Here is a 115,343-nt window from a genome sequence, read left to right on the forward strand (position 1 = left end):
CCACCCTTTCAATCTCAGCGTCATGCCCGCTTCGGTCTCGGGGTCGGGCAAGGGGACCTGGCCCGCGGGGTGGGTTGCTGGTCAGATGCGGGGCTGAGTGAACAGGCCGGGTTCGGCTTCGGTGAGGATGCCCCGTCCTCCCGGACGGCGGGCGATGCGTCAGGCGAGGGCGCGAGGGGGTTATTCAAACCGTGCACTATTCCCCTCTCGCCCTGAGGGCACGTCGCTCTCTGGCTCGTACGCGTAAGACGGGCAGCCGGCCTTCGCAGGGAGACCGGCAATATTGGCACGGAAGACTAGCGAAGTGCCGCAAGGAAGTCCGCGGATGTGGCGTGGGCACCGAAGACTCCACCCTGCATCGTGATCATTTTGAGGGCGGCATCGTGGTTTCCTTTGTCGGTCGCGCCGGCACAGTCGGAAAGCAGCAGGCACTCGTACCCCCGGTCGTTCGCCTCACGCAAAGTCGTGTGCACACAAACGTCGGTGGTAATGCCCGTCAGCACCAGATGCGTGATACCGCGGGTGCGCAGCACCAGGTCCAAGTCGGTTGCGTAGAAGCTTCCCTTACCCGGCTTGTCTATGATGACCTCCCCTTCTGCAGGGGCAAGTTCGGGAATAATCTCCCAACCCGCTTCACCGCGTACGAGTATTCGACCGCACGGCCCCGGAGACCCTATCTCGGCGCCAATCTCACGGGAACGCCATCTCTTATTGGCCGGGAGATCCGACAGATCAGGCCGATGGCCTTCCCGGGTGAAAATCACAGCCATACCGACTGCACGTACCGCTTCCAGGACAGTGACTGTCGGTTCGATGCCGACCCGAGTCAGTGAAATATCGTATCCCATCCTGTCTGCGTATCCGCCAGGGCCGCAGAAATCAGCCTGCCAGTCGATACAGAATAGGGCCGTACGTTCCGGTGCGATGTCGCCGTCAAAGGGCCATCTGTAGGGGATGGCGTCGACGGAGTTCATGCCTCTCTCCTTCTGCGTGACATTTTTCCATCCTTATGGAATATTGTCTCTGAGGAATTTCACTCCAGCAATCTGACCTCAAGGCTCGCGCGCACTGCGGGGGAGCTTCGGTCAGAGCGATTGACAGACCCCGCTGTAACTCCGCACCGCCTTGAGCAACGCCGACGGCCCCGGTACGACGTCCGGGCCCGGTAGATCACCCTGGTCACCCTGGCCTCGCGGCCCGGTCTGACGCAGATCATCCCGGCTGTCAGGACCCGGCCCGAGCCTTTCCCGGCCGCCTTGATCGGCGGCGTCCGTCCACGCCGCGGCAGAGACCTCGAGAAGTAGGCGGCACAGTGCGCTCGTTGAGCCTGCCGACGTACATGAACGGGGAGCACTCGGCCGGCGGAACCTGGGTCCGTCGGGGATGTTCACGGTCGTCCCGTACCTGGTCCTGGACCCGCCGGGTCTGCTCGCCCGGTCCGGCGGGTCCGACCGCGTTCACCCGACGTCGAGCCGGCCGCCAACCGCACGGCAGCCGGTGAGTCTTCCGACGCCGGGGCGCCGACCTGGCAGACCTGCGTCGTCGAGACAGGGCACGGGCCGGGTGGATGCCGGGACGGGCCAAGGTGATCGGCAGCTTCGGAGCCGTTCCGGACGGCTGCCGGATTTCACTTCGCGGCGTGCCGGCGGACCGTGTCGCGAAAGGCGATCGGAGTCTGTCCGGTGCGCTGGTGGAAGTACTTGCTGAAGTGGGTCGCGCTGAAGAAGCCGAGGTGGCCGGCGATGCGGGCGGCGGTCCGGTCGCTGTGGGCCAGGAGTCGCTTGGCTTCGAGGACGACGCGACGGTCGATGAACTCCTTGGCGCCGAGACCGGCGGCGGCGAGAGTGGCGCGGGAGAGGGTGCGGGCCGAGTAGCCGAGCGCCTCGGCGTAGTCCTCGACCCGGCGGGTGCGGGTGAAGTCCTTCTCCACGGCGTCACGGAAGCGCGGATAGGTGGCGTCGGGCTCGGGTGCGGGACTGCCGGCGGTGAGATGAGCCGGACGCAGGACGAGGACGGCCGGCAGGTGGCGCAGGGCGATGCCGCACAGAAAGAGATCCGCCACCGCACCGACGTGGTCGGCATCTTCCCCGACCGCACCGCCCTGATCCGCCTGGTCGGCGCGGTGCTGGCCGAGCAGAACGACGAGTGGACGGAGGCCCGCCGCTACATGGGCCCCGACCTGCTCGCCAAGGCTCGCCTCCACCCGATCGAGTCACAAACCGACGACACCGTCCTGCCGACCGAACTCACCGCATAGCGAAGCTGGCGGGCCGGTCGGGTCCAGGCTCATGCGGGGGGGCACGGCGAGTATCCGTCCGATCGCGTGGCAGCCAAACCTTCAACGCTTCGCGATGCCGCGACGAGTTCGGTCGCCTGTGCCAGTCTGTGCGTATGTCGTGCGGTCCGATGACCTCAGGACAAGCCGCAATCGCTGCTTTCGGAGAGAAGCTGATGTCCGACACCACCTGCCACATGTCGATCTCTCTCGACGGCTTCGTCGCCGGATCCGAGCAGAGCCGGGAGAATCCGCTGGGCAAGCGCGGCCAAGAGCTGCACGGCTGGCATATCGGCGACCCGCGCGCGACCGAAGCCGACAAGACGGCCGACAGCTGGCTGATGCGCCCGCGTGGTGCCTACGTCATGGGCCGGAACATGTTCGGGCCGATCCGAGGCCAGTGGAACGAGACGTGGGAGGGATGGTGGGGCCCCGAGCCCCCCTACCACGCCCCGGTCTTCGTGCTCACCCGCTACGCCCACGAACCGATCAAGATGGAGGGAGGAACCACCTTCCACTTCGTCACCGAAGGCTTCGACGCCGCTTACGCGCGGGCACTCGAAGCCGCCGACGGCAGGGGCGTGGACATCGCCGGTGGCGCTTCGACGGTTCGACAGGCACTCAACGCCGGCGTGATCGATGAACTCACCCTCGACATCGCACCCGTCCTGCTCGGCAGCGGCGAGCGCCTGTTCGACGGAGTCGAGACCTTCGGCTTCGAGCCCATCGAGGTGCTTCACTCACCGCTGGCCACTCACATCCGCTACCGCAAACGCGACGCCGGCTGAGCGGCGACCGAGCCTTCTCCCGTCTCGATCGCGGGTCTCCCGCGCGGCGGTTCCGGCTTGGCCCGCACACTGAGGTCGATTCCCGGCGCGTCACCGACCTGCCGGGCCATGACCGGTCGTGCGGGAGTGTGGTCTCCTCCCCGCCTGGCGTGCGGTGCGGGATCAGCCTGCGGTGACGCTCGATGACGCCCGCACTGGTCAACTGGGCCGGCCTGTCCGAGGGAGCGGGCAGGACGGCGGACAGTTCGGAGTATGTGGTCCGACCGCGGCGTAGGAACTCGCGGAACGAGGGCGCTGTCCGGGCGGGCCGCCGCGGGCCGTCCTGATCACCCGTCGGTGCGTGTCCAACGGCTCGGTGCGTCACGAAAACCGTCAGCCGTCGGTCGGCCGATGGGCGGGGCGGATCAGTTGCGCGTGCCGGCCGGTGGGCCGACGACGGTGGTGAGCCGGAGTTTGGTCTCGTCCTCACTGCCCGGCGCGGCGGTCATGATGACGATCTTGAGCTCCGTGTCGCCGTCGGTCAGGACATCGCAGTCCACCGTGACCGGGCCCACCGACGGGTGATCGACCCTCTTGTGGACCTCGCGGTTCGCGGTCACCTCTCCCGTCGCCCACAGCTCGGCGAACCTCTCGTTGCCTGCGTTCAGGTCGCGGACCAGCGCGGCCAGGCGGCTGTCCCGGGGGAAGCGGCCGGTGGCGCGGCGCAGATCGGAGACGAGGGCGGCGTCGGCGGTGTCGGGGTCCGTCTCGGTGACCGGCCACAGCGCGAGGGGGGTGTGATCGGCGTCCACCGGGAACCTGTCGCGGGCGAAGTTGCGCGTCCGCGGCGGCGAGGCCGAGGGGTCTCCCAGCAGGGCGGCCCACCCGTGGTTCCACCACACCAGTTGCCAGTCCGCCGCGAACACGGCCACCGGTACGTCTCCGAGGCGGACGAGTACCCGTTGCATACCGGGCGGGAGATGGTCGCAGATCGTGCCGTCCGCCGGCGGCACGATCTGGGCCAGCCGGTAGAGGTGGTCCCGCTCGGCGGTGGACAGTTGGAGAGCGCGCGCCAGTGACGCCACCACCGACGCCGAGGGTGTCGTGGCCCGCCCCTGCTCCAGGCGCACGACGTAGTCGACCGACACTCCGGCCAGGTCGGCCAGTTCCTCGCGCCGCAGCCCGACAGCCCGGCGCTTGCGGACGACCGGCAGCCCAGCGGCTGACGGGGGCAGCCGGTTCCGCCACGTGCGGATCATCGCGCCCAGTCCGGCTCCGGGGGGTGTCGTCGTCATGCTCTCCATCCTCCCGCGTCCCCGATCACACGCGGGGCGCGAGGGTGGTACTGGTCTTCCCACCGTCGAAGCGTCCCTGGTCCGGCTCCCTCGTCAAGGCAACCATCGAAGGCATGACGATCACTTTCATCACCGGAGCCAACAAGGGCATCGGCCGCGAGACCGCCCGCCGCCTCATCGCGTGCGGTCACACCGTTCTCCTGGGAGCCCGCGACCGTGAGCGGGGTGAGGAGGCAGCCGCCGCGCTGGGCGCACGCTTCGTCCCCGTCGACGTGACCGACGACGCGTCGGTGGCCGCCGCCGCCGCGGACGTCGCCGAGCACGAGGGCAGGATCGATGTCCTGATCAACAACGCGGGGGTCCAGGGACCCTTCGGTGATCCCGGCGACCTCACCGCCGCCGACGCCCGCGCCGTCCTCGACGTCAACGTCATCGGCGTGGTCCGCACCACCACCGCGTTCCTGCCGCTGCTGCGCCGTTCGGACGACCCGGTGATCATCAACGTCAGCAGCGGCATGGGCTCCCTCGCCTTCACCCACGACCCCGGCCGGTCCGAGTCGCACGTCGTCGTGCCGCTGTACGCCTCCTCGAAGGCGGCGCTGACGATGTTGACCACGCAGTACGCCAAAGGGCTCAAGGGCATTCGCGTCAACGCCGCCGACCCCGGCTACACCGCGACCGACATAAACGGTCACAGCGGCTCCCAGACCGTCACCGAGGGCACGGACGCGATCGTCGCCCTCGCCACCGAGGGGCCCGGTGCCGGCACCGGACGCTTCATCGACCGCCATGGCGAGATCGCCTGGTCCTGAGACCGGCGGTGCCGGGTCACCGGCCGTGAAGAACAGAACGGGCAGAACATCGAGACCGGTCCCGGCCAGGAGAACCGCCGCCGCCACTGGCGTCGGCGGAACCTCCGGCCGAGGTGATCAGGACGTACGAGCCGGGGCGGCACGTCGGGACGGTAACCGCCGTCGGGCCCGGTGACCGCGCGGTCCGGACGGCGCTCCACGTCTCCGCCGCCTTCCTGGTGGTCGCCGCCCTCGTCGCCGCGTTTGTACTCGATGGGACCTGTGCCTTCAAGTCGGCGGAGGCTCAACGCGATGCCTGGGATCTGGACTCCCGGCTGGAGCAGGCCGTGGACGCGCTGTGCCGGCTGCTGCCGTCCCAGCCGGACCTGCTCCTGCCCGGACGAGCCGACCAACCACCTGGACGCCGATCCGGCTCATTCCGATGTGATCAGTGGCCGTAGGCGATCAGGGACCGCGTGACAGGCTGTCGGGTCTTGTGGTCGTGCGAGTCCGCGTCGCCCAGCGGGCAGCTACGGGTGGTAGAGGGCGCGGGCGAGAGTCAGGTCGGCGAGCCCGTCCCGACCGAGGTCGAAGAAGTAGTTCACCTGCCACGCCTGCGTGCCGCGGGCCTGCCGGCTGGTCGGGGTCACCCACGGCGGGTAGACGCGGAATCCGCGCTTCCCTCCTGAGCCGTCGCAGGAGACGATGTCGCGCTCGCGCAACACCTCGCGCGGGAACACGAACTGTCCAAAACCGTCGTCGTCGCGGCAGCTGATGACGAAGAGGTCCACTGCGTCATCGGCGTCGAAGGGCCGGATCGGCCCTTCTTCGGACCGCTGCCACACGGTGACGAACTGGCCCACCTTCGCCGGGGTGGTCTTGGCCACGCGGAACCGAACCGAGCGGTCGTCGAGCGTGAACGCGCAAGCCGCGTACTCGGCACTCTCCGGTTCGGGCACCGGCGGCGAGCAGACGAAGCCGCCCGGGTCGTACACCGATGTCCTCGCTGCCAGCAGGTCACCGTGAAACCCCGTCCACGGCTGGTTCGAATCCATGCCGTCATCCTGCCATCGCGCCCGTACGCACCGCTTTGGCCCCGCATGCCGCCGGCCGGATGCCGACCCGGCCCGCCGCTCGTCGCGGACAAGGGCCTCGCCTCCGAGGAGTCAGAGGTGGCTGGGGAAGACGCAGTAGAGCCGATCGCCGAGGACGGTGAGGGCCGGGCCGGTGCTGGCGGTCGCCGCGAGCAGTTTGCTCGGGGCCCAGGCGGTGCCGTCCCAGGTGGTCCACCACAGGTTGATGTTGTTGTGGCCGCGGTAGACGCAGTGGAGTTTGCCGTCGAAAGAGGCCAGGGCGGGACGGTGGGTGCTGAAGTGGTCGTTCAGGAACCCTTTGCTGGTCCACTGTCCGTTGCGGAACACGTGGTGTTTGAGCCGGTCGCCGTTCGTGCTGCGGTGCACCAGGTGCAGGTCGGCGTTGTGGCGGGCCAGGCTCGGCCCGAGCAGTCCGGCGGAGTCGGGGATCGTGACGGGGTCGTCCCAGCCGCCCCAGCTGTTGATGGGACTGCAGACGAGCTGGTCGCTCCCGAAGGGGCGGAACACTCCGTGGAGTTCGTCGAAGATGGCGTATGCGATGTCCGGAGTCACCGTGGTGAACATGGGGCCCGATTCGGAGGAGCCGAGGTCTCCGTCGGCGTACAGGGCGTAGGTCGCCGGCCTGAGGGCGGCGTTGACGGTGACCATCTGTGTCATGCCTCCGCTGGTCGATGCCATGCCCACTCCGGCCATCGCGCCGCTGAGGATCTCCTGCCGTGGCGGGCTCCATTCGAAGCCATCGAAGCTGGTGAAGTCCAGTCGGTTGGTTCCCGGCGGGCGCACCACGCAGTGCAGGAGGCCGTTCGTGGTGGTGGTGCCGGGGTTGTCCAGGGAGTGCATGCCGGGCATGTTGTACCTGCCGGACCAGGCGGACGAGCCCTGGTCCAGGGTGATGTACTGCATGTGGCTGGGCAGCTTCCGCGCCCCGATGCGCAGGGTGTAGTGCGCGCCCTCGCCCTTGAAGTGGAAGTCGCCGCCGCGCTGGTCGACCAGGGCATCGAGGGCGGAGCGGTTGAAGGACAGCGTGCGGTGCTGGATCAGGTCGTCGTTGCCGAGGATGATGTCCAGCAGCGCTCCCATGATCGCGAACACGATGCCGACGAGCGCGGCGAGGGCGGCGTCCTCCTTCTCGCCGTGCTCCATCACGTCGACGGCCGAGTCCACGCAGGCTTCGGCGACGTCGAACAGAGAGTCCTTGATGGTCTCCCAGAAGCCGCCGCGGTCCTTCTCCCAGCACTCGATGTCGACGAAAAGGACCTCCTGGACCGTGCCGATGAACAGACCCGCGCCGGCCGGGAAAGAGCGCCGGTCGCCGTCCTCGACGGCGCCGAACTCCGGGGAGCCGTAGATGTGCTGTTCCTTCTGGTCGCTGCCGGAGGCCATCGTCCAGTAGATCTCGTCCCTGCCGCCGAACGCGGAGTCGCCGGTGCTCTTGTGGCAATGGAAGTACGGCAGATGCAGTTCGCACGACAGTTCGCTGCGGGCTCTCTCCGCGCCCTCCGGCCCCAGCACCACCGTCACCCCGCCGCCGACCTCCTCGCAGGCGGAGACGAACTCCTCGCTGTCGATCTCCGCCGGGAAGCCGCTGTCGCCGACGCGCACGACATTGGTGGTGGGCTGCGCGAGCACCTCCTTGCCGATGGCCGGGAGGTCCGCGCGCAGGTCGGCCAGCGAGTAGGAGTCGCCGAGCGTCAGTCCCGTGATCCGGTCCGGGAACGGCGTCGCTCCGCCCCGGGCACGGACCTGCTCCCAGGCGCGGCCCATCTCCAGGACCTCGTCCCCGGGCAGCAGCCTGGCCAACGCCGTCGCCAGCATCGCCTCCAGGTCCGACAACTCCTGGCCGGCCTCCAGCCGCGCCGCCGCGTGCAGTGCCACCCCCCACAGCACATTGGCCGCCGCACCGGCCTGCTGTGCCATCCCGCGCCGCGGCCTGGCACCTTCCAACTGCTCACGCAACCGCGCCGCACGTTCCTCGCGCGTCGACGTCAACTCCGGCACCGCGTTCTCCCTTTTCGTAACGGTCCTGACCGCGAGCGCGGCCACCCTCTCCGTATACGACGTGATCCGGGGCCGCCCGCACCGAACACGCCAGAGGCCGGAAGGGCAACAAGAAGTAACCACCAGACGGCTCAGCGGGCACCGTCGTCGCCGAGGTGGCCGGCCTGGCGTGCCGGGAGCGGGCGGCCGGCGCCGACCGGATCGACCCGTGCACGGCTGCCGCACGGGAGACGCCGTCGACGAAGGCCACCGGCCGTCTCCGGCCGGGTTCGCACGCGGGGTCGTGGGAGACGGTGCCGCAGCCCGCCGGTCCGATGGCAGGCGGGCTGCGGTACCCGCCGGTGGCGTCGCGGACTCGGCCCGTGATCCGCGGGCGGGGGCGAGGGGGGGAGGCCGCTACCGCGATGGGCGGCCGTGGCCGACGGGCGGAACCGGTCGGCGGGCAGGCCGGCCGCGGACCGCGGGACGGGACCGCCGGACCGGCCGCGGAGTGTGCGGCGGACCGGTGGCCTCCGTCCCCCGGACGGTCCACGGCGGTGGCCGGCCTCCCGCCTCTGCGGAAACGTGGCGGTGGCCAAGGCGGGCGCGAGGACCCCACGACCTGGGGCGGGAGAGAGACCACAATGGCCGAGTCCACCGAGCCCACCGAGCCCACCGAGTTCGCCGAGCCCACCGGGTCCAAGGCGGCTGAACCGGGCATCGCGGCGGGCAACGCCGCGGTGCGTGAGCGCTTCCCCTTCGACGACTCCCAGGACTTCGAGGACTGCGGTCGGGGCTTCCTCGGAACCGCCGAGGACACCGAAGTGCGTGGCGACGCCGGCAGCGTGTGGGGGCTGCGGGCGTACGGTTTCCTCGACCGGGAGTGTCCCGGAACCGCCAATCCCAGCCTGTGGCGGCAGAGCCGCCTGGTCGCCCGGCACGGCCTGTACGAGGTGGCGGCGGGCGTCTACCAGGTGCGCGGCTTCGACCTGTCGAACATGACCCTGGTGGAGGGCGACCGCGGGGTGCTGGTGATCGACCCGCTCATCAGCGCCGAGACGGCCGCGGCCGCACTCGCTCTGTACCGGCGCCACCGGGGCGATCGGCCGGTGACCGCCCTGCTCTACACGCACAGCCACATCGACCACTTCGGCGGTGCCCGAGGCGTGCTGAGCCAGGAGGACGTCGACCGCGGGGTGCCGGTCATCGCCCCTGAGGGTTTCCTGGAGCACGCGGTCAGCGAGAACGTCTACGCCGGGACGGCCATGGCCCGGCGGGCCGCCTACATGTACGGCGCGGCGCTGCCCAAGGGCGAGCGCGGACAGATCGGTGCCGGCCTCGGCCAGACGACGTCCACCGGTGTCGCCGGCCTGCTCGCGCCCACGGTCGACGTCACCCGTACCGGGCAGAGCGAGACCGTCGACGGCATCCGGATGGTCTTCCACCTCACTCCCGGTACCGAGGCCCCTGCCGAACTCAACATCCACTTTCCCGACCGGGCGGCACTGTGCATGGCGGAGAACGCCACGCACAACCTGCACAACCTGCTCACACTGCGCGGAGCGCAGGCCCGCAACCCGCGGGTGTGGGCGCACTACCTCACCGAGGCCATCGCGCTGTTCGCCGACTCCGTCGACGTGGCGTTCGCCTCCCACCACTGGCCGGTCTGGGGCCGCGAGCGTGTCCTCGCGTTCCTGTCCGGACAACGGGACCTGTACGCCTACCTGCACGACCAGACGCTGCGCCTGCTCAACCAGGGCCTGACGCCGTTGGAGATCGCCGAGACGATCGAGATGCCGCCGGCTCTGGAGCGGGCCTGGCACACCCACGGCTACTACGGCTCGGTCAGCCACAACGTCAAGGCGGTCTACCAGTACTACCTGGGCTGGTTCGACGGCAACCCCGCCCACCTCTGGGGGCATCCGCCGGTCGAGGCCGCCAAGCGGTACGTGGACTTCATGGGCGGCTCCGAGAACGTACTGCGCCGGGCCCGTGACTCCTTCGCCGCCGGCGACTTCCGCTGGGTCGCGCAGGTCGTCAACCACGTCGTCTACGCCGATCCCGGCAACGCCGAGGCGCGCGCCCTGCAGGCCGACGCCCTGGAACAGCTCGGCTACGGAAGCGAGAACGGCACCTGGCGCAACTTCTACCTGACGGGGGCCCTGGAACTGCGCGCGGGCTCCGTGGGCACACCGACCGTCACCAACTCGCCCGACCTGCTGGCGGCCCTGACCCTCGACCAGCTTGTCGACTCCCTGGCCATCCGAGTCGACGGCCCACGCAGCTGGGACGCGGATCTCGGCATCCGTTTCAGCCCGCACGGCGCGGACCCGCTCAACCTCCGTCTGCGCAACGGCGTCCTCGTGCACACCACCGGTACGACACCCGAAGTGGCGCGACCCGACGTCGACATCACCCTGGGCGAGGCCGAACTTCGGGCCCTCCTCCTCGGCACCGCCGACCTCGCCGGTCTCGCCGCCCGGGGCAGGGCCGAAATCGCGGGCGACCCGGGCAAGTTCACCGAGTTGCTCGGCTACCTCGAAGAACCCGACGCCGACTTCGCCATCGTCACCCCCTGACGTCCGTTCGGCGCCCGGTGGAGGGAGCAGCCCATGCCGGACCACGACGCCCCGTCCCCTGAGGGCGAGGTTCCGAGCGCCTCCTTTGGCGGAGGCGAGATCGAGGGGCCCGGCCTGCGCAACACCCTGGCCAATGAGCGCACCCTGCTGGCCTGGTTCCGCACCGCGCTGGCCCTGCTGGCCGCCTCGTTCGCCGTCGTCAGGTTCACGGACATCACCCCGCGCGCGCTGCGCCTGGCGATGGGCTCCTATCTCATCGTGCTCGCGATCGGAGTCATCGCCGCGGGCTACGCGCAGTGGCGCGGCCGGCAGGCCCGGATCCGCGGACCCGCCACGCTCGATCACGGCCTGGGCGCGCTGTCGCTCACCGTCGCCCTGTTCCTGCTGGCCGGCTTCGTCGTCGCGGCGGTCGTGGTGGCGCCCTGAGCTGGTGCCCGTTCACCGTGCCTTCGGGGGAACAGGGCCGCGGTCCCGGCGGGTTCGCGGATGCCGACGGCGGTCCGGCGGGAACTCCCGGTTGCGCCGGAGTCGTTCGCGAGACCGCGCCCGCGAGCCGGCCGCGGCCCGGCGGTCCGGCGGAGAGCCGGTCTCACGCGTGGTCGTAGACCGTGACGGCGATGCCACGGGCGCTCAAGGTCCTGCCGATGATCGGCTCGATGCGTTCCCACCTGCCGCCGGCGAGGCCGCAGCCGATGCGGGGCATGTGCACGGAGGCCTTGTCGGCAAGGGCGTGCTCGGCGACGGCCCGCAGGCAGCTTTCGACGGCGTCGTACCGGATGGGTGGACCGCCGCTGCCCGCCTTCGTCCCGCGCTGCGCGACCATGTTCGCGACCCGGATGCCGGACCGGACGCGGACTATCCGTATCGCTCCGAGGGCGAAGTCGTCACCCGCGCGCCCCCGGTGCCAGCTGCGGTACTCGCGCTCCGGTTCGGGCCAGTGACGCGAGATCGCCAGAACGAATCCCTTGCCCCGTCGACCGAGGTCGTTGCAGACGTGGGCGATGATCTTCGGGCCCTTCGCCTGCGGGTCGGTCGTGTCGCCCGCGACGATCTTCAACGGTTTCACGGATGTCATGGTCGCCTGGTCCGGGACCGGAGGCCAACGCTTTTCCGTGCCCGGCGCACCAGTTCGTCGGCGGCCTGCGGCCATCGGGGGTACCGGAAATCGAAGCCCGCCCGGGTCAGCCGGCCCGGGACGACGCGGCGGCTCTTCAGCAGCAGCTCGGTGTCGGAGCGCAGGACGAACGCGCCGGCCTCGGCCATCCACCTGGTCGCCGGGAGCCCCACCGGCACACCCCACGCGGAGCGGAGATCTCGCATGAACGCGCGCTGCGGCAAGGGGTGGGGGGTGGCCAGGTTGACCGGTCCGGTGATGTCCTCACGGTCCATCAGGAACTCCACGGCGCGCACCAGGTCGTGTTCGTGGATCCACGACACGTACTGCGCTCCGCCCGCGACCGGACCCCCGAGTCCCAGACGGGTCAGCCCCGACAGGACGGCGAAGACCCCGCCGGGGTCCGGGCTCATCACCATGGCCGAGCGCAGGGCGACCTTGCGGGTGGCGGGGGTCTCGGCCTGCCGCTGGGCCCGCTCCCACGCCTCGGCGATGCCGACGCTGTACGCCCAGTAGTCCGGTACGCCCGCCTCGCTGCCGCCGATCACGCCGGTGTCCTCGTCGTTGGGGGCGTCGAAGCGGTGCGCGTACACGGTGGCGGTACTCATCTGGAGCCAGACGCGGGGCGGTCGGGCGGCGCCCGCGATCGCGGCGCCCACGACGCGGGCGGAGTCGACCCGGGAGTCCATCATCTCCCGCAGGTTGGCCGCCGTGTAGCGGCAACTCACGCTGCGTCCGGCCAGGTTGATCACGACGTCACTGCCGTCGACGGCGGCCGTCCACGCCCCCGGGGTCCTGCCGTCCCACTGGATCTCACCCGCGCGCCCGGGGCGTCTGGTGAGAATCACGACCTCGTGGCCGGCGGCGCCGAGCGCGCGCTTCAGAACCGTGCCGACCTGTCCGGTCCCACCGGGAATCACGATCTTCACCGGCTGCCCCTCCCTCGTGTCCGGCATGAGCCTAGCCCAAGAGTTGAACGCGTTCAAAAGAGCTTCCGAGGCGGCCGCCCGGCCGGCCGCCGACAGCACCTGCCGACAACGGGACGGGTCGCCCCATGTGACCTGGGCCACACATCTGTAACCCTTCCCATCGGGCCACCTGAGGCGTACGTTCCGGGATACCTCGCGATGACGCCTCCCAAGGCGTCGGCCCGCCGAGCCTGGGACGGCGGGCCAGCGGGGGCCAAAACCGCACCGCGCGGCGCAGTCGGGACAGCACTCGGGCCGGTGATCCATGAGGGCACGTACACCTCGGCGTGGTTCGCGAGCGCCGACTGCTCGTCGGCGCTGCGGGACGAGGCGCACGGAACCCATGCCGAGGTGTCCCCACGCGTGCCGCCAACAGGCATGCGCCCGGCGGGAATCAGGCAGCGGAGCGTCCCTGCTAGGGTGCGCCGATGCCATCGATCAAGAAGATCCAGATCACCTTCGACTGCGCGGACCCCGAACGCGTCGCTCGTTTCTGGTGCGAGGTGCTGGGATACGAAGTACCGCCGCCGCCGGAGGGGTTCGCCACGTGGGGCGACTTCGATCGCTCGCTGCCGGCCGAGCGGCAGGGCGCGGCGTTCGCCTGCGCCGACCCCTCGGGGGTGGGACCGCGGCTGTTCTTCCAGCGCGTTCCCGAAGGCAAGGTCGTGAAGAACCGGGTGCACATCGACGTGCGGGTCGGCACCGGGCTCGTGGGTGAGGAGCGCCTGGCCGCGCTGGAGGCCGAGTGCGCGCGGCTGGTCGCCCTCGGTGCGGTGCGTGTGCAGCTGCTGCGTGCCGACGGCTTCGACGAGTCGTGCATCGTGATGCGGGACATCGAGGGCAACGAGTTCTGTCTCGACTGACCCTCCGCGACCGGCTCCCGCCGTCGAGGCCGGGCCGCCCGGAGCCGGGACGGCGTGGTGAGTCCGGGGTCCGGCGTGGTGAGTGCGGGGCGCGGCGTGGTCGTCGCGGGCACGCTCGGGCATGAAGCGCGGGCGGGTGCGCGCACGGGGCCGGTGGGCGCACGACACGCGGCCGCGACCAGGACCGTGGCGAAGGAGTGGCCCGTGGCGCGTCCGCTCCGCCCGCGAGCCGCCCACGGCCTCTCGTGGGGTCGGCCCGCCGCCGCGGCTCATGGGACGCGCAGGGCCAGTAGGGCGACGTCGTCGTTCTGGACATCGCTCATCCGGTTGAGCAGCTCGTCCCCGAAGACGGCCAGTGGCTCGCGGGCGAGTGCCGCCGCGTGCTGGCGCAGCCGGGTCAGGCCGCGGCCGATGTCCTCGCCGGGGCGTTCGACCAGGCCGTCGGTGTACAGGAGGAGGGTGGCGCCGGGCGGCAGGGTGACGGTCGCCGTGTCCCGCTTGAGCGCGGGGTCGACCCCGAGGACGGGAGCGTGCCCTTCTTCCAGCAGCAGGGTGCGGCCGTCGGGCTGGGCCAGCAGGGGCGGGAGGTGGCCGGCGTTGGTCCAGGTGAGCCGCCACGGGCCGGCGTCGGGTGTCTCGATGCGCGCGATGACGGCCGTCACCAGCTCGATGCTGGTCAGCCCCTGCATCACCCTGTCCAGGCGGCACATGATGCCCGCCGGGTCGTCGCCGCCGCTGTCGTAGGCGAGCGCGCGCAGCATGTTGCGCAGTTGCCCCATGCGCACGGCGGCGGCCAGGTCGTGGCCGACCACGTCTCCGATGGCGAGGACGGCCGTGCCGTCGGGCAGCGGGAAGGCGTCGTACCAGTCGCCCCCGACCTCGGCCCGTTCCCGGGCGGCCAGGTAGCGGGTGGCGAGCTGGAGGTGGCCCAGGCCCGTCAGGTCGGGCAGGAGGGAGAGCTGGAGCTGCTCGGCGGTGTGCTCCTGAAGCGCGTACAGCCGGGCGTTGTCCAGGGCGAGGCCCGCGCGGTGTCCCAGGTCGGCGGCGAGCGCCTGCTCCTGCTCGTCGAACGCCGGGGCGCCCGTGCGGCGGAGGAAGGTGAGGGCGCCCAGTTCCTGCCGTCGTACGCGCATGGGCACGATCAGGGCGCTGTGGGCGCCGAGCGTGCGGTACAGGGCCCACTGGGCGGCGCGCAGCGGGTCGGCCGGGTCGGGTTCGCCGAAGTCGGTGATCAGGACGGGGCCCGCGCCGCGCAGCACCTTCGCCAGCGCGCAGGCGGAGTCGTCCGGGCCGGGGAGCAGACCGCCGGACAGCACGCGCAGGGCCCGTTCGGTGTCCCGGTCGGTGACCGCGAGACGGCGTACCCCTTCGCCCTCGACGACGTCCACGACGCAGGCGTCGGCCAGCTGGGGGACGACCAGTCGGGCGAGCCTGCGCAACGCCTCCGGCGCGTCCAGTCCGGAGGCCAGGGCGCCGCTCACATCGGCGAGCAGCCGCAGCCGGGCCGCGGCGACCTCCGGCGGCAGCGCTTCGGACGGCACTGCCGCCGGCGTCGTCTCTCGTTTCATGACGCTCCTCCGGGCGTCCGTGGGGCGGCGGGGCGCGGCGCGGACCCGGGGGGGCGCGCACGGCGAGCCTCATCGCCGTCATACGCACCGATGCCCCGCCGGGGCGCCGCGCAATCCATCCTCACCCCCCCGGCCACCGGCGTCGGGTGCGGATCGCCTCCTGGCCCCTTCGGCGTGAGCCGGACGCCTTGCGGCGCCGATCTTCGGGGCACACTATGGGTAGGCGCCGAACGCGCCGGTGATGGGGCTCACCGCAACCGCGGCGACATGCCGCTGACGGTCCCTGGTCGAACGGATATGACCAGGAGGAGCCATGGCCACACCCCCCGCGTCGCACTCCCCCGCCCTGCCCGGCCCCCGCCCGTCCGAGCCGCGCCACCGGGCGGCTCCCGCCTCCAGGAGGACACAGTGGAGTTCGATGTGACCGTGGAGATCCCCCAGGGGTCCCGCAACAAGTACGAGATGGACCACGAGCTGCACCGCATCCGGCTGGACCGGCTGCTGTTCACCTCCACCAAGTATCCGGCGGACTACGGCTACGTCGACGGCACCCTGGGCCGCGACGGGGACCCCCTGGACGCCCTGGTGCTGGTCGGAGAGCCGACCTTCCCGGGGTGCACCATCGAATGCCGGGCCGTCGGCATGTTCGTCATGAAGGACGAGCGCGGCCCGGACGAGAAGGTCCTGTGCGTGCCCGCCCACGACCCCCGGTACGCCCCCGTGCAGGACATCGGTGACATCTCGGAGTTCGACCGGCTGGAGATCACCCACTTCTTCGAGGTGTACAAGGACCTGGAGCCCGGCAAGTCCGTCGAGGGCTCGCACTGGGAGGGCCGCGAACAGGCGTACGCGGAGATCGAGGCCTCCCGGGCCCGAGCCCGGGGGACGGGCACCTGACCCATGACCGCGCGGGCCCCCGAGACGCACGCTGCCGGGATCCTCGGCTCCGGTGGCCGCCCGGTGCGCCGAGGCACGGCGCCGGCGAGTTCCCGCCCGGTCCCGCCGGCCGGCGGGACCGGATCGCGTCACCCCGGAACGGGTTTCCGGTCCGGGTGGGCCGGGTCGAGGGTGAAGAGCGTGCCGTCGGAGGTCGCGAGGACCAGCGCGCCCTTGTCGAACCACACGGTGGGCAGCAGCCCGCTGTCCAGCACCTCCGCGCGGGCCGAGGACTCCCACAGCACGGTGCCGCGGGCCGCGTCGAGGGCGGCCACCCGGCCGCTTCCGCCGGCCAGGTACACGGTGCGGCCGGCCGGGTCCACCGAGATCTGGCCCGGCGTCTCCAGGGTCGTGTGGCTCTGCCACAGCTTGGCCCCGGTCACGGGCGAGACGGCCGTGACCATGCCGCTGGAGGTGGCGAAGTAGAGCGTGCCGTGGGCCAGGGCCGGAATCCCTCCCCGGTACCGCTCGGGCAGCGGTGTCAGCGCGCGCCCGCCGGTGCGCGGGTCGACCCGCACGATACGGGTGCAGATGAGGTCGGGGCTGTCGGGGACGGGGGTGTCGGCGGATTCCACGAAGACCAGCCTGCCGTCCAGGACGCCGACGAAGCTCCGCTGCTGGGCGGGGGACGTCAGGGTGCGCGCGGAGCCGTCGGCGGGGTCGACGAGGAGGAACTTCGTGGTGTGCGAGCCCTCCGCCCGGATGAGGCACTCCACGTACGGGCGGCTCCCGGCGGCGAGCGGGTAGCAGTCGTACCCGGCGGGTACGGGGATCCGCCCGCGCACCGTTCCGTCGCGCGCCGAGCGTACGGTCACCGCGCCGCCGTCGCCCTCCTGCGTCATCGTCACCCCGGCGGCGTAGGCCGAGCCCAGGCTGTCGGTGCGCACCGGGTGGGACCACAGCCGGGTGCCGTTCGCGGCGTCGAGCGCGAGGACGGACTGCGACCGTCCCGTGCCGCCCGAGCCGGTGACCGTCAGCTCCACGAGCACCACGCCCTCGTACGTGCCGAGGACGTTCGTGACGTACCGGTCGGCCGGGATCCCGGCGGGTGCGATGCCGGAGCGCCACAGGGTGCGTCCGGTGGTGGCGTCGATCCGTTCCGGGAGGAGCGCGCTGCCGGCGCAGTAGAGGGCACCGCCGTCCGGTACGCAGGCCGGTGCCCTGTTCCCCTCGTATCCGGGCGCCTTCCTCACGCCCTTCTCGGCGTCGGCGAACGCGGTCGTCTGCCACGGTTTCCAGCCGGCCGGGAGTGCAGCCCAGCGCCCGGGGGCCGTGGAGCCGGCCCGCTCCGTGCCGCCGCCGTCGGCCGGCGAGCCGAGCAGGAGGTAGCCGGCCAGGGCCGCGGCCAGCACCGCGGGCAGGACCAGCAGCACGCGCGGTGCGCGCCGTCGCGGGCGGCGGTCGGCGGTGGTGGTGGCGCCGTCGGGGAGCGGGCCGGCGGGGCGCACGGAGGGCAGCCGCAGCGTCATCGTGCCCGGTTCGCCCGGTGACGGCTCCGGCAGGGACTCGGCGAGCTCCTTGGCCAGTTGGTCCGGTGCGGGCCGGTCGGCGGGGTCCTTGGCCAGGCAGCGCTCCAGCACCGTGCGCACCGATCCGGTGACCCCGTCGAGGGCGGGCTCGTTGTGGACGACCCGGTAGCCGGTCAGATAGGGGCTTTCGGCGTCGAAGGGGCCGCGTCCGGTGACGCACCACACCAGGAGCGCGCCGAGCGAGAAGACGTCCGAGGCGGGGCCGACCGTGCGGGCGTCGGTGAACTGCTCCGGGGACATGAAGGGCGGGGTGCCGATCACCTGCCCGGTCTCGGTGAGGGTGTGGTGGCTCTCCACGGCCCGGGAGATACCGAAGTCGATGACGCGGGGCCCGTCCTCGGCCATCAGGACGTTGGCCGGTTTCAGGTCGCGGTGCACCACCCCGGCCCGGTGGATGTCGCGCAGCGCCTCCACCAGGCCCAGCGCCAGCGGCCGCAACTCGGCGATGCGCAGGGGGCCCTGGTCACGGACACGGGCCGCGAGGGACTGACCGGGCACGTACTGGGTGGCCATCCAGGGCGAGGCCGCCTCCGGGTCGGCGTCCACCACGGCGGCGGTGAAGGCGCCGCTCACCCGGCGGGCGGCCTCGATCTCCTGCCGGAACCGGGCCCGGAAGACGGGGTTCTGGGCGTATTCGGCATGGACGACCTTGACGGCGACCTCGCGTCCGGAGCGCGATCTGCCCCGGTAGACCCTGCCCATGCCGCCGGCGCCGAGCCGGTCGGTCAGCTTGTAGCCGCCGACGGATCCCGGGTCGTCCTTGTGCAGCGGCACGCGCCCCTCCCCTGGCCTCACGGCAGTTCCGGCCGCCAGAATACGGAACGCCGGCGCGCGGTCGGGCGGGCGGCGGACGGACCGGGCGGCCCTTCGCAGAAGCATCACACTCAAAGACGGTGCCGCCGTGTTCCCGTGCGATCCGGCCGTGCCCCGCGGGACTACTTCGCCCGCGGGGCAAGGCCGGATCGTCAGGCGGTTCCCGTGCGGTCCTCACCCGTCCCGCCGGCGGGCCGCACACCCGCCTTGTCGACCACGGCGTGGGCGAGTTCGGCCGTGCTGGACAGCGGGGTGCCGGCCTTCCCGTACGACGTGTCCCTCGTCAGGTAGCTCCGGGAGCCGAGGAAGGAGTAGTCCCTGGTGTCGAAGACCCACTCGGTGCGCACGCCGTAGCGCGTGTCGTCGCGGACGATGCCGAGGCCCTGCCGGCCGATGGCGTCCCGCGCCCGCGACGTCCGGTCGACACCGGGGATCTTCGCCGCGGCCTGGTAGAGGGCCGAGGCCGTGCGGGGCGGCGTCACTCCGCCGAGCAGGTTGCCGATCTGCTCGAACACCGCCTGGTCGCGTTCGCGTCCTTCGACCGCGGGCGTCTTGGCGTACAGGTAGGCGAGCAGCTTGTCCGGGTCGGTGGGCAGGGAGGCGAGCCAGCGGTACGTGGGCCGGGTGAGACCGGCCGGAGTGCCCTTGGTGTCCCCCAGTTCGGCGTTGATGGGAAGGGTCTCGCCGTCGGTGCGGAACAGGCCGAGCCTGTGCAGCGGACCGGGCTGCTGGGACAGCCACGTCTCGTAGTCCTTCAGCGGGCCGACGACGGCCTTGCCGCTGGTCACATCGGCCTCACGGACCTTCTCCCGGGTGTAGGCGAACTGGTCGTCGCGGACGGTGAGCGTGTCCCGGTCCGCCGCGGCGTCGGAGATGCGGTGCAGCAGGGCGGCGGCGGGCCGCATGTCCGCGGCGGCGGGCCGCCCCGCGGTGGCGCGCTGCCCGCCGTTGCCGGTCAGGACGGCACCCGCGGTCACCGCGGCGGCCAGGGCGAGCGCGGCCGCCGAGGCGACGAACGCGGGCCGCAGCAGGGGCCGGGCGCGCCGGGCGGGCGCGGCGGTGGCTTCGGGGGTGGCGGCGCGTGCGGGGGTGGCGGCGCGTGCGGGGGTGGCGGTGGTGGCGGATTCGGCCTGGGCGCGGTCGATGTGTCGCATCAGCAGATCCTTGTGACGAAGGTGCTGCTCGCGCGGGAGGTCCCAGTCGGCCGGGGCCGGCAGCAGACGGGCGATCTCGTCGCGGTCGTCGTGCCGCGCCGGGGAAGCGTGACGGTCGTTCATGTGAGTTCCTCCCGCACGGGCAGGGCCGCGAGCGCGGCCACACCGGTTACCTCTCCGCGGCGGACCTGGGGTTCCCGGTCCCGCGCGGCGCTCTCGTCCGCGAACCGGGCGAGCTTCCCGCGGGCGCGCGAGAGCCGGGACCGGACGGTTCCGACCGCGATGCCCAGCGCTTCGGCGGTCTCCTGGTAGTCCAGCCCGGACCAGACGCACAGGGCGAGGACCTCGCGCTCCTGCCGCCGCAGCCGGCCCAGCGCCGCGTGCACGGCCCGGAGCCGACGCGCGTCGTCGATGCGCCCGGCCGAACGGGCGGCGAAGTCCTCCACGTCCGGGGGCGGCAGCCGGCGCGCCAGGAACATCTGCCGCCGCCAGGTGCTGCGGCGCGCGTTGTCCGCCTTGTGGGTGGCGATGCCCAGCAGCCAGGGCAGCAGCGAGCCGCCGTCCTCCTGGACCCGTGCACGCGAGCGCCACGCGGTCAGAAACGTCTCTGACATGATCTCCTCGGCCGTCGACCAGTCACCGGTCAGCCGCAGCCCGTGGTTGTACACGGGCCGGGCGAACTCCTCGTACAGCTGGGCGAACGCCTCGCGATCCCCCTCGCGTACGCGTCGGCGGATGTCGTTCTCTGACTTGTTCACACTCACTTCTCTCCGCACGACGCGGAGGGTTCCTGTGTCGTACGTCACGGCGGCGCGCCGCTACGGGCGACCCCCGGAGCGTACGGCCCCGCCAGCACGCCGGCCGGCTCGATCGCGGCCCTCCTTCGCCGTCAGTCGGTTCCGGCGGCGAGGACCCGGCGCACGGCGAGCGTGGCCGAGTGGACGGCGGCCTCGCTGTTGGGGCGCAGGGCCAGCCAGTCGCCGGCGTAGTCGACGCGGCGCAGCGGGCGTTCGAGGAAGGACCGGCGCAGCCGCAGCGCGGCCGGTGCCGCCTCCGGCAGGCCGTGCGGCCAGCGGGCCACGAAGGCCGTGCGCGTCGAATCGGTGAGACCGGGCAGATAGCGCTCGGCGTGCGCGCCGAGTTCGCAGACGATCTCGTCGTCCGTTCGTCCCAGCAGCCGTGTCGACGCGTAGGGGGAGGCGAACAGGCTGATCAGACCGCGTCCGGGCGGTACCCTGGCGGGTGCCTTGACGTGGTCGAGGATGGCCCCGGCGAACACCCGGTCCTCCACCGCGGGCACTTGCAGTCCGTAGCAGGGCCGGCGGGTGGGGCTCGGCAGGGGACGGTCGAGCAGGCACGACACCTTGAGCATCGGGCGGTAGGTGCTCGCCGTCAGATAGGGGCGCTCGTCGTCCGGGACGTCGGCGTGGAGCGCGAGCGCCAGGGGCGCGGGTACGGCGAGGACGACGTGTCCCGCGGTGACCGTCGTACCGTCGGCGAGGTCGAGGCGTGCCGTGCGCGGGCCCGGCTTGACGGCGAGGGCGGCGGTGCCGGTGGCGACGTCCAGCCGGTCCGCGAGCGCCCTGGCCAGGGTGTCCATGCCGTCCCGGTACGCCACCCAGCGCTCTCCGGCACCGCCGACGGCGAGCAGCAGCACGGCCATCGGCCCGATCGCCGAACGCTCGGGCCGCCAGCCGAAGAAGGTCCCGGACATGGGCTGCAACAGGCGCTCGTACAGGTCGCGATGGTGGCGGCGGGCGTACTCCTCGACGGTCCGGTCGCCGAACGGTGTCGACTCCGGGTGCTCGGGGTCGAAGCGCTCGCGGTGGCGCAGGAGTGCCGCGGTGAAGCGCAGCCAGGACAGCCGGCCGCGCCAGGACATGCCCGCGCCGGTCAACAGCCCGGCCGGATGGCCGAAGTCGGGGCGGGCGCGGCCGTCGCGCCAGACCGCCATGCGGCCGCCCACCGGCACGACGGCGTCGGCGGACAGGCCGGCCGCGCGGATCAGCCGCCACGTGGCGTCGTAGCCGCGGGTGGCGATCTGCTCCGCGCCCTCGTCCAGGACGTACCCCTCGTGGCGTCGTGCGGCCATCCGCCCGCCGACCCGGGGGCCCGCCTCGAACACGCGCACCGATCTGCCGGTGCGCGTCAGGTGGAAGGCGGTGGCCAGGCCCGAGATCCCGGCTCCGACCACGGCGACGTCGACGTCTGTGTCGGCCATCTGCTGTTCTTCCTCGCGTAGTTGTAAGGCGGTCCGGCGCGGCCGAACCCGCCCACGCCGTGGTGGGCGGGGCGGGTGCGCGGCCCGCCGAGCAGCCGGTCCCGCGGTTCCCGGCGCCGTACCTCTCCCGTCGCGGTGAGCGGGAGCCGGTCGAGGGGCGGCCGGACGGGTTCGGGTCGGACGGTCAGGCCGTGGCGGCGCACAGCACGTTGGCGGCCACGAGGGCGACGACCAGGACCCGGTGCGCCCGGATGCCGATCAGCCGCCCGCGCAGCACGTCGCCGCGCACCATGCCGACCGTGAACTGTGCGGTGCGGGCCGCCGTCACGGGGAGCAGGGCCAGCGGGAACCACCAGGGCGCGATCCCGAGGACGGCCGCCGTGACGATCACCGCGGTCTCCAGGGCGGAGAGCGCGCCGATGAGGACGGCGTTGCCGCGGCGGGAGAGGAGGCAGGCGGCGGTGGGCCGGCCCACCGCGCGGTCTCCGGCGATGTCGTTCGTGTTCGAGTACACGCCGAAGAGGAGGGGCCCGAGGCCGAACAGGAATCCCTCCACGGCGGCGAGGGCGGTGACCTGGCCGGTGAGCAGGCCGTACAGCGGCAGCACGAAGGCCCAGCCGACGGCGGCGAGGAACACTTCCTGGAGCCCGTGGTAGCCGAGCCGCAGGCCCCAGGAGTACTGGGGCACGAGGAGGGCGGCGGCGACGACGCCGAGCACCGCCCACGGCGGCCGGTGCGGTGCGAGCGCCAGTGCCGCCGTCCAGCACAGGACGCCGACGGCGATCGCGGCGCGGGCGAAGCGGAGGGCGTCCGCCTCGGTCAGGGTGCCGGCGAGGAGGGGTTTGCGGGCGAGCCGGCGTACGGCGGCGTCCGTGCCGTAGTTCGCGGCGTCGCTTCCGTCCCGGTACCCGGTGACGTCGTCGTACGCGACGGCGGCGCCCACCAGGCACAGCTCGCCGAGCAGGAAGGCCGCGAGGGTCGGCCAGGACGTCGCGTCGGGCATCCGGCCGCCGCTCGGTGGCAGCAGCGACACCACGACGACCAGGCTCAGGTAGTAGTCGACCATCCCGAGCTTGGCCAGCCGGAGATAGGCGGCCAGACGGGTGCGCGGGGGCCGGACGGGGTGGAACGCGACGGCGGGCGGCGGGTCCACGGGGGCGTGTCCCGCACCGGGCTCGGCGACCGCGACGGCCGACGTGGGGGCAGAGGGCTTCACCGAAGCTCCTGACGTGCTGGAACGTACGTGGCTGTGGGCACCGGCAGCGGTCGTCTCGCGGGACGTGGTGATCCCTCGGGGGCACCGACTCGGCGCCGGGCGGGCCCACTTGGTGGGTGGAGGAGGAGCCGCAGGACCGGGCCGGCGGCTCCCCACACATCGGTTCAGGACGTCACGCGAACTTGACGTCGACCTTGTAGACACCGGGCCGCTCGGCGGTGACGGTGGCCTCGCCCTGGGCGCCGTTGTACATGCCGGTTCCACCCTCGACCACGGCCTTGAACCGGTAGGGGTAGTCCATGGGGTTGGCGTCGATGACGGCCTGGGTGCTCAGGTTGAGCTCGTCACCGTTGTCGAAGACGACGTACGCACCGCAGTCGGCGTCCACCTTCGTCGGGCTCTCGACACCGTCGATGCCGCACGTGTCGAAGGTCCGGCCGATCACCCGGCCCTGGGCGTCGAACACCGGCCCGTTGCCGGCGAACCCGGCGCCCAGGGTCGGCGACTGCGGGATGGAGGTGTTCCTCGTGTAGTCGATGGTGAAGCTCAGCGGCGCGGGCGTCGCCGCCAGGGCCGGTGCCGCACCCGCGACGCCCAGCGCGCCGACGAGGGACGCGGTGGCGACGGCGGAGGCGATGCGCCTGCCCACAACAACTCTGTACATGAACTCTCCTTGGACATCTCGGGCCCGTTGCCCGACGACCAGGGCACAGTTGATCACAGGTCGCAGTTGCTTGATCACCAACCGTGACGGAGTGTCGGAGGTGAGGTGTTCGTGGATTTCACTACGGGGGCGCACGCTCGGGGGCGCGCGATTCTCCGTCGGGAGTGCCGTGGTGAGCGGGGAAGTTGTTCCGGTCGGCCACCAGGATCAGTCGAGAAGGGCGATGAGGCCGTTCACCCAGATCGCCAGGAAGGCGAGGGCCGCGACGAGGCATCCGGCGCCCGCGAGACAGCCGGTGAGGGACCTCGGCCGGCTCTCCTCCTCCCCGGCGGACGGCACCGTGTCCCAGTCGACGGGGCGCCCCAGGTCCTGGGAGCAGGCGGTACGCAGGGCCGCCAACCGCTCCCTGGCGAAGGCGGTCGCGGCGAGCGACTCGGAGCCCGTCCAGCCAAGGGCCCGCATCCGCCCGGCGGTTGTGCCGTACCTCGACTCGAAGGCCGCCGTCTCCGCCGCGTCGCGGTCCTCTTCGAGGTACATCCAGCGGCCGGCCTCGGCCGGTTCGCCGTACAGGCGGTACACCTCGGCCAGCCGTCGGCGCAGGGCCAGGTCGTCCGGGAACGAGGACACCAGGCCGCGCAGACGCTGGCGCGCGGCGGGGATGCGGCCGGCGGCCAGGTCTGCGTCAACCCGGGCGAGCGTGTCGTTCAACGGCATGGACGCATGATCGTTTACGGCCGTGTCCGCCGTCGACCCGGTTTTCCCGGTACGCGCGGGACCGTCCCGTATCCGCGGCGGTTCATCGCGCCGGCGCGGTGTCGAAGGCCACGAAGCGGAGTTCGGACGTGTAGCCGCGGCCCTGGTCGTCGGTGAGCCAGCTCTGTTCGGGAGTCGGGAGCATCTCGGTGAGGGTGACGGTGGCGGAGGGGTCCTTGCGGGCGAGTCGGCGCAGGGCCTTGGCGAGGATGGTGGTGTAGACGGGACTGTCGAAGTCGACGTAGAAGGGCCGGGATTCGGTCGGGGAGACGACGAAGACATAGCGGGGCAGGCCCAGTTCGGCCTGCCAGCGACGGGCGCCCACGAAGCGGCGGGCCTCGTCCTTCTCGTCGGCGAACGAGGCGTGCGCGGCCGGCAGGCGCCAGGTCTCACGGGCCACCACCAGCCGGTCCAGGGTGACGCGGGGGCTGTGGCCGGCCTGGGGCAGGATCTGGAAGAGGTCCATCGACAGGGTGGTCAGGACGTGGGAGAAGACGTCCAGCACGGGGAAGACGGAGCCGTCCGGGAGGCTGACCACGAGGTCGCCGTCCCGGTTCCGCACGGTCGCGTCGGCGCTGCGGACCGTCCGCGCGGGGTCCGCCGTGAAGTCGGCGAGGGCCACTTGACGGTCCTGGGGCCGCACGAGGGTGTGCCGGACGCGGGCGGACAGGCGGGCGCGGTGCTCCTTGGGGATCAGGGGCATCAGGCGCGGGTCCGGATGGTCGCGGTCGGTCAGGTCGAGGAGTTCGGCGATGTCCGGGTGCTGACAGGTGAACAGCGAGGCGCCCAACGTGTTGGACGCCATGTGGAGTTCGCCCAGGACCAAGGTGAAGTCACCGCGCTCGATCGCCTCCGTGCTCTCGGCGGCGATCAGCACGTCGGGGCTCAGGTAGCGGGCCGTCGTCCAGCCGTCGCCGCCGGACGCGAACCGCTCCCGTACCGCCGTCTCGATGCCGGCCGTCGGCACGGTCACTCGCCGGGCGCCCTCCGGCACCGCCAGGATCTGCCCCCAGCGGGCGGCGAACTCCCGCTGCAGTTCGGCTGACTTGGCACGGGCGGCGCCGTGCAGCACCGGGAGGCAGGCGAACCAGAAGGAGGCGAGGTCGACCGGGCCCTCGGCGGCCAGGCGGTCGTGGACGGCGCGTGTCTCCTCCCGGACGGTGGCGGCGAGCCCGGAGGTGAGCCAGGCCGCGCTGTCCATCAGCAGCTCCAGCGGACGCAGCGCTTCGAGCATCCCGGGGCCGAGGCGGGCGGTGGCGGCGCGCCGGGTGTCGGAGTAGACCAGCGAGCGACAGGGCGCGGTCGACGCGGACTTCTCCCGTACGGCGGCCGTGGCGGTCAGGTCGGTGAAGTCCTGTTCGAGGGCGGACAGGGCCTGGACGAGGGTGTCCACGTCGGTGGCCGCCGCCACATCGGCGCGGCCGCGCTCCAGCCGGTCCAGCGCCCGCAGGCCGCGCAGCCGGGGTCCGGGCGCGCCGACGGTCTCCAGCCAGGCGCGCAGGACACGGTCGGGGTGGGCGTCGGCGGGGATCTCCAGGCGCCAGACCACCCAGCGGCGGGCGACCAGGTCTGCCAGCACGGCGGGGACGTCGGTGTCCGGGAGTTCGGCGGCGATGGACCGGGCCGGGCGGGTGCCGTCGCAGCGGGCGAGGACGGCCGCCGTCTCGGTGGGCACGGTCGTCGGGCGCCGGCCGGGGACGCGGACACGGTCGCCGTCCAGCACGAGGAAGGGCACGCGTCGGGGGGCAATCCACTCGCGCAGCGCGGGGTCGGCGTCCAGCGCCCTGGCGAGGGCGTCGATCCCCCAACTCGCCCAGTACACGGTGGATTCGGCGATCAGTCCGGTTCCGGGGTCCACGCCGACCGTCCGGGCGCCGGAGTCCCAGCGGCCCCAGCCGACCGGGCCGAAGAAGCCGATGGTGTCGTTCTTCACGCAGAACCGCTGCCAGTAGTGCGCGACCAGCTCCTCGCGCTGACGCGGCATGCTGCTGCGGCTGTCCGCCGTCGGGGTCCAGCGCAGGAACGGGGCGATCCCGGAGGCGAGCACCGGCCGGTTCTGCCAGGCCACCGCCTCCCGGAAGGCCGGCGAACGGGCGATGTCCTGCAAGGTGTGCGCGGTCGCCACCGCGGCCTTGGTGAAGAGGCCGGCGAAGCCGGTCCACTCCGGGCCGTCGAGCGGCTCGCCGGCCCCGAACTTGTCGGCCGCCGCGGCCAGTCCGGGCGGGGCGAGGCGCAGCACGCCGTCGGCGGGGAAGCCCGCCCCGCGCAGGGCGAACTGCTCCCACAGCCGCCAACGGCCGAGGGACGGCACGAGATCTTCGGTCATGGCACGGCTCTCCTTGGCGAGCGCGGACGGACGGGAGCGACGACGGGGACGGGAGGCGCCGGAAGGAGCGCGACGCGAGGGGGAACAGGTCAGGCGGTGCCGTAGTCGGCCTCGACGACCTCGGCCAGCTCCAGCGGGGTCGGGTAGGCGAAGACCAGGGAGACCGGGACGTCGGCGCCGAGGACCTCCTGGAGGCGGCCGGTGATCTGGAACGCGGTGAGCGAGTCGCCGCCGGCCTCGTAGAAGTCGGTCTCGGCGGTGAGGTCGGGCAGGCGCAGCACGTCCCGGAAGATGTCGACCAGCAGGTCGGCGGTGACGACGGGGGTGGCGGCGGTGGCGTTCGGGGTCATGGCGTGGGCTCCTTCGTTTCCGTACGGATGAGGGTGTGGGTGGTGGCGCTGGTGCGGCCGTGGTGCGGGGTGTGCAGCCGGGCCGGCGTGTTGCCGCCCGAGACGATGGCCACGGCGCGTTCGCGGCGCCCGGCGCGCAGGGCGCCGGCCAGCGCGACGGCTCCGCTGGGTTCGGCGTCGACACCGAGGCGGTGCAGCAGGGCGGTGGCGGCGAGGATCTCCGCGTCGCCGACGGCGATCAGCTCGTCGACGCGGTCCCGGATGACCGGGTAGGGCACGGCTCCCGGGCTCTGTCCGCGCAGTCCGTCCGCGACGGTGGCGCAGGGCGGGAGGCGCACCGGGTGGCCGGCGGCCAGGGAGCGGGCGTAGCGCGGGGTGAGGGCGGGTTCGACGCCGACCACCCGGACCGGGTGGTCCGCGGCGGCGAGGCACAGGCCCGCGAGGAGTCCGCCGCCGCCGGTGGGGACGTAGACCGTCTCCGTGTCGGGGGCCGCGGCCAGGAGTTCGAGGCCGACGGTGCCCTGTCCGGCGACGACGAGGGGGTGGTCGGAGGACGGTACGAGGACGGCGCCCCGCTCGGCGGCGAGCGCGCGGGCCCGCTCCTCCCGTTCCGCCACTCCCCCGCCCACCTGGACGGTGTCGGCGCCGAGCGCGCGGATGGCGGCCGCCTTCGAGGGCAGCGCGCCGGCCGCGAGGACGACGGTCAGCCGGATGCCGAGCGTCCGGGCGATCCGGGCGAGGGCGATGCCGTGGTTGCCCGAGGAGCCGGTGACGACCCGGGCGGCGCCCAGCGCGAGGACGGCGTTGGCGGCTCCGCGCATCTTGAACGAGCCGCCGAGCTGGAGGTGTTCGGCCTTCAGCAGCAGCTCCGTCCCGTGCGCCGCGGTCACCGGGCCGCGCAGCAGGGGGGTGCGGACGACGTACGGCGCGATCCGGGAGGCGGCGGCCAGCAGGTCGGCCCTGCCCAGCGTCCCCGCTCCGGCTCCGGCTCCGGCTCCGGCTCCGGCTCCGGCCGCGATGATGTCCGTACCGGCCACGAGGGCCGCCGTGCTCCCGCCGGCTCCGCGGAGGGGCGCGCTCGCGGGGGCCCCCGGCCCGGCCGTGCTCATACCGGCCTCCCGGCCGCCAGCAGCCGGCGGTCGGCCTTGCCCCCGCGCGTCGTCGGCAGCGTCCGCAGGCGTACGAAGCGGCGCGGCATCAGGTGCGGGGGCAGGGTGCGGGCGAGGTGGCGGCGCAGGGCGGCGTCCGTGGTGTCCGACAGGGCCCCGGTGACATGGGCGAGCAGGTGGACGCGGCCCAGGTCGTCGGTGTGCGGGGTGACCACCGCGCCGGTGACGCCCGGGTGGGAGAGCAGGGCGCCCTCGATCTCGGCGGGGTCGACGCGGTAGCCGCGGATCTTGAGCTGGCGGTCGGTGCGGCCGGTGTAGTGCAGGCCGCCGGCGCCCCAGCGGCCGAGGTCGCCGGTGCGGTAGAGGCGGCTGCCGGGCGGGCCGAGGGGGTCGGGGACGAACGCGGCGGCGGTGCGGGCGGGCCGGCCGCCGTAGCCGCGGGTCACGCCGGTGCCGCCGATGTAGACCTCGCCGACGGTGCCCTCGGGGACCGGGGCGAGGGACGCGTCCAGGATGCGCACGACGGTGCCCTCGCGCGGGGCGCCGACGAGGTCGGTGGTGTGGTCGGGGGCGGCGGGCACGCTGTGCCGGGTGGTGGTCATGGTGCACTCGGTGGGGCCGTACTGGTTGACGAGCCGCCCGGGTACGAGGCGCCGGCCGCCCGCGGCGAGGAAGGGCCGCAGGGACTCGCCGCTGGAGGCGACCAGTGCGACGCCCGCGAGGGGTTCGGCCAGGTCGGTCTGTCCGCCCAGGTGGGTGAGGAAGGACGGGGTGACGCTGAGCAGCGCGGTCACCCCGTGCTCGCGGACGGTGGCGGCGAACTCCGCGGGGCGCAGCAGCCTGGCGCGGTCCACGATCACCAGCCGGGCGCCCGCGAGCAGCGGTACGAAGGTGTCCCGGATGGAGGCGTCGTAGCCGAGCGGCGCGGTCTGGAGGGCCACGGTGTCCGGGCCGAGGCCGAACGCCTCCGCGGTGTCCCGGAGATAGGCGTCGAGGCCGGCGTGTTCCACGAGCACGGCACTGGGTTCGCCGGTGCTGCCCGAGGTGTGGCTGACGTAGGCGAGTGCCTGGGGGTCGGCACCCGTGTCCGGGAGCGGGCCGCCCGTGGCCTGCTCCCGGTCCAGCAGGACGGTGGGTGTGCCCGGTTCGAGTGCCGGGGCGAGCCTGGAGTGGGTGAGCAGCAGCCGGGCGCCGGCGCCGCGGACGAAGGCCGTCAGCCGGTCGCGGGGCTGGCTCACGTCCAGGGTGAGGAAGGCGGCACCGCAGCGCAGCACGGCGGCCATGGCGGCGACCGCGTCGGTGCCGTGCTCCACGGCCACGGCGCAGACGGTCTCGGGCCGGACGCCGCGGTCGCGCAGCAGGCGGGCGATCTCCTCGATCCGGGCGGCCAGCCGCGCGTACGACACCTCGCCGGCCGGGGTGCTGAGCGCGGTGCGGCCGGGGTCTCGCAGGGCGTGGGCGGCGATGTCGTCGGCGACCGTGCGCATCACTGCTCCCCCGCGTCGGTCACGGTCATGTCGACGGCCACGAAACGGAGTTCGGAGGTGTAGCGGCTGCCCTCGTCGTCGGTGAGCCAGGCCTGCTCGGGGGTGGGCAGCATCTCGCTCACCTTGAGCCGGGCGCCGGGGTCCTTGCGGGCCAGCCTGCGGGCCGCCTTGGCCAGGATGGTGACGTACACGGGACTGTCGAAGTCGACGTAGAACGGCCGGGGTTCGGTCGGTGAGACCACGAACACGAACCGGGGCAGCTCATGCCGGCGCTGCCAGTGCCGGGCCTTCACGAAGCGGGCGGCCTCCGCCTTCTCGTCGGCGAAGTCGACCTCGGAGACCGGAAGTTGCCAGGTCTCGCGGGCCACGGTCATCCGGCCGAGCGTGATGCGCGGGGTGTGCTCGCCCTCGGGGCGCAGGGTGAAGCGGTCCATGACGCGCTGGGTGAGGGTGTTGGCGTAGGCGTCGAGCACGTCGTACGCGGTGCCGTCGGGCAGCACCGCGGTGAGCCGGCCGGCCCGGTCCTCGACCGGGACGTCGGCGCTGAGCACGGTGCGCGGGCGGTGCGGGTCGCCGGTCTGGTCGACCAGGGCGACGTAGTGGTCCCGGGGCCGGTCCAGGGAGGGTCGGCTGCGGGTGGACCACTTCAGGGGCAGCTCCTTGGGCAGCATGGGCAGCAGGCGAGGGCCGGGGAAGTCGCGGGTGGTCTCGGCGAGCAGCTCGTCGCGGTCGGGGTGCTGGTGCACGAACAGGGAGGCGCCCATGGTGTTGAGCGCGCAGTGCATCTCGCCGAGGACGAGGTCCACGTCGCCGCGGGCGAGGGCGGCCTCGTCGGCGGCCACCACCAGCACGTCGGGGCTGATGTAGCGGGCGAGCGACCAGCCGTCGCCGGGCTCGTCGAACTCGCGGCGGACCCGTTCGGCCAGCTCGGCGGTGGTCACCCGGACCCGGCGCGCGCCCTCGGGCAGTTCGAGGACGCGGGCCCACTTGGCGCGGAGTTCGGCCTGGATCGCGTCGATGAGGTCGCCCGCGTCCGGGTGCGGGGAGGGCAGGGTGTGCAGCCACAGGGTGCCCAGGTCGACCCGCGCGCCGCCGGCGCTCAGCCGCTGGTGCACGGTGTGCAGTCGGGCGCGGACGGCCTCGGCGAACCGGTTGGTCATCCAGCGGGCGGCGGTCAGGCACAGCTGGAGCGGTTCGAGGTGGTCCAGCAGCGCCGCACCGGTGGTGGCGGTGGCGGCGCGCCGGGCGTCGGAGTACACCAGCCCCCGGCAGGGCGCGGTGCGTTCGCCCTTGGCGCGCTGGGCCTCGCTGTCGGTCAGCGTCGCGAAGTCGGCCTCCAGCGCGGTGATCGCGGCGGTCAGCGCGGTGGCGTCGGTGCCGGCGGCACGGACCGCGTCCCGGCCGCGCTCCAGCACGGCGAGGCGCTCCAGCGCCGCGTCGCGCGGGCCCTGTTCGGGGACGCGCTCCAGGATGTCGCGCAGGGCGCGGTCGGGGTGGGTGGCGGCGGGCACCTCAAGCCGCCACTGCACCCAGCGGCGGGAGATCAGGTCCCGGACGATCCGCGTGACTTCGTCCTCGGGCAGATCGAGTTCGGCCGCGATGGCGGGCAGGTGCCGGGTGCCGTCGCAGCGTTCCAGTACGGCACGTTCACGGGCGTCGGCCGGCCGGGCGGGGCGGCCGGGCACCCGGACCGTGCCGTCCGCGCAGCCTACGAACGACACCCGGCGCGGCGGGATCCAGCGCATCAGCGCGCCGTCCGCGGCCAGGACCTTCGCCAGGGCGTCGATCGCCCAGCCGGAGAAGTACACCTCCCGGGCGGCGAGGAAGCCGTCGCCGGGGATCGTGGTGACGCCGCCCCGGTCGGTGAGGTCCCAGTGGCCCCAGCCGACCGGGCCGAAGAAGCCGATGGTGTCGTTCTTCACGCAGAACCGCTGCCAGTAGTGCGCGACCAGCTCCTCGCGCTGACGCGGCATGCTGCTGCGGCTGTCCGCCGTCGGGGTCCAGCGCAGGAACGGGGCGATCCCGGTGCGCAGGACGGCGGGGTTCTGCCAGGCGAGCGCGGCCTGGAAGCGGGGCTGGGCGGCGATCTCCTGGAGGTGGCGCGCGGTGTCCACGGCGGCCACCGCGAGGTCCTCCCTGAAGGCCGCCCACTCCGGTCCGGACAGTGCGCTCTCGGGGCCGAACTTGTCGGCGGCCTCGGCGAGTCCGGGCGGGGCGAGGCGCAGCACGCCGTCGGCGGGGAAGCCGGGGCCGCGGAGCGCGAACTGCTCCCACAGCCGCCAGCCTCCGCCCGGCAGCAGGACAGGTGCGTGCTCGTCCGACATCGCGTGCTCCTTCCGAATGGGGTGCGCGGGAATCGCGTGGCCCGGGGTTTCCGGGGTGCCGGGCGGCCCGCGACCGAACAGCACGGTCCCGCGTCGGGGCCATGGGTCACCAGGGAAGATCCGGCAGCAACGGGTGCCACCGCTTCGGCGCGTTCGTCCCTGACCCGGCGGTGCGGGGGCCGGGCACTCTTGCGTCGCCGGACCCTGATCCGCGGCCGGCCCATCACCTGCGGGAGGTTCACCGTGACGCAACCCAACTCCGCGAACGGCGCCGGCGGCGACGAGGCGCGCCCCGGCGGCGAGGACGTGTACCTCGTGGTGCGCAACGACGAGGAGCAGTACTCGATCTGGCGGGCGGACCGCGAGCTGCCGGCCGGCTGGCACCGGGAGGGCCGCGAGGGCAGCCGGCAGGAGTGCCTGGACCACATCGACGCGGTCTGGACGGACATGCGTCCGCTGAGCCTGCGCCGCCGGCTCGCCGGGGCCGATGTCTGAGGTCCGGCCGGCCCAGGTGCCGGCCAGGCCGGCCAACGCACCGCCGACGGCCCGGTTCGCGGCGGGGGCGGGCGACCCGCCGACGGCGGCGGGCGGCGTACTGACCACGCCCCGGATGCCCGCGGCACCGGGCGGCTCGCCCCGCTCGGCCGCGCCCCCCGGCCCCCTGTGCCCCGCCCTCCTGGACCTGCCCGGCCCGCGGTACCCGGCGTACCCCGTGGGCCCCCGGCCGCTGCGCGGTCCGCTGGAGCTGTACCTGACCGAGGTGGGCAGCCAGGACGACCGGTCGCTGCTGCGCGCCCAGGAGTTGCTGGACGCGCGGGAGCGGGCGCGGGCCCGTGCGTTCCGGCGGCCCCGGGACCGGGACGCGTACGTGATCGCGCACGCCACGCTGCGCGCCCTGCTCGGTCCCCTGCTGGGCGTCCCGGCGGACGAGCTGCCGCTGATACGGGAGCCGTGCGCGGGATGCGGGGGCCCGCACGGGCGGCCGGCGCTGCGCGCCCCGGGGGTGCACTTCTCCCTGTCGCACAGCGGGGACCTGGTGCTGGTGGCGCTCGCCGGCGCACCGGTCGGGGTCGACGTGGAGGGCGTGGCCACCGTGGAGGCGGTGCGCAGCGCGCAGTGCGCGCTGCACCCGGCGGAGGTGGCGGAACTGGCCCGGCTCCCGGCACACGAGCGGCAGGCGGCCTTCACCCGGACATGGGTGCGCAAGGAGGCCTACCTCAAGGGGCTGGGGACGGGACTGGTGCGCGATCCGGCCCTGGACCAGGTCGGCACCGGGCCGCGGCCCATGTCGCCGTCGCCCGACTGGAACCTGCGGGACGTCCTGGTCCCGGCGGGGTACGCGGCGGCCGTGGCGCTGCGACGGGAGTGAGGGCGCGGCGGGAGGACGAGCGCACGCGAAGACGGCGGGGACCGGTCCGACGACCGGTCCCCGCCGCGTCGTCCCCCGCCCGTCTTCGGGGGCGCGCCTTCACGACTCCCCCACGTCCGAACCACGTTCCCCGCGCTACGATCACCGCGTGACCGCCCCGGAACCCACCATCGTCGCCACCTCCGGAGGACATCGCGCCGCCGCACGCACCCGGGTGCTCTTCGACGCCCTGGTCCGGCACGCGGTGGATCTCTCCGGTGCGCACGGCAGGCGACCGCGCATCCTGTACGTCGGCACCGCGATCGGGGACGCCGAGCACGTCACGGCGCGGATGTCGGAGGCGGCCCGGGTGGCGGGCTTCGACCTGACGCCGCTGCATCTGTTCCCCATGCCGAACGTCGAGGACGTCGAGGGGACGGTCCTCGACCACGACGTGGTCTGGGTGATGGGCGGCTCGGTGGCGAACCTGCTCGCCGTGTGGCGGGTGCACGGGCTGGACGCGGTGATGCGGCGGGCCTGGCGGGCGGGGGTGGTGCTCGCCGGGGTGAGCGCGGGTTCCATCTGCTGGTTCGAGGGCGGTGCGACGGACTCCTACGGGCCCGAACTCCAACCGGTGACCGATGCGTTGGGGCTGCTGCCGTACGGAAACGGGGTGCACTACGACTCCGACCCGGGCCGGCGCCCGCTGATCCACCGGCTGGTCGCCGACGGCACCCTGCCCACGGCGCACTGCACCGACGACGGGGTGGGCCTGGTCTACCGGGGCACCGAACTGGTCGAGGCGGTCGCGGAGTTGCCGGACAAGGGCGCGTACGTGGTGCGCCGCGAGGACGGCCGGGCCGTGGAGGAGCGCATCACTCCCCGGCTGCTGCCGGCCTCCGGGACGTGACGGCCCCCGGGTCGCCGGCCGCCGCATCTCAGATCAGTCCGTGGCGCACCGCGCGCGCCACCGCGTGGGCCCGGTTGCGGGCGCCGAGCCTGGCCATGATCTCGTAGACGACGTTCTTCACGGTGTGCTCGGAGCAGTGCAGCAGCCGCGCGATGCCCGCGTTGCCGTGGCCCTCCGCCATGAGCCGCAGCACGGACATCTGACGGCTCGTCAGCGAGGGCGGCCGGTCCTCGTGCGCGGCGGCCGCGCCGGGGCCGGTGGTCAGCAGGTGGGACAGCTCCGGGTAGGGGATGCTCGGGTGCGGCGCCCCGGCGCGGCGGACGGCCGCCCTGAGGCTCTCCTCGGTGAGGTCCGCCCTGCGCAGCACGACGGCTCCGGCGCGCAGGGCCTGCAGCAGCCCGGCGCGGCCCACCGTGTCGCACACCAGCAGCAGCGGGCCGGGCAACCTGGTCACGCGCAGGGCCCGTTCGGCGTCGTCGGTGACGACGACGGTGACGGTCCCGGGCTGCCCGTGGCCGATCGCGCAGTCGAGGCCGGCCCGGCGGGCGAGTTCGCGCACCCGGTCCGCGTGCCGTGACGGCTGGACGCGCAGGGGCAGGGTCGTGGTCACTCCGCCGGGTGCGGCGGTCAGCGTGGCGGTCACAGCAGGCCCGCTCTCAGTGCGTAGGCGACCGCGTGGGCGCGGTTGCGCAGTCGGAAGCGCTGGGTGATGTCGTGCACGACGGTGGTCACGGTGCGGGGCGAGTAGGCGAGGCGCTGGGCGATCTCGGCCGTCTCGTGCCCGTCGGCGACCAGGCGCAGCACCGAGCGTTCGCGGTCGGAGAGCGATCCGCCGGCCCAGCCCCGCTCGGCGCCCTCGGGCTGGTCGAGAACCTGTTCGAGCAGGTCGGTGGGGACGGTGCAGTCGTCCTGGGCGGCGGCGAGCACCGCGTGGGCGAGGCGGGACGCGTCCGCGTCGCGGCGCAGCAGCAGGCCCCGGGCGCCGGCGGCGAGGGCGTGCAGGGCGTCTCCCGAGGCGAGCGAGCCGGCCACCAGGACGACCGCGGGACGCTTCGGCTGGGCGCGGGTGGTGCGCACCATGTCGAGTTCGGCCGGGCCGAGCCGGTCCACGGTGAGCACGGCGACCCGGGCGTTCCCGGGCTCGCACACGGTGAGTTCCGGGCAGGCGAGCAGGGTACTGCGGGTGCCGGCCTCCAGGACCTGGTCGAGTGCGACCACACCGACGGGTACGGGAACTCCCATCTTCTGCTCCTTGCAAGGTCGTTCGCCCGGTGGTGAGCACCGCGGGCGGCCTGTGGGGTACGACGCCCACCCTGCCGCCGCCGTCCGGGGGCGGGCATCGGTAGTCGGTCCCCACCTTTGTGGTGCGGGCCCGCCGGCGGGCGGTGGGGGCCGGCTCCGGCGCGGGGGTGCGCGGCTCCCGTGAGGGCGGGTGCGGCACCGGGCCCGGGGGCCGCCGCCCATGTGGGGCGCCCGCCGGGCGGCGTGGGGGCCCATATGGGGGTGGAGCGTACGGGTGGCGGCCGCGGGGGCGTGGGGGGGTGCCGCCGGGGACGTGTGGGTGACGGTCGTGGGGGTTATGGGTAGTACGGCTCCGACCTGCGGTTTCCCCATCCTTCGGGGTGGCCCCACCCAGGGGCGGGGAGGGGCCGGGAAGAATATGGGGGTCACTTCCCCATGTGGGGGTCGGCCCCCGTCTGGGACCTTCGTTGACGTGACTGAGACCGCCAGCCTCCCGACTCCCCGGAGCGCCGGCCTGCCGCTCGCCTGGTGGGCCCCGGCGCTTTCCCTCGCGGAGCGCCTCGCCGCCCCCGGCCGGCCGGCCGCGCCCGCCGACCCCGACGCCCCCGTCCGCGCCCCCTGGGCCGCCGGTGACGCCGAGGGATTCGCGCTGCGGCTGGCACACCTCGGGGTGGACGGCGCAACGGCGGCGGCCCTCGCCGCGGAGCCCGCGGAGCGGCTCGCCGCCCGCGCCGCGGAGCCCCGCTGGGCGCGGTACGTGGAGACGGCCCTGGACGCCGCCCCCGAGCACGGCGGGGAGCCGGCCACGGACGGTACGGGCGCCGAGGTCTTCGCCCACGTCGTACAGCCCCTCGTCGCCCCGGCCGCCGCGCGTCTGTCCACCCTGCTGCCGGGCTTCGCCGCAACCGAACGGACGGTGTGGCAGCGCGAGTTCGGCACCTGGCTGACCTCGCAGCTGGCGCGGCTGGCCGCTCGTACCCTCGTACGGGAGCTCGCCGGGGCACGGCGCGCCGGGCGGCTCGCGGGGGCGACCTCGCGGGAGCGGTTCGCGTCCTTCGTCGCCGGCGCGGGCACCCGGCGGGGGCTCGGCGAGCTGTTCGCCGCCTACCCGGTGCTGGCCCGGATGCTCGGCCAGACCGCGCTGGACGCCCTGGACGCGGCGGCCGAACTGGTCGTCCGCTTCCGGGCGGACCGGGACGAGCTGGTCGCCGCTCTCCTCGACGGACGCGAGCCGGGGGCGCTCACCCGCGTCGAACTCGGGCTGGGCGACGCCCACCAGGGCAACCGGTCGGTGGCCGTCCTGCGCTTCGCCGACGGCGCCCGTGTGGTGTACAAGCCGCGGCCGCTCGGCCAGCACGCCCTGCTGGACGAACTGGCGGCCTGGATGGACACCAAGGTGCCCGATCTCGCGCTGCGCACCGCGCGCACCGTGCGCCGGGAGGGCTACGGCTGGCTGGAGTTCGTGTCCCACCGCTGGTGCCGCTCGGTGACCGAGACCGACGCCTTCTACCGCCGCCAGGGTGTGCTGCTGGCGCTGCTCTACGCGGTGGACGGCGCCGACATGCACTACGAGAACGTCATCGCCTGCGGCGGCCAGCCGGTCCTGGTGGACGCCGAGACACTGCTGCACACCGGGCTCGGGCAGGCCATGACGGCCGGTGCCGACCCGGCCGCGGACGCCCTGCACACCTCCGTGCACCGCACCTGCCTGCTGCCTCATCTGCTGATCGGCGAGCACGGCGCGCTGGACATCTCGGCGCTCGGCCGCTCCACCGACGGCACCTTCCCCAGCGAGGGGCTGCACTGGGCGGACAGCGGCCGCGACACCATGCGCGCCGTGCGGGGGCCGCTGCTCAGCCCGGCCGCGCAGAACCAGCCGCTGCCCGACGGCCGCCCGCTGGACGGCGCGGACCACCGGGCTGCCCTGCTCGACGGATTCCGCACGGCGTACGCGGCCATCGCGGCGCACGGCGGCGAACTGATCGGCGAGGACGGCCCGCTGACGGCGGGCGCGGACAGCCCGGCACGGCTGATCGCCCGTGCCACCCGGCTGTACGCGACCCTGCTGGAGGAGTCCACGCATCCGGCGCTGCTCGGTGACGCGCTCGCCCGGGACGGGGTGTTCGCCGTGCTGTGGACCGAGTCCGAGCACGACCGGGCGCGCTCGCGGCTCATCGAGCACGAGACGGCCGACCTGTGGCGCGGCGACGTCCCCCTGTTCACCCATCGGCCGTCCGGAACGGGGGTCCGGACGGCCGACGGGACCTGGCTGGCCGATGTGCTGCCGGAGGCGAGCCTGACCGCGGTGCGCAAGAAGATCGCGCGGATGGACGAGATCGACTGCCGCGACCAGGAGTGGATCGTCTCGGCGACCCTGGCCGCCCGGGGCGCCTGCGACCCGGCGGACCGGCCGCGGTCGGCGCTGGCCGTGGCGACCGTGCCGGCCGTCGTGCCCGACGCCTCCCGGCTGCTGGCCGCGGTGTGCGGGATCGCCGACGACATCGCCGCGCGTGCGGTACGCGACGGCGGCCGCGCCAACTGGCTCGGTCTGGAGCGGGTCTCGGGCCCGCACTGGGCGGTGCTGCCGATGGGCGCCGGGCTCGCGCAGGGCTACTGCGGGGTCGCGCTCTTCCTCGCCCACACCGGCGCGCTGACCGGCGCCGACCGGTACACCGCGCTGGCCCGGGAGGCGGTACGGCCGCTGCCCGCCCTGCTGACGGCCCTGGCCGCCGACCCCGAACTGGGCGCGGCGGCGGGCCCCGGCGCCTACGACGGTCTCGGCGGTGTCTGCTACGCGCTGGTCCGGCTGTCGGCGCTGCTGGGCGGCGAGTCGACCCGGTGTCTGCCGGACGCGCTCACCGCGCTCGCCCACGCGGCGGCCGGGTGCACGGACCCGGGGCTGGCCGGGGGTACGGCCGGGGCGCTGGCCGCCGCCGTCGCCGTGCACGAGGCGGCCGGGACCCCGGGCGCGCTGGAGCTGGCCGACGCCCTGGCGGACCGGCTGTGCCAGGCGGGGCCGGTGACGGACGCCGGTTTCGCGGACGGCGCCGCGGGGATCGGCTGGTCACTGCTGCGGTACGCGGCCGCCCGGCCGGAGCGGTCCGCGGCGCACGCGAGCGCCGGCCGGGCCCTGCTCGACGGCGCGGCCCTGCGGGCTCGGGACGCGGACACCGATCCGTCGTGGGCGCGCGGGCTCGCCGGAGTGGCGGCCGCCGCCTCGTCCCTCACCGAACTCCCCTCCTGCGCGGCCGGGTTCTCGGCCCGGCTGCGGGACGCCGGGGTCGGGCCCGACCTCAGCCTCGGCCAGGGTGCCCTCGGCACGCTGGAAGCCCTCTCGGTCCTGGCCGAGCGGGGCGACACCCCGGCCGCCGAGGCCCTGACCCTGCGCACCGGCCAGGCGCTCGCGTTCGTCGAGGCGCAGGGCCACCGCTGCGCCACCCCCGACCACGTTCCCTCCCCCGGGCTGCTGACCGGTCTGTCCGGCATCGGCTACGGACTGCTCCGTCTGGCCCACCCCGACTCCGTGCCCTCCGTCCTGCTCCTGGGACACCCCGGCCGGTAGGGCAACCGACCGACCTCGTCGCCCGTCTCCGCCTCCGCCCCCGCGCCCACCCGCGCGGGACCACCTGAAGGGGATCACCTCATGGACAAGAACCTCACCGCCACCGCCGCCGACGTCGACGAGAACGCCGCGGACGAGCAGGACGCGGCCGGTGGCATCACCCTCAAGGGCCGCAACCGCGCCTGCGCCCGTGCCCGGGTGCTGGCCGGAATGGTCCTCACCAGCGGCCTTGTCATCACGCTGAGCACCATCGACACCTCGGTCTCCGCTCCCCGGTAGGCGACCGCCGGCTGCCACAGGCGTGATGGCGCGGACCCGTCCTGCGGGTCCGCGCCGCCGTGTGTCCAAGCGGAGCGATACGGTCCGGGCGGGGCGACCTGCCACAGGTGGCGATATTCCGATTATCATCTGCGTTCATGCGTTCCCATGCGCCTTCCCTGGTCGGACGGGGTCCCCAACTCCACCTTCTCGAACGTGCGTTGAGCGGCGCTCAACAGGGACGCGGCGGTGTGGTCTTCCTGGTCGGTGAGGCCGGGGTCGGCAAGTCGCGGCTCGCGGCCGAGGTCGTGGGCGGCGCGCTCGACGCCGGCATGCGGGTGCTGCGCGGCCGCAGCAGCACCACGGGCCCCGCGGTGCCGTTCCGGCCGTTGACCGAGGCGCTCATGTCCCTGTTCCGGGGCGGCGAGTCCATGGACGACCTGGCCCTCGGCCCGTACCGGCCGGTGCTCGGACGGCTGATTCCCGACTGGGACACCGGTGAGCGCGAGAGCAGTTCCATGGTCATCCTGGGCGAGGCGGTGCTGCGGCTGCTGATCGCGGCCGGCCGTGGACAGGGCCAGCTGCTGCTCCTGGAGGATCTGCACGACGCCGACCCGGAGACGCTCGGCGTCCTCGAATACCTCGTGGACAACCTGGAGTACACGCCCGTCCTGCTGCTCGCCACCGTCCGCACGGACTTCAGCGACGCCCTCGACCTGGCCCAGTCCGCACGGCGGCGCGGCGCCGCCACCCTGCTGGAGATCCCGCCGCTGACCCGGGAGCAGGCGGACGAGATGGTCGCGGCCCAACTGGGCGCGGCGGACCCGGGCCAGGTGCCGGACACCGTGCTCCAGCGGCTGTGGGAGGACAGTTCCGGCAGCCCGTACCTGGTCGAGGAACTGCTCCAGACCATGATCGGGGCCGGCACCCTGGTACAGGGCCAGGACGGCTGGCGGGCGATCGGCGATCCGCGCAGCGACGTCTCCTCGACCCTGGCCCGGGACATCCTGCGCCGCATCGACCGGCTCGGCGCGCAGGGACTGACCCTGCTGTCGGCCGCCGCCGTGCTCGGCCGCCGCTTCCCGCTGACCGTGCTCCAGCGGATGAGCGGCGTCGACGACCGCGCGCTGCTCAGCCATCTGCACGCGGGCGTCGCGGCCCGCCTGGTGATCCCGGACGAACCGGCCCCCGACTGGTACTCCTTCCGGCACTCGCTTACCGTGGAGGCCCTGTTCACGCAGATGACCCCCGGTCAGCGGGCCGACCTCGCGCGCCGGGGAGCGGAGGCGGTCGAGGAGCTGCACCCCGAACTCGGCGGCGACTGGTGCGCGCTGGCGGCGGGGCTGCGCAGCGAGGCCGGGGACCGGGGCGCGGCCGGGCTGCTGTTCGCGGACGCGGGCGGCCGGGCCCTCGCGGCCGGTGCGCTGGGCTCCGCCGTGACGCTGCTCAGCCGTGCCGAGAACCTGCTGGCCGAGGCCGGGGACGCCCAGGGCCGGGCCGCTGCCCTGGAGAACCTGCTGCCGGCGCTCGCCGAGGCCGGCGACTTCGCGCGCGCCTTCGAACTGGCCGAGGACCTGCACGTGCTGGGCGGCTCCGGGCTCAGTCCCGTCCGGCTCGCCACCCTGCACGCCCGGCTGGCCAAGGTCGCCCACACGGCGGGGCGGTGGAGCGACGGCAACCGGCAGGTGGCCCGCGCCCGTGAGGTGCTGGCGGCCGCGCCGGACGAGATGACCACCGCCACCGTCGACGTGACGGCCGCCTACCTGGCCCTGGACACACCAGGTCCGGACCGCACCCAGCACGCCGAGAAGCTGGCCCGCTCGGCCGCCGACACCGCCGAACGCCACGGACTGCCCGTGGTCGCCTGCCAGGCACAGGAACTGCTCGCCACCGTGGCCCGCGAACGGGACCCGGAGGAGTCCGAGGCGATGCTCGGCCAGGCCCTCGCCACCGCCGAACGCCACCGGCTGCCCCTGCAGCGGATGTACGCGGCCACCCGGCTCGGCGGCAACGCCTGGCTCGCCGAGGGCGACACCACCGGCCTGCTGGCGGCACGCGAGGAGGCGCTGCGGCTCGGCTCGGTCAACATCGTGCACACCGTCGACGGCATCCTCGTGCTCGACGCCGTGCTGCGTGGTGACGACGACGCCGCCCGCGCCACCGCGGCCGAGTGCCTGGCCGTCGTACGACGGCTGCGGCTCGCGCCCGCCGTGCGGTACGTCCTGATGGCGCAGGCCGTGCTGGCCGCGCACCATGGCGACCGTGCCGGGATGGAGACGGCGCTGGCCGCGTTCGCGCAGTGGGACGGGGCCGGTTCGCAGGAGGAGCCGCTGAGTCACGGTCTGGCGCGTGCCTTCTGCGCGCTCCTGGAGGAGGACCGGGAGCAGGCCCGGGAGGATCTGGGCACGGTGCTGGCGCTGGAGGCGGACAATCCCTCGACCTACCATCTCAGCGGCACCCATGGCATGGTGCTGCTGCTGGACGTGCTCGCCGGTCGCGCGGACCGCGCCCGGCACGCGGAGATCACCGCCACCGCGATGGCCCGGATGCGCTGGAACCGGCACTTCGTGCTGCTCACCGAGGCCGTGCTGCTGGGCCGGGAGGGCGCGGGTGCCGGGGCGGCACGCGCGGTCGAGGCGGCGCAGGCGGTGGCGGAGCCGTATCCGCTGGCCCGGCATCTCGGGCTGCGGCTGATCGCGGACGCGGCGCAGCAGGACGGCTGGGGCGATCCGGTCGGCTGGCTGCGGCAGGCGGAGCACTACTTCCACGAGCGAGACGTCCCGGCCGTCGCGGGCGCCTGCCGGGCCGGGCTGCGCCGGCTCGGCGCCCCGGTGCGCCAGCACCGCACCGGGAGCAGCGGCATCCCGGACCAGCTGCGCGCCCAGGGCGTCACGGTCCGGGAGTTCGAGGTGTTCCGGCTGCTCGCGGAGCGGCTGTCCAACAAGGACATCGCGGACCGGCTGTTCATATCCCCGCGTACGGCGGAGAAGCACATCGCCAGTCTGATCACGAAGACGGAGGCGGCCAACCGCGCCGATCTGTGCGCGCGTTCGGCCGCCCTGCGGGACTCCTCCTAACGCATCTCGCGCACCGCCCGGGACCCGAGCACCGCCAGCCCCGTCAGGGCGAGCACCGCGGCGACCACCCCGAACAGGGCGAGCGTGCCGGTCCGGGCCAGCGCGCCGCACACGATGAGCGACAGCGGGGCGGCGGCGTAGCCGAGGACCATGTCGACGGAGATGACCCGGCTGAGCACGTCCTGGGGGATGTTGCGCTGGATCCAGCTCAGTCCGAACACCCCCTGGAAGCCGATGGCGAAGCCCATGGCCAGCACGGTCGCGACGACCGCCGGGGTGCTGTGCACCAGACCGAGGACCGCCATCCCGGCGCCGAGCCAGCCGGCCAGTCCGGCCACCAGCAGACCGACCCGGGGCCGGCCCCCCATGGCGCCGCCCGCCAGCGTGCCGAGCATCGCGCCGCCGGCGAGGGACCCGTTGAGCACGCCCAGGGTGGCGGAGCCACCGCGCAGCACCTGCTCGGCGAGCGTGGCGAAGCCGACCGTGAAGGGCCCGGCGTAACAGAAGTTGACGGCGGTGTCGAGGACCACGACCGTCCGCAGGCGCGGGTCGCGCAGGGTGAAGGCGACGCCCTCGCGGATGCGGGCGGCGAGGGACGGGGGGCGTTCGGCTTCCCCGCCGTCCTCGGGACCGGCCGCCTTCCGCGCCGCGGCGGCGGGGGGCCGGGTGGCGATCAGGGACACGCACCATCCGCACAGCGCGAAGCAGACGGCGTCGACCACGAACGCGACCGGCGCCCGGGTCAGCGCGATGACCACACCGCCGACCGCCGGGCCGAGCACGGCCGCGGTGCGCGAGCCGGCGCCGAGGAGCGCGTTGGCCGGGGTGAGCAGGTCCTTGTCCACCACCGAGGGCAGGATCGACACCCGGGCGGGCTGGAAGAAGGCGTCCACCGCGCCGAAGGCGGCGGCCGCCGCGCACAGCATCCAGACCGTCAGGTGCCCGGTGAGACCGGCCATTCCGACCCCGGCCATCAGGACGGCGCGGGTCCAGCTGGAGGCGATCATCAGGGTGCGGGTGGACCAGGAGTCGCTGAGGGTGCCGCCGACCAGGGTGAGCAGGGCGCGGGGTACGGCCTGGAAGGCGAGGACGTATCCGAGGGTGAGGGTGGAGCCGGTCAGGCCGAGAGTGATCCAGGAGAACGCGACGACGCTGAAGCCGTCGCCGAGCAGGGACAACGACTGTCCCAGCCACAGGAGTCGGAAGGGCCGCTGCCGGGCGGGTGCCCACAGCCGGGGACCGGCGCCGGCGAGGGTGGTGGCCATGATGTGCCTTTCGGGGTGCGGACGCTCGCGGCGGTCCGGTCAGTAGCGGACGGGCAGCGCGGTGAGGCTGCGGTTGAGGAGGGACGGCTGCCAGGTGAGCGCGCCGGGGTCGGTCAGGGTCAGGCCCGGGTGGTCGCGGACCAGCGTCTCCACCGCGGCGACGGCCACCAGCCGGGCCAGCGCGGCGCCGATGCAGAAGTGGGCGCCGAAGCCGAAGCCGAGATGGGTGGCTCCGGTGCGCCGGGCGTCGAACCGGCCGGGGTCGGGAAAGCGCGCCGGGTCCCGGTTGGCGGCGGCGGTCACCAGGAAGATCCGGTCGCCCGCCCGCAGGGCGTGCCCGTCCAGCTCCAGGTCGGCGACGGCGGCGCGGATCGACATCTTGGACGGGCCGTCCAGGCGCAGCGCCTCCTCCACGGCGCCCTGCGCCAGCGCGGGATCCTCGCGTACGGCGGCGAGTTGACCGGGGCGGGTGTGCAGGGCGAGGACGGTGTTGGCGATCAGGTTGCTGGTGGTCTCCCCGCCGGCGAACGCCATCTGGGTGAGCATCCCGACGAACTCCTCCTCGGTGACCGACTCCCCCACCCGGCCCTCCTTCAGCACCTGGCTGATCAGGTCGTCGGCAGGTCGGGCGCGGCGCTCGGCCACCAGGCCGGCGAGGTAGTCCTCCAGGCTCACCAGGGCCTGGAGGGAGGCCCGGTACTCGCTCTCCTCCTGGGCGGTGCCGAGCACGAGGTCGGCGACGCGGGCGTTCCAGTACCAGAAGGCGGCGGCGTCGGTGCGGGGGATGCCGAGCCAGCGGGCGAACACCAGCGCGGGCAGCGGCCTGGCCACGTCGGCCATCAGGTCGCCGGTGCGGCCCGGGACGGCCTTGCGGGCGAGGACGGCCCGGGTGGCCTTCTCGGTGAAGGTCCGGTAGCGGGCCACCGCCCGTGCGGCGAACGCCTCCTGGAAGACCTGGCGCAGTCTGCGGTGCTGCGGCGGGTCGTTGAACACCATCCAGCGCGACAGGATCCCGAAGGCCCGCTCGGCGTCCTCGCGGGCGCCCTGCGGCACGGCGTCCATCAGGGGCCGCACCCGGTCGGCCGAGACGGCCGGGTCACGCAGGCAGCGCATCACCTGGTCGTAGCCGGTGACCAGCCAGGCGTGGTGCATCGGGCTCCAGTGCACGGGGGCGTGCGCGCGGAGGGCGTCGAGGTGGCCGTAGGGGTCGGCGATCATGTCCGGGGACAGGAGGTAGCGCTCGGTGAAGGGAGCCGCGGGTGCGGTGCGCCGGGCCTCGGGGGCGCCCGGAGCGCCGGCCGCGGTCGGGGTCGCCGCGGTCATCGGTTCTCCCCCTCCTGGACCGCGACGAGGATCTCGGCGATGCCGGACACCCTCGGCTCGGCCATCATCGACATGTGGTCGCCCTCGCTGATGTGCACGGTCATTCCGCCACCGGCCAGTTCGCGCCAGCGGGCGAGGTAGGTGTCGTAGTCGACGTCCAGGCCCGGCATGGTGCGTCCGCGCGGCAGGCCCGCGGCCTCGCTGCCGACCACGAGGTGGATGTGACCGGGGTAGGGGCGGACCTCGTAGCCGGCGAGGGCGGCGAGCAGCGAGTGCCACACCTCGATGGGCGCGTTCTCGACGAGTGCCGCCTCGGCGGGGCTCATGCCGGCGCCCAGCAGGGTGGCGGTGAGTTCGGCGGTGGCCCGGTCGCGCTCCGGGGAGGGCGGCAGCCGCCGGATCAGGTCGCGCCGGCGCCAGGCGGTGCGCAGGTCGTCGGTGACGCCGTTCAGCCTCTTGCGGGCGGCGGGGTTGGGCAGGTACGGCTCGATCAGCACGAGCGGGGCCACCGGGTGGCCGGCACGGTGCAGCTGGGTGGCCATCTCCAGGGCGATGTTGGCACCCATGGACCAGCCGAGGAGGGCGTGCGGGGCCCGCCCGCCGGTGGTGTCCGCGGCCCGGTCGGTGATCTCGGCGACGTAGTTGGCGGCGATCCCGGTGACGGTGCTGGGGTCCACCCCGCCGAGCAGCCCCCGCGCCTGGAAGGCGTGCACGGGCCGGCCGGGCGGCAGGGCACGGGCGAGCGGCACGAACCAGGCGGCGCTGCCGCCCGTGGGGTGCACGCACCACAGCGGCTCCCCGGTGCCCTCGCGCAGCCGCACCTCGGAGGTGACGGCGGTGGGCAGCCCCTGGCCGGCCGCGCGGGTGGCGTGCTCGGCGAGCTGGGCGATGGTCGGGTGCTCGATCAGGTCGCCGACGGAGACGGTCAGGCCGCGTCCGGCGGCCATCAGGGAGACCCGGACGGTGGACAGGGAACTGCCCCCGATGCGGAAGAAGTCGTCGTGGACGCCGATACGGGCGAGGCCGAGGACCTCGCGCCAGATCTCGGCGAGGACCTTCTCCGCCGGGGCGGCGGGAGCGACGAACTCGGTTTCGGCTTGGTCGAGTTCGGCGGGCGGCAGCGGCAGCGCCCGCTTGTCCGTCTTGCCGCTGCGGTTGACGGGCAGTTCATCGAGGAGCACGAACCGGGCGGGGATCATGTACGCGGACAGCGAGGCGCGCAGGGCGCGGCGCAGTTCCTCGGGCGTGGGCCGGGCGGGGGCCCGCGGGACGAGGTAGGCGACCAGGGCGGGTTCCCCGCCGGGCAGGTCGGTGCGGTGCAGTACGACGGCCTGGCGCACCTCGGGCAGCGCCCGCAGCGCGTGCTCGATCTCACCGAGTTCGATGCGGAAGCCGCGCAGCTTGACCTGGGAGTCGCGGCGGCCGAGCCATTCCACGGAGCCGTCGGCCCGGTGGGTGCCGAGGTCGCCGGTGCGGCACAGCCGCTCGCCGGGAAGCCCGTAGGGGTCGGGTACGTAGGTGGCGGCGGTGAGTCCGGGGCGGCCGAGGTAGCCGCGGCCCACGGCCTGTCCGCCGAGGTGGATCTCGCCGGGGACGCCGGCCGGGACGGGCTGGAGGTCCTCGTCGAGGACGTGGATGCGGGTGTTGCGGATCGGCGTGCCGATCGGCGGCTGTCCCTGGCCCGGCCTCAGTTCGGCGGCGACCGACCACACGGAGGTCTCGGTGAGGCCGTAGACGTTGTGGAAGCGGCGGCCGCGCGACCAGACGTCGGCGAGTTCGGCCGGGCAGGACTCGCCGGCGACCTGGAGGACCCGCAGCTCGGGGAAGTCGTCCTCGCCGAGCACCGCGAGGGCGCTGGGCGGCAGCATGGCGCAGGTGATCCGGGCCTCGCGCAGGGTGCGGGCGAGGTCGGGACCGGGGCGCAGGTCCTCCTTGGGCGCGGTGACCAGACGGCCGCCGTTGGCGAGGGACCAGGTGAGTTCCAGGATCGAGGCGTCGAACCCGAAGGACGCGAACTGGAGCACCCGGTCCCCGGGGGTGGGGCGCACCAGGTCGCGCTGGCCTTCGAGCATGTTGGACAGTCCGCGGTGCGGCAGGGCGACGCCCTTGGGGGTACCGGTCGAGCCGGAGGTGTAGATGATGTAGGCGAGGGTGTCGGCGTCGGGCTCCCGGCCCGGCACGGGCGCCACGGGCGCGGCCGGAGCGTCCAGGTGGAGGACGGGACCGTCGAAGGGCACCCGGCCGTCGAGGGCGCGCTGGGTCAGCAGGACCCGCATGCCGCTGTCGTCGGCCATGAACTTCAGGCGCTCGGTGGGGTGCTGGGGATCGAGCGGGAGGAAGGCGCCGCCGGAGCGCAGCACCCCGACGGCGGCGCGCACCAGGTCCGGACCGCGCTCGGCGCAGATCCCCACGACGGTCTCCGGGCCGACCCCCAGTCCCCGCAGCCGCCGCGCCAGTTGCTCCGCCTGTTCGTGGAGTTCGCCGTACGACAGCCGCTCCCCGCGGTGCTCGACGGCGACCGCGTCCGGGGTGCGGGCCGCGTGGCCGGCGATGTGCTCGTGGAGCATCAGCGGCGAGGACGGGATCTCGGGTCCGCGCGCCCAGACACCGAGGGCGGTGGCGCGGGCCGCGCCGGTGAGCGCGGGCCGGGCGACCCGGGCGTCGGGGCCCGCGACCATGGCCTCCAGCTGGGCGCAGTACACGTCGGCCAGCTGCTCGGCCGTGGCGGGGGCGACGAACTCCGGGTCCACGTCGAGGGTGAAGGCGTTGACGCTTGCGTTGACCAGCAGCGGGAACATGGTCCGGGCGATCTCCAGGGAGTCGTCCCAGGAGTCGTGCGAGAGCCGGTGGAAGTTGACGTAGTTGAAGACGGTGTCCGTCAGACTGGCTTCGGTGGGCCGCAGCCGGGCGATGCGGACCAGGGGAACCCTGCGGTGCGGCAGCATCTCCTGCTCGGCCGCGAACACGTCCCGCAGGTATCCGCGCCAGCTGCCGCGCGGGCGGGTGACGCCGAACGGCACGGTGTTCAGGAACAGTCCGCGCATCCGGTCGGCGCCGGGTACCTCGGGCCGTCCGTTGGTGACCAGGCCGATGCTGTGCCCGAGGGCGCTCTCGTCCCGGTCGGCGAACAGGCTCATGGTGTGGTGGAAGGCGGTGAGCAGCACGGTACGGCGCGGCACCCCGGCGTCCTTCGCCAACCTGCCGATGCGCTCGGCGAGGTGGGCGTAGGAGCGCCGTACCTCGTGCACCGGCGGCCGGTCCTCGCCGGTGCCGCCCCGCGGCCGGCGGCGGAAGGTCACGGGGCGCAGGTCGGCGAGGCTCTCGCGCCAGTACGCCAGCGACTCCTCGCTGTCCAGGGCGGCCCGCTCCAGTGCCACGTACTCGGCGAACGCGGGGGCCTGCGGGGGCAGGGGCGCGGTGCCGTGCGCAACGGCTTCGCGGTGCAGGGCGAGCAGGTCGGCGACGAGCGAGGTGAGGCTCCAGCCGTCCAGCACGACATGGCAGTCGGTGAGCACGAGCCGCAGATCGTGGTCGGTGATGTGATGCAGGTGGATGCGGACCAACGGGGCGGCGGCCAGGTCGAAACGCCGCTCGAACTCCCCCTCCACGAACTCCCTGAGCCGTGAACGCTGTTCGTCGCGCGGCAGGCCGCGCAGATCGGTGTAGCCGACCCGCAGGCGGGCGGTGCGGTGGACGAGCTGGAGGGGTTCGCGGTAGGTGACGAGGTCGACGGAGCTGCGCAGGATGGGGTGCCCGGCGACCACCGCGTCCACGGCCGCCTGGAACGCGTGCGGGTCGAAGCCCTCGGGGGTGCTGATCTTCAGGTCCGTGACGTTGTGGTAGGCGCCGCGCCGGGGGTCGGCGAGCATCTCGTGCAGCATCCCGGCCTGGAGCATGGTCAGCGGGTAGGCGTCCTCGAGTCCGTCGGGGAGCAGGCCCGCGTCGGCGGGGTCGAGCTGGGAGAACGGGGCGACGGGGGCCGGTGCGTCCACGGCCTCGGTGACCAAGGCGGCGAGGTCGGCGAGGGTGCGGGTGCGGAAGACGTCGGCGACGGAGAAGCCGAGCCCGGCCGTCCGGCCGAGGCCGACCAGGCGCAGCGCCAGGATCGAGTCGCCGCCCAGGTCGAAGAAGTTGTCGCCGCGGCCGACGTGTTCGGCGCCGAGCACCTGGCTCCACACCCCGGCAAGGGCCTGCTCCACCGGACCCTCGGGCGGCACATGGGTGCCGGGTCCGGCGGCGGCGGGGGCGACGGCGGTGAGCGCGGCGCGGTCCACCTTGCCGTTGGCGGTCAGCGGCAGCCGCTCGTGCCGGACGAACAGCGCGGGGACCATGTAGTCGGGCAGGGTCAGCCGCAGCCCCTCGCGCAGCGCGGGCGGATCGAGCGGGCGGGCCTCCGGGGTGACGACATGGGCGACCAGGCGGGCCGTGTCCCCGTCCCGGCGGGCGACGACGGCGACGTCGGCGACGCCGGGCAGGGCGCGCAGCGCGGTCTCGATCTCGCCGGGCTCGATCCGGTAGCCGCGGATCTTCACCTGGTGGTCGGCGCGGCCGATGTACGCCAACTCGCCGTCGGACAGCACCCGTACGAGATCGCCGGTGCGGTACATCCGGGCACCGGGGGCCCCGAAGGGATCGTCCAGGAAGCGTTCGGCGGTCAGCTCGGGCCGGTTGCGGTAGCCGCGGGCCACCCCGCCGCCGGAGACGTACAGCTCGCCGACGCTGCCGGGTGGCACGAGCCGGCCGCGGGCGTCGAGGACGTACCCGTGCTGCCCGGTGAGCGGGCGCCCGATGGGGGAACGGACGGCGCCGTGCACGTCGTCCTCGGTGACGGTGCGGAAGGTGACGTGCACCGTGGTCTCGGTGATGCCGTACATGTTCACCAGGGCGGGCTTCCGGCCCGGTGCGGTGAACCAGTCCCGGTAGTCCCGGACGTCGAAGGCGTCCCCGCCGAACACCACTGTGCGCAGCGGGAGTCCGGCGAATCCGCCGGCCTCGCTCCGCAGGTGCGCGCGCAGGCCCTTGAAGGCGGCCGGGGTCTGGTTGAGGACGGTGACGCCCTCCTCGCGCAGCACCCGGTGCACGGCGGCCGGATCGCGCACCTCGTCGGCGCCGAGCACGACCACCCGGCCGCCACTGGTCAGCGGTGCCCACAGCTCCCAGACCGAGAAGTCGAAGGCGGGCGAGTGCATCAGCGTCCACACGTCGTGCGGGCCGAAGTCGAAGTGCCGGTCGGCGGCGGCCAGCAGCCAGGCCAGGTTGCCGTGGGTGACCTCGACGCCCTTGGGGCGGCCGGTGGAGCCGGAGGTGTAGATGACGTAGGCGAGGTCGCCGGGGGCGGGCAGGACGTCGGGGGTCCGCGCCTCGGCGCCGTCCTCGTCCAGCACCATGAGACGGACGGGCAGCTGTGCCACGGCGCCGCGGGTCGCGCTGTCGGTGACGATCCACTCGATGCCGGAGTCCGCGACGGTGAACTCGCGGCGGGCCTTCGGGTGGGAGGGGTCGAGCGGGAGATAGGCGGCGCCGGCCCGCCAGACGGCGAGCAGCGCGACGGCCAGGTCGGGGGTGCGGTCGAGGCAGACGCCGACCAGCGAACCGGGGGTGACCCCGGCCGCGCGCAGCCGCCGCGCCAGGCGCGATGCCCGGCTGTCGAGTTGCGCGTAGGTCAGGGAGTGGCCGCCGCGCACCGCGACCGCCTCCGGCGCCCGGCCGATGTGCTCGGCGAGCCGGTCCGGGGCGGTGCGCGGGGCGGTCCGGAACCCGCCCGCGGTGTTCGCGGGCCCGTCCGGGCCGAGCAGGTGGGCGCGTTCGGCGGGGGTCAGCGGGTCGATGGCGCCGAGCGGGGTGTCCGGGGTGGCACAGAACGCCTCCAGCAGGTTCACCGTGTGCCGGGCGAGGGCCGCGACCGACGCGGCGTCGTAGAGGTCGGGCCGGTACACGAAGGCCAGTTCGGTGCGGCCGTCGCCCTCGCGCAGGTCGAGGGTGAGGTCGAACTTGGCGGTGGTGAGGTCGATCCGGTACGGCGCCCCGCCGGCCGCGCCGAGGTCGAACGCGGAGCCGCCGGTGTCGGTGTGCGTGTACAGGACCTGCACGAGCGGGTTGCGGGCGAGATCGCGTTCGGGGCTCAGCGCGTCCACGACCCGCTCGAAGGGCAGCGACTGGTACGAGAACGCCTCCAGGACCCGCTCCCGGGTACGGGCGAGCAGCACGGCCGGTGTCGGGTCGTCGGTGAAGTCGCCGCGCAGCACGAGGGTGTTGACGAAGAACCCGACGAGCTGCTCGGTCTCGGCCCGCTCCCGGTTGGCCACGACGGTGCCGACGGCGATGTCCTGCTGTCCGCTGTGGAAGGCCAGCGCGGCCTGGAAGGCGGCCAGCACCGTCATGTACGACGTCGTACCCGCGCGTCGGCCGACTTCGGCGAGGGCGCCGGTCAGGGCGGGCGGCAGGGTGAGGACGTGGGCGTCGCCCCGGCCGCCGGGGGTGTCGGGACGGGGGTGGTCGGTGGGCAGCTCCAGCGGGGTGAGGCCGGCCAGCCGGGTGCGCCAGTGGTCGAGGGCGGCGGACTGGTCGCCGCCCCGCTGCCAGATCGCGTAGTCCGTGTAGTCCAGGGGAAGTTCGGGCAGCACCGCGGGGCACCCCAGGGTCCTGGCCCGGTACAGCTCGGTCAGGTCGCGGACGATCAGGCCGAGGGACCAGCCGTCGGAGACGATGTGGTGCATGCCGAGGACCAGCACGTGGTCGTCGGCACCGGCGCGGACGAGGGTGGCGCGGAAGGCGGGCTCCCGGCCGAGGTCGAAGGGGCGCAGCGCGGCGGCGTGCACGGTGGCGGCCAGCCGTCGCTCCTGGTCCGGGCCGGCCGGGACGGCGGCGTCCAGCACGTCGAGGCAGCCGGGGTCGGGCGGCAGGATCCGCTGGTGGGGCAGGCCCTCGTGCTCGGGGAAGACCGCTCGCAGCTGCTCGTGCCGGGCCGTGAGGTCGGTGACGGCGGCGCGCAGCGCGGGGACGTCCAGCGGGCCGGTGAACCGCCAGGCGGCGGGCATCAGATAGGTGGCGGCGCCGGGGTCGAGGCGGTCGAGGAAGTACAGGCGCTGCTGGGCGGGCGACAGCGGGACGCGGTCGGGGCGCGGGCTGATGCGGACCGGTCCGTCGTCGCGCGCGCCGGTCAGTCCGCGCAGCCGCTGCTCCAGCAGGCGCCGGGCGGCCGGGGACAGCGTGGCGGCCGGGGCGGCGGGTCCCGGGCGCACGTCGGATGTGGTCATGAGGGCACTCCGATCTGAACTCATGGGGAGGAAGCAGGGGTCGGGCGGGAGGCCCTCAGAAGTCGGCGGTGAGGGAGAGGTCGATCTCGTCGTCGCTCATCTGCGAGATCAGTTCCAGCAGCCGGCCCTCCACCAGGGCGGCGAGACGCCCCACCGTGGGATGCTCGAACAGGTCCCTGACCTGGAGCGGGCAGTCGAACGCGGTGCGCAGCCTGGAGGCGACCGCGACGGCGCGCAGGGAGTGGCCGCCCAGGGCGAAGAAGTCGTCGTGGACGCCGACGCGGGGCAGGTCGAGCACCTCGCACCAGATCTGCGCGACGACCGTCTCGGCCGGGCTGCGGGGCGCCACGAACGCCCGCGCCTCGGGCGCCGCGGGCTCCGGCAGGGCGGCGATGTCCAGCTTGCCCTGCACCGTCAGCGGCAGCGCGTCGAGCAGGACGAACGCCGACGGCACCAGATAGTGCGGCAGTCGGGCCCGGAGTTGCGTCTGGAGGGACTCCTCCGACAGTCCGTCCCCCGCGACGTAGCCCACCAGGGCGGCCTCGCCGCGCAGGCCGCGTACGACGACCGCGGCGCCCCGCACCCCGGGGTGTCCGCGCAGTACCGCCTCGGCCTCCTTGGGCTCGACGCGGAAACCGCGGATCTTCACCTGGTCGTCGTTGCGGCCGAGGAACTCCAGCTCGCCCGAGGGCAGTCGGCGTACCACGTCCCCGGTGCGGTAGAGCCGTCCGCCGAGTGCCCCGAACGGGTCGGGCTCGAACCGTTCGGCGGTCAGCGCCGGCCGCCCCAGATAGCCTCGGGCCAGCTCCCGCCCTCCGACGAGGAGTTCACCGGGCACTCCCTCGGGGACGAGTTCGCCCAGCGCGTCGACCACGTAGGCACGACGTCCGCCCAGGGGCCGGCCGATGGGGACCCGTCCGCCGCGGGCACCGACGACGGTGTGCGCGGTGGCCGAGATGACCGACTCCGTGGGGCCGTAGGTGTTGAGCACGGGCACCTCGGGCAGGTGCGCGAACCACCGCTCCAGCGGATCGGCGGGCAGTTCCTCTCCGCCGGTCACCAGCAGCCGCAGCGAGGCGAGCCGCGGAGCGAGCCGGTCCAGGTGGGACACCAGTTCCGCCCAGTAGGACGGGGTGAGCTCCATGACGGTGACCCGCTCGGCCTCGATCCGGGCGGCCAGTTCCTCGGGCGTCCAGATCTCGTCCGGGCGCACGATCACCGCGGCACCGGCGCTCAGCGCGGGCAGGATCTGCTCCAGCGAGGCGTCGAACGAGGTGGACGCGAAGGTGAGCACCCGGTCCTCGGCGGTGAGCGCGAACCGCTCGCGGGCGGCGGCCACATGGGCGTCCAGGGCGTGGTGCTCGACCCCGACGGCCTTGGGGCGGCCGGTGGAGCCGGAGGTGAAGATGACATAGGCGAGGTCGCCGGGGTCGGGGGTGTGCCGGGGGCCGTCGGGCAGTGGTCGTACTTCCTCCACGGCGACGGCGGTCACCCCGAGCGCGGTGATCCGCGCGCCGGTGTGCGCGTCGGCCACGACGTGTCGTACGCCGGCCTCCTGGAGCATGTACCGGAGCCGGTCCGCGGGCAGCAGGGCGTCCAGCGGGACGTAGACACCGCCCGTCCGCCAGACGGCGAGCATCGCGGCCACGGACCAGACGCCCCGCCCGACGCACACCCCGACGGGGTCGCCGGGAGCCACTCCCCGGGCGGTGAGGGTGGCGGCCAGGCCGCCGGTCAGAGCGTCCAGTCGGGCATGGTCGAGGCTCGCCCCCTCGCACACCACGGCGGGGTCCGCGGGGCGGCCGGTCACCCGGAACGCCGGGGCGGCCGGCGCCTCTCGCCCCGCCGTCGCCACCAGCAGGTCGTGCTCCCCGGCGGACAGCAGTGGCGCCGCGTCGACGCGCGTGTCCGGGTCCGCGAGGAGGGTTGCCAGCAGCCTGCCGACATGGCGGGCGAACCGGGTGGCCGTGGCCGGTTCGAACAGGTCGGCGGCGTACTCGACGTTCAGGGCGAAACCGCCGGGCCGCACCACGAAGGTGGCCGTCAGGTCGAACTTCGCCGAGCCCCAGGGAAGCCTGAAGTCGGCGGTGTCCAGTCCCGGCAGCCCGGCGCCGCCGGTGGAGGCGTCCTGGACGTCCACCATCACCTGGAACAGGGGGTTGCGGGACAGATCGCGTGCGGGGCGCAGCCGCTCCACTACCTGTTCGAACGGCACCTCCTGGTGGTCGAAGGCGCCCAGCACCACCTCGCGCACCCGGTCCACGAGCCCGGCGAAGGTGGGCCGTCCGGACAGATCCGTGCGCAGCACCACGGTGTTGACGAAGAAGCCCACCAGCGGCTCCAGTTCGAGCCGGCCGCGCCCCGCCACGGGCGTGCCGACCGGGACGTCGGTCTGTCCGGACCAGCGGGCCAGCACCGCCTGGGCGGCCGCCAGCAGCACCATGAACCGGGTCGCGCCACGCTCACGGGCGAAGGCGTCCACGCGGTGCGCCAACTCGGCGGGCAGGTCGATCTCGACGGCACCGCCCCGCCCGGTGAACGCGGCCGGCCGGGGCCGGTCGGTGGGCAGCTCCAGGGCGGGTGTCCGCGCCAGCACCCGCTCCCAGTAGGCGAGTTGCGGTTCCAGCGCGCCACTCTCGGCGCGTTCCCGCTGCCACACGGCGAAGTCGCCGTACTGGACGGGCAGCGGCGGAAGGCGGACCTCCCGTCCCGCTCGGCGGGCCGCGTAGTGGTGGGCCAGTTCGTCCAGCAGGACGCCCTTGGACCAGCCGTCGGTGACGGCATGGTGCAGGGCGAGCAGGACCACGTGGTCGTCGTCGGCCAGCTCCCACACACCGGCCCGCAGCAACGGCGGCCGGGCCAGGTCGAAGCGGCGCGTGGCGAGGCCGGCGGCACGGTGTCGCACGGACTCCAGCCGGGACTCCTCGTCCGGCCCCTGCGGCACCGTCTCCCACAGGAGCGGCACGCCCACCGGGTCGCACACCTGCTGCACCGGGCGGCCGTCCGACTCGACCAGCGCCGTGCGCAGCACCTCGTGCCGCGCCACCAGGTCGTCCAACGCCCGCTGCCAGGGGGCTCGTTCGAGTCCGCCCCGGACCCGCCAGCAGTACCACAGCAGATACGAGTCACCGCGGTCGGAGGTGCGGTCCAGGAACCACAGGCGCTCCTGCGCGAAGGACAGCGGCAGCGGGCGGCCACGGTCGACGGGTACCACCTCCGCCGTGCCGGAGGTGCGGGCGCCGGCCGCGTGCGGGGCGAAGCCACGCACGGTCGGGTGCTCGAAGACGGTGCGCAACTCGATGTCCCGGCCGAGCCGCCCGGCGATCCTGGAGACCGCCATGGTGGCGAGCAGGGAGTGTCCGCCCAGGTCGAAGAAGCTGTCGTCGAGGCCGACCCGCTCCAGGCCCAGCACATCGGCCCACACCTCGGCGACGATCCGCTCGGTCTCGTCGCGGGGCGCGGCGAAGGCCGCGCCGTCGGCCGGGCGGACCCGGTCGGGGTCGGGCAGGGCGCCCCGGTCGAGCTTGCCCGAGACGCCGACCGGGAGGGCCTCCAGGGCGACGAAGTCGGAGGGGACGGCGTAGTGCGGCAGATAGCGGGCGCACCAGGCCCGCAGTTCCGCCCGGTCGGGTGCGCAGGCCGCGTCCGGGGCGGGTACGACATAGCCGGTCAGGGCCTGTCCGGTGGCGCGGTCGGGCCGGACGGCGGCCGCGGCGACCAGCGGACAGGCCCGCAACACGGCCTCCACCTCGCCGAGTTCGACACGGAAGCCCCGTATCTTGACCTGGTCGTCGCGGCGGCCGACGAACTCCAGTTCTCCGCCGGGCGTCCAGCGCACGAGATCGCCGGTGCGGTAGAGGCGGCCACCGGGAGGGCCGAACGGGTCGGGTACGAAGCGGTCGGCGGTCAGCGCGGGCCGGTTCAGATATCCGCGCGCCAACTCGGTTCCGCCGATGAGGAGTTCACCGGACACCCCGACGGGTACCTGCTCGTCGTCCGCGTCCACCACGTACACCCGCCGGTCGCCGAGCGGGCGGCCGATGGGCACGCTGCCGCCCACCGCTTCCCCGGCGTCGTGGGTGGTGGCGGTGACGGTGGTCTCGGTGGGCCCGTAGGCGTTGCAGACCCGCACCCAGGGCACGGCGGCCCGCCAGACGGCCAGGGTGTCGGCCGGTACCGCCTCGCCGCCGAGGACCAGCAGCCGCAGCGGGGCGAGGGCGGCGGCCAGCCGGCGGTCGAGGGAGAGTGCCAGCTCGGACCAGTAGGTGGGCGGCACGTTGACCACGGTCAGCTCGTGCCGCTGGACGATCTCCGGCACCTGGGTGGGCAGCCAGGGTTCCTCGGGGCGCATGACGACGGTGGCGCCGGAGGTGAGGGCGGGCAGCAGCTGGTCCAGGGAGGCGTCGAAGGAGAAGGAGGCGAAGGCCAGCACCCGGTCGGCGGCGGTGATGCCGAGGCGCTGCCGTGCGGCGGCCACGTGCGAGGCGAGCGCGGCGTGTTCGACGCCGACCGCCTTGGGACGTCCGGTGGACCCGGACGTGAAGATGACGTGGGCGAGCTGGCGGGGGTCGGGGCGGTGGCGGGGGCCGTCCGCGTCCGGGGTGACGGCGGTGACGTCGACGGCGACGGGTGCGAGCGGGGCGGCGGCGGTGGCCGTCGCCGGTGCGGTGACGACGTACTCCAGCCCGGCCTCCTCGGCCATGAACGCGAGCCGCTGCGCGGGCAGTTCGGGATCGAGCGGCACGTACACCGCACCGGCCCGCCAGATCCCCTCGATGGCGGCGACGGACCACAGGCCGCGGCGCAGCAGGACGCCCACCGGGCTGCCCGCGGTGACTCCGGCGGCGCGCAGCGCGGCGGCGAGTCCGCCGGACATGGCGTCGAGTTCCGCGTACGTGGCGCGGTCGTCGCCGCAGCGCAGCGCGATCGCCTCGGGACGCCCGGCGAACGCGACCGGCAGCGCGGGTGCCGCGGGCCGGTCGGGTGCGTGGTGCCAGTCGCTCCCGGGCCGCGCGGGCGCACCGGGACCGACGGCCAGCGAGCGCACCGACTCGGCCACGGGGGCGCCGGGTTCGGCGACGACGGCCCGCACCAGGGCGACGTACGCCTTCCCGAACGCGCGCATGGTGGCGGCGTCGAACAGGGCGGTGGCGTACTGGAGGATGGCGGCGATGCTGCCGTCCGTGCGCAGGGTCAGGTCCAGGAAGACGTCCAGCGGGGTCTCGGTCAGCGGCGGCTCGACGAGCGCCACCTCCAGGTCCGCCATCCGCACCGGCCGGATCGGGGAGTTGAGCAGGGTGAACGACGCCTGGGCGAGCGGGTGCCGGGACAGGTCCCGGGATCCGCCGAGCGCGCCGACCACCAGGTCGAAGGGCGCCTCGGCATGCGACAGATCGGCCGGCACCCGCCGCCGTACCCGCTCCAGCAGCGCGTCGAAGCCGGGCCGCCCCGACAGGTCCGTCCGCAGTACGACGGTGTTCACCAGCGGGCCGATCAGCTCGGCGGCACCGCGCTGGGCCCGGTCGGCGAGCGTGCTGCACACGGCGACGTCGGTACGGCCCGACCAGTGACCGAGCAGTGCCTGGTAGGCGGTGAGCAGCACCATGTACCGGGTGACCCGCCGGGAGCGCGCCAGCCCGTCCACGGCGGCGACCAGCTCGGCGGGCAGATCGAAGCGGACGACGTCACCGGAGCCGTCCCAGACCCGGGGCCGCGGCCGGTCGGTGGGCAGTTCCAGCGGGGTCAGCCCGGTCAGCCGCTCCCGCCAGTGCCCGAGCAGCCGCTCCAGCCGGGCGCCGGAGAGCCGTTCGGCCTGCGCGCGGGCGAGTTCGGCGTACTGCACGGCGGGCGGCTCGACCGTCTCCCCCCGGTACCCGGCGGCCAGTTCCTCCAGCAGCACGCCCCAGGACCACCCGTCCACGGCGATGTGGTGGACCTCGACAAGCAGCAGGTGCTCGTCCTCGGCGACCCGGGCGAGTGTGGCGCGGACCGGGTGCTCCTCGGCCAGGTCGACGGGACGGCCCAGGCAGCGGGCGTACAGTTCGGCCGGCCCGTCCGCCGTGACCCGGCGCAGCGTGAATCCGCAGGGCGCGTCCACCACCGGCACCGGCTCCCCGTCGACGGCGGTGAAGCGCGTCCGCAGCACCTCGTGCCGGGCCACGATCCCGCCCAGCGACCGCTCCAGCAGGTCGGCGTCGAGGCGCCCGCGCAGCCGCAGCACCAGCGGCAGCATCGACCCGCTGGAGGACCCCGCCAACTGGTCCATGAACCACAGCCGGCGCTGCGCGAAGGACGCCGTCCGGGCGTCCACGTCGTTCGGCGCCCCCGCAGGGGCCGGGCCTGTTGTCACTGTCGCCTCCCAGCCTTCTTTTCCCAGCAGCCTGCCGCCGCTCGCCGGCACTCCCCAGGGAAGAAGACGCAGCGGTGTGAGCAGAGTCGACTGCGGTTCCGGGGCGGGGGCACGGCTCTTCCGCCATGCTGGGCCGCATGAGTGCCTACGCGAGCGATCCGGACCTGAAGGTCACCGACGTCACCGGCAACGGAGTCGAGGCCGACGTGGCGACGAACCTGCTGACCGGGGCCGTACGGCTGTCGATCCTGTGGACCCAGGAGATCCACCTGTGCCCGGACGACGCGGAGCGGGTGGCCCGGTCACTGCTGCGCGCGGCGGAGCGGGGACGCCGGGCGGCGGGTGTCTGAGGGGCGGTCGATCGGCGCGGCTTCCGACCGGCCGCGCGCGCTCAGGCCCGACAGGTCCGGGGGCGCCCGCCGCGCACGAAGAGCGGCACCGACAGCAGGAGCAGGGCGCCCTCGACGGCCAGGCTGACCAGCCCCAGCGGCTCCGTCCAGTTGCCGATGTCGTCACTGTAGCCAGGCAGTCCCGGGCCTCGGGAGAGGACGTAGCCGAGCAGGGGCCCCAGGGCGACCGCGGCGGCCAGCAGCCATCCCGGGCGGACCAGGCCGATGAGGAGCAGCACGGCGGCGACCACGGCCGCGGTCTCCAGGACGTGGTAGGCGACGCCGACGTAGTGGGGGTCCCTGGTCGTGGTGATGCCGCCCTGGTCGATGACATGGATGACGGCCACCGCGAGACACAGCAGAGCCCCCGCCCATCTGGCGGCCAGGGCGGGCTCCGACGTCCTCGCTGCGTGGTGTGGCATGCGGGGGACCTCTTCTCCTGGCGGCGCGGCGTACCTCTGTCAGGCCCAGCCTCGGCCGAGGGCCGCCCGGCGTCGCCCTCGGCGGCGCGGACGGGTGACACGGCGGGCCGGCCCGAGCCGTCCGGGGTGCCGCGGCCCCGTCGCGGCGGCGCGTCTACCGCGGGCGCTCCTCGCCGACCAGGGCCGCCAGCCCGTCCAGCAGACGCTGGAGGCCGAACTCGAAGAGGTCGTCGAGATCGAGGTCGTAGCCGGCCGCGGCCAGCTGGGAGAGGGCGGGGAAACGGCCGGTGGCCAGGATGTCCAGGAGTTCGGGTTCCCGGGTGTCCATCCACTGCTCGCTGTCGAGGCCGCTGTACGCCTCGGCCTCCCGCTCCGACTCCAGGTTGACGGCGATGCCGCGGGCGTAGTTGAACAGCATCAGGTGCGCGGTGAAGGCGGTTGGCAGGTCGAGGCCGCGGGAGCGCAGGACGGAGAGCGTCCACTCGCTGTACGGCAGGGCCGACGTCACCAGCTGGGGGCGGGTCACCGAAAGGGCCGGGGCGAGCCACGGGTGGCGGCGGAACTGGTCCCACAGCCGCCGGGCCGCCAGCTCGATCGCCGCGCGCCAGTCCCGCGGCGGGTCGGCGGGTAGCGGGTGCCGCGCGATGACCGTGTCCAGCATCCGCGTCAGCAGGTCGTCCTTGTCGGCCACGTGCCGGTACAACGACATGGTCGCCACGCCGAGTTCGGCCGCCACCCGGCGCATGGAGACCGCCGCCAGCCCCTCCGTGTCGGCGACCGCGACCGCGGCGGTGACGATCCGGTCGAGGGTGAGCGCCGAGGGGGCGTCGGCGGGCCGGCCGCCCTGGCGGGTGGCGGCGGGGCGAGGCGGCCGGGCCGGGCGGGCCGGGGGCGCGACGACCGTGCCGACGCCGGGCACGGCGCGGACCAGGCCCGCGCGGCGCAGTTCGGTCAGCACCTTGGTGGCCGTCGCCATGGCGACACCCCACTGGCGGGTGATCTCCCGGGTCGACGGCACGCGCTCGCCCGGCGCCAGTTCCCCCGTCTCGATCCGCCGCCGCAACTCGCCGGCGATTTGGCCGGAGCGCGACTCCGCCTGTCCGCTCATCGACACCCTCCGCACTAGTGCACTGAAGGGGGCCATCGTAAGCCCGCGACGCCGGGCGATACGTCCGCACGACTCCGTGCGGTATGTCATGCGCACTAGTACACTGGATCTCATCACCCATTGACGGCATGCTATTTGCCGCTTGCGCACGAGCGTGCGTACGGCGTACATTCGCGCCATGACCGACAACGGAATACTCGTCTGCGGCGCCGGCATCGCGGGACCCGCTCTGGCGTACTGGCTACGCGAGGGGGGCTTCACCGTCACGCTCGTGGAGCGGGCGCCCGCGCCCAGGCCGGGCGGCCAGACCGTGGATCTGCGCGGCGCCGGTCGTACCGTGATCGAGCGGATGGGCCTGATGGACCGGGCCAGGGCCAGGAGCGTGGACCAGCGCGGTCTCGCCCTCGTCGACGCCTCGGGACGCGTCACCGCCGCACTGCCCGCCGACAGCTTCGGCGGCGAGGGGATCGTCTCCGAGATCGAGATCCTCCGCGGCGACCTCGCCCGCCTGCTGTACGAGGCGAGCCTGCCGGACACGGAATACCTGTTCGACGACACGATCACCGCGCTGGAACAGGACGCGGACGGGGTCACGGTCACCTTCGAGCGGGCTGCGCCGCGCCGGTTCGGGATGGTCGTCGGCGCGGACGGACCGCACTCCGTGGTGCGCGCGCTGGCCTTCGGGCCGGAGCGGGAGTCCGTCCGCCCGCTCGGCCTCAGCACGGCCTGGTTCACCGTCACCGACGACCTGGACCTCGACGGCTGGTACATGATGCACAACGCGCCGCCCGGTCTGGTCGTCTCCGCCCGGCCGGGCCGGGTGCCCGGCGAGATCAAGGCGGGCCTCAGCTTCCGCTCGGCGCCCCTCACCCACGACCGCCGGGACGTCGCCGCCCAGCACGATCTGCTGGACCGGCGCTTCGCCCACGTCGGCTGGGCGGCCCCGCGTCTGCTGCGGGCGATGCGCACCGCCCCGGACTTCTTCCTCGACTCCATGGGGCAGGTCCGCCTCGACGGCTGGTCGCGCGGCCGGGTCGCGCTGCTGGGCGACGCCGGGTACTGCGCGACGCCGCTGACCGGCCTCGGCACCAGTCTCGCCCTGGTCGGCGCGTACGTACTGGCCGGCGAGCTGGCCACGGCCGCGGGCGACCACCGGGCCGCCCTGCGCCGCTACGACGAGGTCATGCGCCCGTACGTGGACCAGGCCCAGCGGCTGCCGCCGTTCGGCGTCGCCGGATACGCGCCCTCGGGCCGGCTCGGCATCCGGCTGCGCGACCTCTCCATGCGGCAGATGACCCGCCGGCCGATGCGGAACCTGCTCGCGGCCCAGTTCGCCAAGGCCGGGAACATCGAACTGCCCGCATACGGCTGGGGCTCACCGCTCCCCCGGCGCGGCCGGCCGCGACCGGCCGACGGCCGAATCCGGTTGCCCGTGGCGCCGGATGTCCGCGGGCAGGGGCACGGTACGTGAGGCTGGGGCTTGCCCGAAGTCCGGGAGCGAGTCCGAGAGGGAGGCCGAGGCGGATGACCACCGTGCCGCACCAGGAGTACGAGGAGAAGGGGCCGCCGGAGGAGCCGGTGGTCCGGCTGCACCGCTGGGACGCCACCTGGCCCGACGACGACCCGCACGCCAACTTCAAGTCGGACGTCGTGCTCTACGGGCGGCTCGATCCGCTCGCCACCCTGCGGGGCATGGCCGAGAACCTGGACATCCCGGTCGGCGCCCTCGCCCGCTATGTGCTGGCGCGTTGGGCGACGGGCGGCAGCGGGGGCCTGCTGGAGGTGGGGCCGGTGATGGTGCACCGGCTGTGGGAGCCGATCGCCGAGGCGGAGCGGCAGGACAGCGACGGCGAGCGGCTGCGAGCGTACCACCAGCTGCGGCAGATGATCGCCTGGCTCAAGCTGCCGCTGGACGAACCGGGCGTGTATCCGGCCCAGTTCGAGGACGGTACCGCCGGCACGACCGGCTGAACCGCTGGAACCATGGTGACGGCCCCCGCCGCCGGCGGGGGCCGTGCCTCCGCACCCCGCTCACCCAGGAGTTCCCCGTGTCCGCACCGGACGTCGACCCCGTCACCAGCCGCAACCGCTCCGCGAGGCCCCCCGTCCCCCACGCCGCGATCGGCGTGGGCGCGATCGTCCTCGGGGAGCGGGGCGTCCTCCTCGGCCGCCATCACCGCGGCACCCTCGAACTCCCGGGCGGCACCGTGGAGGCCGGGGAGTCCCTGGAGGAGACCGTCGTACGGGAACTCGCCGAGGAGACCGGGCTGATCGTGCGCACTGAGGAGGTCCGGCTCCTGGGCACGCTGGTCGATCACGTCGGGGACGTCGTACGCCTCACCGTCGGCGCGCTCGTCACCACATGGCGGGGGGAGCCGGCCACCCAACCGGACGAGCGGGTCGGCGACTGGGCCTGGTACCCCCTGGACGGGCTGCCCGACGGCCTGTTCGTGTGCAGCGCGCAGATCCTCACCGCGTGGCGCCCCGGCCTGCCCATCGCGCACCCACCGGCGCACTTCACCCCGTACGCCCAGGGGTAGCGAGGAGGGCGGCGCCGCCGGACCGGGATCCGGCGACGCCGCCCTCCTCCGTACGTCCCCTACAGCGCCTTCTCCATCCGCTCCGCCATCAGCTTCACGAAGCGTGCCGGTTCCTTCGGCTGGCCGCCCTCCGCCAGGACCGCGAGGCCGTACAACAGCTCGGCGGTCTCGGCGAGTTCGGTACCGTCGCCGCGCTCGGTGTACGCCTCGTTGAGGCCCTTGACCAGGGCGTGGCCGGGGTTGAGTTCGAGGATGCGCTTGGCCCGGGGGACCTCCTGGCCCATGGCCCGGTACATGTTCTCCAGGGCCGGGGTGAGGTCGTGCGCGTCGGAGACGACGCAGGCCGGGGAGACGGTGAGCCGGGAGGACAGCCGTACCTCCTTGATGTCCTCCGCCAGCCGCTCGCCCATCCACCCCAGCAGGCCGGCGTACGCCTCGTCGCGCTTCTCCCGCTCGTCGTCGGAGTCCTCGTCCCCGCTCTTCGCGTCGAGGTCGAACTCGCCCTTGGCGACGGAGCGCAGCTTCTTGCCCTCGTACTCGCCGACCGCGTCGACCCACACCTCGTCCACGGCGTCGGTGAGCAGCAGCACCTCGATGCCCCGGTCGCGGAACGCCTCCATGTGCGGGGAGTTCTCGATGGCCTGGCGGGAGTCGCCGGTCAGGTAGTAGATGTCCTCCTGGCCGTCCTTCATCCGCTCCAGGTACTGCTTCAGCGTGGTCGGCTCGCTCTCGTGGTGCGTGCTCGCGAACGAGGCGACGGCGAGGAGTGCCTCACGGTTCTCCGCGTCGGTGACCAGGCCCTCCTTGAGGACGGTGCCGAACTCCCGCCAGAACGTGGCGTACCGGTCCGACTCCTCGCCCATCAGGTCCTTGACGGTGGAGAGGACCTTCTTCGTCAGCCGGCGCCGCATCATCTCGATGTGCCGGTCCTGCTGGAGGATCTCGCGGGAGACGTTGAGCGAGAGGTCGGCCGCGTCCACGACGCCCTTGACGAAGCGGAGGTACGGCGGGAGCAGCGCCTCGCAGTCGTCCATGATGAACACGCGCTTGACGTAGAGCTGTACGCCCCGCCGGAAGTCCCGGGTGAACAGGTCGTGGGGTGCGTGCTCGGGCAGGAAGAGCAGCGCCTGGTACTCGAAGGTGCCCTCCGCCTGGAGCCGGATGGTCTCCAGCGGATCGCGCCAGTCGTGGCCGATGTGCTTGTACAGCTCGTGGTACTCGTCGTCGGACACCTGGTCGCGCGGCCGCGCCCACAGCGCCTTCATGGAGTTGAGGGTCTCGGGCTCCGGCTCGCCGCCGTCGGCCGGGGTCCCGGACGCCATCCTGATCGGCCAGGTGATGAAGTCCGAGTACCGCTTGACGATCTCCCTGACCTTCCAGGGGGAGGCGTAGTCGTGAAGCTGGTTCTCCGGGTCGGCCGGCTTGAGGTGCAGGGTGACCGAGGTGCCCTGCGGGGCGTCCTCGACCCTCGTCAGGGTGTAGGTCCCCTCGCCGCGCGAGGTCCAGCGGGTGCCGTGGCTCTCGCCGGCCCGCCGGGTCACCAGGGTCACCTCGTCGGCCACCATGAAACCGGAGTAGAAACCCACGCCGAACTGGCCGATGAGTCCCTCCTCGCCGGCCGCGTCCTTCGTCTCCCGCAGCTCGCGCAGGAATTCGGCGGTGCCGGAGTTGGCGATGGTGCCGATGAGCTGCCCGACCTCGTCGTACGACATACCGATGCCGTTGTCCCGCACGGTCAGTGTGCGGGCTTCGCTGTCGATGTCCAACTCGATGTGCAGGTCGGACACTTCGACGTCGAGCGCGTCGTCCCGAAGCTTCTCCAGGCGCAGCTTGTCCAGCGCGTCGGATGCGTTGGAGACGAGCTCGCGCAGAAAGACATCCTTGTTCGAGTACACGGAGTGGATCATCAGCTGGAGCAGCTGACGGGCCTCCACCTGAAACTCAAACGTCTGCGTCGACATGTTCGCGGTTACCTCACGGATCCTGTGGTCGGAACTGGCGGCAGCCACTGTAAAACACCATGTCGCGGCGGGGGGTCACATCAGGCCCAGAGGGACTGCGCGAGGGCGGCGCCCATGAAGGCGGCGCCGAGTCCGGCGACGACACTGGCGACGACGTTGGCGGCGGCGAAGAAGCGCGCCCCGTCCTCGGCGAGCCGCAGCGTCTCGTAGGAGAACGTGGAGTACGTGCTCAGCGCCCCGCACAGCCCGGTGCCGAGCAGCAGCTGGAGGTTCGAGGACATCCCGCCGGCGACGACCGCCCCGGTGATCAGGCCCAGAAGGAGGCTGCCGACGACGTTGACGGTGAGGGTGCCCCAGGGGAAGACGGTGTCGTGCCTGGACTGCACGGTGCGGTCGGTCAGATAGCGCAGTGGCGCGCCGACGGCGGCTCCGGCGATGACCAGCAGCCAGTTCACGAACTCTCCTTCGCGTCATGCCCGCCCGGACAGACGATCTCGCAGTGGTCGACGGTCACCAGACCCTCCACGGCCAGCTCGTCGAGCTGGGGCAGGAAGTCCCGGACGCGTCGCTCGGTGTCGACGATGACCACGGCCACCGGCAGGTCCTCACTGAGGGACAGCAGCCGGCTGGTGTGGATCAGGGATGTCGCCCCGAATCCCTCCACGCCCCGGAACACGCTGGCGCCGGCCAGCCCCGCCCGGTGCGCCCGGTGCACGATCTCGGCGAAAAGGGGCTTGTGGTGCCACATGTCGTCCTCGCCGACGAGGACCGTGAGCCGGATGCCGGGAACGGTCGTTGTCGTCATGACGCCCTCCATTCGATGACGCGCCGGGTGAGGTGCGCGGTGGTCCAGACGGCCGCGAGGGCGCCGAGCGCGGTCGCGACGAGGTCGAGCAGGCCGGTGGTGGCCCGGCCCGTGCCGGTCAGGCGCTCGATGTCCACGGTGTAGGTGGAGAAGGTGGTGAACCCGCCGAGCACGCCGGTGCCGAAGAAGGGTCTGACCAGACGGTGCCCGGCGCCGATGTCGGTGATGACGACCATGAGGACGCCGATGACGGCGCAGCCGGTGACGTTCACCCAGAACGTGGTCCACGGGAAGGCGCCGGACGCGGTCGGCCACAGCAGCCCGGTGCCGTAGCGGGCGCAGGCCCCGAGGGCGCCACCGGCGGCGATGACGGCGAGAACCGGTCCCTGCGTGCGCCACGGCAGGAGCCGACGGGCCGGTGGGCGCCGCTCGACGCCGCGTCCGGTGGATGCGTTCAGCGCGGTCCGCTCTGCCACATGGGCCTCCTCGTACAGGGCGCCCGGGGCATGCCGGGGCGCACTTCGACAAAAGGAGGGACCATTGGCGGCGACATTGCCGCGGTTGGGTACGGCGAGACCCACCGCCGTGCGGGGACCGGAGTCGCACCGCGCGACCAGGATAGCGCGAAGCGGATACGGCCTGATGACGGGCCCGGTATCCGAGACGGCCGCCCGCGGGTACGGGTGTTCCGGGGCCCCGGACCGGGCAGCCCTCCAGCGGTCCCGGCCTCCGCGGCAAGGAGATCTCACCCACACGTACCGGAGCCGCCGCCATCGACGCCCCGGGCGGGCCGTTCGCCGTTGCGGCAGGCGGGGCCCGGATGTCGCGTGCACGCGGGGCGTCGACGCGGGTCGCCGCCGCGGGGGCGCGCCGCAGCGATCCCAGCGGTCCGGGCGGGGCGGGCCCGCCCCGCCCGGACGACGACCCCGCCCGCCCGTCCGGCCCAGCGGGTTTCCCGACGTGACCCAGGCACGCGAGCCGAGGGGATGAAGCACCACCGCCGAACCTGACATTCACCCACAGACCCCACCGAAACCAATAGCTGAATTGCTAAAGTTCGCAATTGATTAGATGCTACGTTCGTTGTATTCGCTGAGAGGGAAGTCGAGGGATCGTGTCGGTTCCGCTGTACCAGGCGAAGGCCGAGTTCTTCCGGATGCTCGGTCACCCCGTACGGATACGGGTGCTGGAGCTTCTCCAGGACGGGCCGAGGCCGGTCCGGGAGCTGCTCGCCGCCATAGAGGTGGAGCCCTCCAGCCTCTCCCAGCAGCTGGCGGTGCTGCGCCGCTCGGGGATCGTCACCTCCACCCGCGAGGGCTCGACGGTCGTCTACCAGCTGTCCGGCGGTGACGTGGCCGACCTGATGCGGGCCGCGCGCCGGATCCTCACCGAGATGCTCACCGGGCAGCACGAACTGCTCACCGAACTGCGGGAAGCCGGGGTCTCCGCCCGATGAGCACCGCCCTCACCCGGGGTGTACGGACCGTGCACACCCGGATCAGCTCCCTGCTGCCCGGCCGCGCCGACCTCGCCGCGGTACGGCGCGATCCGCGCCGGGACCTCCTCGCGGGCCTCACCGTCGCGATCGTCGCGCTCCCCCTCGCCCTCGGCTTCGGCGTCTCCTCCGGGCTCGGCGCCGAGGCGGGCCTGGCCACCGCGGTGATCGCGGGCGCGGTCGCCGCGGTGTTCGGCGGCTCGAACCTCCAGGTGTCGGGGCCGACCGGCGCGATGACCGTCGTCCTCGTGCCGATCGTCGGCCGGTACGGGCCCACCGGTGTGCTCACGGTCGGGCTGATGGCCGGTGTCCTGCTGATCGCGCTGGCCACGCTGCGTGCCGGCAAGTACATGCGATACGTGCCCGCTCCCGTGGTCGAGGGCTTCACCCTCGGCATCGCCTGCGTGATCGGGCTCCAGCAGGTACCGAACGCGCTCGGCGTGCCCACGCCCAAGGCCGACAGGGTGCTGGTGACGGCCTGGCGGGCGGTCGAGGAGTTCGCGAAGGCGCCGAACTGGACCGCCGCGGGTCTCGCGCTCGCCGTGGCCGCGGCGATGCTGCTCGGCGCCCGGTGGCGGCCCACGATCCCCTTCTCGATCCTCGCCGTGATCGCCGCGACCGTCGTGGCCCAGCTCGCGCACCTGGACGCGGCCAGGCCGATCGGCGACCTGCCGTCCGGGCTGCCCGCGCCCTCCCTCACCTTCCTCCACCTCGGCGACCTGGGCTCCCTGGTGACGCCCGCCGTGGCCGTCGCCGCGCTGGCCGCCCTGGAGTCCCTGCTGTCGGCGTCGGTCGCGGACGGCATGACCGTCGGACAGAAGCACGACCCGGACCGCGAGCTGTTCGGCCAGGGCCTGGCGAACATCGCCGCCCCGCTGTTCGGCGGCGTACCGGCCACCGGCGCGATCGCGCGCACCGCGGTCAACGTACGGACCGGAGCCGGTTCCCGCACCGCCGCGTTCACCCACGCCGTGGTCCTCGCGGTGATCGTCTTCGCCGCCTCGCCCCTGGTCGCGAAGATCCCGCTGGCCGCGCTCGCGGGCGTGCTGCTGGCCACCGCGGTGCGCATGGTCGAGGTCAGCTCGCTGAAGGCCATGACCAGGGCGACCCGGGCGGACGCCGTGACACTCGTCCTGACCGCGGCCGGCACCCTCGCCCTGGACCTCGTCCACGCCGTCGTCATCGGGCTCGCCGTGGCTGGTGCCCTCGCGCTGCGCGCCGTGGCCCGGCAGGCCCGTCTGGACCGGGTGCCACTGGACCGGGGCGACCACAGCGCGGAGGAACACGCGCTGCTCGCCGAGCACATCGTGGCGTACCGGCTCGACGGCCCGCTGTTCTTCGCCGGAGCGCACCGCTTCCTGCTGGAACTGGCCGAGGTGGCCGACGTCCGGGTGGTGATCCTGCGCATGTCGCGGGTGTCGACCGTCGACGCCACCGGCGCGCTGGTTCTGAAGGACGCGGTGGAGAAGCTGCGCCGGCGCGGCATCGTCGTCCTGGCCTCCGGCATACGGCCCGGACAGCGACGCGTCCTGGACTCGGTCGGCGTGCTGGAGCTGCTGCGGCCCGACGGCCGGGACTTCGCCACCACCCCCGAGGCGATCCGGGCGGCACGCGGCCACCTGGAGGGCGTCGTGCCCGCGCAGCGGACCGCCCCGACGTCCGGCGAGGAGGCGGTCCGATGAACGAGACGGCCAGCGCGGGAAACCACCACCCCGGCCCGGCGGAGCGATGATGTCCCAGGCCCCGCGGGCCCTTCCCCACCGCCATGTGCTCACCCTGCCCGCCGCCCCCAAGGCGGTGCGCGTGGCGCGCGAGACCGCGGAGCAGGCCCTCGTGGAGTGGGGCATCGGACTGCGCCACCGCGTCGTGGACCCGGCGCTGCTGATCCTCAGCGAGCTGGTCACCAACAGCGTCCGGCACGCGGCCCACGTCTCCCCCGAGGTCACCGTCATCTACGCGGCCGCCCGCGACTGCTTCGCCTTCGCCGTGCACGACCGCCACCCCCACCAGCCGCACCTGCGCGCCGCGCCCGCCGAACCGGGGGGCCTGGCCACCGTGATGGAGTTGGTCCTCGGCCTGGGCGGCACCGCGGTGGTCCGCGCGGACGCCGACGGCGAGGGCAAGAGCATCTGGATCACCCTGCCCTTGTAGGACCACCGGGCCACACTCCCCCACACCCCTCCTCCCCCGCACAAGGAAGCCGCCCCCGCATGACCATCGACTGGCGCTACACCATCGAGCAGGACCTCGGCGTCCTCTCCGTCGCCGGCTACCTCGGCCCGGACGCCGTACACCGCTTCAACGGCGCCATCGGCTGGGTCGTCGCGCGCGGCGCCGGACCGGTCGTCCTCGACCTGACCGAGCTGCGCAACTGGTCCTCGGAGGGCCAGGTGGCCATCGCCGAGGCCGCGCGGCTGCTGGCCGCCTCCGGCCGGAGCCTGGAGCTGGCCGCGATACCCGCCGACGGCTCGCTGGTACCGGCGGGCGACTGCCCCGACATCCCGGTCCACTGCGACCTGGCCGCCGCCCTCGCCGCGCACGGCCGGTGCGCAAAGACGCCGGACGACGACCGCCAGGAGTGGCGGACCGACGGCTGGCCCACCTCCTGACCCGCGGACGATCTCTTTTCGATCAACCGTTCCCCCTGTTCGGCCCACCGCCGAACCCACCGCGAAAGAGTTCCATGAGCGACAACCTCCCCGCCTGCCCCGACTGCTCGGGCACGTTCACCTACGAGATGGGCGCGCTGCTCGTCTGCCCCGAGTGCGGCCACGAGTGGTCGGCGTCCTCCGGCACCGCCGCCGAGGAGGGGAGGGTGATCCGGGACTCGGTCGGCAATGCACTCGCCGACGGCGACACCGTGACCGTGGTCAAGGCGCTGAAGGTCAAGGGCAGTCCGTCGGGCATCAAGGCGGGTACGAAGGTGCGCAACATCCGGCTCGTGGACGGCGTGGACGGCCATGACATCGACTGCAGGATCGATGGTTTCGGCGCGATGCAGCTGAAGTCCAGCGTGGTCAAGAAGGCCTGAACCGGCGGGCTCATGGCATGCGGGAGGATGGAGCGCATGCTCTCGACCAGGACGAAGGGGTGGGTGCGGTGAATACGCCGCTGTATCAGCTGAAGGCCGAGTTCTTCAAGACGCTCGGGCATCCCGCGCGCATCCGCGTCCTGGAGCTGCTCAGCGAGCGCGAACACGCCGTCGGCGAGATGCTGCCCGAGGTGGGTATCGAACCCGCCCACCTCTCCCAGCAGTTGGCCGTGCTGCGCCGCGCCAACCTGGTCAGGACCCGCAAGGAGGGTTCGACCGTCCACTACTCCCTGACCAGCCCGCACGTGGCCGAGCTGCTGCGGGTGGCGCGGACCATCCTGTCCGGCGTGCTGGCGGGACAGGCGGTGTTGCTCGCCGATCTGCGGGCGCCACAAGAGGAGACCGGCCCCTCCTAGGGGGGCCGACGGCCTGTTCCGGCTCCGATTCGCCCGACGGAACCCCGTGAAGGCGCCCGGGGCCGCGGTCGCCGCCGTGCTGCCGCCGGTCGCGCCGGCGGCCCCCCGCCTGGGGCGGCCTCGTCTCTCCCCCTCATGGTCCTCCTCTGCGGTGCCCGGCCCGGTCGCGTCGACCGACACGGTCGTGCCGGACCTCCGGCCGACCTACAAGACTTTCAATCCGTCGTACGCGGGAAACGGCCTGTGAGTCCGCGGGCTCCCGGCGCCTTTGCGGACGGGACGGTCCGGTGCTCGGCGCCGCGCGGCCACAGCACCTCCACGTCGACGCCGTGGCTGCGGGCGTAGGCCACCAAATGGGCGGTCGCGTCGCGGCCGTTGGACGGTGAGCCGTCCCAGACGGCCAGCACCCGGGCGCAGGAGCGGACCAGGGCCTCGTCGGCGATGATGCAGGAGGCGCGGTCGGCGGGGTCGTACTCGACCAGGCGCACCATCCGCGACAGCAGCAACAGCTCCCCGGCGGCGTCGCGGTCCGGCCCGGCGACATGGCCGGGCATGCCCCCGCGGGACGGCAGCACCGTCACCAGGGCCAGCCCGGCCTTGTGCGCGGCCCGCCCGAACGCCACGGGCAGGCCCCGGCCGGCCCGGACCAGTCCGGCACGGCCGGCGCGGGCGCGGCCGGCCAGCCGCGAGCGCAGCTCCTCCTCCAGGAGGGCCAGCGTCGGCACGGTGAGATCCGGATGTCCGACGACGGCGATCACTCCTGGGGTTCCCTTCCTCGCATGCGCTGATCATCGTCATGCGCGGGCGCCGGGCACAGGTGCCTGTCGGCAGAGATTCCGGGGCCGGACGGCCCATGGACGGGGGCGTCCGTGATGTGCCCGGCGGGGCCCGCGGCAGGCACGGCCGGGCCCGGGGCGCGGCCGGTCTCATGGCCCGGGAACGATCTGTGCGGTAGTTTGAGACACAGGTCACACCCGCCACGCGGGCATTGGCGCACCCGTGGTGATCAGGGGAGGTTGTGGTTGACCCCGGCACAGCTGCGGGCGTTCTCGGCTACCGTCCGGCTCGGCTCCGTGAAGGCAGCGGCGGCGGACCTCGCGGTGACCGAGGCCGCCGTCTCGCTGCACATCGCCCATCTGCGCCGGGAACTCGGGGACAAGCTGTTCACCCGCACGGGCAGCGGGCTGGCGTTCACCCCGGGCGGCCTGCGGCTCGCCAGCCGCGCCGCGCAGATGCTGGGCCTTCAGAACCAGACCGTGCTGGAGGTGCGGCAGGCCGGGTCCGGGCGGCGGCTGCTGCGGGTCGCCGCGTCGAGCCTGTTCGCGGAGTACGCGGCGCCCGGCCTGATCGAACTCTTCGCGGGGCGGGCCGACGATCTCGACGTCGAACTCAGCGTGCACGATCCGCAGCGCTTCCCGCCGCTGCTGACGGAGCGGGCGGTGGACGTGGCCATCGGACCCCGGCCCGCCGCCGTGGAGGCCACGATGAGCTGCACGCACTTCCTCGACTACCAGATGATCGCGGTCGTGGGCAGCGCCCACCCGCTCGCCGCCCGCAGCGGGCCGGCCGGGGTGGCGGAGCTGCGCGAGCAGACATGGCTGCTCGGGCCCTCGGCGGTGGGGCGGGCCGGGATGGTGCCGGCCGTGCTGCGGCGGCTCCAGATCCCGGAGGAACACCAGCGGATCTTCCAGAGCCACACCGCGGCGGTGGACGAGGCGAAGCACGGCACCGGGGTGGCGCTCGCGCTGACGTTCGCGGTCGGCAAGGACCTCGCCGACGGCGACCTCCGGCAGATCGCCGGCGCCGGGCTGCCCGCGCGCGGCTCCTGGAACCTCCTCTCCCTCGGCGACCGCGAGGCCCCGCCGGCCGCCGCCGAACTCCGCCGCTTCGTCACCACGCCCCGCGCCATCCAGGCCATGCTCCGGGGCACGGGGGTCACGGCGGGCCGGTTCCGCCCGGCGATCCATGTGACGTTGTGGAGCTGAGGGCCGAGACCGCCCGGCGCGGCCGGCGGGCAGGATGATCATCCGGACGCCTCGCCGTCGCCGCACCCGGGCTTCGCCGCTCCGCGACGCGGCTCGGCCCCGACCGGCACGGGAACGGACCGGGCGCCGGTCCGGCGGACACCATGCCCGCGCGGTCCCGCCAGGCGGGCGATCTCCGGGGCCACACGCAGCAGGGAGGCGAAGGTGTCCGCCGGGAGGAGCAGGTCGACGTACGGGAGCGCGGCGGTCATCGCCGCCGTGCGGGGACGGTAACCCGGGGCGCCCGCGCGGGGGTTGAGCCAGACCACCATATGGGCGCGGCGGCGCAGGCGGGCCATGGCCGCGGCGAGGCGCTCGGGCGGGTCGCCGTCCCAGCCGTCGGAGGCGATCAGGACGACCGCGCCGCGCAGCGCGCCCCCGTGGTGGGAGCCGAGCAGGGTCTCCAGACAGTGCGCGATCCTGGTGCCGCCGAACCGGTCCGCGACCCGCTGCGAGGCCTCCTCGAAGGCCGCCTCGGCCGAGCGGTGCGCGAGCACGTTGGTGAGCCGGGTCAGCGAGGTGGCGAAGGCGAACACCTCGGCCCGCGTGGCCAGCGCGAGCGCCCGCATCAGATGCAGGTACGCCACGGCCTGCGCCTGCATCGACCGGCTCACGTCGCACAGCACCACCACCCGCCGGGGCCGCTCCAGGGGGCCCGTCCGCACCAGCCGGACCGGTTCCCAGCCGGTGCGCCGGGAGCGGGCCACCGTCTCGCGGATCGCCACCCGGGGCCCGCCCGGACGCCGGGCGTACCGACGGGAACGGCGCGTCGGCCACCGCCGCAGCCCCGTCTCCAGCCACTGCCCGAGCAGCGCCGCCTCCCGCTCGCCCAGCCGCTCGAAGGGCGTGTCCACGGCAGCGGCCAGCTCGGTCGGCAGCCGCTGCGGCACGCTCCGTACCTGCTCCTCGCTCGGCCCGGCCGCCCCCACCACCGGTGGCGGCGTCACCCACGGCAGCCCCGTCTCCTCCACCGGAAGGCCGGACGCGCCCGCGGGCAGCGGTGCACGCACGTCGTCCCCGGCCCGTGGCACGGCGCCCCGGCCGGTACGGCGCGCATGCGGGTCCAGGGAGAGCACGGCGTCGCCGAACACCGCGTCGAAGACCTCGTCGAAGCGGGCCAGGTACGGCTGGTCGCGGACCAGGGTGATCCGGGCCGTCCAGTACAGGGCGGACCGCGTCGTGGGCCAGGAGGCGGCCAGTGCCCGGACGAGGTCCCGGGCCGCGGTCAGGCCCACGGGTACGCCACGGCCGCGCAACCGGTCGGCGAGCGCCACGGCGAACGCGGCCCGGTCGACGGCGGGCAGGAACGGCTCGTCCGTCTTCATCACGCGGCCCGCGACACACCGCACCGCCGGACCCGGTGCACCGCCCGGGGGATCACCGCACCCACGACGACCGCGCCGAAGGCCACGGGGGCGGACGCGGCCGGCGGGACCGGTGTCCCCCCGGTGCCGGGGCCGGTGCTCGCGTGCATCGCGGTGCCCGTGCGGTCGGGCCGCGGCCGGGGGTGCGCGGTCGCGGTGGCGTCGCCCCGGCCCCGGCTGTGCTTGCCGCAGGCGCCGGTGACCGGGCGGTGGCCGGCCTCGCGCCGCGCGGTGAAGCGGGCGTCGGCGTCGACCCCGGTGAGCCGGGCGCCGGCCCCGCGGGGGGCGGGCCCGCCGGGGCCGGTGGGCGGCTGCCGGGCCGGCTCCGGGGGCGCGCCCGTCCGGGACTCGTCGTCGATCATCATGGCTCACGGTCTCCTCGCCTCTTCGGGGTAGCCGAGTTCGCCGAGGGCGCCGGTGATGGCGGTGCGGTCGTCGGGGCTCTTGGCGACCGCGCTGAGGGTGCTGATCACATCGCGGCGGGCCAGCCGGGACACGCGCAGCGCGGCGAGCGCGGAGACCCAGTCGATCGCCTCTGCCATGCCGGGCGCCTTGTCCAGGTCCAGCGCGCGGACCTTGCCGATGAAGGCGGTGGCGGACGCGATCAGCGGTTCGTTCGCGGCCGGCACCGAGCGGCGCAGGATCTCCGCCGCGCGCTCGGGGCCGGGATAGTCGATCCAGTGGTAGAGGCAGCGGCGGCGCAGCGCGTCGTGGAGTTCGCGGCTGCGGTTGGAGGTGAGCACCACCACCGGGGGCCGGGTGGCGGCGAAGGTGCCCAGTTCCGGGATGGTGATGCTCCACTCCCCCAGGAACTCGAGGAGCAGCGCCTCGAACTCGTCGTCCGCGCGGTCGATCTCGTCGATCAGGAGCACGGGGGGCAGCGGCCCCTGATGGCGTACGGCGCGCAGCAGCGGCCGGTCCAGCAGGAACTCCTCGGTGAACAGGTCGGCGTCGGCCAGATGCTGCCCGCGTGCCTCGGTGAGCCGCACGGCGAGCAGCTGGCGCTGGTAGTTCCACTCGTACAGCGCCTCGCCGGCCGTCAGGCCCTCGTAGCACTGGAGGCGGATCAGCGGGGTGGCGAGGGCCTCGGCGAGCGATTTGGCCGCGCTGGTCTTGCCGACGCCCGGCTCGCCCTCCAGGAGCAGCGGGCGGTCGAGGACGGTGGCCAGGTAGAGGGCGGTGGCGGTGCCCTCGTCCACGAGGTGGCCGACTTCGGCGAGGCGGCGCCGTACGTCCTCCGCGTCCAGGAAGAGTTCGCTCACCCGTTAGCCCACCAGCCCCGCCGCCCAGCGGTCCCGGCAGCCGGCGCCGCAGAACCAGAACTCCTTCTCCCCGGCGGTGAGATGAGGAGTGCCCGCGGTGACGGTCACCGTCATCCCGCACACCGGGTCGACGGCCTGGGCGGGCTGTTCGGGCAGGGCCGTCGGCGGTGGGGCGCCGCGCGCGCGTACGGCCCGCACCACCTCCGCGAGGATGGACAGCGCCACCTCCGGTGCCGTGCGGGCGCCGATGTCCAGCCCGGCCGGGGTGTGCACACGGGCCCGCTCCGCCTCGGCGAGGCCGAGCTCGTCCAGCAGGGCGGCGCCCCGGCGGCGGCTGGCGACCAGCGCGATGTGCGGGACGTCCGCGTCCAGGGCGGCACGCAGTGCCTCGGCGTCGCCCTGGCCCTGCCCGGCCACGATCACCGCGCCGGTGTACTCGGCGAGCGGCCGGTCGGGCAGGGAGCGCGTGGTGGCGTACCCGAGGACGTCGGCGAGGGCGATGAACGCCTCCGCGATCGGGGTCGTGCCGACCACCTCGATCAGCGGCGGCGGCAGCACCGGCTCCAGGAAGATCTCCAACGCCCCGCCGGACAGGCAGGGGTTGACCACCACCTGGGCACCCGGGGTGTCCGGGAAGCCCGTCTCACCCGCCGGCAGCACCCGCAGCAGCACCGGCCCGCCGCCGTTGAGGGCGCCCAGCGCCGCCGTGCGCACCGAGCCCTCGGCGCACATCCCGCCGACGAACCCGTCGATCGTGCCGTCGCCGTACACGATCGCCTCGTCGCCCGGGTGCGCGGACGCGGGCGCCTGGGCGCGCACCACGCGGGCGTGCACGAACGGCACGCGCCGCTGGGCCAGTTCGAGCGCACGCGCGCTCACCGTCCTGGGCACCCCGGTCACCTCCTCGACTCCGTCGCCGTCTCCTGTCCCTCCGGTGCGCGCCGCCGCCCTCAGACCGGCGGGACGGGCTGGCCCCGCATCGCCTCCCACACCCGGGAGGGGGTCAGCGGCATGTCCGCGTGCCGGATGCCGAACGGCGAGAGCGCGTCGACCACCGCGTTGACGATCGCAGGCGGGGAGCCGACGGTCGCGGACTCGCCCACACCCTTGGCGCCGATCGGGTGGTGCGGGGACGGGGTGACCGTGAACCCCGTTTCCCAGTCGGGCACTTCGAGGGCGGTCGGGATGAGGTAGTCCATCAGGGAGCCGCTGAGGCAGTTGCCGTCCTCGTCGAAGGCGATCATCTCCATCAGCGCCATGCCGACGCCGTCGGTGAGCCCGCCGTGCACCTGGCCCTCGATGATCATCGGGTTGATGCGGGTGCCGCAGTCGTCGACCGCCACGAACCGCCGTACCGTGACCTTCGCGGTGCCCGGATCGATGTCGACCACGCAGATGTAGGCGCCGTGCGGGTAGGTGAGGTTCTCCGGGTTGTAGCAGATCTGCGCCTCCAGGCCGCCCTCGACGCCCTCGGGCAGGTCGCCCGCGCCGTGCGCCCGCATCGCGATGTCCTGGATGGTCACGAAGGCGTCGGGGTCGCCCGCCACCCTGAAGGTGCCCTTCTCCCACTCCAGGTCGGCGACCGAGACCTCCAGCATCCCGGAGGCGATCAGCCGCGCCTTGTCGCGGACCTTGCGGGCGACCAGGGCGGCGGCGGCACCGGAGACCGGGGTGGAGCGGCTGCCGTACGTGCCGAGGCCGAACGGGGTCTGGTCGGTGTCGCCGTGCACGACCTCGATGTCCTGGGGCGGGATGCCGAGTTCCTCGGCGACGATCTGCGCGAACGTCGTCTCGTGGCCCTGCCCCTGGGACTGCACCGACAGCCGTACGACGGCCTTCCCGGTCGGGTGGACCCGCAGTTCGCAGCCGTCGGCCATGCCGAGGCCCAGGATGTCCATGTCCTTGCGGGGTCCGGCGCCGACCGCCTCCGTGTAGAAGGACACGCCGATGCCCATGATCTCGCCGCGGGCCCGCCTCCGCGCCTGCTCTGCGCGCAACTCGTCGTATCCGGCGAGCCGTTTGGCCAGTTCCATGGTCGGGGCGTAGTTCCCGGAGTCGTACACCCAGCCGGTCTTGGTGCGGTAGGGGAACTGCTCGGGCCGGATGAAGTTCCTCATCCGCAGCTCGATCGGGTCCATCCGGAGTTCGGCGGCGAGGCAGTCGACGATCCGCTCGACCAGGTAGACCGCCTCGGTGATGCGGAAGGAGCAGGCGTACGCCACCCCGCCCGGCGCCTTGTTGGTGTAGACGGCCGTCATCTTGCAGTAGGCCGCCTCCAGGTCGTAGCTGCCGGTGAAGACGCCGAAGAAGCCGGCCGGGTACTTCGTGGGCGCGGCGACGCCGTTGAACGCGCCGTGGTCGGCGAGCACATTGGTGCGGACGGCGAGGATCCTGCCCTCGCGGGTGGCCGCGATCTCACCGCGCATGATGTAGTCCCGGGCGAAGCCGGTGCTGATCAGGTTCTCCGCGCGGTCCTCCACCCACTTCACCGGTTTGCCGGTGAGCAGGGAGGCCACGATGGCGCACACGTAGCCGGGGTAGATCGGCACCTTGTTGCCGAAGCCGCCGCCGATGTCCGGGGAGACCACCCGGATCTTGTGCTCGGGCAGTCCGGCGACGATCGCGTACAGGGTGCGGTGGGCGTGCGGGGCCTGGGTGGTGGACCACAGGGTGAGTTTGCCGTCGACCGCGTCGTAGTCGGCGACCGCGCCGCAGGTCTCCATGGGCGCCGGGTGCACCCTCGGGTAGACGATGTCCTGCGAGACGACCACGTCCGCGCGCCGGAACACCTCCTCGGTGGCGGCGGCATCGCCGGTCTCCCAGTCGAAGACGTGGTTGTCGCTCTTGCCCTCCAGGTCGTCGCGGATGACCGGCGCCTCGGGCGAGAGCGCGGTGCGTACGTCGATCACCGGGTCCAGCGGCTCGTACTCGACGTCGATCAGTTCGAGGGCGTCGCGCGCCGCGTACCGGTCCTCGGCGACGACGAAGGCGACCTCCTGGCCCTGGAAGCGGACCTTGTCGGTGGCGAGGACGGCCTGCACGTCGTTCGAGAGGGTCGGCATCCAGGCCAGGCCCTTCTCGGCGAGCATCGCGCCGGTGACCACCAGGCGGACCTTGGGGTGGGCCTCGGCGAGGGCGGTGTCGACGGAGAGGACGCGGGCGTGGGCGAGCGGGGAGCGCAGGATCGCCAGGTGGAGCATGCCGGGCAGCTGGAGGTCGTCCACGTAGCGGCCCCTGCCGCGGACGAAGCGGGGGTCCTCCTTGCGCAGCATCCGGCCGTGGCCGGCCGGCTTCCGGTCGTTGTCGACGAAGGCGGTGCGGTGGCCGTTGGCGGCGACGGCGGTCATGAGGCGCTCCCCGGGGTCGACGCGGCGGACCGGTCGCGGGCGTCGGCCGGTGCGACGGCCCGCTCGGGATCCTCGGCGGTGGTGCGGGTGCCGGCCTGCTCGGCGGCGGCCCAGCGGATCGAGCGGACGATGGTGGCGTAGCCGGTGCAGCGGCAGATCTGGCCCGAGATGGCCTCACGGATCTCCTCGTCGCCGGGGTCCGGGTTCCGGTCGAGCAGGGCGCGGGCGGTCATCATCATGCCGGGGGTGCAGAAGCCGCACTGGAGTCCGTGGCATTCCATGAACCCGCGCTGGACCGGGTCGAGTTCGCCGTCGCGTTCCAGGCCCTCGACGGTCCGTACCTCGTGCCCGCCCGCCATCGCGGCCAGCACCGTACAGGACTTGACGGGTTCGCCGTCCAGCCAGACCACGCAGGTGCCGCAGTTGCTGGTGTCGCAGCCCCAGTGGGTCCCGGTGAGCTGGAGGTGGTCGCGCAGGAAGTGCACCAGCAGCAGCCGGCCCTCGATCTCCCGGGTGACCTCCTCGCCGTTGACGGTCATGGTGACCCGCACGATCACACCTCCTGTCCGTTGATCCGGGCCTCGGCCCGGCGCAGTACGCGCATCGTCAGCTCGCGGGCGAGATGTCGCTTGTACTCGGCGCTGCCGCGCCGGTCGGTGACCGGGGAGCAGGATTCGGCGGCGATGTCGCCGGCCCGCGCCCACAGTTCCTCGGCGGGCGGCCGGCCGCGCAGGGCGCCGGCGATCCCGGGGATGCCGGCGGTGTTCGGACCGACGGCGGCGAGACCGACCCGGGCGTCCGCGATCAGCCCGGACTCGTCCAGCCAGAGCGCCGCGCCCGCCGAGACGACCGCCCAGTCCCCGGCGCGCCGCTCGACCTTCTCATAGGCGCTGGATCCGCGCGGGCGGACCGGGAAGCGGACCTCGGTGAGGATCTCCGCGTCGCCGACGGCGGTCTCGTACGGGCCCTGGTGGAAGTCCTCCATGGGGACCACCCGCTCCCCGTCCGTCCCGCGGATGACACAGGACGCGTCCAGCGTGGTGCAGACCGCCGACAGGTCCTCGGAGGGGTCGGCCTGGCACAGCGAGCCGCCCAGGGTGCCCCGGTTGCGTACGACCGGGTCGGCGATCACCCGTTCGGCGTCGCGGAAGACCGGGAAGGCGGCGGCGAGTTCGTCGGACTCCAGGAGTTCGCGGTGCCGGGTCATCGCGCCGATGCGGATCAGGCCGGGTTCGACCCGGATGTACCCCAGCTCGTCGTGCAGATCATTGATGTCGATCAGGTACTCGAAATTGGCCAGCCTGAGTTTCATCATCGGGATGAGGCTGTGCCCGCCTGCCACCAGCCGGGCGGTGTCGCCGAGCCGGTCCAGGAGCGCGACCGCCTCGTCCACCGTGCCCACCCGCTGGTACTCGAACGGAGCGGGAACCTGCATGCCGCACTCCCCTGTCCCGCCCGGCGGGCAGCCGGGCGTGTCGGGCGCCGTTGTCCAATGATCATTGCGCCTCCGTCCGGACGGGGTGTCAATCGCTGCTTAAGCCTTCGCTTAACTCGCCCGTCGCGCGGAGCGCGCTCATCCGAGCGAGGACTTAAGCTGCCGTTGACATGCGCCGGACGGCATCCGCGCGCTCCGGGGCGCCGCGCGGGTGCGGGCGGCCTCGGCGGCATCGGGAGCGCCGGAAACCGGGGTACGGACCGGCCCGCGGCCTGCGCACCGGCCCGAACGGGTATTCGGTGGATGTGGCGGTGGTGGACTCCGCCGAAGGAGGCACACGGATGCGGGACATCGCGGAGGGCCTCTCCTCCTGGAGTGCGTCGGGCAAGCGATTCGCGGTGGCGACGGTCGTACGGACCTGGAGGTCGGCACCGCGCCAGGCGGGCTCGTCGCTGGCGGTCGCCGACGACGGTGAGGTGATCGGGAGCGTCTCGGGCGGCTGCGTGGAGGGCGCCGTGTACGAGCTGGCGCGCGAGGTCCTGGAGAGCGGCGAACCCGCCCTCGTGACCTACGGCGTCAGCGACGACGACGCGCTGGCGGTCGGTCTGACCTGCGGCGGGATCATCGAGATCCTGGTGCGGCCGGCGGGCGCGGGCCGCTTCCCAGGGCTGCCCGGGGTGCTGGAGGCGATGGGCGCGGGACGGCCGGTGGCGGTGGTGTCGCCGCTGCCGGACGAGCCGGGCGGCGCGGAGCCGGATCCCACGACCGCACCCGCCGGTCAGATGATCGTCACGCCGACCGGTGCGCAGGGCACGCTCGGCGACGCCCGCCTCGACACCTCCGTGGCCGAGCGGGCACAGGGGATGCTGGCGCAGGGCGGTACCGGTGTGGTGCGGGTCGGGCGCGCGGGCGAGGAGCGGCGCGACGACGTGGCCGTGTTCGTGGAGTCCTTCGCGCCGCCGCCGCGGATGCTGGTGTTCGGCGCCATCGACTTCGCCTCCGCGGTGGCCCGGATCGGCAAGTTCCTCGGCTACCACGTCACCGTGTGCGACGCCCGCCCGGTGTTCGCCACCCGCCGCCGATTCCCGGACGCGGACGAACTGGTGGTGGACTGGCCGCACCGGTATCTGGAGTCGACGGAGGTGGACGCGAACACGGTGATCTGCGTCCTCACCCATGACCCGAAGTTCGACGTACCGCTGCTCCGGCGGGCACTGCGCACGCCCGCCCGCTACATCGGGGCGATGGGCAGCCGCCGTACCCACGAGGACCGGCTGCGGCGGCTGCGCGAGGAGGGTGTGAGCGAGGCGGAGCTGTCCCGGCTGTCCGCGCCGATCGGACTCGATCTGGGCGCCCGTACACCGGAGGAGACGGCGGTGGCGATCATGGCGGAGGTCATCGCGCTGCGGTGGGGCGGCACGGGACGGCGGCTGGTGGAGACGACGCCGCTGCCGATCCATCGCTGACCCCGGCTTCCGGCGACGGCCACCGCCATCGCCGCCGGGGCCCGGGGACCGGGGCCGGACGTCCCGGCTCAGCCCGAGAAGAACATCTCGTCCCTGCCGAGACCCGCGAAGACGCCCGAGACACGGCGGGCGATGTCCGCGGCCGTCAGACCGACGCGGGCGAGCACCCGGCCGCGTTCGGCGTGGTCGAGGAACTCGACGGGGACGCCGAAGTCCCGCACGGGGACGTCCACGTCGGCGTCGCGCAGGGCCTGGGCCACGGCCCCGCCGACACCGCCCGCCCGTACCCCGTCCTCGACGGTGACGACGAGCCGGTGCCGGGCGGCGATGCCGGGCAGGGCCGCGTTCACCGGCTTGATCCAGCGCGGGTCGAGGACGGTGGCGCCGATGCCCTGCCCGGCGAGGCGGTCGGCGACCTGAAGGCACATGGGGGCGAGCGCGCCGACGGAGACGACGAGGACGTCGGCCCCCTCCTCGGCGGAGCCCCGGAGCACGTCCATGCCGGCGACGGCGGAGACGGCGGCCACCTCGGGGCCGACGGTGCCCTTGGAGTAGCGCACCACCGTGGGTCCGTCCGCGATCTCCACGGCCTCGCGCAGCTGGGCGCGCAGCGTGCTCGCGTCGCGCGGGGCGGCGATGCGCAGACCCGGGACGACCTGGAGGACGGCCATGTCCCACATGCCGTTGTGGGAGGCGCCGTCGTCGCCGGTGATGCCCGCGCGGTCGAGCATGAAGGTCACGGGGCAGCGGTGCAGGGCCACGTCCATCAGGAGCTGGTCGAAGCAGCGGTTGAGGAAGGTGGCGTAGACGGCGACGACCGGGTGGAGTCCCGCGGTGGCGAGACCCGCCGCGGAGGCGGCGGCGTGCTGTTCGGCGATGCCGACGTCGAAGAAGCGGTCGGGGAAGCGCTCGGCGAAGGGCGCGAGACCGGTGGAGCCCCGCATCGCGGCGGTGATCGCCACGATGTCCTCGCGCTCGGCGCCGAGCCGGACCAGTTCCTCGCCGAAGACGGTGGTCCAGTCCTTGCCTGCGACGGAGACCGGCTTGCCGGTCTCGGGGTCGATCACCTTGACCTGGTGGAAACGCTCGGCGGACTCCTCGGCGAAGCCGTAGCCGCGGCCCTTCTCGGTGATGCAGTGCACGATGACCGGGCCGCCGAACCGCTTCGCGCGGGCCAGCGCCGACTCCAGCGCCTCGGTGTCGTGGCCGTCGATCGGGCCGACGTACTTCAGGCCCAGGTCCTCGAACATGCCCTGCGGGGCGATGAAGTCCTTGAGGCCCTTCTTGGCGCCGTGCAGCGCGTCGTAGACGGAGCGGCCGACGATCGGGGTGCGGTCGAGGACGGCCTTGGTGCGCTCCAGGAACTGCTCGTAGCCGTCCGTGGTGCGCAGGGCGGCGAGGTGGCCGGCCAGACCGCCGATGGTGGGGTTGTACGAGTGGCCGTTGTCGTTGACCACGATGACCAGGGGGAGGGTCTTGTCGGCGGCGATGTTGTTCAGCGCCTCCCAGGTCATGCCGCCGGTGAGCGCGCCGTCCCCGACCACCGCGACGACGGAGCGGTCGCGGCGGCCGGCCAGGCGGTCGGCCTTGGCGATGCCGTCGGCCCAGCTGAGGGCGGCGGAGGCGTGCTGGTTCTCCACGATGTCGTGCGGCGACTCGGCGCGGCTGGGGTATCCGGACAGGCCGCCCTCCTTGCGGAGCCGGGAGAAGTCCTGGCGGCCGGTCAGCACCTTGTGCACATAGGTCTGGTGGCCGACGTCGAAGACGATGCGGTCCTTCGGGGACTCGAAGACCCGGTGCAGCGCGATGGTCAGTTCGACGACGCCCAGGTTCGGTCCGAGGTGCCCGCCCGTGCGGGAGACGGCGTCGACGAGGAACTCGCGGATCTCCCCGGCCAGCGCGCCGAGTTCACCGGCGTCGAGCTTCTTCAGGTCCTGCGGACCGTGGATCGTCTCCAGAACGCCCATGCGTCATTCTCCTTCGGCGCCGCGGACAGGGAACGCGAAGGCGACAGGGTATCAATTCATCCCTGTTTGGGCGGTAGGCCCGGCGCGGGCGGGACCAGGGAACAAGTAGTGGAATATTGAACTACCAGGGGTCGTTGTGCCCGCCGAAGGAGGTCACAAGTGGAGACCACGTACTACGACCACGGCACCCCGGCCGAGCGCTGGGAGCGTGCCCAGGCGTTCTTCGCGGCCAAGGACTACGCGGGGGCGGCGCGCGTGCTGGCCGCCCTGGTGGAGGAGGTGCCGGAGCAGACCGGGCCCCGGCTGCTGCTGGCCCGTGCGTACTACCACTCCGCGCAGCTGCGGCGGGCCGAGGACCAGTTGCGGGTGATCGTGGAGCGCGACCCGGTGGAGCACTACGCCCGGCTGATGCTGGGCCGCACGCTCGAACGGCAGGCGCGGCACGAGGAGGCGGAGCGGCACCTGAGGATCGCCTCCGCGCTCGCGGGCGAGCTCCCGCGGGGCCGGGGCGGCGTCTCACGGCACTGAGGCGGCTCCCCGCGACGCCGGGGCGGACGCCCGCACCGCCGGGTCGACGGACCGCGCGCGCCTCGTGCCCGGGTGGGCCCCCTCGCGTCCTGGCCCCATGGCATCCTGGCGCGATGGCACCCGAGAGTGATCACGCGCCGCTCGCCGAACGGGTCGAGGAACTCCTCGCCGCCGGCGGCCCCCTGCCCATCGTCGCCGCCGGCCGGCCGGTGCTGCGCCGCCCCGCCGAGGCGTACGACGGCTCGCTCGGCCCCGCACTGCTGGCCCGCTTCGTCGAGGCGCTGCGCCTGACCATGCGCGCCGCCCCCGGCGTGGGCCTCGCCGCGCCCCAGGTGGGCGTGGAACTGCGGATCGCGGTGCTGGAGGACCCGGCGCCGGTGCCGGAGGACATCGCCACGATCCGGGGTCGGCGCCCGCAGCCCTTCCGGGTGCTGGTCAACCCCGTGTACGAGCCCGTGGGCACGGCCCGTGCGGCGTTCTTCGAGGGCTGCCTCAGCGTGCCCGGCTGGCAGGCGGTGGTGGCCCGGCACGCCGAGGTGCGGCTGCGCGCCGAGGACGAGCGGGGGCGCCCGGTGGACGAGGTGTTCACCGGCTGGCCCGCCCGGATCGTGCAGCACGAGACGGACCACCTCGACGGCACGCTCTACCTCGACCGTGCCGAGCCGCGCTCCCTGTCCACCAACGAGGCCGTCGCCGCCCTGTGGTCCCAGCCGACCCCGGCCGCGGCGGCCGCCGCCCTCGGCTTCGAACTGCCCTGATCCTCCCGCGCGCCGGCGTCCCGGGGCCGCTCGTCCCGCGCCCCTTCCCGGCGCCCGCCTCCGGGGACCGCGCCCGCGTCGCGCGGTCCCGGAGGGCGAACACGCTTACCGGAAACCTCAGTTGTCCCGGTACGCCTCCATGAGCCGCAGCCAGACCTCGCTCAGGGTCGGGTAGGAGGGGACCACGTGCCACAGGCGGCTGATCGGGACGCGGCCCGCCACGGCGACCGTGGCCGCGTGGACGAGTTCACCGACGCCGGGGCCGACGAAGGTGACGCCCCGCAGGATCTCGTCCTCCAGGTCCACGACCATACGGGCGCGCCCCTTGTAGCCGTCGCCGTACAGGGCCGCCCCGGCGACGGAGGAGAACTCGACGTCGACCGCGCGGACCCGGTGGCCGGCCTCCTCCGCCTCGGCGAGGGAGAGGCCGACCGCGGCGGCCTCGGGGTCGGTGAACACCACCTGCGGTACGGCCTCGTGGTCGGCGGTGGCCGCGTGCGGTCCCCAGGGACCGTCGAGCAGCGGGGTCCCGGCCGCGCGGGCACCGATGGCGGCACCGGCGACACGGGCCTGGTACTTGCCCTGGTGGGTGAGGAGCGCACGGTGGTTGACGTCACCGGCGGCGTACAGCCAGTCGGTCCCGGTGACCCGCAGGGTGTCGTCGACCTCCAGCCAGGAACCGGGCTCCAGCCCGACCGTGTCGAGACCGATGTCATCGGTCTGGGGGACGCGGCCGGTGGCGAAGAGGATCTCGTCCGCCTCGAACCTCTCACCCGTACGGGTGAGGGCCACCACGGTGCCGTCCTCCCGGGCGACGGACGTGACGGACACGCCCGTACGCACGTCCACGCCGGCCTCGGTGAGTGCCTCGGCGACCAGTTCCCCCGCGAACGGCTCCATCCGGCCGAGCAGGCCCTTGCCGCGCACCAGCAGGGTCACCCGGGAGCCGAGCGCCGCCCAGGCGGTGGCCATCTCGGTGGCGACGACGCCGCCGCCGACGACGAGCAGCCGGCCGGGGACCGTGTCCGCGCTGGTGGCCTCCCGGCTGGTCCACGGCCGCACCTCGGCGAGTCCGGGCAGGTCGGGCAGCTGGGCACGGGTGCCGGTGCAGACCACGACGGCATGCCGGGCGGTGAGCGTGGTGACACCGCCGTCGGACACGGTGACGGTGACCGTGCGCGGGCCCGCCAGGCGCCCGTGGCCCCGGTAGAGGTCGGCGCCGATGCCCTCCACCCAGTCGGCCTGCCCGTCGTCCTGCCAGTGGGAGGTGAAGTTGTCGCGGCGTTCCAGTACGGCCGGGGCGTCGAGGGGGCCCTGTACCGCCGCGGCGAGGCCGGGCAGCCGGCGGGCGTCGGCCTGGGCGATGACCGGCCTGAGCAGCGCCTTGCTGGGCATGCATGCCCAGTAGGAGCACTCGCCGCCGACCAGTTCGTTCTCCACGATCGCGGTGGTGAGGCCGGCCGCGCGGGTGCGGTCGGCGACGTTCTCCCCCACGGGCCCGGCCCCGAGCACCACGACGTCGTACGCGATGGTTTCCGATTCCGTCGTTTCCGTCATGGGATCATTCTGGTGGGTGGTGTGCCCTGGGGCCACATGGGTACGAGCGCGCCCACAGGCTCCCGGGTGCGCGAGAAGCTCCCAGGTGGGCGAGAGGCTCCCGGGGTGCGCGTGCGCGGTGCCCGCACCGGCGTGGACACTGCCCGGAATAGGCGGCCCACCGGCCGCGTTTCCGCCCTCGGCACAGCCCCGGACCAGGAAGAGGGAACCAGGCCATGAGCAGCACAGTGGAACTGACCAAGGACAACTTCGACCAGACGGTCACGGACAATGACTTCGTGCTCATCGACTTCTGGGCGTCCTGGTGCGGTCCGTGCCGGCAGTTCGCCCCGGTGTACGAGAAGGCCGCCCAGGACAACCCGGACCTGGTGTTCGGCAAGGTGGACACCGAGGCCCAGCCGGAGCTGGCGCAGGCCTTCGGCATCCAGTCGATCCCGACGCTGATGATCGTGCGGGACCGGGTGGCCGTGTTCGCCCAGCCGGGTGCGCTGCCCGAGGCGGCCCTCACGGACGTCATCGGCCAGGCCCGCGGGCTGGACATGGACGAGGTCCGCAGGAGCATCGCCGCCCAGGAGGGCCAGGCGCGGTAGCCGTCCCTGAGCGGCCGGGTTCAGGTGGACTCGCGTCGTACGACCGAGGCGCCCAGCACCCGGTGCACCTCCGGTTCGCCTCCCGCGTCGCGCACCGCGCGGTCGACCAGGGCGGCGAGCTCGCGGCCCGAGGGCAGTTCGATGCGTACGCTGCTCAGCCGGGGCCGCAGCAGCCGGCCCAGCATCAGATCGTCGGCGCCGATCACGGCCAGGTCCTCGGGGATGCGCCGTCCGGCGTCCTGGAGGGCGCGCATCAGCAGCATGGCGTACTCGTCGTTGTAGGCGAAGACCCCGTCCAGCTCGGGTAGGTCCGCGGCGAGTTCGGCGGCGGCCCGCTCCGTGTAGGCGAGCGGCACGCCGACGACGCTCGCCCCGGTGCCGCGCAGGGCCCGCCGGGCGCCGGCCAGCCGGGGCCGCGAACAGACCCCCAGGCCGGGCTCTTCGGGCACGACGACCCCGATCCGGCGCCTGCCGCGCTCGTACAGGTGGGCGGCCGCGCACCGGCCCACGGCCTCGTGGTCCATCAGCAGGGCGTGCGCGCCCTCCACGCGTTCGGGACCGAGGGTGACGACCGCGCGGGCGCCGGAGCGCTTGAGGACGGCCACGCCCCGCGGCCCGATCCCGGTGCCGGGCACCAGGACGGCGACGGGCCGCAGCTCGGCCCAGGCGCGGGCGGCTTCGTCGCCCTGGAGACCGACGGAGCCGTACTGCACGACCGTGTAGTCGAGGCGGCCCAGGGCGCCCTGGAACTCGTCGAGGAACGCGCCGTAGAGGGGGCCGACGGGGAGTGCCGGGGCGGGCATGAGGACCATGCGGCTGCGTCCCGCGCGCAGGCTGCGGGCGGCCGCGTGGGGGACGTACCCCAGTTCCCGCGCGGCCTCGTGGACCCGCCGTCGCGTGGGTTCGCTGATCCGCACGGCGTCGGTGTTGTTGAGGACGTAGGACACGGTCGCCCGCGAGACGCCGGCCAGGCGGGCCACATCGGCACTCGTGGGAGTGTTCGGTATCTGCACCATGACAGACCGCATCCTGGCAGAGCGGGCCGGGGGTGCGGCGGGCGGGGGAACGTGGTTCGCCTTTGGACGAACTCCGTTACGGAGCAAGGCCGTTCGGGCCACCCGCACAGAGCCGTCCGGCCCCTTGTCACGCGGGCCGCTGAGTGCGCGTCACCCGCGCGACCAGGTCCACCCAGGCCGCCTCCAGACGCGCCATGGGCATCCCGCGCTGCCGGGTCAGATGGTGGATGAGCGCCGGGTCGAGGGAGGCCAGCAGGGTGTGGGCCAGCAGTTCGCAGTCCGCGTCCGGCACGATCTGGCGCAGCAGCATGGTGACGTGGGTGCGCAGTGCCTGCGTCGCGGGGTGGGAGAAACGGCGGCACGCCTCGGGCTGGGCGGCGAGCTGCAGCTCCAGCTGCTCGGCCGAGCGGTAGAGCACCGCGACGCCGAACGCCCGCAGCCGCTCCAGGGGCGGCGCGCCGGGGCCGAGCGGCGGGGGCCCGCCAAGGAAGTCGGCCTGGAGCCGCCGGCCCGAGTGGTCGAGCAGGGCCATGAGCAGTCCGGTGCGGTCGCCGAAGCGCCGGAAGACCGTGCCCTTGCCGACCCGGGCCGCCGAGGCGACGGCCTCCATGGTGACGCCGGCCACACCGTGCTCCGCGATCAGCCGGGCGGCGGCCTCCAGCAGCCGGGCCCGGTTGCGGGCCGCGTCGGCACGCAGACAGGGCTCCTCGGGGGCCGTGCCGAGCTCCAGCAGGGGTGGCGCGTCGGAGGGCTCCTGCGGCATCGGGAAGGGCTGCGGCGCGCTGGACATGAAGACAGCGTAAAGCACCGGGAACAGAACTGGACCCCGGTCCGGTTATGGTGGTAGAAATTTAAACGGACCTTGGTCCGGATCGTAACGGCGATGTTTTCAGCCCCTGGAGATTTCCCATGTCTGTTCGTATCCTCGCGCTCGTCGGCAGCCTGCGTGCCGGTTCGCACAACCGTCAGCTGGCCGAGGCGGCCGCCAAGCTCGCCCCCGAGGGCGCCGAGGTCGTGCTCTTCGAGGGCCTGGCCGACGTCCCCTTCTACAACGAGGACATCGACGTCGAGGGCGACGTCCCGGCCGCCGCCGCGGCCCTGCGTGCGGCCGCTCAGGGCGCCGACGCGTTCCTGCTGTTCTCGCCCGAGTACAACGGCACCATGCCGGCCGTGCTGAAGAACGCCATCGACTGGCTGTCCCGCCCCTACGGCGCCGGCGCCTTCGGCGGCAAGCCCGTCGCCGTGATCGGCACCGCCTTCGGCCAGTTCGGCGGCGTGTGGGCGCAGGACGACACCCGCAAGTCGGTCGGCATCGCCGGCGGCAAGGTGATCGAGGACATCAAGCTCTCGATCCCCGGCTCCATGACCCGCTTCGCGCAGACCCACCCGGTCGACGACGCCGAGGTCGCCGCCCAGCTGACCGAGGTCGTGGCGCGCCTGCACGGCACGGCCGCCGAGATCACGGCCGCCTGAGCCCCGTCCGAACCGCCCGTAGGGGCCGGAGCCGAGCGGCCTCCGGCCCCTACGGGTCTTTCCCGCGCTCCTACGGGCCCTCCCGGAACCCCTGGGGGTTTTCCCGGACCCTCGCGGGTTTCCCCGGACCCTCCTGCCGGTCCGTTGCGGCAGCCGGGGGTACGACCCCGCGCCGCGCTCGACTTCCGGGGCCGGTCAGGGGTATGCGGACGATGGCCGTACGGCCGTGATCGCGTCAGCCGCCCGAGGAGGAAGCCGTGCCCCTGGTCCCGCCCCCGTTCGACCCGGAACTGGCCGCGTGCCTGGAGTCGCTCGGGGACGCCGCCGCGCCCGGGTTCTGCCTGGAGGACCTCGGCGCCGCCCGGCGGGTCACCTGTCTGGCGTCGCCGGACCTCACCCTCGGCGGCGCCTTCGAGGTGAGCGAGCACGCGGTACCCGGACCGCCGGGCGCCCCCGGGGTCCCGCTGCTGGTCTGCCGCCCGAGCGGTACGACGGCCCCGCTGCCGGTGATCTACCACGTGCACGGCGGCGGCATGATGGCAGGCACCGACCGGGCCGGGGTGGAGGTGCCGCTGGACTGGGCGCGGGAACTGGGCGCGGTGGTGGTGTCGGTCGACTACCGGCTCGCCCCCGAGCACCCGCACCCGGCACCGGTCGAGGACGTGTACGCGGGCCTCGTCTGGACCGCCGCGCACACGGCACGGATCGGCGGCGCCCCGCGGCGGATCGTCGTCGCGGGCGCCAGCGCGGGCGGCGGGCTCGCGGCGGCCGCGGCACTGCTCGCCCGGGACCGGCAAGGGCCCTCCCTGCTCGGCCAGTTGCTGCTGAGCCCGATGCTGGACGACCGCAACGACACCGTCTCCGGCAAGCAGATGACCGGCCGCGGCCTGTGGGACCGCACCGCCAACGAGACGGCCTGGACGGCCCTGCTGGGCGCGCGCAGGGGCGGCCCGGACGTCTCCCCCTACGCGGCCCCGGCACGCGCCGCCGACCTGTCCGGTCTGCCGCCCGCCTACCTCGACGTCGGCTCGGCGGAGACCTTCCGGGACGAGACCGTCGCCCACGCGTCCCGCCTCTGGGCGGCCGGCGGCCGCGCCGAACTCCACGTCTGGCCGGGCGCGTTCCACGGCTTCGACACCCTCGCCCCCGAGGCGGCCCTGTCCCGGGCGGCGCGCGCCGCCCGGCTCGGCTGGCTGCGGCGGCTGTTGGCGCGGTGAGGCACGTTCCCGGCGGGAAACCCCTCCCCGGCCAGGGCTGTTGACGTTACCGTTCGGTAGACCCCGTGTCCGGAGCCTCCCGGAGGTACTCGCCCATGACGCCCGACCGCTCCCCCGGTCTCGCCGAGTCCGCCCGCGCCCTCGCCGCCGGGGAGGTGACCTCCCGGGCACTGGTGGAGCGGGCCCTGGCCCGGATCGAGGCCGGCGGGCCGGTGCTGAACGCCTTCCGTGTCGTGCGCGCCGAGGCCGCGCTCCGCGAAGCGGACGCCGCCGACCGGGAGCTGGCGGCGGGCGGACGGCGGCCGCTGCTCGGGGTGCCGGTCGCGGTGAAGGACGACACGGACGTGGCGGGCGAGCCGACGGCGTTCGGCTGCGCGGGCGACTTCCCGCCGGCGGCCGCCGACGGAGAGGCGGTACGGCGGCTGCGCGCGGCCGGCGCGGTGATCGTCGGCAAGACCAACACGTGCGAGCTGGGGCAGTGGCCGTTCACCGAGGGACGGGCCTTCGGCGACACCCGCAACCCCTGGCACCCCGGGCACACCCCCGGCGGCTCCTCGGGCGGCTCGGCGGCAGCGGTGGCGGCCGGTCTGGTCCCGGCCGCGCTCGGCTCCGACGGCGCCGGTTCGGTACGCATACCGGCCGCCTGGACCCGGCTGATCGGCATCAAACCGCAGCGCGGCCGCATCTCCACCTGGCCGCGCCCCGACCCCTTCCACGGGATCACGGTCAACGGCACACTGGCCCGTACGGTCGCCGACGCGGCCCTGCTGCTCGACGCGGCTAGCGGCAGCCATGCCCGGGACGTGCACCGGCCGCCCGCGCTGACGGTGGCGGACGCGGTCGGCCGCGATCCCGGCCGGCTGCGCGTCGCGCTGTCCCTGAAGCCGCCGTTCACCGCCGTACCGGCCCGGCTGCATCCGCAGGTCCGCGCCCGGGTCACCGAACTCGCGGGGCAACTCGCCGCGTGCGGGCACGAGGTGACGGAGGACGACCCGCCCTACGGGCAGATCGGGCTGGCCTTCGTGCCCCGCGCCACCGCGGGGATCGCCGAACTGGCCGCCGAGGTCCCCGACCCGGCGCTGCTCGACCCCCGCACCCGGGGCGCGGCCCGGCTGGGCCGGCTGCTCGGCGGGGCTCCGCTGCGGGCGGCCCGGCGGGCGGAGGTGGCGCTGCAACGGCGGATCGGCGCCTTCTTCCGGTCGTACGACGTGATTCTCGCCCCGACCACGGCGGCGCCCCCGCCCCGGATCGGCGCGCTGCACGGGCTGGGCGGGGCGGCCACGGACCGGGCGATGATCGCCGCGTGCCCCTACGCGTGGCCGTGGAACGTGCTGGGCTGGCCGGGGGTCAACGTGCCCGCCGGGTTCGCCGGGGACGGACTGCCGGTGGGGGCGCAGTTGCTCGGGCCCGCGGGGAGCGAACCGCTGCTGGTGTCGCTCGCGGCCCAGCTGGAGGCGGAGCTGCGCTGGCACGAGCGGTGGCCGCCGGACCCGGCCGGCCGAGGGGTCGGACCCTGAGCGGGCCGCCTCCAGGGGCGAGCCGCGCGGAGCCGGCCGAGGAGCCGCCGGTACCGTCCGTGTGCGGCGGAGCTCCGTGAGGGCGGGCGCCACGCCTACGGCGGCGTGGTGTGCCGCGCGGTTCCATCCGCGCCCGGTCCGCCGACGGGCCGTCCCGGCCCATATCCGGACCGATCCGGACAGGGCCCAACCGGGATACGACGGGCGCCCGTTACCCCGGCGGGACGTACCACTAGGGTGCCCCCGTGAGCACGTTTACCGACACCGATGAGAACGTCCCCGGCCGCCACGGCCCGCACGCCACCACCGAGGCCGACCCGCGCGAGGTCGGCCGGGTGCGCACCGAGTACTCCCCGGCCCACGACGGCGACCCGGACCCCGGGGAGATCGTGTGGACCTGGGTGCCGTTCGAGGAGAACGACGGCCGGGGCAAGGACCGCCCGGTGCTGGTCGTCGCCCGCGAGGCGGCGGGCAGCTTCCTGGCCGTGCAGCTCTCCAGCAAGCGGCACGACGGCGACCGGGAATGGGTGGCCATCGGCAGCGGCCCCTGGGACCGCTCGGGGCGGGACTCCTGGGTGGACGTGGACCGGGTGCTGCGCCTCCACGAGGACGGCATGCGCCGCGAGGCGTGCGCCCTGGACCGCATGCGCTTCAACCTCGTCCGGCAGCGGCTGCACGAGCGGTACGGCTGGACCTGACGGCCGGCGCCGGGCGGCGGGGCGCCGGAACGCGGGGCGGGCACCCGCGAGGCCGGAGACCGGCCGGCGGCACCCGGACCCGATCGGCTCGAGACACCGGCCGGCGCCTCACGTCCCGACCGGTGCGAACACCCGCACGAACGCCTCCCGCACCGCCGCCCGGGGCGTCCGGTCCAGCACCCCGAAGACCACGTGCTCGAACGTCCGCTCGAAGCGGCCTCCGGTGCCGAGCAGTTCCCGGAACGCGCCCGCGACCCGCGCCGGTTCGTTCTGGAAGACGCCGCAGCCCCAGGCACCCAGCACCAGCCGGCGGTACCCGTGGGCAGCGGCGGTCTCCAGGACCCGCTCGGCGCGGCTCGCGAGGGCGGCGGGTATCTCGGCGGCGCGTTCGGGCGCCGTACGCCGCAGGACGCCCGCGTTCGGGGCGGCGGCGGTCAGGAAGCCCACCCGGCAGGGCTCGGCGAGGAGCCTGCCGCGGTCGTCGCGGAAGACGGGGACGCCGGGGGCGTGGATCACCCGGTCGGAGTAGAGCGGGTCCCGGTCCGCGCGGTGATGGTCGTAGAACTCCCGGACCCCGAGCAGGCACGTGTACAGCGCGGAGGCCCGGCACAGGGCCTCTTCCTGAGCCTGGGCGCCGTTCAGATAGCCGCCGCCGGGATTTCTCGCCGAGGCGAAGTTCAGGACGGCGACGGGTGCGTCGGCCAGTCGCCGGGCCGCCTCCGTGCTGCTCTCGCCGGTCACCTCCACGACCGTGTCCAGGTCCGGCGCGGACGGCACCGGGACCGGCCCGGGGCCGTACATCCGGGTGCCGGCACGGGCGGCTCGGACCGCTTGCGCGAGACACACCTCCCGGCCGTCCGGGGCCCGGTAGCGGCCCGCGGCCACGATCTGTTCCGTCTCCGTGGCGATCCCGCGCAGGCGCGCGCTCATGGCGCCACCCCCGTGGACGCCATGACCGCCGCCCACGCGGTCTCCCCCGTCGTGCTCATGCGGTCATCCTGGGTGATGCTGGTGGGACGGTGCAACGGGGTTTCCCGGGCCCGGAACGCGCCGCGAACGGGCGCGGTCACCGAGATGACCGGCCGGGAAACGCCCGGCAGGGCGCTCTTGTGCGATCCGGCACGAGGGTCTTGGCTGGGGCGAGTGCCGCCCGGCCGACCGGACGCCGGGCCGAAGACATGGTGGAATCTCAGGAGGATCCCGACATGTCCGATGCGATGGACGACAGCGGCGACCGTACGGAACACCCCACGGCCGTCACCGAGGCCGAGGTGGACGCCCTCGTACAGGGCATCTGCTTCAAGACCGGGCCGCCCCGCGCCCTCGGTGTGGAACTGGAGTGGCTGATCCATGACCGGGGCCTGCCGCAGCGCCCCGTGACACCCGAGCGACTGCGCGCGGCCCACAGCGCCGCGCGTGCCCTTCCCCTCGGTTCGGCGCTCACCGTCGAACCCGGCGGCCAGCTGGAACTGAGCTCACCGCCCGCCGCCTCCCTGACGGAGTGCGTCGACACCGTCTCCGCGGACCTCGCGGCCGTCCGCGCCGTCCTCGACGAGCAGGGGCTCGTCCTCGTCGGCCTCGGCCATGAACCCTTCCGCCTCCCCGACCGGTTCCTGCGCGAACCGCGCTACGACGCGATGGAGGCCTGCCTGGACCGCGCCGGACCGGCCGGCCGGCACATGATGCGCGCCTCCGCCTCCGTGCAGGTCTGCGTGGACGCGGGCCACGAGGAGCCGGGGCCGCTGGGGCACGGACGGCGCTGGTGGCTGGCGCACCAGCTGGGCGCGGTCCTGGTGGCCGCGTTCGCCAACTCCCCGCTGATCGGCCTGCGGCCGACCGGCTGGCTGTCGACCCGGCAGCTGATGTGGGCGCGGATCGGCGCGGGCCGGGCGGGCGCGCCCCCGCTGCACGAGGAGCCGCGGTCCGCGTGGGCCCGGCACGTGCTGGACTCCCCGGTGATGTGCGTGCGCGGGGACGGCGGGCCCTGGGAGGTGCCCGAGGGGCTGACCTTCCGGGAGTGGACACGCGGCCAGGGATCCCGGGCGCCCACCCGGGCGGACCTCGACTACCACCTGACCACCCTGTTCCCGCCGGTCAGACCGCGTGGCCATCTGGAGCTGCGGATGATCGACGCGCAGCCGGGCGAGGACGGCTGGATCGTGCCGCTCGCGGTGACGGCGGCGCTCTTCGACGACCCGCAGGCCGCAGAGACCGCCTACCGGTGCGTGAAGCCGCTGGCCGAGCGGGCCCTGAACCTGCCGGCCCCGCACAATCCGCTGTGGGACGACGCGGCCCGGCTCGGGCTCGCCGATCCGGAGCTGCGGGAGGTGGCCAACGTCTGTTTCGCGGCGGCCCTCGACGCGCTGCCCCGGATCGGCGCCGGCGCCGAGGTGACGAACGCCGTCGCGGGGTACCTGGAGCGCTATGTCGCCCGGGGCCGCTGCCCGGCCGACGATCTGCTGGACGCGCCGCCCGGCACCCGTATCGCCCCGGCCGGGAGCGGCCCCGCCGCCCGCGGCAGGAAGGACATCCCCTCATGACCGCCCCCAAGGCCGAGGCCACGACCGCGGAGCCGGACACCGAGGCCCTGCGCGAGCGCGCGCTGGCCTCGCTCACCACCGCCCGGGACCGCACCACCCTGCTGACCACGTGCGTGGACGAACCCGACCTCACCGCGCAGCACTCACCGCTGATGTCCCCGCTGGTGTGGGACCTCGCGCACATCGGCAACCAGGAGGAGCTGTGGCTGCTGCGGGCGGTCGGCGGGCGGGAGGCGATGCGGCCCGAGATCGACGGCCTGTACGACGCCTTCGAACATCCGCGTGCGGAGCGGCCCTCGCTGCCGCTGCTGCCACCCGCCGAGGCCCGGCGCTACGCGGCCGAGGTGCGCGGACGGGTCCTGGACGTGCTGGAGTCCGCCGATCTGCGGGGCACCCGGCTGACCGAGGCCGGGTTCGCCTTCGGGATGATCGCGCAGCACGAACAGCAGCACGACGAGACGATGCTGATCACCCATCAGCTGCGCAGGGGCCCGGCTGCGCTGACCGCGCCGGACCCGGAACCGGGCCCGCCGTTCACGGGACCCGCCGAAGTCCTCGTCCCCGGCGGTCCGTTCACCATGGGCACCTCCGGTGAACCCTGGGCGCTGGACAACGAACGGCCGGCGCATCCACGGGAGGTGACCCCCTTCTGGATCGACACCGTCCCGGTGACGAACGCGGCGTACCAGGCGTTCATCGAGGACGGCGGCTACGCCACCGAGCGCTGGTGGACACCGGAGGGCTGGGCGCACGTCCGGCGGCACGGCATCGACGCGCCGCTGTTCTGGCGCCGGGAGGGCGACCGCTGGCTGCGCCGCCGCTTCGGCACCACCGAGGCGGTACCGCCGGACGAGCCGGTGCTGCACGTGTGCTGGTACGAGGCCGACGCCTACGCCCGCTGGGCCGGGCGCCGGCTGCCCACCGAGGCGGAGTGGGAGAAGGCAGCCCGGCACGATCCGGCCACCGGCCGCTCCCGGCGCTACCCCTGGGGCGACGCCGACCCGGCGCCGGAGCACGCCAACCTCGGCCAGCGGCACCTGGGCCCCGCCCCGGCCGGCAGCTATCCGGCGGGGGAATCCCCGCTGGGGGTGAGGCAGCTGATCGGCGACGTGTGGGAGTGGACGGCCAGCGACTTCCTGCCGTACCCGGGGTTCCGGGCGTTTCCGTACAGGGAGTACTCGGAGGTGTTCTTCGGCTCCGAGCACAAGGTGCTGCGCGGCGGTTCGTTCGCCGTGGACCCGGTGGCCTGCCGGGGCACCTTCCGGAACTGGGACTATCCGATCCGGCGGCAGATCTTCTCCGGCTTCCGCACCGCCCGATCGGAGTCCGCCTGATGTGCCGTCACCTCGCCTACGTGGGGCCCGAGTCGCCGCTGGCCCGGCTGCTGACGGAGCCGCCGCACAGCCTGTTCCGGCAGTCCTGGGCGCCCCGCCGGCAGCGGTACGGGACGGTCAACGCCGATGGTTTCGGCGTGGGCTGGTACGCGCCCGGCGATCCCGAACCCGCCCGCTACCGGCGGGCCGGACCGATCTGGGCGGACCTGTCCTTCACCGACCTGGCCCGGGTGGTGCGCTCCGGTGCGGTGCTCGCCGCCGTACGGGACGCCACCCTCGCGGGCGCGGACGCGGAGGCCGCGGCGGCGCCGTTCGCCGCGGGGCGCTGGCTGTTCAGCCACAACGGGGCGGTCGCGGGCTGGCCGGACGCGGCGGCGCCCCTGGTGCCGACGCTGCCCCCGGTCGACCTGCTGTCGCTGCCCGCGCGCACCGACTCGGCGTTCGTCTGGGCTCTGGTGCTGCACCGGCTGCGCACCGGGACCGACCCGGCGCGGGCCCTGGCGGAGACCGTGCGCGAGGTCGCGGGGGCCGCCCCCGCCTCCCGGCTGAACCTGCTGCTGACGGACGGCGCCACCATCGCCGCCACCGCCTGGGGCGACAGCCTCTGGTACCGCGCGGAGCCCGGCCTGGGCACGGTCGTGGCCTCCGAGCCCTATGACGACGACCCGCTGTGGCGGGAGGTCCCCGACCGCACCGTGCTCACCGCGGACAGCACCGGTGTGCTGCTCGCCCCGGCGGCACGACCCGCCGCCGCATCCCCTAAGGAGCCCTGCACGTGAGCCCTCTGCACGTCACCCGCACCCTCCCCGAGGACGCGACGGAGGCCGCGCTGCGCGCCGATGTCGAGCACGGCCTGACCGACGACCCCAAGTGGCTGCCGCCGAAGTGGTTCTACGACGCCCGGGGCAGCGAACTCTTCGACCGGATCACCGAGTTGCCCGAGTACTACCCCACCCGCGCCGAGCGGGAGATCCTGGCCGACCGGTCCGGTGAGATCGCCGCCGCGAGCGGGGCCCGGACCCTGGTCGAGCTGGGATCGGGTTCCTCGGAGAAGACCCGGTACCTGCTCGACGCCCTCACCTCGCTCGCCGCCTACGTCCCGGTCGACGTCAGCGAGAGCGCCCTCACCCAGGCCGGGCGGGCGCTCGTCGCGGAGCGCCCGGACCTCGAAGTGCACGCGCTGATCGCCGACTTCACCGCGCCGCTCGACCTGCCCGCGACGCCGGGCCCCCGGCTGGTGGCGTTCCTCGGCGGCACGATCGGCAATCTGCTGCCCGCCGAACGCGCCGCGTTCCTCGCCGCGGTGCGGGCCCTGCTCGAACCCGGCGACGGCCTGCTGCTCGGCACCGACCTGGTCAAGGACGAGCAGGTGCTGGTGCGGGCCTACGACGACGCGGCCGGGGTGACGGCCGCGTTCGACAAGAACGTGCTGAACGTCGTCAACCGCGAACTGGGCGCCGACTTCGACCCGGACGCCTTCGAGCACGTGGCGGTGTGGGACGCCCGCCGCGAGTGGATCGAGATGCGCCTGCGCTCGCGCACCGCGCAGACCGTGAAGGTGTCCGCGCTGAACCTCGCGGTCGAGTTCGCGCCCGGCGAGGACTTGCGCACCGAGGTGTCGGCGAAGTTCCGGAGGGAAGGGGTGAGCCGCGAACTGGGCGACGCCGGACTTGAGCTGACCCATTGGTGGACCGACGCCCGGGAGCGGTTCGCGCTGTCCCTCAGCGTGGCGCGGTGAGCGGGGCACGCCGAGCGGGGCGGGGCACGCCGAGCGGCTCAGAGGTCCGGGGTGAGTTCCTCGGTGATCCGGTGTGACGCCCGGCGGGCCTCCGTGGCCGGATCGGCGCCGTTCAGCACCCTGGTCATGTACTGCTTGATCGGGTTGTCGGCCTCGACGTCCGCCCACTGGGGGGTGTTGGGGGTCGCCCTGCCGTGTGCCGCGCCCGCGGCCATGGCGGCGACCCCCTCCTCGCCCGAAACGGCGGCGGCCAGGTTGGTCTTGTTGGGCACGTAGTTCATGGTGCGAGCGAGTTCGGTGTCCCACTTGGCGCCGGTGAGCGCCCCGACCACGGCGGTCGCCGCGAACTGGTCCCCGGTGTTCCGCGGTACGACGAGGTCGGAGCCGCCGGTGAACACGGCGCCGGGCCGGGAGGCGGTGCGGCCGGGCACCGGGAAGTACCCGATCTTCCCCTTGAGCCACGGGTTCTGCTTCACGATCGCCTGGGCGAGTCCCGGTACCGCGACGATCTGCGCCACCTTCCCGCCCGCGAACACCCCGGCCTGGGGCGGGTGTTCCTCGTCGGCGCCCCTGGGCCCGTCGCCGAGCGACTGGAGGCGCCGGTAGAAGTCCATGCCGCGCAGCGCGGCGGGGGTGTCCAGGGCACCCTTCCACTGGTAGTCGTCGACCTTGCGGGCGAGGTCGCCGCCCTCGTCCCAGATGAAACCGGAGAGCGTGTACCAGTCCTGTCCGGCGAGGTAGATCCCCTGGTTCGCGCCGGAGTCGAGCTTCTCGGTGTCGGCGAGCCATTCGGCGCGGGTGCGCGGCGGGTGGGAGACGCCCGCCCGGGCGAACAGGTCCTTGCGGTAGATGACGACGCGGTTGGCGGCGTACCAGGGGATGCCGTACTGCTGGTTGCCCTCCTTGCCGGGTTCGGCGAGACCGGGCAGCCACTTGTCCTTGCCCCAGTCCCGCATCGACTCCAGCGTCAGATCGGCGAGTCGGCCGCCGTCGGCGTACAGCGGCACCTGGGTGTTGCCGACCTCGATCACGTCGGGCGCGTCGCCGGAGGTCTCCGCGAGCGCCTTGCGGACCTTCGCCACGATGCCGGTCCAGTCCTGGATGCGGATGTCCAGGCGCAGGTCCGGGTGGGTGTGTTCGAAGTCCGCGGTGAAGCGGTCGAGGAAGTCCGCCGAGGCGCTGTCCTTCATCAGCCACACGGTGACGGTCTCGCGCTGATGGGTGCCGGGGAGCATCCCGCAGCCGCTGACGAGGCAGCCGGTGACACAGCCGAGGGCGAGTAGACGACGTCTCACGAGGGGTCCTGTTCTGTCCGGCGCGGCGAACGCGCGCAGGGGTGGAGGCCCGACGTGGGGGGACGAGCGCACATGCTCGTACGGGTGTGGCTGGATTTTGGTATGGACCAATGCCGAGGTCAAGGGCCGCAGGCGATTACGCGAGGTCACGCCCGCTACGCCGTGCGGAGCGGGCGGACATGCGGCACCGTGGAGTACGGCGTGTCCCTCGGCCCAAGGAGCCCCCCGATGACGAACCACACCTACCGGGTCACCGAGATCGTCGGCACCTCGCACGAGGGCCTCGACCAGGCCATCCGCAACGGCATCGCGCGCGCCGGCCAGACGCTGCGCAACCTGGACTGGTTCGAGGTGACTCAGGTCCGCGGCCAGATCGAGGACGGTCGGATCGAGCACTTCCAGGTGGGCCTCAAGGTGGGCTTCCGCATCGAGGACGGCGACTGACCGGGCCGGCTCAGGTACGGCCCTCCTTCTCCTGCGCCTCGCGCAACGCGGCGGAATCCTCGGCCCAGCGGGCCCGCACCACGGTGAATCCGGCCCGCTCGGCGTCGTCGCACACCACCGCGTCGTCGTCCACGAGGAAGCGCACCTCACGGCCCCGGGCGAGCCGGCGCAGGGTCGCGAGCTTGGTGAACCGGGCGGGCCTGCGGTCCGCGTCACCGCGCATGTACAGGTCCCCCGCGGGCAGGTCGTGCGCGGCGAGCCAGTCCAGGGTGTCACGCCGGTACCGCTCCGGACGGCCGGTCAGATACACGACCTCGCAGTCCCGCGCGCTCCGCCGGGCCAGCTCGACGCCCTCGGCGAGCGGCGGATCCGCGGGCGCGGCACCGAAGAACCCGTCCCAGTCCTTGGGCCGCCGCCCAAGGAAGTGCTGCCGGTGGGCGGTGTCCGCCAGGGTGTTGTCGAGGTCGAACACGGCGATCGGCCGTGCGTTGTCGTCGCTCACACGAAGACCCTAGCCACATACGGGAATCCGCGGGCGGTCAGGGCGTTGAACCGTACGTGAGCAGTTCAGTGATCGCCCGGACCCGGTTCTCCGTCCTCGACCGTTCGCGCGTGCGGCAGGGGCACCCGCCCGCCGAGGCGCTGCGGGACACGGTGGCGCTGGCGCGGGAGGCGGAGGCGCTCGGGTACCACCGGTTCTGGGTGTCCGAACACCACGGCGTGCCCGGTGTCGCCGGTTCCGCGCCGACCGTGCTGGCCGCCGCCGTGGCCGCCGCCACCCGGACGATCCGGGTGGGCACCGGCGGGGTCATGCTGCCCAACCACCGGACGCTGGTCGTCGCCGAGCAGTTCGGGGTGCTGGAGTCGCTGTTCCCCGGGCGGATCGACATGGGCCTCGGGCGTTCGGTGGGCTTCACGGACGGGGTGCGCCGGGCGCTCGGCCGGGACAAGGGCGACGCGGAGGACTTCGAGGCCCGGCTCGGCGAACTGCTCGACTGGTTCTCCGGGCCGTCCCCCGCGGGGGTGCGGGCCCGGCCCGCGGACGGACTGCGGGTGCCGCCGTTCGTGCTGGCCCTGGGCGAGGGTGTGGCGATCGCGGCGCGGGCCGGGCTGCCCCTGGTCATCGGGGACCTGCGCGACCGGGAGCGGTTGCTGCGCGGTGTCGAGCGCTATCGCGCCGGGTTCCGTCCCTCGCTCTGGGCGGCCGAGCCGTACGTGGTGGTCTCCGGGGCGGTCGCGGTCGCCGGCACCGAGGAGGCGGCGCGGCGGCTGCTGGTACCGGAGGCGTGGTCGATGGCGTACGCCCGCACGCACGGCACCTTCCCGCCGCTCGCCCCCGCCGAGGAGACCGAGGCCCGGCCGCTGACCGCGCGGGAGCGGGAGGCGTACGACGCCCAGCTCGCCGGCCGGCTGGCGGGCACGCCGGAGCAGGTCGCGCACGAGCTGGAGGCGGTGCTGGAGGAGACCGGCGCGGCGGAGGTCCTGGTCACGACCAGCGGCTACGACCGTACGGCGCTGCTGGACTCCTACCGCGCTCTGGCCGAACTCTTCGCGCCCGCTCCCTGACCCGCGAGGGGCGGCTCTCCGAGATGCGGGGCGGGCCCGCGACGGTGACTCTGGGAGGGCAAGGACGTAAGCGAGGAGGAGGACCGCCATGTCCTTCATGGACAAGCTCAAGGGCATGATCAAGGGCCACGAAAGCCAGGCCGACAAGGGCATCGACAAGGGCGGCGACTACATCGACCAGCGCACCGGCGACAAGTACCGGAAGCAGGTCGACGCCGCCCAGGACAAGGCGCGGGACGAGTTCGGCACCCGGCAGGACCCGGGCGACCCTCCGCGGTCATAGCGGGCGGGGGCGGATAGGGTGTGTCTTCCATGCGCCACAGCCCCCATGATCCCTACGTCCGTGTCCGCGGCGCCCGTGAACACAATCTCCGGGGCGTCGACGTGGACGTCCCGCGTGACGTACTGGCCGTGTTCACCGGGGTGTCCGGTTCGGGGAAGTCGTCCCTGGCGTTCGGCACGATCTACGCCGAGGCCCAGCGACGCTACTTCGAGTCGGTCGCGCCGTACGCCCGCCGGCTGATCCACCAGGTCGGCGCGCCGAAGGTCGGTGAGATCACCGGTCTGCCGCCCGCGGTCTCGCTCCAGCAGCGCCGCGCGGCCCCCACCTCGCGCTCCTCGGTGGGCACGGTCACCAATCTCTCCAACTCCCTGCGCATGCTGTTCTCGCGTGCCGGGGAGTACCCGCCGGGCGCGCGGCACCTGGATTCCGACGCGTTCTCGCCCAACACGACGGCGGGCGCCTGCCCCCGGTGCCACGGGCTGGGGCAGGTGCACGACACCAGCGAGGAGTTGCTGGTGCCGGATCCCTCGCTGTCGGTGCGCGAGGGCGCGATCGCCGCGTGGCCGGGTGCCTGGCAGGGCAAGAACCTGCGGGACATCCTGGACGCGCTCGGCCACGACGTGGACCTCCCGTGGCGTGAACTGCCCGCCGAGCAGCGGCGATGGATCCTGTTCACGGACGAACAGCCGGTCGTCACGGTGCATCCGGTGCGGGACGCGGACCGTATCCAGCGCCCGTACCAGGGCACGTACATGAGCGCCCGCCGGTATGTGCTCAAGACGTTCGCCGACACCAGGTCGCCGACCCTGCGCACCAAGGCGGAGCGCTTTCTGACCAGCGCGCCCTGTGCGGGGTGCGGGGGCAGCCGGCTGCGGCCCGAGGCGCTGGCGGTGACCTTCGGCGGCCGCACCATCGCCGAGCTGGCTTCGCTGCCCCTGACCGGCCTCGCCCGGCTGCTGGACGGCGACTCGGAGACGGCCCGTGTCCTCACCCAGGACCTGAAGTCGCGGATCGCGCCGGTGGTCGAACTCGGCCTCGGCTACCTGAGCCTGGACCGCTCCGCACCCACCCTCTCCGCGGGCGAGCTGCAACGTCTGCGGCTGGCCACCCAGTTGCGGTCCGGTCTGTTCGGTGTGGTGTACGTGCTGGACGAGCCGTCCGCGGGACTGCACCCGGCGGACACCGAGGCGCTGCTCGCCGTGCTGGCCCGGCTGAAGGCGGCGGGGAACTCGGTGTTCGTGGTGGAGCACCATCTGGAGGTGGTGCGCGGCGCCGACTGGCTGGTGGACGTGGGACCCGGCGCGGGCGAGCACGGCGGGCGGGTGCTGTACAGCGGGCCGCCGGCCGAGCTGGCGTCGGTGCCGGAGTCGGCGACGGCCGCGTTCCTCTTCGACGAGGCGCCGGGACCGCCGCGTGCGGTCCGGGAGCCGCGCGGCTGGCTGAAGGTCGGTCCGGTGACCCGGCACAACCTGCGCGAGGTGACGGCCGCGTTCCCGCTGGGCGCGTTCACCGCCGTCACGGGGGTCTCCGGGTCCGGGAAGTCCACGCTGATCGGGGAGTTGACGCAGGAGCTGGAGGGTGTCGACCGGCTGGTGCGGGTCGACCAGAAGCCGATCGGCCGTACCCCGCGCTCCAATCTGGCCACGTACACCGGGCTGTTCGACGTCGTGCGGAAGGTGTTCGCGGCGACGGACGAGGCGCGCGGGCGCGGGTACGGCGTCGGGCGGTTCTCCTTCAACGTCGCCGGCGGCCGCTGCGAGACCTGTCAGGGCGAGGGGTTCGTCAGCGTCGAGCTGCTGTTCCTGCCGAGCACGTACGCGCCCTGCCCGGACTGCGGCGGTGCCCGCTACAACCCGGAGACGCTCCAGGTGGCGTACCGGGGGCGGAACATCGCCGAGGTGCTGGACCTCACGGTGGAGGCGGCGGCGGAGTTCTTCGCGGACGTGCCGGCCGCCGCCCGCAGCCTGGGCACACTGCTCGACGTGGGCCTCGGCTACCTGAGCCTCGGCCGGCCCGCGACCGAACTGTCCGGCGGCGAGGCCCAGCGGATCAAGCTGGCCGGCGAGCTGCAGCGCGGCCGCCGCGGCCACACCCTGTACCTGCTGGACGAGCCGACCACCGGACTGCACCCGGCCGACGTCGAGGTCCTGATGGACAGGCTGCACGGCCTGGTCGACGCGGGACACACGGTCGTCGTGGTCGAGCACGACATGTCGGTGGTCGCCGGCTCCGACTGGGTCGTCGACCTCGGGCCGGGCGGCGGCGACCAGGGCGGCCGTGTCGTCGCCGCGGGTCCGCCGCGGCGGGTGGCCGAGACGGAGGGCAGCGCGACGGCCCCGTATCTGGCCCGGGTGATGCCGTAGGGGACGCCGCGCCGGCTCATCCCGCCCGGGTCGTCCCCTCCCGGCCGGGTGCCGGGGTCCGCCCGGGGGCGCGGGTGGCCACGCGGTGGTCGTCGACCAGGGCCACGTGGGTCCAGGCCGGGGCGGGGGCGGTCGGCTGGGCCGCGGTGGCGAGGGCGCGGCGGTCCGGATGGCTGTCGGCGGGGATCAGGGGCCGCACCTCGACCTCGGCGAGCAGGCCCCTGGTGCGGGCCACCCGCCACAGGGAGGCGACCAGGGTGTCCTCGCCGACGAAGGCCGCGGCGGTGCCGGTGCCGCCGTCCTGGAGCCGGTAGCGCAGACGGACCGGCTGCACGGGCACGCCCGCGTCCAGCGCCGCCTGGAAGACGGCCCGGTGGAAGCGGCCGTGGGCACGCCCGCACCAGGTGCTGCCCTCCGGGAACGCGGCCACGGCGGAGCCGGTGCGCAGGGCGTCGGCGATCACCGCGACCGTGCCGGGCAGGGCGCGCAGCCGGTCCCGTTCGATGAACAGGGTCCCGCCCCGCGCCGCCAGCGCGCCCGCCACCGGCCAGCGCCGTATCTCCGTCTTGCCGAGCATCCGGGCCGGCCGCACGGCGCCGAGCAGGGGGATGTCCAGCCAGGACACATGGTTGGCGACCAGCAGCAGCCCGCCGCCCGGCGCGACCGCGCCGGTGATGCGCGCCCGTACCCCGATGGCTCGTACGACGGCCCGGCACCAGCGCCCGATCCACTCGGCGGGAATCCTGCGGCCGAGCGGGGACAGGGTGATCCCGGCCAGCACCAGGAGGGCGACGGCGGCCAGCCGCAGCACGGCCCGGGGTACGGCGACGGCGGCGGGCGCCGCTTCCACGCAGGCGTCGGGGGTGCAGGGCGCGCTGGGCAGCCAGACGCTCATCAGGCCGGCAGGAGGGAGAGGAAGTGCCGCAGATAGCGCGGGTTGACCCGGCGCATCGACAGCAGCACGTAAAGGTCGGCGACCCCGAAGTCCCGGTCGTGCGCGGGCTCCCCGCACACCCAGGCGCCCAGGCGCAGGTAGCCGCGCAGCAGGGCGGGCAGTTCGGCGCGTCCGGCGGGGGCCCCGGCGTTCGGGGTCCAGGGTGTGAGCGGTCGTACCCGGAACTCCTCGGGCGCCAGGTGCTTGTCGCGCACCCGGTCCCAGGTGGCCGTGGCGAGGGCGCCGCCGTCGGCGAGCGGTATGGAACAGCAGCCGGCCAGCCACTCGTGGCCGCGATCGGTCATGTAGCGGGCTATACCGGCCCAGATCAGGCCGATGACCGCGCCGTCGCGGTGGTCGGGGTGCACACAGGAGCGGCCGACCTCGACCAGGCCCGGCCGGAGCGTGTCGAGCGCGTCGATGGTGAACTCGCCCTCGCAGTACAGCCGTCCGGCGGCCGCGGCCCGCTCGGGCGGCAGCAGCCGGTAGGTGCCGACGACCTGCCCGGTCACGGTGTCGCGGACCAGCAGATGGTCGCAGTGGGCGTCGAAGGCGTCGATGTCGTGGCCCGGCCGCGGGGTGGCGAGTACGGCGCCCAGCTCCCCGGCGAAGACATCGTGCCGCAGCCGCTGCGCGGCCCGTACGTCGTCCTCGTCGCGGGCGAGCGCGACGGTGTAGCGGGCGGGCGCCGAGGGCCCCGGGGGACGGTCGAGGGTGGAAACGCCGGTCATGGCTCTCTCCTGGTCACGGGGCCGGGTCGGCGGCAGCGGCGGCGGACCGGTGGTCCACGGCCCGCCGCTCCTGTTCTTCCGACGCCGGTTGGCCGGCGCGTGACGTGTTCCGGGAGAGCGGATGTGGGGATGCTGAACGGCCGGGGACGCCGGGCCGCTAGGGTCTTTCGTTTGGATCGGGCCGGATCAGCCCGGCCTGATCCGAGCGAGAGGCCCTAGTCGCCGCGCGCCTCCTTGGTCACGCAGCCGGCGAGCAGCCGTGCGGCCTCCTCGGGGGCGAGGGCGCGTTCCAGGACGAGGTCGCCGCTCATGTGCGGGAAGAAGCGGCCCGCGGGCCAGCTCCGCTGGTACGGCGGCGGGTCCAGCACGAGGAGCCGGGTGCCGTCCACGACGGGGATGTCCGAGGGGGTGCCCTCGTTCCACACCCATTCCCCGGTGGGGCTGACCAGATTGAAGGAGCCGGTGGTGTGCACCTGGCCCGGCTGGTCACGGCAGACGGCGGCCTCCTCGGCGGAGGGCGCCCGGCCGGGGAGGTGACCGCCGCCGATCAGCACGTCGGCGAGCAGGGTGTGCAGCTGGAAGTTGTCGCCGAGTCCGCTCATCCGCAGCGCGAAGCCGGTACCGGTGGGGCGGTCCAGGACGATCAGCGGCTCGTCGTCGAGGACCAGCAGCGCGTAGTGCAGGCACTTGAACTCGTGTCCGGACGCCTCCTGCACCTCGCGCAGTGCCGTGAGCAGCGCGGTGCGGCGATCGGTGCCGAGCGCGGTGCGCACGGCCGCGTGGTTGAGCATGGCCACGCCGGCCATCTCCCACTGGGGCAGCGTCAGCCAGGCCAGGGCGGCCTCGGGGCCGACCCGGTCGAACAGGCCCGGGTCCTGCTCGCCCTCCGGGTCCGGCAGTTCGCCACCGCCGGTCGCCGCCCAGCGCTCGCAGAACTCCCGGACGCCGGCGAGCGTGCCGGCCAGTCCGTCCAGGAGGCGCGGCGCGCAGACGGCCGGATCGGCGCCCCGCTCGACGCAGGCGCCGACGATCACGGCCACGGTGCCACGAGGTCCGGGCGGTATCTCGGGCAGAAGCGCGGCGAGGCGCGGGGCGGCCTGCGCGGTCTCCTGCGCCCCCGCCCCCTGGAAGTGCTGGTGAAGCTGCTGGAACTCGTGCTCGGCGCGAGCGGTGTCACGCTCCAGCACGGCGGCCTCGAACCCGGCGACGGCTTCGCAAAACCGCTCTCGCCCCTTGTTTCCGAAGATCATGGACGGAGGGTACCGGCACGAGGAACACGAGACGGGGCCGGGTGAGCACCACACTCCCGGCCCCGCCCGCCCGCCCCTGTGGGCGAACGACCCTGTGCGCGAGCGGCGCTACCGCTTGCCCGCCTTCCGGGTGGCCCGCAGCCACTCCCGGTTCATGCCGGTGATGGACATCAGCGGGATGCCCTTGGGACAGGCCGTGGCGCACTCCCCCGTCAGTGTGCAGCCCCCGAAGCCCTCGTCGTCCATCTGCGCCACCATGTCGAGCACCCGGGTCTCCCGCTCGGGCGCGCCCTGCGGCAGCACGTTCAGATGGTTGATCTTGGCCGAGGTGAACAGCATCGCCGCGCCGTTGGGGCACGCCGCCACGCAGGCCCCGCACCCGATGCACTCGGCGTGCTCGAACGCGAAGTCGGCGTCGGCCTTCGGTACCGGCGTGGCATGCGCCTCGGGCGCGGCTCCGGTGGGCGCGGTGACGTAGCCGCCGGCCTGGATGATCCGGTCGAACGCGGACCGGTCCACCACGAGGTCCTTGATCACCGGGAACGCGGCGGCCCGCCACGGCTCGACGTCGATCGTGTCGCCGTCCTCGAAGGACCGCATGTGCAGCTGGCAGGTGGTGGTCCGCTCGGGTCCGTGCGCGTCGCCGTTGATCACCAGGGAGCAGGCGCCGCAGATGCCCTCGCGGCAGTCGTGGTCGAAGGCGACCGGGTCCTCGCCCGCGAGGATGAGCCGCTCGTTGAGGAGGTCCAGCATCTCCAGGAAGGACATGTCGGACGAGATGCCGTCCACCTCGTAGGTGGACATCGTGCCGTCGGCGTCGGCGTTCTTCTGCCGCCAGACGCGCAGGGTGAGCTTCATGCGTAGCTCCGCTGGGTGGGGTGGACGTACTCGAAGACCAGGTCTTCCTTGTGCAGGACGGGAGCGGAGCCCGTACCGGCGAACTCCCAGGCGGCCGCGTAGGCGAATTCCTCGTCCCTGCGGGCGGCCTCGCCGTCCGGGGTCTGGGACTCCTCGCGGAAGTGGCCGCCGCAGGACTCGGCGCGGTGCAGCGCGTCGAGGCACATGAGTTCGGCGAGTTCGAGGTAGTCGACGACGCGGTTGGCCTTCTCCAGCGACTGGTTGAACTCCTCGCCGGTGCCGGGGACCTTGATGCGCCGCCAGAACTCCTCTCGGATCCGCGGGATGCGATCCAGGGCCTTGCGCAGCCCCTCGTCGGTGCGGGCCATGCCGCAGAACTCCCACATGATCTCGCCGAGTTCGCGGTGGAAGGAGTCCGGGGTACGGTCGCCGTCGACGGCGAGCAGCAGGTTCAGCCGGTCCTCGGTCTCCGCCAGCACCTCCTGCACGGCGGGGTGTTCGGGAGTGACCGGGTCCTGGTGGGGATGGCGGGCCAGGTAGTCGTTGACGGTGGCCGGCAGCACGAAGTAGCCGTCGGCCAGCCCCTGCATCAGGGCGGAGGCGCCGAGGCGGTTCGCCCCGTGGTCGGAGAAGTTGGCCTCGCCGACCGCGAACAGGCCCGGGACGGTGGTCTGGAGGTCGTAGTCGACCCACAGTCCGCCCATCGTGTAGTGCACGGCCGGGTAGATCCGCATCGGCACCTCGTACGGATCCTCGTCGGTGATCCGCTGGTACATGTCGAAGAGGTTGCCGTACTTGGCCTCCACGGCCGCCCGGCCCATCCGCCGGATCGCGTCGGCGAAGTCCAGGTAGACGCCCTGGCCGCCGGGGCCGACCCCCCGGCCCTCGTCGCAGACGTTCTTCGCGGCGCGGGAGGCGATGTCGCGCGGCACCAGGTTGCCGAAGGAGGGGTAGAGGCGCTCCAGGTAGTAGTCGCGCTCGTCCTCGGGGATCCGGTTCGGGGGGCGGTCGTCGCCCTTGGCCATGGGCACCCAGATCCGGCCGTCGTTGCGCAGCGACTCGCTCATGAGGGTGAGCTTGGACTGGTGGTCGCCGGTGCGCGGGATGCACGTCGGGTGGATCTGCGTGAAGCAGGGGTTGGCGAACCAGGCGCCGCGCCGGTGCGCCCGCCAGATCGCGGTCGCGTTGGAGTTCATGGCGTTGGTCGACAGGTAGAAGACGTTGCCGTAGCCGCCGGAGGCCAGCACGACCGCGTCCGCGAAGTACGTGTCGATACGGCCCGTGACCAGGTCCCGGGCCACGATGCCGCGCGCCCGCCCGTCCACGACGACCAGGTCCAGCATCTCGGTGCGCGGGTGCATCTCCACGTTCCCGGCGGCGATCTGCCGCGACAGCGCCTGGTAGGCGCCGAGGAGCAGCTGCTGGCCCGTCTGGCCGCGGGCGTAGAAGGTGCGGGAGACCTGGACACCGCCGAAGGAGCGGGTGTCGAGCAGGCCGCCGTACTCACGGGCGAAGGGCACGCCCTGGGCCACGCACTGGTCGATGATCTCCACCGAGATCTGCGCCAGCCGGGCGACGTTGGACTCGCGGGCCCTGAAGTCGCCGCCCTTGACGGTGTCGTAGAACAGCCGGTGGACCGAGTCGCCGTCGTTGCGGTAGTTCTTCGCCGCGTTGATGCCGCCCTGCGCGGCGATGGAGTGGGCGCGGCGCGGGGAGTCCTGGTAGCAGAACTGGACGACGTGGTAGCCCTGTTCGGCCAGGGTGGCGCCGGCGGAGCCGCCGGCGAGGCCGGTGCCGACCACGATGACCGTGTGCCCCCGCCGGTTGGCGGGGTTGACCAGCTTGGCCTCGAAGCGGCGGGTGTCCCAGCGCTCGTGGATCGGGCCGGAGGGGGCCATGGTGTCGGCGACGGGTTCGCCGGTCGTGTAGTTCACGTAGTCGTTCATGTCAGCTCACCACTCCGGTCATGACGCCCACGGGTACGGCGATGAAGCCGGCCGTGAGCAGCAGCGCGAGGACGTCGGCCGCGGTCCTCAGGGCGCGGTCGCGGGCGCGGCTGCCGACGCCGAGGGTCTGCGCCGCGCTCCAGAAGCCGTGCCGGACGTGCAGGCCGAGCGCGAGCATCGCGACGATGTAGATCACGTCGCCGTACCAGGTGGAGAAGGTGTCGACGACGTTCTGGTACGGATGGCCGGGCTGGAAGCCGCCGGAGTGCACGGTGCCGGTGGTCAGGTCCAGGATGTGCCAGACGATGAACAGGCCGAGGATGATCCCGCCCCAGCGCATGGTGCGCGTGGCGTAGCTCGCCCTGGGCCTGCTGTGGACGTACTTGCTGGGCCGTGCCTTGATGTCGCGACGGCTGAGCTGGTACGCGGACGTGGCGTGGGCGGCCACGGCGACGACGAGGACGACCCGGATGATCCAGAGCGTCCACTCGTAGTGCATGAAGGGTTCGCCGATGGTGCGCAGCCAGTGGGCGTAGTGGTTGTACTCGCCCGCCCCGAAGTAGATCTTCAGGTTTCCGATCATGTGCACCACCAGGTAGAGCAGCATGATCAGACCGCTGACGGCCATCACCGTCTTCTTGCCGACGGTGGAGTCCCACATCGTGCGCGCCATGGACGGCCGTCGGCCCGTCCGCGTTGCCAGTGCCATGGAACAGCACGCTAGGGCCGAACATCCCGATCGGTCCAAGACATGGTGCGGCTCGTTTCCATAGGCTGGGGCTATCGTTGCTGTATGCAGCTCCAGCAGCTCCAGTATTTCGTGGCCGTCGCCGAGACCCGGCACTTCACCCATGCCGCCGAGCTGGTGCATGTGGCGCAGCCGTCGCTGTCGCAGCAGATCAAGGCGCTGGAGCGGGAGCTGGGCGCGGATCTGTTCCTGCGCGCGCGGGGCAACATCACGCTCACCGACGCGGGCGAGGCCCTGCTGCCGCTGGCCCGGCGGATCCTCGCGGACGCGGACACCGCCCGGCACGAGGTGCAGGAGCTGGTGCAGCTGCGCCGCGGCCGGGTGCGCCTCGGTGCGACGCCGAGCCTGTGCACGGGCCTGCTGCCGGATGTGCTGCGCGCCTTCCACGACCGCTATCCGGGCATCCGGCTCATGATCGAGGAGGGCGGCTCCCACGACCTGGTGCGGGAGCTGGCCCGGGGCGCGCTGGACCTCGCGCTGATCGTGCTGCCGCTGCCGACGCCGTCGCCCGCGCTGACCACGCAGGAGGTGCTGCGCGAGGACCTGGTCGTCGTCTCCTCCCCGGAGGCACCGGCACCCGGGCGGGCCGGCCGGATCGTGCACGTCGCCGACCTGGAGCGTGAGCGCCTGGTGATGTTCCGGCACGGGTACGACCTGCGGGAGCTGACCGTCGCGGCGTGTCGCTCCGCCGGGTTCGAGCCGGAGTTCGCGGTCGAGGGGGGCGAGATGGACGCGGTGCTGGGGTTCGTGCGGGCGGGGCTGGGGGTGGCGGTCGTCCCCCGGATGGTGGCGACGCGGACGGGACTGGGTCTGCGGGTCACCCCGTTGGCGCGGCCTGGGTTGCACCGGGTGATCGCGTTGGCGCATCGCAGTGACGTGGCTCCGCCGAGGGCCGCGCGGGAGCTTCAGCGGATGCTGATGGAACGGTGAGGGGGCGTTTTGCGCGAAAGCGCGTCCGCCCCCCGGCCGCTCCCCCACTCAGCCCTTCGCGTCCGCCAGCGCCAGGTCGTGGAGCCGCTCCGGTGGGCCCGGCCGCGCGTAGTACCAGCCCTGGGCCGTGTCGCAGCCGAGCACCCGGAGTTGTTCGGCCTGGGCGCCGGTCTCCACGCCCTCGACGGTGACGGCGAGGTCCAGGCTGTGGGCGAGGGTGACGATGCCCTCGACGATCTTCAGGTCGACGGGATCGGCGGGGAACTGCTGCATGCCCTGGGTGAAGGAGCGGTCCAGTTTGAGGACGCTCACCGGGAGGCGGCGCAGGTTGGCCAGGTTCGAGTAGCCGGTGCCGAAGTCGTCCAGGGCGATGTCCACGCCCATCTCGGCGAGCCTGCGAAGGGGTTTGAGCAGGTCGTCGTCGGCGCCGATGAGCGCGGACTCGGTGACCTCCAGGCACAGGGCGTCGGGGGTGACGCCCGCGCGTTCGAGGATGTCCACCGTGTCCTGGACCAGGCCGGGGTGGCTGAGCTGGCACGGGGACAGGTTGACGTTGATCCGCAGCGGCCCCGCGTCCCGGCCGCCGTGCCGCTCCCGCCAGGCGCGGGCCTGCCGGATCGACTCCTCCAGGACCCAGCGGCCGAGCGGGACGATCAGCCCGGTGTGCTCGGCGAGCGGGATGAAGCGGTCGGGCCCGAGCACGCCGTGCTGCGGGTGCAGCCAGCGCACCAGCGCCTCCGCGCCACGCACGCTGCCGTCGCCGAGGTGCACCAGCGGCTGGTACTCGATGAAGAACTCGCCGCGTTCCAGGGCGGTGGGCAGGGCCGTGGTCAGGCCGTGCCGGGTGATCGCGCGGGCGTCGGCCTCCGGGTCGGCCAGCTCGGAGCGGTTGCCGCCCGCCGACTTGGCCCGGTACATGGTGATGTCCGCGCTGCGCAGCACCTCGGCGGCCGTACGCTCGCCCGCCGGGCCCTCCACGATGCCGAGGCTGCCGCGCACCAGCAGGTCCCGGCCGTCGACGCTGACCGGGGTGACCAGCGCGTTCATGATGCGCTCGGCCAGGTCGTCCACGGTGCGATCGGTGCCGGGTCCGGTGGTCAGCGCCACGAACTCGTCGCCGCCGAGCCGGGCGACCATCTCACCGGGCGCGGTCGCGCAGGACTGGAGGCGGTCGGCCACCTCCACCAGGAGCCGGTCGCCGGCCGCGTGGCCGAGGCTGTCGTTGACGGTCTTGAAGCCGTCCAGATCGAGGTAGCACAGCCCGAAGCGCTGGCCGTCCCCGCTGGCGAGGACCTTCTCCAACCGCTCGAAGAACAGCGTGCGGTTGGGCAGACCGGTGAGCGCGTCGTGGGTCGCCTCGTACCGCAGCCGCAGGTTGAGCAGCCGGCGCTCGGTGGTGTCCTCCATGAGCGCGAGCTGGTACTGCGGTCTGCCGTCGGCGTCGCGCAGCAGCGAGACCGTCAGATTGGTCCAGAGCACCGTGCCGTCGGGCCGGTTGAAGGCCTTCTCCAGGTGGTAGTGCTCGCGGTCGCCGCGGACCAGTTCGTCGTAGAGCCGCCAGGTCTGGGGGGCGTCGTCGGGGTGGGTCCAGTCCTGCACCAGACGGCCGCGCAGCGACTGCTGGGTGACCCCGAACATGCGCAGCAGCGCCTCGTTGACCTGGAGGATGCGGCCGTCGAGGTCGGCGATGCCGATCCCTATGGCGGCGCCCTCGAAGACCGCGCGGAACCGGGCCTCGCTCGCGTGCAGCGCCTGCGCGACCACGCCCTGGGCGCGCAACGCGGCCTGCGCGATGGCCTCTTGCTCGGCGAGGGTCCGCTCGCGCAACGCCCGCGCGTAGCCCGCGGCCATCGCGTGCTGCAACCGCGAGGAACGCATGCGCAGTTCGTCCTGCGGGCCGTCGCCGCCGCAGTAGAGCACCAGGTAGGCGTCCACGCAGTCCAGGGTGCGCGAGAGCGCCTCGGGGTCGGTGCAGTGCGCCTCGACCAGGGCCGCGCCGACCGCCTTCGCCACCTCCGCGTCGAAGCTGCGGGCCCGCAGCGACTCGCTCAACCGGCGGACGAGCGGCAGGAGTTGCTCCTCGAACTCGGCACGGGTGAGCGACGTGGAGGTCACCGGGTACAGCGCCCGGCTCCAGATCGTCGTCAGCCGGCGCAGTCTGTCCTCCGGCCCGTCCGGTTCCGCGCTCACGCCGTACGCCCCACGCCGGCGTATCCGGCGAAGGCGAACGGATCCTCGTCCTCCGGCGCGGATTCCGGGCGCCAGAGCGGCATCGGCACCAGTCCGGGTTCCACCATGTCGTACCCCTCGAAGAACCGCGCGACCTCGTCGCGCGAGCGCATGATCAGCGGGTTGCGAATGTCCTTGTATACGTCCACCGCGCCCTCGGCCCGCTCCGCGGACACGGGGATTCCCTCGTACGAGGCATGGGTGAGGATCAGCATGCTGCCGGGTGCGAGCGCATCGCGCAGCTCGGCCACCGCCCCGTAGGGGTCGTCCGCGTCTTCCACGAAGTGCAGTATGGCAACGAGGAGGAGGGCGACTGGCCGGTTCAGGTCGATCAGCCGCCGCACCTCGGGGCTGGCGAGGATCTCCTGCGGCTTGCGCAGGTCGGCCGCGGCCACGTCGGCGGTGTCGTTGCCCGCGAGCACGGCCTGGCTGTGCGCGACGGCGACCGGGTCGTGGTCGACGTAGACGACATGCGCGCCGGGGACGGCGGCCTGGGCTATCTCGTGGACGTTGCCGTAGGTGGGGATGCCGGAGCCGATGTCCAGGAACTGGGTGATGCCCTCCTGGCCTGCGAAGCGCACGGCCCGGCGCAGGAAAGCCCGGTTGGCCTGCATCGTCTTGGGCAGCCCCGGCATGAAGTCCATGGCCTTGCGGGCGGCCGCCCGGTCGACCTCGAAATTGTGTGAACCGCCCAGGTAGTAGTCGTAGATGCGCGAGACGCTCGGCACCGAGATGTCGATGCTGCGTGGGGCCCAGGCGGGACGCTCCATTATCTCTCCAAGGCGGGGACGTGGACGTAGGCGATCCGGTGTTCGAGCTGAGGCTACTGATCGCCCGCCAAAGGAGCGACCCGAACCGGAAATTGACCATCCGTTCCCGGTCACTGCCTGCGGGAAGTGCCCGAGCGACCCCGCTCGGTGACCTTCCGGGGGAGAAGGCCGCGTCGACCGCCGTCCACCGCGTGCCATCGGGACGGGTGACGCCCGGCGGGGGCCTTCGTTTGAC

Annotated in this window: 93 protein-coding genes and 3 pseudogenes; 41 read left to right on the plus strand and 55 right to left on the minus strand. The window is 73.7% G+C overall.

The features are described 5' to 3' along the window. Positions 1-296 precede the first annotated feature (296 nt). Both biuH and VT52_RS30665 read right to left on the minus strand, forming a co-directional pair. A complete protein-coding gene (gene biuH / locus VT52_RS30660; protein ID WP_046426076.1) occupies positions 297-974 on the minus strand; it encodes a biuret amidohydrolase in 678 nt (225 codons plus the stop codon). 653 nt (positions 975-1,627) lie between these two features. Then, positions 1,628-2,035: pseudogene (locus VT52_RS30665) on the minus strand (helix-turn-helix transcriptional regulator); the annotation flags it as partial. A gap of 12 nt (positions 2,036-2,047) precedes the next feature. Here VT52_RS30665 and VT52_RS30670 point away from each other — a divergent pair. Further along, positions 2,048-2,257 (plus strand): annotated as a pseudogene (locus tag VT52_RS30670) (transposase); the annotation flags it as partial. Positions 2,258-2,451: 194 nt separating this feature from the next. Beyond that, the gene (locus VT52_RS30675; RefSeq protein ID WP_046426080.1) at positions 2,452-3,063 is read left to right on the plus strand and encodes a dihydrofolate reductase family protein; all 612 of its coding nucleotides are present in this window, start codon (positions 2,452-2,454) and stop codon (positions 3,061-3,063) included. Positions 3,064-3,467: 404 nt separating this feature from the next. Here the strand turns inward: VT52_RS30675 and VT52_RS30680 are convergent, their stop codons facing one another. Next, a complete protein-coding gene (locus tag VT52_RS30680) occupies positions 3,468-4,346 on the minus strand; it encodes a helix-turn-helix transcriptional regulator (protein ID WP_046426082.1) in 879 nt (292 codons plus the stop codon). Between the two features lie 104 nt (positions 4,347-4,450). On the opposite strand from VT52_RS30680, the gene VT52_RS30685 reads away from it, so the two are divergent. Next, the gene (locus VT52_RS30685; RefSeq protein ID WP_046426084.1) at positions 4,451-5,149 is read left to right on the plus strand and encodes an SDR family NAD(P)-dependent oxidoreductase; all 699 of its coding nucleotides are present in this window, start codon (positions 4,451-4,453) and stop codon (positions 5,147-5,149) included. Positions 5,150-5,658: 509 nt separating this feature from the next. Here the strand turns inward: VT52_RS30685 and VT52_RS30695 are convergent. Beyond that, positions 5,659-6,183, minus strand: a complete 525-nt coding sequence (locus VT52_RS30695; protein WP_046426087.1) for a MepB family protein — start codon at positions 6,181-6,183, stop codon at positions 5,659-5,661. 111 nt (positions 6,184-6,294) lie between these two features. Then, entirely contained in the window at positions 6,295-8,220 is a 1,926-nt protein-coding gene (locus VT52_RS30700; RefSeq protein WP_143070943.1) for a hypothetical protein, read from the minus strand. A gap of 623 nt (positions 8,221-8,843) precedes the next feature. Here VT52_RS30700 and VT52_RS30705 point away from each other — a divergent pair. Beyond that, entirely contained in the window at positions 8,844-10,778 is a 1,935-nt protein-coding gene (locus tag VT52_RS30705) for an alkyl/aryl-sulfatase (RefSeq protein ID WP_046426090.1), read from the plus strand. A gap of 33 nt (positions 10,779-10,811) precedes the next feature. Next, entirely contained in the window at positions 10,812-11,204 is a 393-nt protein-coding gene (locus VT52_RS30710; RefSeq protein ID WP_046426094.1) for a YidH family protein, read from the plus strand. Positions 11,205-11,367: 163 nt separating this feature from the next. On the opposite strand, the gene VT52_RS30715 is transcribed toward VT52_RS30710, so the two are convergent. Then, positions 11,368-11,844 (minus strand): macro domain-containing protein, encoded by a 477-nt coding sequence (locus VT52_RS30715; RefSeq protein WP_079175389.1) that lies wholly within the window; start codon positions 11,842-11,844, stop codon positions 11,368-11,370. A gap of 5 nt (positions 11,845-11,849) precedes the next feature. After that, positions 11,850-12,821: a TIGR01777 family oxidoreductase gene (locus VT52_RS30720; protein ID WP_046426099.1), complete on the minus strand. Its 972-nt coding sequence runs from the start codon at positions 12,819-12,821 to the stop codon at positions 11,850-11,852. 467 nt (positions 12,822-13,288) lie between these two features. Here VT52_RS30720 and VT52_RS30725 point away from each other — a divergent pair, with 467 nt between their 5' ends. Next, the gene (locus tag VT52_RS30725) at positions 13,289-13,723 is read left to right on the plus strand and encodes a VOC family protein (protein WP_046426101.1); all 435 of its coding nucleotides are present in this window, start codon (positions 13,289-13,291) and stop codon (positions 13,721-13,723) included. Positions 13,724-13,992: 269 nt separating this feature from the next. Here VT52_RS30725 and VT52_RS30730 read toward each other — a convergent pair whose 3' ends face one another. Then, positions 13,993-15,291 (minus strand): PP2C family protein-serine/threonine phosphatase, encoded by a 1,299-nt coding sequence (locus VT52_RS30730; RefSeq protein ID WP_046426103.1) that lies wholly within the window; start codon positions 15,289-15,291, stop codon positions 13,993-13,995. A 408-nt stretch (positions 15,292-15,699) separates the two neighbouring features. Here VT52_RS30730 and VT52_RS30735 point away from each other — a divergent pair, with 408 nt between their 5' ends. Next, a complete protein-coding gene (locus tag VT52_RS30735; RefSeq protein ID WP_046426105.1) occupies positions 15,700-16,188 on the plus strand; it encodes an inorganic diphosphatase in 489 nt (162 codons plus the stop codon). A 128-nt stretch (positions 16,189-16,316) separates the two neighbouring features. Here the strand turns inward: VT52_RS30735 and VT52_RS30740 are convergent, their stop codons facing one another. The 12 genes from VT52_RS30740 to VT52_RS30795 all read right to left on the minus strand — a co-directional run bounded on the left by VT52_RS30740 (position 16,317) and on the right by VT52_RS30795 (position 32,173). Next, entirely contained in the window at positions 16,317-18,530 is a 2,214-nt protein-coding gene (locus VT52_RS30740) for a protein kinase domain-containing protein (RefSeq protein ID WP_046426108.1), read from the minus strand. Positions 18,531-18,721: 191 nt separating this feature from the next. Then, complete coding sequence (locus VT52_RS30745) at positions 18,722-19,846, minus strand: CU044_5270 family protein (protein ID WP_046426110.1); 1,125 nt, start codon at positions 19,844-19,846, stop codon at positions 18,722-18,724. After that, a complete protein-coding gene (locus tag VT52_RS30750; RefSeq protein WP_046426127.1) occupies positions 19,843-20,460 on the minus strand; it encodes an RNA polymerase sigma factor in 618 nt (205 codons plus the stop codon). The genes VT52_RS30745 and VT52_RS30750 overlap by 4 nt, the downstream gene beginning before the upstream one ends. Positions 20,461-20,612: 152 nt before the next feature. Continuing rightward, on the minus strand, positions 20,613-21,944 hold the full coding sequence (locus tag VT52_RS30755; RefSeq protein WP_046426111.1) for a protoporphyrinogen/coproporphyrinogen oxidase: 1,332 nt from the start codon (positions 21,942-21,944) through the stop codon (positions 20,613-20,615). 184 nt (positions 21,945-22,128) lie between these two features. Then, the gene (locus VT52_RS30760; RefSeq protein WP_240509944.1) at positions 22,129-23,160 is read right to left on the minus strand and encodes a UbiA family prenyltransferase; all 1,032 of its coding nucleotides are present in this window, start codon (positions 23,158-23,160) and stop codon (positions 22,129-22,131) included. A gap of 172 nt (positions 23,161-23,332) precedes the next feature. Next, positions 23,333-23,959 carry a toxin YdaT family protein gene (locus tag VT52_RS30765; protein WP_420856317.1) on the minus strand — a complete coding sequence of 209 codons (627 nt, stop codon included), beginning with the start codon at positions 23,957-23,959 and terminating at the stop codon, positions 23,333-23,335. 72 nt (positions 23,960-24,031) lie between these two features. Then, entirely contained in the window at positions 24,032-24,538 is a 507-nt protein-coding gene (locus VT52_RS30770; RefSeq protein ID WP_046426114.1) for a DUF6584 family protein, read from the minus strand. An 82-nt stretch (positions 24,539-24,620) separates the two neighbouring features. Next, a complete protein-coding gene (locus VT52_RS30775; protein WP_046426116.1) occupies positions 24,621-26,903 on the minus strand; it encodes a lantibiotic dehydratase in 2,283 nt (760 codons plus the stop codon). A gap of 89 nt (positions 26,904-26,992) precedes the next feature. After that, positions 26,993-27,253 (minus strand): acyl carrier protein, encoded by a 261-nt coding sequence (locus VT52_RS30780; RefSeq protein ID WP_046426118.1) that lies wholly within the window; start codon positions 27,251-27,253, stop codon positions 26,993-26,995. Further along, positions 27,250-28,362 carry a threonine ammonia-lyase gene (locus VT52_RS30785; RefSeq protein ID WP_079175383.1) on the minus strand — a complete coding sequence of 371 codons (1,113 nt, stop codon included), beginning with the start codon at positions 28,360-28,362 and terminating at the stop codon, positions 27,250-27,252. The genes VT52_RS30780 and VT52_RS30785 overlap by 4 nt, the downstream gene beginning before the upstream one ends. Further along, on the minus strand, positions 28,359-29,849 hold the full coding sequence (locus VT52_RS30790) for an amino acid adenylation domain-containing protein (protein WP_046426119.1): 1,491 nt from the start codon (positions 29,847-29,849) through the stop codon (positions 28,359-28,361). Before VT52_RS30790 ends, VT52_RS30785 begins: the two co-directional genes overlap by 4 nt. Then, positions 29,849-32,173 (minus strand): lantibiotic dehydratase, encoded by a 2,325-nt coding sequence (locus tag VT52_RS30795; protein WP_046426121.1) that lies wholly within the window; start codon positions 32,171-32,173, stop codon positions 29,849-29,851. The genes VT52_RS30790 and VT52_RS30795 overlap by 1 nt, the downstream gene beginning before the upstream one ends. A 243-nt stretch (positions 32,174-32,416) precedes the next feature. On the opposite strand from VT52_RS30795, the gene VT52_RS30800 reads away from it, so the two are divergent. The 3 genes from VT52_RS30800 to VT52_RS30810 all read left to right on the plus strand — a co-directional run bounded on the left by VT52_RS30800 (position 32,417) and on the right by VT52_RS30810 (position 34,431). Next, entirely contained in the window at positions 32,417-32,668 is a 252-nt protein-coding gene (locus tag VT52_RS30800; protein WP_046426123.1) for an MbtH family protein, read from the plus strand. Further along, positions 32,661-33,542 carry a 4'-phosphopantetheinyl transferase family protein gene (locus tag VT52_RS30805; RefSeq protein ID WP_240509946.1) on the plus strand — a complete coding sequence of 294 codons (882 nt, stop codon included), beginning with the start codon at positions 32,661-32,663 and terminating at the stop codon, positions 33,540-33,542. The genes VT52_RS30800 and VT52_RS30805 overlap by 8 nt, the downstream gene beginning before the upstream one ends. A gap of 148 nt (positions 33,543-33,690) precedes the next feature. Further along, positions 33,691-34,431 carry a Type 1 glutamine amidotransferase-like domain-containing protein gene (locus VT52_RS30810; protein ID WP_046424819.1) on the plus strand — a complete coding sequence of 247 codons (741 nt, stop codon included), beginning with the start codon at positions 33,691-33,693 and terminating at the stop codon, positions 34,429-34,431. A 28-nt stretch (positions 34,432-34,459) separates the two neighbouring features. Here the strand turns inward: VT52_RS30810 and VT52_RS30815 are convergent, their stop codons facing one another. Continuing rightward, positions 34,460-35,074 carry a response regulator transcription factor gene (locus tag VT52_RS30815; RefSeq protein WP_053055613.1) on the minus strand — a complete coding sequence of 205 codons (615 nt, stop codon included), beginning with the start codon at positions 35,072-35,074 and terminating at the stop codon, positions 34,460-34,462. Continuing rightward, on the minus strand, positions 35,071-35,673 hold the full coding sequence (locus VT52_RS30820) for a response regulator transcription factor (protein ID WP_046424816.1): 603 nt from the start codon (positions 35,671-35,673) through the stop codon (positions 35,071-35,073). The genes VT52_RS30815 and VT52_RS30820 overlap by 4 nt, the downstream gene beginning before the upstream one ends. 472 nt (positions 35,674-36,145) lie before the next feature. On the opposite strand from VT52_RS30820, the gene VT52_RS30825 reads away from it, so the two are divergent. The 3 genes from VT52_RS30825 to VT52_RS30835 all read left to right on the plus strand — a co-directional run bounded on the left by VT52_RS30825 (position 36,146) and on the right by VT52_RS30835 (position 42,570). Beyond that, entirely contained in the window at positions 36,146-39,235 is a 3,090-nt protein-coding gene (locus tag VT52_RS30825) for a type 2 lanthipeptide synthetase LanM family protein (protein WP_046424814.1), read from the plus strand. Between the two features lie 81 nt (positions 39,236-39,316). Further along, positions 39,317-39,514, plus strand: a complete 198-nt coding sequence (locus tag VT52_RS30830; RefSeq protein ID WP_046424812.1) for a hypothetical protein — start codon at positions 39,317-39,319, stop codon at positions 39,512-39,514. A 137-nt stretch (positions 39,515-39,651) separates the two neighbouring features. After that, entirely contained in the window at positions 39,652-42,570 is a 2,919-nt protein-coding gene (locus VT52_RS30835; protein ID WP_046424811.1) for a helix-turn-helix transcriptional regulator, read from the plus strand. On the opposite strand, the gene VT52_RS30840 is transcribed toward VT52_RS30835, so the two are convergent. From VT52_RS30840 to VT52_RS30855, 4 genes are read right to left on the minus strand one after another with little or no spacing between them, the layout of a single operon-like run. Continuing rightward, positions 42,567-43,835, minus strand: coding sequence for an MFS transporter (locus tag VT52_RS30840; RefSeq protein ID WP_046424809.1), 1,269 nt, complete (start codon positions 43,833-43,835; stop codon positions 42,567-42,569). The genes VT52_RS30835 and VT52_RS30840 overlap by 4 nt on opposite strands. Before the next feature lie 39 nt (positions 43,836-43,874). Continuing rightward, positions 43,875-45,158 (minus strand): cytochrome P450, encoded by a 1,284-nt coding sequence (locus tag VT52_RS30845; RefSeq protein ID WP_240509948.1) that lies wholly within the window; start codon positions 45,156-45,158, stop codon positions 43,875-43,877. Then, positions 45,155-52,414, minus strand: coding sequence for a non-ribosomal peptide synthetase (locus VT52_RS30850; protein WP_046424807.1), 7,260 nt, complete (start codon positions 52,412-52,414; stop codon positions 45,155-45,157). The genes VT52_RS30845 and VT52_RS30850 overlap by 4 nt, the downstream gene beginning before the upstream one ends. Positions 52,415-52,469: 55 nt before the next feature. Then, complete coding sequence (locus VT52_RS30855; RefSeq protein WP_053055611.1) at positions 52,470-58,763, minus strand: non-ribosomal peptide synthetase; 6,294 nt, start codon at positions 58,761-58,763, stop codon at positions 52,470-52,472. Positions 58,764-58,900: 137 nt separating this feature from the next. On the opposite strand from VT52_RS30855, the gene VT52_RS30860 reads away from it, so the two are divergent. After that, a complete protein-coding gene (locus VT52_RS30860) occupies positions 58,901-59,113 on the plus strand; it encodes a hypothetical protein (protein ID WP_046424838.1) in 213 nt (70 codons plus the stop codon). Positions 59,114-59,154: 41 nt separating this feature from the next. On the opposite strand, the gene VT52_RS30865 is transcribed toward VT52_RS30860, so the two are convergent. Both VT52_RS30865 and VT52_RS30870 read right to left on the minus strand, forming a co-directional pair. Beyond that, positions 59,155-59,574 carry a hypothetical protein gene (locus tag VT52_RS30865; RefSeq protein ID WP_046424804.1) on the minus strand — a complete coding sequence of 140 codons (420 nt, stop codon included), beginning with the start codon at positions 59,572-59,574 and terminating at the stop codon, positions 59,155-59,157. A 154-nt stretch (positions 59,575-59,728) separates the two neighbouring features. Then, on the minus strand, positions 59,729-60,682 hold the full coding sequence (locus tag VT52_RS30870; RefSeq protein WP_046424801.1) for a TetR/AcrR family transcriptional regulator C-terminal domain-containing protein: 954 nt from the start codon (positions 60,680-60,682) through the stop codon (positions 59,729-59,731). A 178-nt stretch (positions 60,683-60,860) separates the two neighbouring features. Between VT52_RS30870 and VT52_RS30875 the strand changes: the two genes are divergently transcribed. The 3 genes and pseudogenes from VT52_RS30875 to VT52_RS30885 all read left to right on the plus strand — a co-directional run. After that, positions 60,861-62,153: an FAD-dependent monooxygenase gene (locus VT52_RS30875; protein ID WP_079175385.1), complete on the plus strand. Its 1,293-nt coding sequence runs from the start codon at positions 60,861-60,863 to the stop codon at positions 62,151-62,153. A 53-nt stretch (positions 62,154-62,206) separates the two neighbouring features. Continuing rightward, complete coding sequence (locus tag VT52_RS30880; RefSeq protein WP_046424799.1) at positions 62,207-62,653, plus strand: DUF6027 family protein; 447 nt, start codon at positions 62,207-62,209, stop codon at positions 62,651-62,653. 101 nt (positions 62,654-62,754) lie between these two features. Further along, a pseudogene (locus VT52_RS30885) lies at positions 62,755-63,222 on the plus strand (nucleotide triphosphate diphosphatase NUDT15); the annotation flags it as partial. Positions 63,223-63,281: 59 nt separating this feature from the next. On the opposite strand, the gene htpG reads toward VT52_RS30885, so the two are convergent. The 4 genes from htpG to VT52_RS39155 form a co-directional block, all read right to left on the minus strand. Beyond that, positions 63,282-65,183, minus strand: coding sequence for a molecular chaperone HtpG (gene htpG, locus VT52_RS30890; RefSeq protein ID WP_046424798.1), 1,902 nt, complete (start codon positions 65,181-65,183; stop codon positions 63,282-63,284). 80 nt (positions 65,184-65,263) lie between these two features. Continuing rightward, the gene (gene crcB / locus VT52_RS30895) at positions 65,264-65,638 is read right to left on the minus strand and encodes a fluoride efflux transporter CrcB (RefSeq protein WP_046424796.1); all 375 of its coding nucleotides are present in this window, start codon (positions 65,636-65,638) and stop codon (positions 65,264-65,266) included. Next, on the minus strand, positions 65,635-65,988 hold the full coding sequence (locus VT52_RS30900; RefSeq protein WP_046424794.1) for a DUF190 domain-containing protein: 354 nt from the start codon (positions 65,986-65,988) through the stop codon (positions 65,635-65,637). Before VT52_RS30900 ends, crcB begins: the two co-directional genes overlap by 4 nt. Beyond that, positions 65,985-66,464 (minus strand): fluoride efflux transporter FluC, encoded by a 480-nt coding sequence (locus VT52_RS39155; RefSeq protein WP_420856318.1) that lies wholly within the window; start codon positions 66,462-66,464, stop codon positions 65,985-65,987. Before VT52_RS39155 ends, VT52_RS30900 begins: the two co-directional genes overlap by 4 nt. Before the next feature lie 638 nt (positions 66,465-67,102). On the opposite strand from VT52_RS39155, the gene VT52_RS30910 reads away from it, so the two are divergent. The 6 genes from VT52_RS30910 (at position 67,103) to VT52_RS30935 (ending at position 70,930) form a co-directional block, all read left to right on the plus strand. Continuing rightward, positions 67,103-67,444 carry an ArsR/SmtB family transcription factor gene (locus VT52_RS30910; RefSeq protein WP_046424793.1) on the plus strand — a complete coding sequence of 114 codons (342 nt, stop codon included), beginning with the start codon at positions 67,103-67,105 and terminating at the stop codon, positions 67,442-67,444. Further along, positions 67,441-69,165 carry a SulP family inorganic anion transporter gene (locus VT52_RS30915; RefSeq protein WP_046424791.1) on the plus strand — a complete coding sequence of 575 codons (1,725 nt, stop codon included), beginning with the start codon at positions 67,441-67,443 and terminating at the stop codon, positions 69,163-69,165. Before VT52_RS30910 ends, VT52_RS30915 begins: the two co-directional genes overlap by 4 nt. 49 nt (positions 69,166-69,214) lie before the next feature. Continuing rightward, positions 69,215-69,634: an ATP-binding protein gene (locus VT52_RS30920; RefSeq protein WP_046424789.1), complete on the plus strand. Its 420-nt coding sequence runs from the start codon at positions 69,215-69,217 to the stop codon at positions 69,632-69,634. Between the two features lie 59 nt (positions 69,635-69,693). Then, entirely contained in the window at positions 69,694-70,092 is a 399-nt protein-coding gene (locus VT52_RS30925) for an STAS domain-containing protein (RefSeq protein ID WP_046424787.1), read from the plus strand. 74 nt (positions 70,093-70,166) lie between these two features. After that, positions 70,167-70,514 (plus strand): zinc ribbon domain-containing protein YjdM, encoded by a 348-nt coding sequence (locus VT52_RS30930; protein ID WP_046424785.1) that lies wholly within the window; start codon positions 70,167-70,169, stop codon positions 70,512-70,514. 68 nt (positions 70,515-70,582) lie between these two features. Then, positions 70,583-70,930 (plus strand): ArsR/SmtB family transcription factor, encoded by a 348-nt coding sequence (locus tag VT52_RS30935; RefSeq protein WP_046424831.1) that lies wholly within the window; start codon positions 70,583-70,585, stop codon positions 70,928-70,930. Between the two features lie 215 nt (positions 70,931-71,145). On the opposite strand, the gene VT52_RS30940 is transcribed toward VT52_RS30935, so the two are convergent. Beyond that, on the minus strand, positions 71,146-71,688 hold the full coding sequence (locus tag VT52_RS30940; RefSeq protein ID WP_046424783.1) for a hypothetical protein: 543 nt from the start codon (positions 71,686-71,688) through the stop codon (positions 71,146-71,148). A 264-nt stretch (positions 71,689-71,952) separates the two neighbouring features. Here VT52_RS30940 and VT52_RS30945 point away from each other — a divergent pair, with 264 nt between their 5' ends. Beyond that, complete coding sequence (locus VT52_RS30945) at positions 71,953-72,915, plus strand: LysR family transcriptional regulator (protein WP_046424781.1); 963 nt, start codon at positions 71,953-71,955, stop codon at positions 72,913-72,915. 38 nt (positions 72,916-72,953) lie between these two features. Here the strand turns inward: VT52_RS30945 and VT52_RS30950 are convergent, their stop codons facing one another. From VT52_RS30950 to VT52_RS30980, 7 genes are read right to left on the minus strand one after another with little or no spacing between them, the layout of a single operon-like run. Next, the gene (locus VT52_RS30950) at positions 72,954-74,279 is read right to left on the minus strand and encodes a vWA domain-containing protein (protein WP_079175393.1); all 1,326 of its coding nucleotides are present in this window, start codon (positions 74,277-74,279) and stop codon (positions 72,954-72,956) included. Next, positions 74,279-74,683: a hypothetical protein gene (locus tag VT52_RS30955; RefSeq protein ID WP_046424780.1), complete on the minus strand. Its 405-nt coding sequence runs from the start codon at positions 74,681-74,683 to the stop codon at positions 74,279-74,281. The genes VT52_RS30950 and VT52_RS30955 overlap by 1 nt, the downstream gene beginning before the upstream one ends. Positions 74,684-74,686: 3 nt before the next feature. Then, positions 74,687-75,580, minus strand: a complete 894-nt coding sequence (locus VT52_RS30960) for an AAA family ATPase (protein WP_046424778.1) — start codon at positions 75,578-75,580, stop codon at positions 74,687-74,689. Positions 75,581-75,583: 3 nt separating this feature from the next. After that, positions 75,584-76,471, minus strand: a complete 888-nt coding sequence (locus VT52_RS30965; RefSeq protein WP_240509949.1) for an XdhC family protein — start codon at positions 76,469-76,471, stop codon at positions 75,584-75,586. A gap of 59 nt (positions 76,472-76,530) precedes the next feature. Beyond that, positions 76,531-78,927, minus strand: a complete 2,397-nt coding sequence (locus VT52_RS30970) for an aerobic carbon-monoxide dehydrogenase large subunit (protein ID WP_046424774.1) — start codon at positions 78,925-78,927, stop codon at positions 76,531-76,533. Continuing rightward, on the minus strand, positions 78,924-79,478 hold the full coding sequence (locus VT52_RS30975; protein WP_046424826.1) for a (2Fe-2S)-binding protein: 555 nt from the start codon (positions 79,476-79,478) through the stop codon (positions 78,924-78,926). Before VT52_RS30975 ends, VT52_RS30970 begins: the two co-directional genes overlap by 4 nt. Positions 79,479-79,480: 2 nt before the next feature. Then, positions 79,481-80,362 carry an FAD binding domain-containing protein gene (locus VT52_RS30980; protein ID WP_046424773.1) on the minus strand — a complete coding sequence of 294 codons (882 nt, stop codon included), beginning with the start codon at positions 80,360-80,362 and terminating at the stop codon, positions 79,481-79,483. A 341-nt stretch (positions 80,363-80,703) separates the two neighbouring features. Here VT52_RS30980 and VT52_RS30985 point away from each other — a divergent pair, with 341 nt between their 5' ends. Further along, the gene (locus VT52_RS30985) at positions 80,704-81,828 is read left to right on the plus strand and encodes an XdhC family protein (RefSeq protein ID WP_046424771.1); all 1,125 of its coding nucleotides are present in this window, start codon (positions 80,704-80,706) and stop codon (positions 81,826-81,828) included. A 68-nt stretch (positions 81,829-81,896) separates the two neighbouring features. On the opposite strand, the gene dxs is transcribed toward VT52_RS30985, so the two are convergent. Further along, a complete protein-coding gene (gene dxs / locus VT52_RS30990; protein WP_046424769.1) occupies positions 81,897-83,795 on the minus strand; it encodes a 1-deoxy-D-xylulose-5-phosphate synthase in 1,899 nt (632 codons plus the stop codon). A gap of 159 nt (positions 83,796-83,954) precedes the next feature. Here dxs and VT52_RS30995 point away from each other — a divergent pair, with 159 nt between their 5' ends. After that, the gene (locus VT52_RS30995) at positions 83,955-84,323 is read left to right on the plus strand and encodes a tetratricopeptide repeat protein (RefSeq protein WP_046424768.1); all 369 of its coding nucleotides are present in this window, start codon (positions 83,955-83,957) and stop codon (positions 84,321-84,323) included. A gap of 113 nt (positions 84,324-84,436) precedes the next feature. Beyond that, positions 84,437-85,081 (plus strand): peptide deformylase, encoded by a 645-nt coding sequence (locus VT52_RS31000; protein ID WP_046424766.1) that lies wholly within the window; start codon positions 84,437-84,439, stop codon positions 85,079-85,081. 117 nt (positions 85,082-85,198) lie between these two features. On the opposite strand, the gene VT52_RS31005 is transcribed toward VT52_RS31000, so the two are convergent. Further along, positions 85,199-86,638, minus strand: a complete 1,440-nt coding sequence (locus VT52_RS31005; RefSeq protein WP_046424765.1) for a dihydrolipoyl dehydrogenase family protein — start codon at positions 86,636-86,638, stop codon at positions 85,199-85,201. 215 nt (positions 86,639-86,853) lie between these two features. On the opposite strand from VT52_RS31005, the gene trxA reads away from it, so the two are divergent. Continuing rightward, the gene (trxA, locus tag VT52_RS31010; RefSeq protein WP_046424762.1) at positions 86,854-87,228 is read left to right on the plus strand and encodes a thioredoxin; all 375 of its coding nucleotides are present in this window, start codon (positions 86,854-86,856) and stop codon (positions 87,226-87,228) included. 20 nt (positions 87,229-87,248) lie between these two features. Here trxA and VT52_RS31015 read toward each other — a convergent pair whose 3' ends face one another. Together VT52_RS31015 and VT52_RS31020 are read right to left on the minus strand one after the other, a co-directional pair. Next, positions 87,249-88,256 (minus strand): LacI family DNA-binding transcriptional regulator, encoded by a 1,008-nt coding sequence (locus tag VT52_RS31015; protein WP_206306651.1) that lies wholly within the window; start codon positions 88,254-88,256, stop codon positions 87,249-87,251. A gap of 115 nt (positions 88,257-88,371) precedes the next feature. Continuing rightward, positions 88,372-89,052 carry a TetR/AcrR family transcriptional regulator gene (locus VT52_RS31020; RefSeq protein ID WP_206306652.1) on the minus strand — a complete coding sequence of 227 codons (681 nt, stop codon included), beginning with the start codon at positions 89,050-89,052 and terminating at the stop codon, positions 88,372-88,374. Between the two features lie 101 nt (positions 89,053-89,153). Here VT52_RS31020 and VT52_RS31025 point away from each other — a divergent pair, with 101 nt between their 5' ends. The 4 genes from VT52_RS31025 to VT52_RS31040 all read left to right on the plus strand — a co-directional run bounded on the left by VT52_RS31025 (position 89,154) and on the right by VT52_RS31040 (position 93,149). Beyond that, positions 89,154-89,717, plus strand: coding sequence for an NAD(P)H-dependent oxidoreductase (locus VT52_RS31025; protein ID WP_046424757.1), 564 nt, complete (start codon positions 89,154-89,156; stop codon positions 89,715-89,717). A 257-nt stretch (positions 89,718-89,974) separates the two neighbouring features. Beyond that, entirely contained in the window at positions 89,975-90,934 is a 960-nt protein-coding gene (locus VT52_RS31030) for an alpha/beta hydrolase (RefSeq protein ID WP_046424755.1), read from the plus strand. Between the two features lie 95 nt (positions 90,935-91,029). Beyond that, positions 91,030-92,451 carry an amidase gene (locus tag VT52_RS31035; protein ID WP_046424753.1) on the plus strand — a complete coding sequence of 474 codons (1,422 nt, stop codon included), beginning with the start codon at positions 91,030-91,032 and terminating at the stop codon, positions 92,449-92,451. A gap of 245 nt (positions 92,452-92,696) precedes the next feature. Then, positions 92,697-93,149 carry a type II toxin-antitoxin system PemK/MazF family toxin gene (locus VT52_RS31040; protein WP_046424751.1) on the plus strand — a complete coding sequence of 151 codons (453 nt, stop codon included), beginning with the start codon at positions 92,697-92,699 and terminating at the stop codon, positions 93,147-93,149. Positions 93,150-93,257: 108 nt separating this feature from the next. Here the strand turns inward: VT52_RS31040 and VT52_RS31045 are convergent, their stop codons facing one another. Further along, on the minus strand, positions 93,258-94,079 hold the full coding sequence (locus VT52_RS31045; protein ID WP_046424749.1) for a TIGR02452 family protein: 822 nt from the start codon (positions 94,077-94,079) through the stop codon (positions 93,258-93,260). Between the two features lie 275 nt (positions 94,080-94,354). Between VT52_RS31045 and egtA the strand changes: the two genes are divergently transcribed. The 4 genes from egtA to egtD are packed head-to-tail and all read left to right on the plus strand — an operon-like array spanning position 94,355 to position 98,761. After that, the gene (gene egtA / locus VT52_RS31050) at positions 94,355-95,689 is read left to right on the plus strand and encodes an ergothioneine biosynthesis glutamate--cysteine ligase EgtA (RefSeq protein ID WP_063888363.1); all 1,335 of its coding nucleotides are present in this window, start codon (positions 94,355-94,357) and stop codon (positions 95,687-95,689) included. Beyond that, positions 95,686-97,023, plus strand: a complete 1,338-nt coding sequence (gene egtB, locus VT52_RS31055; RefSeq protein ID WP_046424746.1) for an ergothioneine biosynthesis protein EgtB — start codon at positions 95,686-95,688, stop codon at positions 97,021-97,023. The genes egtA and egtB overlap by 4 nt, the downstream gene beginning before the upstream one ends. After that, entirely contained in the window at positions 97,023-97,802 is a 780-nt protein-coding gene (gene egtC / locus VT52_RS31060; protein ID WP_046424743.1) for an ergothioneine biosynthesis protein EgtC, read from the plus strand. Before egtB ends, egtC begins: the two co-directional genes overlap by 1 nt. Further along, positions 97,799-98,761, plus strand: coding sequence for an L-histidine N(alpha)-methyltransferase (gene egtD / locus VT52_RS31065; RefSeq protein WP_046424741.1), 963 nt, complete (start codon positions 97,799-97,801; stop codon positions 98,759-98,761). Before egtC ends, egtD begins: the two co-directional genes overlap by 4 nt. Positions 98,762-98,799: 38 nt before the next feature. Here the strand turns inward: egtD and VT52_RS31070 are convergent, their stop codons facing one another. Then, positions 98,800-100,056 (minus strand): extracellular solute-binding protein, encoded by a 1,257-nt coding sequence (locus VT52_RS31070; protein WP_046424738.1) that lies wholly within the window; start codon positions 100,054-100,056, stop codon positions 98,800-98,802. A 228-nt stretch (positions 100,057-100,284) separates the two neighbouring features. Here VT52_RS31070 and VT52_RS31075 point away from each other — a divergent pair, with 228 nt between their 5' ends. Further along, complete coding sequence (locus VT52_RS31075; RefSeq protein ID WP_046424737.1) at positions 100,285-100,500, plus strand: dodecin; 216 nt, start codon at positions 100,285-100,287, stop codon at positions 100,498-100,500. 10 nt (positions 100,501-100,510) lie between these two features. Here VT52_RS31075 and VT52_RS31080 read toward each other — a convergent pair whose 3' ends face one another. After that, positions 100,511-101,002 carry a phosphatase domain-containing protein gene (locus VT52_RS31080; protein ID WP_046424736.1) on the minus strand — a complete coding sequence of 164 codons (492 nt, stop codon included), beginning with the start codon at positions 101,000-101,002 and terminating at the stop codon, positions 100,511-100,513. A gap of 56 nt (positions 101,003-101,058) precedes the next feature. Here VT52_RS31080 and VT52_RS31085 point away from each other — a divergent pair, with 56 nt between their 5' ends. From VT52_RS31085 to VT52_RS31095, 3 genes are all read left to right on the plus strand, one after another. Then, positions 101,059-102,066: an MsnO8 family LLM class oxidoreductase gene (locus tag VT52_RS31085; RefSeq protein ID WP_046424734.1), complete on the plus strand. Its 1,008-nt coding sequence runs from the start codon at positions 101,059-101,061 to the stop codon at positions 102,064-102,066. Positions 102,067-102,154: 88 nt separating this feature from the next. Then, positions 102,155-102,349 carry an antitoxin gene (locus VT52_RS31090; protein ID WP_046424733.1) on the plus strand — a complete coding sequence of 65 codons (195 nt, stop codon included), beginning with the start codon at positions 102,155-102,157 and terminating at the stop codon, positions 102,347-102,349. Between the two features lie 29 nt (positions 102,350-102,378). Beyond that, entirely contained in the window at positions 102,379-104,712 is a 2,334-nt protein-coding gene (locus VT52_RS31095) for an ATP-binding cassette domain-containing protein (protein WP_046424732.1), read from the plus strand. A gap of 16 nt (positions 104,713-104,728) precedes the next feature. Here VT52_RS31095 and VT52_RS31100 read toward each other — a convergent pair whose 3' ends face one another. The 6 genes from VT52_RS31100 to VT52_RS31125 all read right to left on the minus strand — a co-directional run bounded on the left by VT52_RS31100 (position 104,729) and on the right by VT52_RS31125 (position 111,104). Beyond that, positions 104,729-105,607: a lysophospholipid acyltransferase family protein gene (locus tag VT52_RS31100; RefSeq protein ID WP_079175387.1), complete on the minus strand. Its 879-nt coding sequence runs from the start codon at positions 105,605-105,607 to the stop codon at positions 104,729-104,731. Further along, complete coding sequence (locus VT52_RS31105; protein ID WP_046424731.1) at positions 105,607-106,377, minus strand: GNAT family N-acetyltransferase; 771 nt, start codon at positions 106,375-106,377, stop codon at positions 105,607-105,609. Before VT52_RS31105 ends, VT52_RS31100 begins: the two co-directional genes overlap by 1 nt. A 215-nt stretch (positions 106,378-106,592) precedes the next feature. After that, positions 106,593-107,627: a hypothetical protein gene (locus VT52_RS31110; protein WP_046424730.1), complete on the minus strand. Its 1,035-nt coding sequence runs from the start codon at positions 107,625-107,627 to the stop codon at positions 106,593-106,595. Positions 107,628-107,735: 108 nt separating this feature from the next. Then, positions 107,736-108,485, minus strand: a complete 750-nt coding sequence (locus VT52_RS31115; RefSeq protein WP_046424729.1) for a succinate dehydrogenase/fumarate reductase iron-sulfur subunit — start codon at positions 108,483-108,485, stop codon at positions 107,736-107,738. After that, entirely contained in the window at positions 108,482-110,431 is a 1,950-nt protein-coding gene (locus VT52_RS31120; RefSeq protein WP_046424727.1) for a fumarate reductase/succinate dehydrogenase flavoprotein subunit, read from the minus strand. Before VT52_RS31120 ends, VT52_RS31115 begins: the two co-directional genes overlap by 4 nt. Position 110,432: 1 nt before the next feature. Beyond that, on the minus strand, positions 110,433-111,104 hold the full coding sequence (locus VT52_RS31125) for a succinate dehydrogenase (protein ID WP_046424724.1): 672 nt from the start codon (positions 111,102-111,104) through the stop codon (positions 110,433-110,435). 120 nt (positions 111,105-111,224) lie between these two features. On the opposite strand from VT52_RS31125, the gene VT52_RS31130 reads away from it, so the two are divergent. Then, positions 111,225-112,109, plus strand: a complete 885-nt coding sequence (locus tag VT52_RS31130) for a LysR family transcriptional regulator (protein WP_046424723.1) — start codon at positions 111,225-111,227, stop codon at positions 112,107-112,109. Positions 112,110-112,157: 48 nt separating this feature from the next. On the opposite strand, the gene VT52_RS31135 is transcribed toward VT52_RS31130, so the two are convergent. Beyond that, positions 112,158-114,299: a putative bifunctional diguanylate cyclase/phosphodiesterase gene (locus VT52_RS31135; RefSeq protein ID WP_046424721.1), complete on the minus strand. Its 2,142-nt coding sequence runs from the start codon at positions 114,297-114,299 to the stop codon at positions 112,158-112,160. After that, on the minus strand, positions 114,296-115,108 hold the full coding sequence (locus tag VT52_RS31140; RefSeq protein ID WP_046424719.1) for an SAM-dependent methyltransferase: 813 nt from the start codon (positions 115,106-115,108) through the stop codon (positions 114,296-114,298). The genes VT52_RS31135 and VT52_RS31140 overlap by 4 nt, the downstream gene beginning before the upstream one ends. Positions 115,109-115,343: the final 235 nt, after the last annotated feature.

Origin of the sequence: Streptomyces malaysiense, from assembly GCF_000980885.2 — a bacterium.
In the GTDB taxonomy this organism is placed as follows: Bacteria; Actinomycetota; Actinomycetes; order Streptomycetales; family Streptomycetaceae; genus Streptomyces; species Streptomyces malaysiense.

Coding starts and splice junctions, on each gene's coding strand:
- biuH (WP_046426076.1), bottom strand. CDS start 974: ATGAACTCCGTCGACGCCATCCCCTACAGATGGCCCTTTGACGGCGAC.
- VT52_RS30675 (WP_046426080.1), top strand. CDS start 2,452: ATGTCCGACACCACCTGCCACATGTCGATCTCTCTCGACGGCTTCGTC.
- VT52_RS30680 (WP_046426082.1), bottom strand. CDS start 4,346: ATGGAGAGCATGACGACGACACCCCCCGGAGCCGGACTGGGCGCGATG.
- VT52_RS30685 (WP_046426084.1), top strand. CDS start 4,451: ATGACGATCACTTTCATCACCGGAGCCAACAAGGGCATCGGCCGCGAG.
- VT52_RS30695 (WP_046426087.1), bottom strand. CDS start 6,183: ATGGATTCGAACCAGCCGTGGACGGGGTTTCACGGTGACCTGCTGGCA.
- VT52_RS30705 (WP_046426090.1), top strand. CDS start 8,844: ATGGCCGAGTCCACCGAGCCCACCGAGCCCACCGAGTTCGCCGAGCCC.
- VT52_RS30710 (WP_046426094.1), top strand. CDS start 10,812: ATGCCGGACCACGACGCCCCGTCCCCTGAGGGCGAGGTTCCGAGCGCC.
- VT52_RS30725 (WP_046426101.1), top strand. CDS start 13,289: ATGCCATCGATCAAGAAGATCCAGATCACCTTCGACTGCGCGGACCCC.
- VT52_RS30730 (WP_046426103.1), bottom strand. CDS start 15,291: ATGAAACGAGAGACGACGCCGGCGGCAGTGCCGTCCGAAGCGCTGCCG.
- VT52_RS30745 (WP_046426110.1), bottom strand. CDS start 19,846: ATGAACGACCGTCACGCTTCCCCGGCGCGGCACGACGACCGCGACGAG.
- VT52_RS30755 (WP_046426111.1), bottom strand. CDS start 21,944: ATGGCCGACACAGACGTCGACGTCGCCGTGGTCGGAGCCGGGATCTCG.
- VT52_RS30770 (WP_046426114.1), bottom strand. CDS start 24,538: ATGCCGTTGAACGACACGCTCGCCCGGGTTGACGCAGACCTGGCCGCC.
- VT52_RS30775 (WP_046426116.1), bottom strand. CDS start 26,903: ATGACCGAAGATCTCGTGCCGTCCCTCGGCCGTTGGCGGCTGTGGGAG.
- VT52_RS30780 (WP_046426118.1), bottom strand. CDS start 27,253: ATGACCCCGAACGCCACCGCCGCCACCCCCGTCGTCACCGCCGACCTG.
- VT52_RS30785 (WP_079175383.1), bottom strand. CDS start 28,362: ATGAGCACGGCCGGGCCGGGGGCCCCCGCGAGCGCGCCCCTCCGCGGA.
- VT52_RS30790 (WP_046426119.1), bottom strand. CDS start 29,849: ATGCGCACGGTCGCCGACGACATCGCCGCCCACGCCCTGCGAGACCCC.
- VT52_RS30795 (WP_046426121.1), bottom strand. CDS start 32,173: ATGTCGGACGAGCACGCACCTGTCCTGCTGCCGGGCGGAGGCTGGCGG.
- VT52_RS30805 (WP_240509946.1), top strand. CDS start 32,661: ATGTCTGAGGTCCGGCCGGCCCAGGTGCCGGCCAGGCCGGCCAACGCA.
- VT52_RS30820 (WP_046424816.1), bottom strand. CDS start 35,673: ATGGGAGTTCCCGTACCCGTCGGTGTGGTCGCACTCGACCAGGTCCTG.
- VT52_RS30830 (WP_046424812.1), top strand. CDS start 39,317: ATGGACAAGAACCTCACCGCCACCGCCGCCGACGTCGACGAGAACGCC.
- VT52_RS30835 (WP_046424811.1), top strand. CDS start 39,652: ATGCGTTCCCATGCGCCTTCCCTGGTCGGACGGGGTCCCCAACTCCAC.
- VT52_RS30840 (WP_046424809.1), bottom strand. CDS start 43,835: ATGGCCACCACCCTCGCCGGCGCCGGTCCCCGGCTGTGGGCACCCGCC.
- VT52_RS30845 (WP_240509948.1), bottom strand. CDS start 45,158: ATGACCGCGGCGACCCCGACCGCGGCCGGCGCTCCGGGCGCCCCCGAG.
- VT52_RS30850 (WP_046424807.1), bottom strand. CDS start 52,414: ATGACCACATCCGACGTGCGCCCGGGACCCGCCGCCCCGGCCGCCACG.
- VT52_RS30860 (WP_046424838.1), top strand. CDS start 58,901: ATGAGTGCCTACGCGAGCGATCCGGACCTGAAGGTCACCGACGTCACC.
- VT52_RS30865 (WP_046424804.1), bottom strand. CDS start 59,574: ATGCCACACCACGCAGCGAGGACGTCGGAGCCCGCCCTGGCCGCCAGA.
- VT52_RS30870 (WP_046424801.1), bottom strand. CDS start 60,682: ATGAGCGGACAGGCGGAGTCGCGCTCCGGCCAAATCGCCGGCGAGTTG.
- VT52_RS30875 (WP_079175385.1), top strand. CDS start 60,861: ATGACCGACAACGGAATACTCGTCTGCGGCGCCGGCATCGCGGGACCC.
- VT52_RS30880 (WP_046424799.1), top strand. CDS start 62,207: ATGACCACCGTGCCGCACCAGGAGTACGAGGAGAAGGGGCCGCCGGAG.
- htpG (WP_046424798.1), bottom strand. CDS start 65,183: ATGTCGACGCAGACGTTTGAGTTTCAGGTGGAGGCCCGTCAGCTGCTC.
- VT52_RS30900 (WP_046424794.1), bottom strand. CDS start 65,988: ATGACGACAACGACCGTTCCCGGCATCCGGCTCACGGTCCTCGTCGGC.
- VT52_RS30915 (WP_046424791.1), top strand. CDS start 67,441: ATGAGCACCGCCCTCACCCGGGGTGTACGGACCGTGCACACCCGGATC.
- VT52_RS30920 (WP_046424789.1), top strand. CDS start 69,215: ATGTCCCAGGCCCCGCGGGCCCTTCCCCACCGCCATGTGCTCACCCTG.
- VT52_RS30925 (WP_046424787.1), top strand. CDS start 69,694: ATGACCATCGACTGGCGCTACACCATCGAGCAGGACCTCGGCGTCCTC.
- VT52_RS30930 (WP_046424785.1), top strand. CDS start 70,167: ATGAGCGACAACCTCCCCGCCTGCCCCGACTGCTCGGGCACGTTCACC.
- VT52_RS30950 (WP_079175393.1), bottom strand. CDS start 74,279: ATGAAGACGGACGAGCCGTTCCTGCCCGCCGTCGACCGGGCCGCGTTC.
- VT52_RS30955 (WP_046424780.1), bottom strand. CDS start 74,683: ATGATGATCGACGACGAGTCCCGGACGGGCGCGCCCCCGGAGCCGGCC.
- VT52_RS30970 (WP_046424774.1), bottom strand. CDS start 78,927: ATGACCGCCGTCGCCGCCAACGGCCACCGCACCGCCTTCGTCGACAAC.
- VT52_RS30980 (WP_046424773.1), bottom strand. CDS start 80,362: ATGCAGGTTCCCGCTCCGTTCGAGTACCAGCGGGTGGGCACGGTGGAC.
- VT52_RS30985 (WP_046424771.1), top strand. CDS start 80,704: ATGCGGGACATCGCGGAGGGCCTCTCCTCCTGGAGTGCGTCGGGCAAG.
- dxs (WP_046424769.1), bottom strand. CDS start 83,795: ATGGGCGTTCTGGAGACGATCCACGGTCCGCAGGACCTGAAGAAGCTC.
- VT52_RS31000 (WP_046424766.1), top strand. CDS start 84,437: ATGGCACCCGAGAGTGATCACGCGCCGCTCGCCGAACGGGTCGAGGAA.
- VT52_RS31005 (WP_046424765.1), bottom strand. CDS start 86,638: ATGACGGAAACGACGGAATCGGAAACCATCGCGTACGACGTCGTGGTG.
- trxA (WP_046424762.1), top strand. CDS start 86,854: ATGAGCAGCACAGTGGAACTGACCAAGGACAACTTCGACCAGACGGTC.
- VT52_RS31015 (WP_206306651.1), bottom strand. CDS start 88,256: ATGCGGTCTGTCATGGTGCAGATACCGAACACTCCCACGAGTGCCGAT.
- VT52_RS31025 (WP_046424757.1), top strand. CDS start 89,154: ATGTCTGTTCGTATCCTCGCGCTCGTCGGCAGCCTGCGTGCCGGTTCG.
- VT52_RS31035 (WP_046424753.1), top strand. CDS start 91,030: ATGACGCCCGACCGCTCCCCCGGTCTCGCCGAGTCCGCCCGCGCCCTC.
- VT52_RS31045 (WP_046424749.1), bottom strand. CDS start 94,079: ATGAGCGCGCGCCTGCGCGGGATCGCCACGGAGACGGAACAGATCGTG.
- egtA (WP_063888363.1), top strand. CDS start 94,355: ATGTCCGATGCGATGGACGACAGCGGCGACCGTACGGAACACCCCACG.
- egtB (WP_046424746.1), top strand. CDS start 95,686: ATGACCGCCCCCAAGGCCGAGGCCACGACCGCGGAGCCGGACACCGAG.
- egtC (WP_046424743.1), top strand. CDS start 97,023: ATGTGCCGTCACCTCGCCTACGTGGGGCCCGAGTCGCCGCTGGCCCGG.
- VT52_RS31075 (WP_046424737.1), top strand. CDS start 100,285: ATGACGAACCACACCTACCGGGTCACCGAGATCGTCGGCACCTCGCAC.
- VT52_RS31090 (WP_046424733.1), top strand. CDS start 102,155: ATGTCCTTCATGGACAAGCTCAAGGGCATGATCAAGGGCCACGAAAGC.
- VT52_RS31095 (WP_046424732.1), top strand. CDS start 102,379: ATGCGCCACAGCCCCCATGATCCCTACGTCCGTGTCCGCGGCGCCCGT.
- VT52_RS31100 (WP_079175387.1), bottom strand. CDS start 105,607: ATGAGCGTCTGGCTGCCCAGCGCGCCCTGCACCCCCGACGCCTGCGTG.
- VT52_RS31105 (WP_046424731.1), bottom strand. CDS start 106,377: ATGACCGGCGTTTCCACCCTCGACCGTCCCCCGGGGCCCTCGGCGCCC.
- VT52_RS31110 (WP_046424730.1), bottom strand. CDS start 107,627: ATGATCTTCGGAAACAAGGGGCGAGAGCGGTTTTGCGAAGCCGTCGCC.
- VT52_RS31115 (WP_046424729.1), bottom strand. CDS start 108,485: ATGAAGCTCACCCTGCGCGTCTGGCGGCAGAAGAACGCCGACGCCGAC.
- VT52_RS31120 (WP_046424727.1), bottom strand. CDS start 110,431: ATGAACGACTACGTGAACTACACGACCGGCGAACCCGTCGCCGACACC.
- VT52_RS31125 (WP_046424724.1), bottom strand. CDS start 111,104: ATGGCGCGCACGATGTGGGACTCCACCGTCGGCAAGAAGACGGTGATG.
- VT52_RS31130 (WP_046424723.1), top strand. CDS start 111,225: ATGCAGCTCCAGCAGCTCCAGTATTTCGTGGCCGTCGCCGAGACCCGG.
- VT52_RS31140 (WP_046424719.1), bottom strand. CDS start 115,108: ATGGAGCGTCCCGCCTGGGCCCCACGCAGCATCGACATCTCGGTGCCG.